Consider the following 115,343-nt stretch of genomic DNA (forward strand, 5'->3'; position numbering starts at 1 on the left):
CAAAGGTCTTCGCTTTGCAATTCGTGAAGGCGGCCGTACTGTAGGCGCTGGTGTTGTTGCTAACGTATTGAACTAATCACTAAGTCTCAGTAATGAGCTTATGAGTTAGTCATAAAGAAGCCATCCTTGTAAAAGGGTGGCTTTTTTTATTAACAGTTTAATAAGTCAGAGCAATGCTTATCAAGTCAGTGGTTATTCAAATACTAGCTGTATGTTTTAAACTATTAAAGTAGTAACTTCTGTTAGATTTTGGCTTTCATATGTGATTCTAAATAGAGTTTTCTGATTTTTTATCACTGAAAAAGCGATTTATTAAATTATCCAGATAAAATATCATCTTAAAACTTGCATTCTCATTAAAATCTTGTATAATTATCAGCCTTAACACCCATAGGCGATTGGCTCAATTGGTAGAGCATCGGTCTCCAAAACCGAGGGTTGTAGGTTCGAGTCCTACATCGCCTGCCATCTTCTTATCACATCTTTGTTATACCTCACCATCTCCGAAGCGAGTTCTTTATGAGCAATGATCAAGATAACCTCGAGACTAAGTTATCTGATGCCAAGGCCGGTGCTGGTGGAATGCTGTCTAAAGGTAAGCACATCTCAGCGGGCAATCAAACAACTGCTGTTGAAGTGGCTAAAACAGGTTCAATAAAAGATGTGGTATTGTGGCTACTTGCCGCAGCAGTATTGATCGGGGCGACGTTAGTTAATCAATATTTACCTGGCTATTGGCAACCTGCCAATGATGTTTGGGTACGTATTGGTATTATCGTTGCCCTTATTGTATTCGCCTTAGTATGCTTGGCATTAACGCATCAGGGTCGCGCTTTTAAAATATTATTAAAAGACGCTGCTGTTGAATTGCGCCGAGTGACATGGCCAGGTAAAGATGAAACGTTTCAATATACCTGGCAGGTCATTGTCATGATTGCCATTGTTGGTTTTCTAGTTTGGCTATTAGATAACTTTTTCAATTGGTTCGTTGGCATCTTTATTGGTTAGTCGCACGTATTAGTGAGACTTAATCTAAAACTTACTTATAATGATCAGGAGCGTGATATGCGTTGGTATATTGTCCAAGCGTTTTCAGGATATGAAAAGCAAGTACAGCGTTCATTAACTGATCGTATTAATCGTAGTGAATTTGCGGATTCTTTCGGTGACGTATTGGTTCCTACTGAAGAAGTCGTCGAAATGAAAGACGGCAAAAAGCGTAAGAGTGAGCGTAAGTTCTTTCCAGGTTATGTATTGATCCAGATGGAAATGAACGACAATACTTGGCATATCGTTAAAGATTGTCCACGTATTATGGGTTTCATCGGTGGTACACCTGAAACACCAGCACCAATTACCCAAGTAGAAGCAGATCGTATTTTAAACCGTTTGAATCAGACTGAAACTGATCCACGTCCTAAGACTCTATTTGAGCCGGGCGAAGAGTTATTGGTTATCGACGGTCCATTTACTGACTTTAAAGGGTTGGTTGAAAAAGTGGATTATGAAAAGTCTAAGCTACATTTAACGGTAAACGTATTTAATCGTCCGACTCAGGTCGAGCTTGAGTTTAGTAAGGTTGAAAAGCTAGACTAAATCAGCAAAAAATTCATCAACCGGGGAGCTGTTAGTCAACGAAGATTATATTACGTTGATTTGGCGCTATTACCCATTTAGGAGAGTATCATGGCTAAGAAGATTGATGGTTACATCAAACTGCAAGTGCCTGCAGGCAAAGCAAATCCTTCACCACCGATTGGTCCAGCATTGGGTCAAAAAGGCGTGAACATCATGGCGTTCTGTAAAGAATTTAACGCTGCGACCTCAAACCAAGAGCCGGGTCTACCGATTCCTACTGAGATCACTGTATACAGCGATAAGTCTTTTACCTTCATCATGAAGTCACCACCAGCTGCATACTTACTACGTAAGGCTGCTGGTATTGCTAAAGGTTCTGGTACACCTAACACCGCTAAAGTCGGTAAAGTTGACCGTGCACAACTAGAAGACATCGTTAAGACCAAAGATGCAGATTTAACTGCTGCTGATCTTGATGCTGCTGTTCGTACCATCGCTGGTACTGCACGTTCAATGGGTATTACCGTGGAGGGTGTATAATGTCTAAGCTAACCAAACGTCAAAAAGAAATCAATAGCCGTATTGAGCACGAAAAACAATACACTATCGAAGAAGCGGTTCAAATCCTAAACGATTTGCCACCTCTTAAGTTTAAAGAATCAATTGATATCGCAGTAAACTTGGGCGTTGACCCACGTAAATCTGATCAAGTGGTTCGTGGCGCTACCAACCTACCTGCTGGTACTGGTAAAACCAAACGCGTTGCTGTATTTGCTCAAGGTGCTGCTGCTGAAGCCGCCAAAGAAGCTGGTGCAGATATCGTTGGTTTTGAAGACCTAGCAGAATCAATCAAAGCCGGTAACATGGACTTTGATATCGTTATTGCTGCTCCTGATGCAATGCGTGTTGTTGGTCAATTAGGTACTATCCTAGGTCCACGTGGTCTAATGCCTAACCCTAAAGTCGGTACGGTTACGCCTAACGTTGCTGAAGCGGTTACTAACGCTAAAGCCGGTCAAGCACAGTATCGTGTAGACAAAGCAGGTATTATCCACACGACTATCGGTCAAATTGGTTTTACTGCTGAGCAAGTAATCCAAAATGCTGAAGCACTAATTACAGATCTAAAACGTGCTAAACCTGCTACTTCTAAAGGTACTTTCATCAAGAAAATCACCTTGTCTAGCACTATGGGTCCTGGTCTAAGTATTGATCCAGTTCCATATCGCACAGCAAAATAGTTAAATATGTGCCTTTATTTGACGATTTTAAATAAAGGACGCAAAAATATTTTAAAGAATTAGGTCAGCGTAGCAAACGCTATGCTGTCTAAGACCGTAGGTAGAGGGTAGTTTTGCGTTATAGTTAATAATTTTTAGATTATTAGTAATGACAATGAGCTGCTTTTGTTAATCGACGACAGATGAAAATCTTAGTTGTCCTACGCAGACGGTGACCCACCCAGTTGTTGATAAGAGCCGATAGGGCAACCTATCACTTGATGTCATTCTGATAACGGTGCCGTAATCAGTCGTTATAAGTAAAGTTTATTTTTATAAGGTTTACGAATAACGTGTCGTATCAAGTCGATCTAAGCCAGTCATTTAATAATTAAGAACTTCGGTTTTTAAGCATTGAAATACTGAGCAGATTGATAAGATTAAAGGAGTCAACTTATGGCATTAACGCTAGAGCAAAAACAACAAGTTGTGGCTGAAGTGTCTGAAGTTGCTGCTAATGCTTACTCAGCAGTAGCTGCCGAATATCACGGTATTGGTGTTGCAAAGCTTACTAAGCTGCGCGAACAAGCCCGTGAAAAAGGCGTCGTTTTGAAAGTGGTAAAAAATACCCTAGCAAAACGCGCTTTTGAAGGCACTAAGTTTGAGAGCATGTCAGACCGTATGACTGGTCCACTACTTTTGGCTTTCTCTATGGAAGATTTGGGATCTGCTGCTCGAGTCGTTTTCGACTTCAGCAAAGATAACAAAGCTTTAGAGACCAAATTGGTATCAGTTGGTGGTGTGGTTTATGGTCCAGAAGAGCTAGAGCGCGTATCGAAGCTACCAACTCGCGACGAAGCAATCTCTATCTTGATGGCTACTATGAATGCACCAGTGACCAAGCTTGTCCAGACTATGAACGCAGTTCCTGGCAAGTTCGTTCGCACTGTTGCAGCAATCAAAGACGCAAAAGAAGCTGCTTAATTGCTTGTTTTAACGTAACTTTGACATCGCCGATTGCACTTTATTGTCAACACTATTTGAAAATTTGGCAAGCAATCCAAGCGATATTAAAATCAATTAATTTTTATCAGATAACGGAGAGTTCTCATGGCACTATCTAAAGATGACGTGTTAAACGCAATCGCTGAAATGTCAGTAATGGATATCGTTGAATTAATCAGCGCTATGGAAGAAAAATTCGGCGTAACAGCTGCTGTTGCTGCTGCACCTGCTGCTGCTGGCCCTGCTGCTGCTGCTGCTGAAGAAAAAGACGAGTTTGACGTAGTTCTTGCCAGCTTTGGCGAGAAGAAAGTTGGCGTAATTAAAGCCGTACGTGAAGCTACTGGTCTTGGCTTGAAAGAAGCGAAAGATTTGGTTGAAAGCGCTCCAGCTCCAATCAAAGAAGGCGTTAACAAAGCTGAAGCTGAAGAGTTGAAAAAGAAACTTGAAGAAGCTGGTGCAACTGTTGAACTAAAATAGTTTAACTGCTGTACAAAAAAAGCTGGTAATGCCTTGCATTGCCAGCTTTTTTTTACTATAATTCGTAGCTTGACCTTTTGTGTCTGCCAACATACGTATGCAACATCACGGTGGATACCCATCAAAAGGACAGACGATATACATGCAAGCACACATGCCAGTTTTTGAAATCAGTTGATATGAGCTAAACGTCCATAGATGTTTGGCATTTTTTTGTGTCTGCATGCTTTCCCATTAACACTATAGTTTATACTGATTCTAAAAGTTATAGTTACCCCGATTATTATTAATTCTGAAAAGCTATTCAGTTTAGGTTGTCCGTTTCGTATGGTTTCACTGTCAGTAGTTAGGCTTATAGACGGTACATATCAGCGACGATATTAGTTTTTATAGAGTTGTTGGTTTTGATAGAGCCATTGTTTTGAAAGAAAATTGCCTAGATATAACCAGTTTTGATTGCAGATAACTTAGAAATACCCTTAAATAAGTCATTTTTCCTTACCTTTACGAGTAAGTTTTGCCTCAAAAGCAATATGTTTTTGATGATATGATATTGAATTTAATAGTCTGAGTGGTCATATAGACTGACTTAGATACTGATTATAAAATTAAAGTAAGGGTGCTAAGCAAGCACTGATAGCAGAAGTAGTAATTGACAAAAGATATAAACCGAACACGATCACCTGTTTTATATTATCGTTTACGTCGCCAAGTTTGCATCGTATTTATGTACGCTGGCCACGCTTTTAATTTGTTTCCACGTTTACTGTAAGGACTCTCGATGGCATATTCTTATACTGAAAAAAAGCGTATTCGCAAAAGTTTTGCTGAATTGCCCACTGTGATGGACATTCCCTATTTACTGTCTATTCAAGTAGATTCTTACGAGCAATTTTTGCAAGAGCACAAAAAGCCAAAAGCTCGTGAGAATACTGGTTTGCAAGCTGCGTATTCCTCTATTTTCCCAATTGAGAGTCACTCTGGTAACGCAGAGCTACAATTCGTTGAATATTATTTAGGTACGCCTGAGTTTGATGAGCGTGAGTGTATCTTACGTGGCTCAACGTTTGCTGCACCGATGCGTGTCAAAATTCGCTTGATTATCAAAGATAAAGACAGCAAAGACAAAGACAGCAAAGCGGCAATCAAAGATATCCGTGAGCAAAGCGTTTATATGGGCGAGATGCCTTTGATGACGGCTAACGGTACTTTCATTATCAATGGTACTGAGCGTGTTATCGTATCTCAGCTACATCGTTCACCTGGTGTGTTCTTTGATCATGATAAAGGTAAGTCGCATTCAAGTGGTAAAGTGCTTTATAACGCACGTATCATCCCTTACCGTGGCTCATGGTTAGACTTTGAATTTGATGCAAAAGATTTAGTTTTTGCTCGTATTGACCGTCGTCGTAAGTTACTTGCGTCAATCATTCTACGTGCGCTTGGGTTAACAACTTCTGAAATCTTAGATTTGTTCTTTGATAAAGTGGCTGTTTATAAAGGCGAAGAGCAGTTTGAAATTGACTTAGTAGCTGATCGCCTACGTGGTGAGATGGCTCAGTTTGATATCGTATCACCAGAAGGTGATGTCATTGTAGAGCAGGGCAAGCGTATTAATGCGCGCCGTATCCGTCAGCTTGAAGAAGCAGGTATGACGAAAATTGCGGTGCCTGATGAATATCTCTATGAGCGTATCTTAGCTGAAGATATCGTCGTAAATGATGAAGTTATCGCTAAAGCTAATACTTTGATTGACCATGAATTATTGGTTAAATTAAGCGCATTTGAAGCCAGCGAGTCTATCAAAGAATTCAGCATTCTATTCACCAACGATATCGATCAGGGTAGTTATATTGCTGACACGCTACGTGCAGATAGTACCTCAAGCCGTGAAGAAGCATTGATTGAAATCTATAAAGTCATGCGTCCAGGTGAGCCACCAACCGTTGAGACTGCTGAAAAACTGTTTGACAGCATGTTCTTTAACGCTGATCGTTATGACTTGTCAAATGTCGGTCGTATGAAATTCAACCGTCGTCTCGGTTTAGAATTTGATAACACTGATGATCCAGATATTCAACGCGCTCGTAGCGTATTGACCAATGAAGATATCGTTAACGTTCTAAAAGAGCTGATCGAAATCCGTAACGGTCGTGGCGAAGTCGATGATATTGACCATTTAGGTAACCGTCGTATTCGTTCAGTAGGCGAGATGGCAGAAAATCAATTCCGTGTTGGTCTAGTACGTGTTGAGCGTGCCGTGAAAGAGCGTCTAAGCTCAGCGGAATCTGATAACTTGTCACCACAGGATTTGATTAACTCAAAGCCTGTTGCCGCTGCGGTTAAAGAGTTCTTTGGTTCAAGCCAGTTGTCACAGTTTATGGATCAGAACAACCCATTGTCGGAAGTTACCCATAAACGCCGTGTATCAGCATTAGGACCTGGTGGTTTGACCCGTGAACGTGCAGGCTTTGAAGTACGTGACGTACATGATACCCATTATGGCCGTGTATGTCCGATTGAGACTCCTGAAGGTCCAAACATTGGTCTGATCAACTCACTAGCTACGTTTGCAAAAACTAACAGCTTTGGCTTCCTAGAAACGCCGTATCGCCGTGTGGTTGATGGTAAAGTAACAGACGTTATTGAGTATCTATCAGCAATCGAAGAAGTAGGTACGGTCATTGCACAGGCTGATTCACCAGTAACCGCAGAAGGCGCGTTATCTGATGAAATGGTCAGTGTGCGTAGCTATGGTGAATTCGTCCGTATGCCGCCAGAAAAAGTGACGCATATGGATGTGTCGCCAAGTCAGGTAGTATCGGTCGCAGCAGGCTTAATTCCATTCCTAGAGCATGATGATGCTAACCGTGCCTTGATGGGCTCGAACATGCAGCGTCAGGCGGTTCCTACGTTACGTGCTGATAAGCCGTTAGTAGGCACTGGTATGGAGCGTCACGTTGCTCGTGACTCTGGTGTTTGTGTGATTGCAAAACGTGGCGGTGTGATTGAAGACGTTGATGCATCACGTATCGTTGTTCGTGTAAACGAAGACGAAATGGTCGCTGGTGAAGCGGGTATTGATATCTATAACTTGATCAAATACACACGCTCTAACCAAAACACTTGTATCAATCAACGTATCATTGTTAACCAAGGTGATGAGATCGCTTTGGGTGATATCTTGGCTGATGGTCCATCAACGGATCTTGGTGAGCTAGCGCTAGGTCAGAACATTCGCATCGCATTTATGCCGTGGAATGGTTACAACTTCGAAGATTCAATCTTGCTATCTGAAAAAGTAGTTAAAGAAGATCGTTTCACCACGATTCATATCCAAGAATTGACTTGTGTGGCACGTGATACCAAGCTAGGTACAGAAGAGATTACTGCTGATATTCCAAACGTTGGTGAAGCTGCATTATCAAGTCTTGATGAAGCAGGTATCGTTTATATCGGTGCTGAAGTTGATGCTGGTGATATTCTAGTTGGTAAAGTTACGCCAAAAGGTGAGACGCAACTAACGCCAGAAGAGAAACTACTACGGGCTATCTTTGGTGAGAAAGCGGCTGATGTGAAAGACACGTCTTTGCGTGTTCCAACATCAAGCAAAGGTACGGTTATTGACGTTCAAGTCTTTACCCGTGATGGCGTCGAAAAAGATGCGCGTGCAAGAGCTATTGAAAAATCACAGCTTGATAGCTACCGTAAAGATTTAAAAGAAGAGCTACGTATCTTTGAAGAAGCAGCCCGTGGTCGTATTGGTAATCTATTAGATGGCCAAAAAGTCAGTGGTGGTTCTGGTCTAAAAGCCGGTACAGTGATGGCATTGGCTGATATGAAAGATATGAGCCTTGAGACTTTGCTTGATATTCAGCCAGTTGAAGAAGAAATCTCTGAGCGTTTAACGCAAATCGCTGAGTATTTGGTTGATAAGCAAAAAGACATCGATGTGAAGTTTGCTGAGAAAAAACGCAAATTAACCGCTGGTGATGACTTACAACATGGCGTACAAAAAATCGTTAAGGTATATCTAGCGGTTAAGCGTCGTATTCAGCCTGGTGATAAAATGGCTGGTCGTCATGGTAACAAAGGTGTTGTATCGCGCATTATGCCAGTCGAAGATATGCCTTATGATGAGAATGGTAATACCGTTGACATCGTATTGAACCCACTTGGTGTACCATCTCGTATGAACATCGGTCAGGTACTAGAGACGCATTTGGGCATGGCAGCTAAAGGTTTGGGCGAGAAGATTGATGGTATGCTCAAATCTCAAGCAGCGATCAAAGAGCTGCGTGATTTCTTGGACAAAATCTATAACCAAGTCGGCGGTGAACAAGTTGATCTTGATAGCTTGAGTGATGATGATATCATGGCGCTAGCAGATAACTTGCGTGCTGGTGTACCAATGGGCACAGCAGTGTTTGACGGCGCAAGAGAAAGCCAAGTTAAAGATTTGCTTGAGCTTGCTGGTATGGATCGTGATGGTCAGCAGACATTGTATGATGGTCGTACCGGTCAGAAGTTTGACCGCAAAGTGACCGTTGGCTACATGTATATGCTCAAACTTAACCATTTGGTTGATGACAAAATGCATGCGCGTTCAACAGGTTCTTATTCTCTAGTAACACAGCAGCCATTGGGCGGTAAAGCTCAATTTGGTGGTCAGCGCTTCGGTGAGATGGAAGTGTGGGCACTAGAAGCATATGGTGCGACTTACACGTTGCAAGAAATGCTAACTGTGAAGTCGGATGATGTTGAAGGCCGTACTCGTATGTACAAAAACATCGTTGATGGTGAGCAGTATATGGATCCAGGTATGCCTGAGTCATTCAACGTACTGACCAAAGAAATCAAATCACTGGGTATTAATATTGAGTTAAAGCAAACCCATTAAGCACGGCTGACTGAGGCTACCTTTAACATGGTCTTAGTCAATTATTATTCTTAGTGGTCAATCTAAAAGCAGTATGCGCATCGCTGCTGCTTTTAGTGATTTGTCTCAACCCTGTTCATTGCCTTCATTCATCTTAGCTGCGTCAATGGTACGCTGTGAGATGATTATAAAGATAACGGAGAAGCAACTTGAAAGATTTACTCGATATCATGCAAAGCCCTACCGGCAACGGTAACCAAGAGTTTGATAGCATTCAAATTACTTTAGCCTCACCTGACGTGATCAAATCATGGTCACACGGTGAAGTAAAAAAACCTGAAACTATTAACTATCGTACGTTCAAACCTGAGCGTGATGGTCTTTTTTGTGCCAAAATCTTTGGTCCAGTAAAAGATTTTGAATGTCTATGTGGTAAATATAAGCGCCGTAAATTCCAAGGCGTTATCTGCGAAAAATGTGGTGTTGAAGTTACCACTGCTAAAGTACGTCGTGACCGTATGGGTCATATTGACCTAGCCAGTCCAGTAGCGCATATTTGGTTCTTAAAATCATTACCAAGCCGCATCGGTCTGTTGCTAGACATGACATTGCGTGACATTGAGCGCGTTCTATATTTTGAAAGCTATATCGTTACTGAGCCTGGTCTAACCAGCTTAGAAAAATATCAGTTGCTTGATGATGAAGATTACTACAAAGCGCTTGAAGAGTTTGGTGATGAATTTACTGCCAAGATGGGTGCAGAAGCTGTCCAAGACTTATTGAAAGATATCGATATGGATCTTGAGATTGATGAGCTGCGTGAAGCGATTCCGCAAACAGGTTCTGAGACTAAGCTTAAGAAGATGTCTAAGCGTCTTAAATTATTAGAAGCATTCCGTGATTCTAATAACAAGCCTGAGTGGATGGTAATGAACATCTTACCAGTACTACCACCAGATTTGCGCCCTCTAGTACCGCTAGAAGGTGGTCGTTTTGCGACTTCAGATCTAAACGATCTATATCGCCGTGTGATCAACCGTAACAATCGTTTAAAGCGTCTGCTTGAGCTGAGCGCCCCTGATATTATCGTACGTAACGAAAAACGTATGCTGCAAGAGTCAGTGGATGCGTTGCTTGATAACGGTCGTCGCGGTCGTGCCATTACTGGTAGTAATAAGCGTCCATTGAAATCTTTGGCTGATATGATCAAAGGTAAGCAAGGCCGTTTCCGTCAGAACTTGCTAGGTAAACGTGTTGATTACTCTGGTCGTTCGGTCATCGTTGTAGGCCCAACACTACGTCTACATCAGTGTGGTCTACCAAAGAAAATGGCACTAGAACTATTTAAGCCATTTACTTATAACAAACTATTGTCTCATGGTTTAGCAACGACGATTAAAGCTGCTAAAAAGATGGTAGAACGAGAAGAGCCGCAAGTGTGGGATATGCTGGCCATGGTTATCCGTGAGCATCCAGTACTTCTTAACCGTGCGCCAACACTTCACCGTTTGGGCCTACAGGCATTTGAACCAGTATTAATTGAAGGTAAAGCAATCCAATTGCATCCGCTCGTTTGTACTGCGTTCAACGCCGATTTTGATGGTGACCAAATGGCCGTTCACGTGCCATTGACGCTAGAAGCGCAGCTTGAATCACGTGCCTTGATGATGTCTACCAACAACATCTTGTCACCAGCCAACGGTGATCCGATCATCGTACCATCACAGGATGTTGTACTGGGTCTATATTACATCAGTCGTTCATCTATTAATGCCAAAGGCGAAGGCATGATTTTTGCCACCGTTAATGAAGCATTGCGTGCGATTGGTTCAAACGATTTACATGTAAACGCTAAAATCAAAGTGCGTGTCACCGAGACGCATATTGATGAAGACGGTAACGAAACTAAAGAAATTAGCATTAAAGATACGGTTGCTGGTCGCTTACTTATCTGGAACATCATGCCTAAAGGTATGTCGTTTGATGAGTGTAACCAAGAGATGACGAAGAAAAACATCTCTCGTTTGATCAACTCTTGCTACCGTAAAGTAGGTGTTAAAGAAAGCGTCATGTTTGCTGACCAATTGATGTATCTTGGTTTTGCTCAAGCAACGTTATCAGGCGTGTCTATCGGTATCGACGACATGGTCATTCCACCACTGAAAAAGCAAATCATCGAAGTGGCAGAAGGCGAAGTTCGTGAGATCGAAGATCAATTCGAGCAAGGTTTTGTGACAGCTGGTGAGCGCTATAACAAAGTGGTTGATATCTGGTCACGTACCAATGACAAAGTCGCTAAAGCGATGATGGACAACTTGGCTACTGATAAAATCATGAATGCCAAAGGCATTGAGGAAGAGCAGAAGTCATTTAACTCTATCTTTATCATGTCAGATTCTGGTGCTCGTGGTAGTGCTGCTCAGATTCGTCAGTTGGCTGGTATGCGTGGTTTGATGGCTAAGCCAGATGGCTCAATCATTGAGACGCCAATTAAAGCGAACTTCCGTGAAGGTTTGACGGTACTACAGTACTTCATCTCAACTCACGGTGCACGTAAAGGTCTAGCGGATACAGCACTGAAAACGGCTAACTCGGGTTACCTAACTCGTCGTTTGGTTGATGTGGCGCAAGATTTAGTTATCACTAGTGATGATTGTGGTACTGAAGAAGGCCTACTCATGAAGCCACATATCCAAGGTGGTGAAATCATTGAGAAGCTAGGTGAGCTAGTACTTGGTCGTGTGACTGCTCGTGATGTTACTTATAACGATGATGCTGATAAAGTATTGGTTCCAGCTGGTACTTTGATTGATGAGTATTGGGTTAACGTCCTTGATAGCAACGCGATTGATGATATCTGGGTACGTTCAGTTATTACTTGTAATGTTGAGCACGGTGTTTGTTCACAGTGTTATGGTCGTGACCTTGCACGTGGTCATAAAGTGAATATCGGCGAGTCAGTCGGTGTTATGGCCGCTCAGTCTATCGGTGAGCCAGGTACTCAGTTAACCATGCGTACGTTCCACGTGGGCGGGGCAGCAAGCTCAGCATCTGTGGACAATAGCATTTCTGTACGTAATGCTGGTCAAGCGCATTTCGAAAACATGAAAACCGTTCAACATACCGATGGTCACTTGGTTATCGTTTCGCGTTCAGCTGAAATTGCGTTGACCGATGAGCTTGGTCGTGAGCGTGAACGCTATAAAGTACCTTACGGTTCTAGCGTCCTTGTGAAACACGAAGATCAGGTTGAAGGTGGTCAAACCATCGCTAAATGGGATCCGCACACGCATCCAATTATCACAGAATTTGCTGGTACCGCACGCTTCAGTGATATCACTGATGGTATGACGGCTACTGTGAAAGTTGATGATGCGACAGGTATGAGCTCATTTGAGATTCTAGCCACTCGTGACCGTTCAAGCTCAGCAAAAGACTTACGTCCTGCGATTATCTTGAACACTGACGAAGGTAAAGAAGTAGTTTACTTCTTACCTGCGGAAACTATCATTCGTGTGAGCGATGGCGAAAAAGTAGCAGCTGGTTCGATCTTAGGTCGTGTACCACAAGCATCTTCAGGAACCAAAGATATTACTGGTGGTCTACCACGTGTTGCTGACTTGTTTGAAGCACGTCGTCCAAAAGATCATGCCATCATGGCAGAAATGTCGGGTGTGGTTAGCTTTGGTAAAGAGACTAAAGGCAAAAACCGCTTTATTATCACCAATGAAGATGGTGAAGTACATGAAGAGCTGATCCCTAAATGGCGTCAAATCAACGTCTTTGAAAACGAAACGGTAGCACGTGGTGAAGTGATCGCTGATGGTCCACAGAATCCACATGATATCTTACGTTTGAAAGGTCAGACTGCGCTTGCTGATTATATCGTCAACGAAGTACAGGACGTTTATCGCTTGCAGGGTGTAAAAATTAACGATAAGCATATCGAAGTGATTATTCGTCAGATGTTGCGTAAAGTTGAAATTACCGATGGTGGCGATTCAAACCACTTCAAAGGTGATCAAGCAGAGTACGCTGATATCAAAGCATTGAATGCGAAGCTGGAAGCGGAAGATAAATTCCCAGTACAGTTTGAGCGTCAATTGTTAGGTATCACCAAAGCAAGTCTGGCAACAGAAAGCTTTATCTCAGCAGCATCGTTCCAGGAAACGACCCGTGTACTAACTGCGGCTGCCGTTACTGGTAAAGTGGATGAGCTACGTGGTCTGAAAGAAAACGTGGTCGTTGGTCGCTTGATTCCTGCTGGTACGGGTCTTGCTTATCATAAAGCACGCAAAGAGAAAGCGGAGCAAAAACTGCAAGATAAAGATCTCAATGCAGCATTTGATATGACGGCAAGCACTGATAGTAAAGACTTTGCTAGCTTTGATGAAGCTTTTGCCCAAGAGCTTAATCAGAACAATTAATAGCATTAAGCGTCTTTGATTCATTCCTAATCTGATAAAAAGCCAGCCTAAGTTGCTGGCTTTTTTGTGTGTATAAAAAAGTGAGAAATGCATGGTGCTATTATCTAAAAAAATAGTACACTGGGAAATATGCTCTAATTTACTCTTTATATAAGGATAAGTAGCAAATGGCAGGTAAAACCCGTGTTGCCAAATATCAAGCAGATCGAACCAATCAAAAACTGTATTTCTGTCGTCTATCCTGCCAAGCAGCGGGAAATACCGATGATAAGCAGCTATATCAATCACATTGTGAAACCGCTATTTTTCATCTATACGGTGCTTTTCTTGCATTTACCCAAGAGCTAGGTCATTTTTATAGTTTGAACATGACGGCACCAACGTTATCAGAGATTGAGAAAGCATTAAGCGAGCGTACCCAAGTATCGCCTGAAATTCAGCGTTTACAGCAATTACAACAGCAGGGCTTTTTGGCCAATATAGAGCGTGCCTATCAGCGTTGTCTATACGCCGTACCGCCGGATACCATCGTGGATCAAACACCAAGCGATGCTGCCTCACCTGATCTTATTGTTAACGTTGTGACCTTGTCGAATCAATGGCTTCCAGATGAGACAACAATACGAGAGTGGCGTCAGCAGTTTTTAGAGCTGATTGAGCAACTACGTGCTGGTATGGTTGAGTTCTAGAAATAGTTATTAAAAAGTTTGTACTTCGAATAATATTAGATGGATGTATTAATTGACTAACTAACTAACTAACTAACTAACTAACTAACTAACGACTATTCTTTAATAGAGTGGTATAGATCAAAGCATTAAGTATAAAAAAGGCTTATGTAGCGAGTGCTAAATAAGCCTTTTTTTGCGTTATAAGTTTACATTCTTGAGTTTCTATTTACTCCGGCATCGGTGGCATGCGCTCAACGGGTGTTACTGATAATGGATTTTGCGGCACGCTATCATTATCACGACTGTTACTGGGTTTGGCGGCTTGAGAGCTACTTTGTTCTTCAGCAGGCTCAGCCGGTGGTGATTTTCGCTGTTGTGTTTGAGTCTTGACCGGTTTTTCTGATTCGCTGCTATCCGTATCTTCATCGGTAGTGAGGATGCCGTCGTCAGTCATTTCTATAATTCTTTGCTTTTGTTTTTTCGATTTGGCACGGTTATTGATAGATACCCATTGATGAGGCGTGTCTTTAAGTTGAGCCTTCATAAAATCCATCCAAACGGGTAGGGCTGCCACACCACCATATTCACGACGGCCCATGGTTGATGGTTGATCAAACCCCATCCATACTACAGTTGCATTAGTAGGATGAAAACCCGCAAACCAAGCATCTTTTGCTTCGTTGGTGGTACCCGTCTTGCCACCGATATCGTCACGTCCTAGGGCCTTTGCTCTACGTGCAGTACCAAGTTGTACGACATCACGCAATATATCTGCCATCTCGAAAGCAACTCGAGGTTTTAGGATTCGCGGTGCTTGCTTTGCTATTGCATATTGAACCGCAGGCGCTTTCAAGCGATCGGCCTGTGGACTAGCATCATACAGATTTAAATTAAGCGCTTTATCGTTTTGTTCACTATTATCACTGTTCTCTAAGGTTTGTGCCTTAACCGTCACCTCATCGTTGATAGGACTGTCTTCATTCTCAATTGATTTCTTATAATTCTCAATGAGATTCTTATTAAGGTCTTCAAGTTTTTCGTTGAAGCAGGTAGCACACGCTTGGCGTGGGTTTGCTTGAAAGAGTAAGTTGTTATCATAATTATAAATTTGTTCGATAAAGTACGGCTGCACACGATGACCACCATTGGCAAACGTGGCATAAGCTGTTGCCATTTGTAACGGTGTTGCTTGCCCTGCACCTAGTGCTAAGGACAAAGTCGTCGGTAGCTTTTCTTTATCAAGACCGAATTCATCTAATAGGTCGCGTGTATCAGAGATACCAATTGCTTGTAAGAGACGAATAGAGACTAAGTTACGAGATAAATACAGTCCACGGCGTAAAGTGATGTCACCTAAAAAACGTTGATCAGAATTTTTAGGTTTCCAGTCACCTACTTGAATCGGTCGATCCGAAACAATACTATCTGGCCGATAGCCTTTTTCTAGGGCAGCGGTATAGACAAGTGGTTTAATAGTTGAGCCGGGCTGACGCCAGCCTTGTAGGGCACGATTAAATTTACTGTGATTAAAGTCAAAGCCACCGACCAATGCATTAACGGCACCAGTTTCTGGATTCAAGGAGACCAAACTCCCTTGTAGCTTGGGAATTTGTCCCAATTGCCAATTGCCGTTCGCCGTAGGTATTAAACGAACGATATCGTTTTTAGTGACAATTTGGCGGGCGTTATTAGGGAAGTAACCGATACGATCGGCAGAAATATACTTGCGTGCCCAGCTCATACCAGACCAACCAACGGTCACATTTTCACCAGAGGCCATTGTCGCCTCAAAACTGCGAGCATTAACTTTGGTAACTTTGGCAGGAGACATATTGCTATAGCGACGGAAATTTTCTAACGGCTCATCATTCGCTTCTGCACCGCGCCAGCCATGACGATGTTCGTAAGCCACCAAACCGGTCAGTACCGCCGCTTCCGCATCTGTCTGTGCTTTACTATCAACCGTAAGGCGTACTCGCCAACCACTATGCATTACTTGCTCGCCATAGCGATCAACCAAAGTAGAGCGTGTCATTTCTGCCAAATAAGGCATATTGACGTCAAGCTTCTCTTTATAGAGGTTAATGCCTACTGGCGAGCTGATTGCTTCGTCGCGTTGAGCTTTGCTGATATAGCCCAACTCATGCATGCGGCCAATAATCCAGTTGCGGCGAGTCAGCGCGCGACTAGGGTTGGCAACAGGGTTGTATTTAGAGGGGGCTTTTGGCAGGCCTGCCAACATTGCTGTTTCAGCAATAGTGAGGTTTTCTAGTGATTTACTGTAATATTTTTTGGCAGCGGCGCGGATACCATAAGCGCCTTCGCCGAGATAGATTTTGTTGACATAAAGCGTCAAGATATCATTTTTGCTAAGCTCATCTTCTATTTTACGTGCTAAAAACAGCTCGACCAATTTTCGATTTAAGGTGCGCTCTGGACTTAAGAAGTAGTTTTTGGCAACCTGCATGGTAATGGTAGAGCCACCGGTTTGGCTGTCGTCGTCAGTCACTACTTCTGTGACTGCACGACCAAGACCTTTAATACTAATACCGCTGTGCTGAAAAAAGGACGCATCTTCTGCTGCTAAAAAGGCATGAGTCAAATTTTCAGGAATGTCTTCAAAAGTAACTGGTAAAGACAAACGGTTGCCATATTGGCCAATGAGTTTGTCATCACTACTATATATCTGTAATGGCATCTCTAGATTTGCTGTTTTAATCTCTTGAATGCTAGGCAGGGTAGGCGATAAATACATCGCCATCCCATAAAAACCAATGGGCACAGCAAGTGCTAGGATCACAGCCAATGCTAAGCAGGCGATAACAAGCCCCACCAAAAAGTGAATGAGACGGGCGGTAGCATTTTTTTTGGTCATAAGAAAACTTATCAATTAAAATTTGCAACAGATAATGTATTATACCTTGAACAAAATCAGCAGGTCATAATAAATGTGTAAGTTGACCTTAATAACTTATTTAAATGCTTGAATCTATCTGTTAAGTAAAGTATTGTACTAAATTATTACAAATAACTATCAGATTGTACACTTAATATAAGGTATAGAGTTTGTGAGGCTATTTACTTCAAAAAGTCGACATTTGATTGGTGTTGATATCTGTGCCACTTCAGTAAAGTTGGTTGACATAGAGCGCCAACAAGGTATGTTTCATCTAAAATCTTACGGCATCGAAAGACTGCCAGAAGGTATAGTCGTCGATAAACTTCTTGTAGATACTGAAGCGGTTGGTCATATTATTGCTAACCTAGCTAAACGCTGTCATGTCGCTGGTAGTAGTGCTGCAACAGCCGTTTCAGGGTCAGCAGTAATCACTAAAATTATTGATATGGATGCCGCGTTAAGTGATGTTGAGCGTGAAGCACAAATACGTCTAGATGCCGATCAATATATCCCCTATCCATTAGAAGACGTTAACTTAGACTTTGAAGTTCTAGGTCCTTCTTTAGTAAGCGATGATATGGTGCAAGTATTACTTGCCGCATCACGCTCGGAAAATGTCGACCAACGAGTTGATGCGCTAACTTTCGGTGGTCTACAGACCAAGGTTATGGATATCGAATCCCATGCCATAGAGCGCGCTTTTGGACTCATGGTAGATAACTTGCCAAACGCCCCAGAATTGGTAGCTTTGATAGATATCGGTCACAATCAAACGACTTTATATATCGCTAAGAATGGTGAGTTTATATATAGCCGCGAACAGCTATTTGGTGGTGTTCAATTAACAGAAGCGATACAAAACCGTTATGGACTATCTGTTGAAGAGGCATCTATCAGTAAGCGTGAGCGTACCTTACCAGATGACTACTATCTTGATGTGTTGACACCTTTTATTGAGAATACCATTCAACAAATTACTCGATCATTGCAATTTTATTTTTCTTCAAGCCAATACAGTAGTATCGATCATGTGGTCCTTGCTGGTGGTAGTAGCTCTATTGCTGGTCTTGCTGGTATGGCACAACAAAAACTTGGGGTGACTGTCAGTATTGCCAACCCTTTTACCAATATGACCATTGCACCAAATATCGATAATGAGCAACTGGCCATTGATGCACCAAGCTTAATGGCTGCATGCGGTCTTGCGTTAAGGAGCTTCGACTAATGGCTCGTATTAACCTATTACCTTGGCGCCAAGAAGAGCGCGAACGTCGCAATAAAGAATTTCTTACCTTAGTAGTAGCCGTGACTTTACTCACTTTATTGGCTGCATTTGCTTCATGGAGCTACTTCAATAACGAGCTTGACGAGCAACTTGATGCAAACGCATTGATTGAAAAAGAGAATGCTCGTTTAGATACAGCTTTGACTGAAATTGACAGTCTAGAGCAGCGCCGTGACGATATCATTTCACGTATGCAAGTCATTCAAGATTTGCAGGGTCGACGTCCTGTGCCTGTGCGTTTATGGGACGATCTTGCTAAAGCCATCCCGCCGGCACTCTATTTGAATAATCTCAAACGCGAGGGCGATATTTTAACGTTGACAGGTCTGGCTGATAATCCAAATATTGTATCAAGTTTGATTCGTAATCTTGATGATAGTAAATGGATGGGTGATTCAGCAGTTAGTAATATCCAACAAAATATCAGTGCTTATGAATCTGCACCAGCGCTTAATAATACGGTCGCCGCTGGTGAACAGCCGCGTCCCGTTTATCCTGAAGACAGTTATGTTCAGTTCGTGGTAACGACTAAAGTTAAATCAGAGACAGTCACACCTGATGACGTTAGTACTGGGCTTGGAGGTGAGTTATGAAGCTTAACCGTAAAAAGAGCCTGATCAAAACCAAAAAAACAACCTTAAAACCAAAGCAACAGTTTGATTTGCAGGAGTTTCGCCGCAGTTTTGAATCGTTAGATTCTGAAAACTATGGCAGCTGGCCATTACCAGTAAAGGTAACTGTCATTGGGCTTATTATTACGCTCATCGCAGCGTTGGCGTGGGCTTTACCGATTAGTAGTAAAATTGACGAGATCAATGCTGCTGAAAGTCAGCAACAAACTCTGCTTGATAGCTATCGTGAAAAAGAATCACGGGCGCGTCATTTAAAAGCTTATCAAGAGCAAGTTGTCCAAATGGAAGCCGAGTTCAATACCTTACTCGATCAGCTACCAAAAGATACTCGTGTATCAGAGCTGGTAGAGGGCATTAACATGACGGGCGTTGGCAGCAATATACGTTTTCAAGATATTTCAGTAGAGCCTGAGATTGAAAATGAGTTTTTTATTGAGCAACCTATCCGCATTGCTGCTTTGGGCGAATATCATCAGTTTGGTAGCTTTATTAGTGGTCTTGCCGCCTTACCACGAATCATTACTATGCATGATTTTGAGGTCAGCAATCCGCAACCGACATTGGATGTTTTGCCGGAGCTTAATCTAGTATTACAAACCAAAACGTACCGTTCAAAAGAAGCTGATCCTGAAGGTGATGAAGCCGTCGCGACTGCCGCTACAACTGATGCTGCAGGAGGCAACTAATGAGTATCCAAAAACTGCCTACGCTCTTGGTTTTAAGCATTGCTGTATTGTCAATGACAGGGTGTACCGATCGCATTGGTATGGCAGAGCAATCAATGGCTGATATACGCAATCAACCCGCTCAGCCTATTGAACCACCGCCTAAAGCTGAACTTGTAGAAGACTTTGTTTATAGTGCCAGCGCACAGCGCAGCCCATTCTTACCACCGAGTTTAGTCAATGTACAAGGCCCTACCACCTCTATCGATGGTGTGCGTCCTGACATTACCAGAGTGAAAGAACCTCTTGAGCAATATGAGCTATCGCAACTGATTTTTCGTGGTGTCGTAATTTCACCTGAAGGTCAGCGATATGCATTGGTACAACGCCCTGATGGTTCAGTCGCGAGTGTCAAAGTAGGTGATTATCTTGGACTAAATGACGGCCGTATTGTTGAAATCACGCCGACCCAGATTAATTTGATTGAAATTGTGCCAGACAGCCGCGCTGGGTTTGTTGAAAAACCCCAGTCGTTGGTTTCACCCATAAGCTAAGTCGGCAGATTTTTTGAGGAATAAATAATGACAGTACGCAATAACAAGGTAATGATGATGAGCAACCGCGTATCTTCTGCTTTTGCTATTTCAGCATTGGCAATCAGCATGGTAGCAGTAAGTAATAGTGCCTATGCCGCACAGCGCATTAGCAAGGTTTCTGTGGTACAAACTGCACCAGCAGTGACGCAAATGCGTTTGGGATTTGAAGGTTTACCAGTGTTACCTGCTGCTTATCAACTTGATAATCCTAGTCGTTTGGTACTAGATTTTGAACAAGTACAGAATGGACTTGCTAGTCGCTTTAATGAATACAATATTGGTATGATTGATAAGGTCACGACGTTAAATAGTGACAGTACCACCCGCCTGATTGTTGAGCTAAAACAGGCAGGTAACTATACGACGTCGATTGAGGGTAACGATTTACTATTAACCATTACGGATCCTAATCGCCCAGTAATGACCAATGACCCGATCCAAGACGTGCTTAATGATAATAATGCGATCACGACGACAGCAGTTGTTACACCGATTGTAGAAACCAGCAGTGCACCGGCAGTCAATATAACCAGTGAAAATGTGGTTAAAAGTCAAGTGCCTGCTGATACGATGGTCGTCAGAGTTAACCCATTACTAAGCCCACAACTTGCTGCGTCGCAAGTGAGTAAGCAATATAGCTATGATGGTCTGAGTGCGGTCAATTTTGCCGCAGGAAATGATGGTGGTGGCAATGTTAGCATCGCACTTACCAATGAAGCCATTCCGGTTGATGTACAACGTCAAGGCAACAAGTTAGTCGTACGCTTAACGGGTAGCACCGTGCCAAGAAATTTATTACGCCGTTTGAATATTAATAGTGGTCTGGTTGATAGCATTGATACTAAAAACCAAGGTCAAAATGGTGTGATTACTATTAATGTCAAAGAGGACTATGAGTATCAGGCTTATCAATCAGGTAATCAGCTGAATATTAATATCAGAAAGCCTGAGCTACTACGTGAGCCAACACTTGAAGAAAAAGTCTATAGCGGTGAAGCATTATCTATGGAGTTTCAAGATGTTGAGATTCGCAGTGTCTTAGATATCCTAGCGCAGTTTACGGAAATGAATATTGTGGCCAGTGATTCAGTCGCGGGCAATATCACCTTACGCCTTATTAATGTCCCATGGGATCAGGCGCTGGATATTATTCTAAAGAGTAAGAATCTTGGCAAGCGTGAAAATGGCAATGTTATTTTGGTTGCACCTTCCACTGAACTTGCTGAGCAGGAAGCACGTGAGCTTGAAGCACAGCAAGCGGTTGAGTCTTTTGCGCCATTACGTACCGAATACATTCGCTTGAGCTATGCAAAAGCGCCAGATGTTTTGACGCTTATTTCTCAAGGTAGTGGTTCATCGGGTGGCAGCAATTCAAATTCTGCTGATAACAACACCCTATTGTCCAACCGTGGAACGGTAACAGTGGATGAGCGTACCAATACTTTAATTATTAAAGATGTGGCTGAAAGTATTGAAAATATCCATAAGTTGATTGGTAAAATTGATATTCCAGTCCGTCAGGTCATGATTGAAGCGCGTATTGTGAGTGCCACCGATAGCTTTAGTAAAGAGATTGGGGTTCGTTGGGGTATCTTGTCAAATGGTGCAGCCAATAATCGTAATTTATTGGTCGGTGGTAGTAATCAAACGCTATGGGATTTAAAAGACTTTGATGTAGAAACGACGACGGTAAATGGTCAAACGGTTTCTTATCCTTCATACGATATTACGCGTCCTGATAACTTAAACGTTGATTTGGGTGTGGCAAACCCCGCTGGCAGTATTGCTTTTGGCCTACTCAGTATGTCAGATGTGATGCTGGATCTTGAATTGTCAGCACTGCAAGCTGATAATCGTGGTGAAGTTATTTCTACGCCGAAGATTTTGACAGCAGACAAGCAAACGGCAAAAGTTTCTTCAGGAACACAGATTCCTTATCAAGAAGCATCTGCCAGTGGTGCCACGACGACCAGCTTTAAAGAGGCGGCGTTGAGTTTAGAGGCCACGCCAAATATCACCCCAGATGGTAAAATTGGTTTGCAATTGTTGATTACTAACGGCACACCGACCATTATTAATAATCAGGTTGCTATTGCTGAAGATTCTATTTCAACCAATGTTATTGTTGAAGATGGTCAAACAGTTGTGTTGGGCGGTGTTTTTAAGAATCGTACCAACAATGGTGTCGATAAGGTACCTTTCTTAGGAGACCTCCCTTATATTGGTCGAGCTTTCCGTAAAGACGTGCGTAGTAATTCGAAAGAAGAGTTATTGATATTTGTGACGCCAAAATTAATCAATGACGGTATCAGCCGCTTGGATTAATCCTTTATTGATTGGTTTTCGCTTAAAAAAAGCAAGCATCAACGCTTGCTTTTTTTGTGGGAAAATTTTGAGATTTACTAACAATAATCAACGCTCATTACTAGCCAGAATATCAATGACGTTGTATCATAGGTAATTTAGCTGAGTAAGTGTTATGGTGGAGGAATTGCCGTCGGTATTTTTAGTAGGGCCGATGGGAGCAGGGAAGACGACAATCGGTAAACTGCTGGCTAAGCAGTTGGGTCGCACCTTTGTAGACAGCGACTGGTACATTGAATCGCAGACAGGGGCTGACATTGCTTGGATATTCGCTAAAGAAGGTGAAGCGGGCTTCCGTGAGCGTGAAACGCGCGCCATCGATGAGTTGACTCAAAAAGACCAAATCGTCTTAGCGACCGGTGGTGGCGCTGTGATGTGTGCTGAAAACAGAGCGTTTTTGCAGCAGCGCGGTATCGTTGTTTATTTGAATGCTCCAGTCGATGTACAAATGGCTCGCACAGCTAAAGACAAATCTCGACCACTATTACAGCAGCCAAATCCTAGAAAAATCTTGCAAGATTTATATAGCACCCGTGATCCCTTATATCGCCAAGTCGCCCATATCATCATGCCCACCGGTCATACTTACCCCCGTCATATGGTTAATCAGCTTTTACAGCAATTAGAGACGTTGACTGACAGCACTGCCACGGCAGCAGAACATAAAGAAAATTAACCTTAAATAATGAAAAATTCTATTAGCGCATGTCTTCATTGTAAACATGGCGATAAAAATCAGGACATGCCCTAGTTGCGCTCAGCTACTTTTATCTCATTCAAAATACTTAGGGAGAGTTTAATGGCAACGCCACTGTTTCATGACGGTTTAACGGTTCATACGCAAAGTCATGACTATCCAATCGTCATTACTGAGAAAACAGCGATAGAGCACAACAGTATGGCAAAGCAGGTCGCACCCTATATTCGTGGTCGTCAAGTATTGATTGTCACTAACGATACTATTGCGCCTTTATACCTAAGCGCTTTAGAGAAAGAGTTAACAGAGCAGTTCACTGTGAGCGTTTGCGTATTGCCAGATGGTGAACAATATAAAAACCAGAGCAGTATCAATAAAATTTATGATGTATTGATGGCCGAACATTTCAATCGTGATGTCACGCTTATAGCCTTGGGTGGCGGCGTTGTGGGCGATATGACGGGCTTTGCTGCAGCAAGCTTTATGCGTGGTGTGAATTTTATTCAGATTCCAACCACGCTACTGTCACAAGTGGATTCGAGCGTTGGTGGTAAGACGGGTATCAACCATCCTCAAGGCAAAAATATGATTGGCGCTTTTTGGCAGCCACAAATGGTCCTTGCAGACATGAGTACCCTCAATACTTTGCCAGCGCGTGAATTGTCAGCAGGGTTAGCTGAGGTCATTAAATACGCGCTCATTATGGATATCACGTTTTTAGATTGGCTAGAAGTCAATCTGCCGGCGATGATGGATTTGGATTTGGCAGTGCTTGGCGATGCCGTAAAACGCTGCTGTCAGTATAAAGCCGATATCGTTGCGCAAGATGAAAGAGAGTCAGGCGTGCGAGCATTGTTAAACTTTGGTCATACTTTTGGCCATGTCATTGAGACACATGAAGGCTATGGTAATTGGTTACACGGTGAGGCAGTCGCTGCTGGCATGGTACAAGCGGCAGAGTTATCACAGAGAATGGGTTGGCTAACGGTCGAGGACGTTGCTCGTATTAAACGTATTTTAACCTTGGCAAATTTGCCTATCACACCGCCACGCATTGATACAAAAACGGCGCTGAGCTTGATGGGACATGATAAAAAAGTCAAACACGGACAAATCCGCCTTATTTTGTTAAAATCGCTAGGTCAGGCCGTATTGACCAATGATTTTGATGACGAGCTTTTGCATGCGGTATTGTCAGAGTACAGCGTATAATGTCTCAAAGCTTTAGCGCTCAAGAATGCTCACTGAACTCAATGGTTTAAAGCAGACTGGCTCGTCGCAATTTTACTTGACTGTGCATCTCTTGAATGCGGTCAACTTTATTTTTACCAAGGATACTTCCATGGCAGCTTCAAGATCAACGCCGCGTACCGCTAGCCAATCATATCGCCGTCAAGCATTGATTTGGCTGATAATGACCTTGCTGTTGGGTGTGGTTACGGCTCTGATTTGGATGTTTAGTCAAACACCAGCGATGGGTGCAAAAATTGAAAATGCCCCAATATCGCCACCGCAAACCATAAGTACTGTGCTTGAACAGCCCTTGAAAATTGAGTCGTTACACGAGCTTGATACCGACGTGCAGCCTATTAGTTTTGATACGACGGTGCGTGATTTGCGAAATTATCCGGCTGAGTTTAAAGACAAACGTTATTTGTTAGCGAACAAAGGCAAATGGACAGTGCAGGTTATGAATGTCGCTGAAAATGATGTAATTGCCAGTTATCTAGAAGGCCGCGCCGACCGCGATAAATTTGCTTATTTCCGTTATCTTGACGATGAAAACCAAGTACGTTATATGCTGACTTATGGCATCATGAGCAGCCCACAAGAAGCTGTCGGCGCAGCAAAACTGATAGACTTTAAGTTGCCTAATAATGTGCGTGTGTTACCAGAAGAGATCAATCGCTATGTCGCTATCATCGATAACTATGAACGCCCTGATCCGGTTAAAGATTTGAGCACCAGACGCACACGTTCTGTTGATTTAAAACCGACTAAGCGCGAAGTGCCAGTACGCCAAACACTGCCAGAAGCTGACAGTACTGACCGCGGTAGCCAAGAAACTGCCAGTAACCGCGACAGTGAAAGTATTCGTCAGTTAGCGGATACCTCTGCGACGTTATCGGTGACTGAAGAACGGATCGTTGGCAATGAAGAGCAAGCCTCATCTGCTACAGCTTCTAAAAATGATGGTAGCGCAAGTAAACCTGAGCAAGATAATAAAAAATCAGCGACATCAGGTACTGAGAATGGCATTAAAAGCCCTCCCGTAGTCCCAACACCCAAGCCGCCAAGTAGTAGTACCAGTAGCACAAATTCTGGCGCAAACGCTACTACCAAGAATGCCAATAGCAATCCTCCTAAGAGCAACAACGACAGCATAAAAACGCTGATAGAAGACAAAAGTAATTAGAGCGTGTTTGTTCTTCGACCATATCATTGATGGTTGTGATGAGCTCGTTACCACTATGATTGACAGAAACCCACTAACAAGCTGGTTGGTGGGTTTTTTTGTGGGGCATCATAAAGTAGGTTGTTAGCGCCAAAAATATATATTCAGACGAAGCGAACCTTGATCAATCCTCTTAACTAAGCCTTGTCATCAATACTATGTATCAAAATTTGCATAAAATATTTAGTCATCCTATAACCAATAGTAATAAGTTCTCTTACAAAATATGGTTGATGAATCGATAGAAAAGACTAGATTTTTTGCCCATCATTAACTAATATAACTGTGGGCGACGTTCTGTATAGTTATCGTAAAAACTGTTTTTCAACGAAAAATTGGTAAGCTTTTATCATTTAAAAGATACATTACTAAAACTTATTGTCTCAAGCGCGGCCAGTTGTCATGTATAGTTAAGCTATCGCAAGTGGCGCAACCTCTCTTATTATTGCTCTCTTTAGAGTGAATGAAGCGCTTGAGTACAGAGCGTCAGATATTCAAAGTTAATCAAATGCAAGATTATTAAATGCTTAATCAATCAGCCCTAATTGCTAGGTATGGTTTGATAACAAGCGACACTCAAGATAGCGACATTGCGTTATTGATAGTGGGCATACAGGGCCGTATGTCATTGCCAAGGGCAACCGCTTACTGTCTGTTAATATATTAATGATCTGTTAAGACATCATCCAATGACTGGGAGGGTCAGGATTTCACCTTACTCTCAAAGTATGATGTCTATGAGCCTCACGCCATTTATTAATTCGGATATACGAATATTAATTATCAGCCCGTTCTGCTTACGGTCTTCAGTTTATGATCTGCATTGGATGCATAAATTGCCCGTTCACTTAAAAGGACTAGCCATGTCAATGATTTCCTCGCAAACCCACCTGGCCACGCCAGATGACTTTTCTGATAATTGTGGTTTTGGTTTGATCGCTCATATTGAGGGACAAGCCAGCCATGATTTGGTAAAAACTGCTATTCATAGTCTAAGCTGTATGACCCATCGCGGCGGTGTTGCTGCTGACGGTAGAACGGGTGATGGTTGTGGTCTACTACTGGCGACGCCTATTGAGTTTTTCAGAAATACTGCTGCTGAGCAAGGGTTCGCTATTACTGACAACTTTGCGGTTGGTATGGTCTTTGTCAATGTAAATGAAACAAAAGCCCGTGATAGCCAGCAAGTGCTAAGCGATGAGATTGTCGCCCAAGGATTAGAAGTTGCTGGTTGGCGTGATGTACCGCTTGATTTGAGCATCGTTGGTGACATTGGCCGTGAGACCTTACCTGACTTTAAGCAAGTGTTTGTCAACGCACCTGATGATTTGGCAGCGGACGACTTTAACCGTAAACTGTTTGTCGCACGCAAAAAAGCAGAGCAGCGCTTGGCTGATGATGAGCTGTTTTATGTGTGCTCATTGAGCTGTCAGACGATTATTTATAAAGGTTTGGTGATGCCATCAGACTTACCAGCATTTTTCTTAGATTTACAAGATGAGCGTTTGGCATCGCATATCGTGGTATTTCATCAGCGTTTCTCCACCAATACCTTGCCGCGCTGGCCATTGGCACAGCCGTTTCGTTATCTTGCCCACAATGGCGAGCTGAATACCATCACAGGCAATCGCAACTGGTCTGAAGCACGGACGCCAAAACTAAAATCAGACAAACTGCCCAATCTGAATGAATTAACGCCATTGGTTAACAGTGCTGGCTCTGACTCATCAAGCCTAGATAATATGCTAGAAGTCCTCATGTCCGGCGGTATGAACCTATTCCATGCGATGTCAATTCTCGTGCCACCCGCTTGGCAGAATGTCGATAGCATGGATATGGATTTACGCGCCTTTTATGAGTTTTATTCGCAGCACATGGAAGCGTGGGACGGACCAGCAGGTTTGGTGATTCAAGATGGACGCTATGCAGTCTGTATGCTTGATCGCAATGGTCTGCGCCCATCGCGTTGGGTAACCACTAAAAACGGCTATATAACCGTTGCCTCTGAAGTTGGGGTGTGGGATTACGAGCCACAAGATGTATTGGCGAAAGGTCGCGTTGGTCCTGGTCAGATGCTGGTAATTGATACGTTGACTGGCCAAATTCTAGATACTACTGCCATTGCAACCTTACTGAAAACAGCTCATCCATATCGCAAATGGTTACGTGAAGAAGCCACTCGTATCCGTGACAATGAGCGCTTAGAAGAGACTCTAGCAACGCAAGCTTGCCGCGGCGATAAGCTCAAAGCATTGCAAAAAATGTATCATATTACCAATGAAGAACGTACTGAGATTATCCGCCCCAATGCCGAAAATGGTCAAGAGCCCGTTGGTTCAATGGGTGATGATACGCCCATGGCAGTGCTATCGCAGCAAATCCGCCATGTCGGCGACTTTTTCCGTCAGCAGTTTGCACAGGTGACCAATCCACCGATTGATCCATTGCGTGAATCTATCGTGATGTCATTGCAGACCTGCCTCGGCGCTGAAACTAACGTGTTTGCGCCATCAGCGCGCGATGCACACCGTATTATTTTGTCATCGCCCGTACTGTCAGCCAGCAAGATGCAGCAGCTTGAGACCTTGGGTGATCCAGCCTTTAAGATGGCACGTATTGACTTAAACTATGAGCGCAGCCTTGAGTTGTCAGAAGCCATCAGTGCTATCTGCGAGCAAGTGGCTAACAGCATCCGAGCTGGTCATACTTTGATTGTGTTGTCTGATAAAGACATCGATGCCGATAAAGTACCAGCCAATGCCATCATGGTAACAGGTGCGGTGCATCATTATTTAATTGGTCAAGGTATTCGTACCGATGCTAATTTGATCATTGAGACTGGTTTGGCACGCGATTCGCATCAAGTGGCAGTATTGATTGGCTTTGGTGCGACCTGTGTTTATCCCTACTTGGCTTATGATGTTATTGATGATTTGGTCGCGACTGGTGAGCTGCTTGGTGATCCGATCCAAGCACGGGTTAATTTCCGTAAAGGCTTAGACAAAGGGTTGCTAAAAATCTTATCAAAAATGGGCATATCGACTATTGTCTCTTATCGCGGCGCCCAGTTATTTGAAGCAGTGGGTCTCTCTGAAGAAGTGGTGAGCCTGTGTTTCAAAGGCGTGCAGAGTCGTATTAAAGGTGCTACCTTTGCAGACTTAGCTGCCGATCAAGCACAATTAGCGGCGAATGCCTTCAAGCGCCGCGCACCACTAGATCAAGGTGGCTTGCTGAAATTTGTCTTTAATAAAGAATATCATGCCTTTAATCCAGACGTGATCAACAGCTTGCATACCGCCGTACGCACGGGCGATTATGATAATTATCGTAATTATGCCAACTTAGTGAATAGCCGTCCGGTTGCCACCTTGCGTGACTTATTGCAATTAAAAACAGATAATCCGATTGATGTTAATGACGTAGAGGATATCTCAGCAATTTTGAAGCGCTTTGACTCGGCGGGCATGTCGTTAGGGGCATTGTCACCCGAAGCCCATGAAGCGATTGCCATGGCGATGAATACCATCGGCGGGCGTTCAAACTCTGGTGAAGGCGGGGAAGATCCAGTACGTTATGGCACGCTGCGCAACTCGAAAATTAAGCAAATTGCCTCGGGTCGTTTTGGCGTAACACCTGCGTATCTTCGCTCGGCCGAAGTGATGCAGATTAAAGTCGCACAGGGTGCCAAGCCAGGTGAGGGTGGTCAGCTGCCGGGTGGTAAGGTCAATGCTTTGATTGCGCGCTTACGTTATTCGGTACCGGGTGTGACGTTGATTTCACCGCCACCGCATCATGATATTTATTCTATCGAAGATTTAGCACAGCTGATTTTTGATTTAAAGCAGGTCAATCCTGATGCCTTGGTATCGGTAAAACTGGTATCACGTCCGGGCGTTGGTACTATCGCGACCGGCGTGGCAAAAGCTTATGCCGACTTAATCACTATCTCAGGCTATGATGGTGGTACAGCAGCCTCTCCGCTGTCCTCTATCCATCATGCAGGCTCACCATGGGAGCTAGGACTTGCTGAAACCCATCAATCGCTACGAGTGAATGGACTGCGTGATAAAGTACGAGTGCAAACTGATGGCGGTTTAAAGACTGGTCTTGATGTGGTTAAAGCCGCTATCCTTGGGGCAGAAAGCTTTGGCTTTGGTACCACGCCGATGATTGCGGTTGGTTGTAAATACCTACGTATTTGCCATCTTAATAATTGCCCGACTGGGGTTGCGACGCAAAAAGCCAAGCTACGTGATGAGCATTTCATTGGTGAAGCGGAGATGTTGATTAACTTCTTCAAATTTGTAGCAACTGAAACACGCGAATGGCTCGCCGCCCTTGGTGTGCGTAGTATGGAAGAGTTGGTCGGACGTACTGACTTGCTTGAAGTGTTAGAAGGCAACACGGATAAACAGCGTCATTTGGATTTAACGCCATTATTATTTAGCCATCCTGCCAGTAGTGGTAAAGCCCAAACCTGTCAGGTAGAGCGTAATGAGCCGTTTGATAAAGGCTTGCTCGCTGAACAGATGATTAGTGATATGCTGCTTAATATTCGTCAAGGTAATGGCGGCGATTATAGCTATTATGTCGGTAACTGTGATCGCTCTATCGGTGCGCGTATCTCTGGTGAGATTGCACAAGTATGGGGCAACCTTGGCATGAATGATATGCCAATTAAGCTGCATCTGACTGGTACTGCTGGGCAGAGTTTAGGCGTCTGGAATGCAGGTGGTCTAAATATTGAACTAGAAGGCGATGCCAATGATTATGTCGGTAAAGGCATGGCTGGCGGTGAGATTGTCATTTATCCACCAAAAGACTCAAGCTTTACGGCGCAAGAGACAGCCATCATTGGTAATACCTGCTTATATGGCGCAACGGGTGGTAAATTGTATGCAGCTGGTACCGCTGGCGAGCGCTTTGGGGTGCGTAACTCTGGCGCGCACGCAGTCATCGAAGGCACAGGCGATCATTGCTGTGAATATATGACAGGCGGTATTGTCACTATTCTTGGACGTACGGGTCTCAACTTTGGCGCAGGTATGACGGGTGGCTTCGCTTATGTGCTCGATATGGAAGGTGATTTCTTTGACCGTTGTAATCATGAGCTGATCGATCTGAACCGTATCTCAAGTGAGCAAACTGAGGAACACCGTATTCATTTGCAGCAAGTGATTGAAGCGCATGTTAATAAAACAGGCAGCGCGTGGGGGCAGATGATATTGGCTGACTTTGAACACTATGTTCGTAAGTTTTACTTGGTGAAGCCTAAAGCGGCAAACATTGCGAGCCTTCTCAAAACCACCATGGCTGACCCACAATAGCTTTGCTTGGATTATCCAATGTTCCGCTTTTAAAAACCTTTTAACTCAGAGGTTTTCAGCAGGTAAGTGACAGTAAGGAATGAATCTCTTAATTTTGTGATAAATGAGACATCGTTGACTGTCACCGCCCACTTTAAAAAAGCTTGATATAAAAAGCCTCATATTAAAGAGACAATACCATGGCAAAACGCTTAGAAAATAGTTTTCAGTTTTTAGATGTACCACGGCTTGAGCCGACCAAAAAAGACATCGCCACGCGCTCAACGGAATTTGTTGAAATTTATAAACCGTTTGAGAGTGAAGCAGTCGCGCAGCAGTCACACCGCTGTCTGGAGTGTGGTAACCCTTATTGTGAATGGAAGTGCCCTGTACATAATTACATTCCTAACTGGCTCAAATTGGCCACCGAAGGGCAGATCTTTCAAGCGGCTGAATTGTGTCACCGCACCAATACGTTGCCTGAGGTCTGCGGCCGCGTCTGTCCACAAGATCGCTTATGTGAAGGCGCTTGTACGCTGAACGATGGCTTTGGCGCTGTGACCATTGGTAATGTCGAGAAGTACATCAACGATACCGCCTTTGCACTTGGCTGGCGTCCAGATATGTCTGATGTGGTTTGGACAGACAAAAAAGTCGCGATCATCGGTGCAGGACCAGCAGGTTTAGGCTGTGCGGATATACTCGTTAGAAACGGTGTAAAACCAGTTGTATTTGATAAGCGTCCTGAAATTGGTGGTTTACTGACCTTTGGTATTCCAGAGTTTAAAATGGAAAAAGACGTTATGCGCAACCGCCGTGTCATCTTTGAAGGCATGGGCATGGAGTTTCGTCTTGAGACAGAAATCGGTACCGACATTAGTATTGATGAACTGCTAAGCGAATACGATGCAGTATTTATGGGCATGGGTACCTACACTTATATGCGTGGCGGCTTTGCTGGTGAAGAACTAGAAGGCGTCCATGATGCGCTAGATTATCTGATTGCCAATGTCAATCGCTGCAACGACTGGGAAAAAAATCCTGAAGAGTATATCGACTTTAAGGGCAAAAGAGTCGTGGTGCTAGGTGGTGGCGATACCGCGATGGACTGTAACCGTACCAGTATTCGTCAAGGGGCGAATCAAGTAGTCTGTGCCTATCGCCGTGACGAAGAAAATATGCCAGGTTCACGTCGCGAAGTGGTCAATGCTCGAGAGGAAGGCGTTGAATTTCTATTCAATCGTCAACCGACAGAAATCATTGGCTTGAATGGTAAAGTAAATGGCGTAAAAGTCGTCACGACTCAATTGGGCGCACCAGACAACCGTGGTCGTCAGCGTCCTGAACCCATTCCTAATTCAGAAGAAATTATCCCATGTGACGCAGTGATTATGGCCTTTGGCTTCCGTCCTAGCCCTGCTGATTGGTTTGAGACTCAGCAAGTGGCAATGGACAGCTCTGGTCGCGTGCTGGCAGCGGAAAAGCAAACCTTTAAATTCCAAACCAAAAATCCTAAAATATTTGCTGGTGGTGATATGGTGCGTGGTTCTGATTTGGTCGTGACCGCCATTTGGGAAGGTCGTGAAGCCGCTGAAGGTATTTTGGACTTCTTAGAAGTATAATTGGTTTGGTTGACATCCAATTATTGATAGCCCTATTTCGATCTCAAACGTCTTTTGCCTTGTAACAGGCAAGAGACGTTTTTTTAAATAGCTAGCTATTTTTAGCCCATTTAGTTGCTTTCGTTCAGATTTAGGACGTGCCCTAAGTAACCGTTAGTATTTTACGTCCACCATATTATCTATATGTTTTAATGCTATTATTCAATTAAAAAGAGTATCTATGCGTGAAACCAAAAATTTGGCAACGATTTACCGCACCATTCATTGAACCTTATGCGCGCTATCAGCATGCTGATATCTTGCATGCCGTACGTATAGGTGCAGCTATCATGCTTGCCCTATTAGCAAATCAAATTAGCCATTTTCCACATGGGGAATGGACGACTATTACCGTCTTTATTATTCTAGGATTGCTACAGTATCAAGGCGCTATTTATACCAAGGCCAAAGAGCGAGTATTGGGCACGGTTTTGGGTATTGTAGTGGCATTTGCGATCTTATGGTTTAATAAAGAGACTGGTGCTTGGTTAGGGACAGAGTATCTGCTTATTGGTATCATCAGTGGGATTATTGGTTATTTTTCGGTCAGGCGGCTAGGGTATACTGGGTTACTCACTGGTATTACTATGCTGATGATAGTTTCTAATTTAAATCAAGTTAATATGGCGCAAGATGGTGTCTATCGCGCACTCAATATCTTAATCGGTACGGGTATTGCGGTTATGGTGACAGTGGTCTTACCTCTTAAGTCTACCTTGATGTGGCGCTTTTTATTAGCAAATAATTTAGAAGCCTGTAGTACGATTTATGCTGGTGTCGGGCATCATATCGATGCTGACGTATTGGCGCCTAGGTCACTCGTTTATGATAAGGTGACAAGCTCAGCCAGCCTGACTTATTCTAAAAATAATAGCACCACATCAGATATGCCTGTCAACAAAGCATTGATAAAATCGCTACAGCAAATAAATAAACGACTGCTCGCAGTACGTCCACATATCGCTGCCACAGCCAGTGAATCTGGTATTGATAAAGAAACCATAGAAACCATTCAGCGCACCCATCGTAATATCATCGGCACCATCGATTTATTGTTGAGCGCAGCACCGCGTTTGGCCAATATTGAGATTGATGACGATAACCATACGCTACTCATTCACTATCAACACGAGCTCAATCAAGCAATGCAGCATATCGCGGCCGTACTACGCAGTCCAAGCGATCAGACTTTTCGACCTATTACGCGCATTGCGCTATCAGACTATCCTAGCGTACAGTATGCAACGTTTGAGTGGCAAGGCTATTTTTGGTTGACACAAACGCTGCAAGCACAACTGCAACAGTTAAGTGATCTGCTACAAACGACCAAACCGCAGTGGTATGCTGCTTCTGGTCTTCGATATCAACGGCGTGAGCAGCGTAGAATGAAAGAGCAGGGGGGCGAGTCCGACTTACACTTGTAAATACACGGAATGTTGGCAAGTATTTGTCAGCGTCTTTTAGCTATTACCAATAGCCAAATGCTATGTTCTTAGGGTGTTTTTTTGTTGTTATGTGCTAGCATGTTTTGACCTTCAGCGTCTTTTATCTTTTAATAGGTAAAAGGCGTTATTTTTTATCATTACTTTATGTATGGTTAAGCCAGTAGCTAGGATTTAATCGCTTTTTTATTCATTCATTATAAGAGATACCCTGCGTGAAATCGACTTTTTGGCAGCGACTTACCGCCCCGTTTGTAGAGCCTTATGCCCGCTACCAGCATGCGGATGTTTTGCATGCCATACGTTTGGGAGTAGCGGTTGTCACTGCGCTATTACTTAATAAAGTCACTCATCTGCCGCATGGCGAGTGGACGACCATTACCGTGTTTGTCATATTGGGTTTGTTGCAATATCAGGGAGCGATTTATACCAAGGCTAAAGAGCGGATCTTGGGTACCTTGCTTGGGGTGGTGGTGGGGCTTAGCTTTTTATGGCTGATTAAAGATATCGGTGGCTGGTTGTGGCTATATTATGCACTGATTGGCATTATCAGTGGCATCATCGGTTATGTGGCAGTCAAGCAATTGGGCTATATCGGTCTATTGACAGGCATCACCATGCTCATGATTGTGTCGAGTCCTGACCACAGCAATATCGCCCAAGATGGCTTATATCGCGCGTTCAATATTTTGCTTGGCGCAGGAGTTGCGGTGGCAGCAACGTTAATTTTACCGCTTAAATCGACATTGATGTGGCGGTTTTTGTTGGCCAGTAATCTTGAGGCGTGCAGTAATTTGTATGCAGGGGTTGGCAATCATATTGATGCAGAAGTTCTAGTGCCCAAGCCGTTTAAATATAGTAAGGCGACCAGTTCAGCCAGCATTATTTATCCGTCGAGCAGTTCTATACCAGATACACCAGTCAATAAATCCTTGGTGAAAGCGCTACAAAAAATTAATAAGCGTTTGCTTGCCGTGCGTCCGCATATCGCAGCGACAGCAAGTGAATCAGGGATTAAAAAAGAAACGCTAGAGACCATCCAGCGTACTCACCGTAATATTATTGGTACGATTGATTTATTGTTAAGCGCGGCACCGCGTTTGGCAAATATTGAGATTGACGATGAAAATCATATTTTGCTCATCCACTATCAGCACGAATTGACGCAGGCGATGCAGCATATGGCAGCAGTATTACGTAGCCCAAACGATGAAGTGTTTCGCCCTATTACGCGCATCGCCGTATCAGAATATCCAAGCGTAGAAAATTTAGGCTTTGAGTGGCAAGGCTATTTTTGGCTGACCCAAACTCTTCAAGTGCAATTGCAACGGCTCAGTGATTTATTACAAACCACCAAGCCGCAATGGTTTTCCGCCTCAGGTCTTCGCTATCAACGCCGCGAGCAGCGCCGTATCGAGCACAAAGGCAGTGAAACCGATTTGCATTTATAAATAAAACACAAATAAAAAACGCTGACTTTATAGAGTCAGCGTTTTTTTTGCGGTAATATTTACTAAAAACAGTTGTTAAAAATGGTTGTTAAAAACGGCTATGAACAATCAGCGATGACCAAACAATGATTAACGACCAGTTTTTAGCTTATCCCAATACTGCTGATACACTTGCAATGCTTCATCGCCCACATCTTCTTGGAACTCAGCTTTTGCCAGTACGTCTTTGCTAGGGTAGATGGTCGGATTGTTTCTCACCTCTTCTGGCATCATCTCACGTGCAGCGATATTAGGCGAGGCATAACCAATCTCTTCGCTGACGATTTTAGAATTTTCTGGACGCAGCAAGTAGTCAATAAACTTGTGCGCTGCATCGACTTGTTTGGCGTTTTTCGGAATGACAAAGTTATCCATCCACAAGATAGCACCTTCAGTTGGATATTTATAAACCAAGCTGGTCAAGCCTTCGTTATTGGCGATAATTGCCTCGCCATTCCAACTCATACCAACCGTAGTTTCACCTTCCATATAAGGCATGCGCGAAGCATCCGAGTTAAAGGTTTTTACATTTGGCATTAAGGTGGTCAGCTTCTCATAAGCGGCTTTGATTTCATCAGGATTTTTACTATTACCTGAATGCCCAAGGGTCAATAGCGCCATGCCAAACACTTCACGCATATCGTTCATCAGCATCACTTGACCTTTATACTCAGGACGCCATAAGTCATTCCAGCTATTTACTGTCGTAGGATCGACCGCATCACCGTTGATGGCAAGACCAGTGCTACCCCACATGTAAGGAATCGAATATTTGTTTTCTGGATCAACCTTGGTGTTGGTAAAAGACGTATCCAGGTTTTTAAAGTTGCTCAATTTGGATTTATCGAGCTCTTGCAGCAACCCTTCTTTGGCCATTTTTTCGACATAATACGTCGATGGAATGGCTAAGTCATATTGGCTAGAATCGTCGAGCAGCTTGAGCTTGGCATACATGGCTTCATTAGAATCAAAGGTGGTGTAATTGACCTGAATGCCCGTTTCTTCGGTAAAGCCGTCGAGGATTTCTTGCGGCATATACTCTGACCAGTTATACAAATTTAGCGTTTCAGCACTGGCAGTGGTTCCATCAGCAGCCGTATTATCTGACTTGCTACAGCTAGCAAGTGCTAGACCAACAGCCACTGCTAATAGGGCTTTTGGAAGTATGTGAGCGCTACGAGCAACAGGGTGAGACGATGATAAATGGGTCAAAACAACTCTCCTAAATAAAAATGATACAAATGAATAAAAACCAGGTGATAGATAATGAATGCTAAGTGTTAAAGAAAAGGTATCGAGCCAATTGTGGAACCATTATGGCTATGATTGTGAGTAATTTAAAGGGCAAAGGTGAATACCGTTCTTCAGACCATCATTAAAGATAGCGCTGATAACTGGTTAAGTGGTCGTCAGAAATAGGGAATTGCCGCTGAATTTCAGCAAAAGAATAAGCGCAAATAATCGTGCTATGATGAGCATTGGTTTGTTTTCTAGTCATCACTCAGCAACACAGTTTGTACAAAACAAATAGATCAACCATAACATAATAATAAAGGATGCAGCATCATGACCCAGAGTCACTCACCGATTCCAGCGTTATTACCAGAGAAAGTCGCAATCGTCACTGGCGCCAGTCGCGGACTTGGTGCCCAGATTGCTAAGCAAATGGCAGCAGCAGGCGCACTCGTCTGCGTCAATTATCTGAATAGTAAAGAGGCCGCCGACCAAGTGGTTGCTGATATTATAGCAGCAGGTGGCAAGGCATTTTCTTATCAAGCTGATGTGACTGAACTTGAGCAAGTACAGGCGCTGGTGGCTGAAGTGGTTACGCGTTATGGTCGTATTGATATATTGGTCAATAACGCCTTGCCAAGCTATCAGTTTAATCCCAGTGCTGAATACACCAGTATTGAAACCGTCAAATGGCGGCATTTTTCAAAGCAAATTGATGGTATCGTTAAAGGCGCAGTAAACACCGTTCAAGCGGTATTGCCACAGATGAAAGCGCAGCAAATAGGCAAGATTATCAATATCTCAACCAATCTTGTTTATAATCCAGTGGTCACTTATTATGACTATACTACGGCTAAGTCTGCATTGATTGGGCTCACGCGCAACTTGGCTTCTGAGCTTGGACAATATGGGATACGAGTGAACTTGCTAGCAGGTGGGCTGCTAAAAACCACAGATGCGAGCAGCCTCACCACCGAAGAGGTGTTTGATTATATTGCAACCACGACACCACTACGCCAAGCGACCTCGGTAGCTGACTTTGCCAATTCAGTGCTGCTTATGGCATCAGATTTGAGTTCGGCGATTACTGGGCAGTCCATCGCTGTCGATGGTGGCTTGACCATGCCTTGAGGCCGTAATCCCTAAACGTTAATGAAAAAAGCAATGTGCCATAAATAGCAACGCGACATAAAAAGACAAGCGAAGTCCTAATCATATTGATTGAATGAGATATAAGGAAATAAGATGAACAACCGTAAACGCGCTGGACTGATTACTGCTGTGCTTGGCATCGTCGCTTTTATGACCATGTTTAACGCTGGCTCACCGACACCTATTATTAATTGGCCAGTTGAGACCTATCTAGGTCTGGCATTTACGATTGGCTGGCTGAGCAGTGCACCCATTTGGTTGGCTTATGTATTAGCGGCTGTGGTAATCATTTTGATTATTGTTGGATTTTATAAAATCGGTGGTTGGATTTATGGGTTGCTAGCGAAGCGTCATTAAGTTTTTTCTGGATAAATAACTAACTTCAAAGTCCAGTTATCAAGACGCAATATGAAACTGCTCAAGTACGGCCTGTATGCCGTACTCTTCAATCGTTCCAGTGACAAAATCCGCCCGCGCGATCAATTCTTGCTTTGCGTCACCCATTGCTACCGCATAGCCGACCAAGTCAAACATTTCTAAATCATTCATCCCATCACCAAATGCCATGCAATCCTTTGCATCAATATCGTAATGCAGGCATAAATCTATGATACCTCGTGCTTTAGACGCTTCTGCTGGTAAGATATCTGCGCCAATATGATGCCAATGAACCAGCTTTAAATCATCCTGAGCAAAATCTACATCTTGCATCTTCTCTTCTTGATTGTTAAAAAATACCGAACACTGATAAACCGTATTTGCCTTATAGTAATTTGGGTCAAGGATAGAGTTTGGCGTGATGGCATTGTATTCGCGCAGGCGCTCATTCTCATCTGACCATGCAATGTGAGTCGCTGAGTCAAATTTATGGATAAGTTCACTTTTTTGGCACAACAGTACAATCTTGTTAGTCTGCGTATCTGTTAATGGATAATGACTAATTATGCCCTCTTTATTAAAGCTGTATTGCCCATTCATACAAATAATCGCATCTAAGACATCAGCTTCGAGCAAGGCTAAAATATCCTCAGGTAAGATGGCTTTGGAGCGTCCCGTTGAAATCACTAGCTTGATATCAGTTTTGGCAAGCGCTTCAAGCGTGGCTTGGTTGTGTTCGGCGATAATACCGTTACGGCTCAAGGTATCATCGATGTCAAAAAAGATAATCTTAGGTGCGGGGATTTTATTATCCATAGTGGCGGCAGCGGCCTTATCTACAATAAACATGGTTGTCCTTTGTGGTTTGTTCCTTAGGGTAACGAGTCGCTCACTATCGCTTGGCGATATAAGATAAAGCCAAAGTTGTCGTTAGTTATTATGCGTTTTATCCTACAGGCACATAAGCTAAAAATGATAGGATTTTGGCGGTTTTGTGTAACACAATAATTGAGTTTTGGTTATTATTTCTTGTGATTATAAAATGGATAAATAAAAAGTTGATTTTTCAGCGAAAAGCTATATATAAACTAAATAATTAGATTATATATTTTAGTTTAGCTAATCAATAACTTTTTACCGATTTCAATTTTATACTTTTCAGTAAACTATACTCATAGATGGTGGTATGAAAGCGGAAAAATCGCCTGAGCGCAAATGAATTATAAGGACAACACTATGGCTGCTTCTAATCACAATGTGACCTCTCAAGACCTACCAAATGGTGCGTCTGGTCTATCGCCGCGTCATCCTGACAGTCGACTTGAGACGGATTGGCTATTTTTGTATGACCAGTTGCCACCTACTGATTGGTTCAAAGCCGATTATGTCTATAAGACCTCAGGCTGGCTTAATATACATGCTGACATACGCCAACGTCAGCGTACTCTGATTGAAATTAGTGGCGCTTATCGAATGAATAATTTGGAATGGTCAGCGTACCGTACTCAAACCTTACCACGGATTAATCAGTATATTCTTAAACTGCATCACCATCACAATATTGAAGATCAAGCCTACTTCCCAACCTTCATTCGTATGTATCCTCAGCTAAAAGCAGGTTTCGAAATACTAGATCGTGATCATGTGCACTTGGATGCGTTATTGAATGAGCTGCAAGCGTTAAATGGTCACTTAGCGAAAAGTGACGTTGAAGACAAAGCACTCACTGAAAAACTGCATCAGACCTTAGTCAACGTGAGTGTGTTACTCTCACAGCATTTGACCGATGAAGAGGATTTAGTGATTCCTATTTTGGGATTAAATTAAAGTCATATTTTCACCTATCAATAGGTAGCGATTACAAAATGAATAGCAAAATACCAAAAATTATTATTGAGTAAAGTTCATTTCAAATAGTATATTAATGAAAAAAGTTTTTATTAATTGGAATTTTTATGTATAAAATTATTGATTACCTCATAGAAAAGAGTAGTGGCGCGCCTGAAGAGAGGAATAAAGACGGCGAATCCATTCTTGTTAATCTGACGTACATTGGTAAAAACAGCAAAGAAAATTCAGGAATATTTTTGGCTCGTACTTTTGAAAAAGCGAAAAGAAATAACGAGAACAGTAACATAACCTCAGCGCTTGTCATTAATGATGATTATTTTATTCAAAATCTCGAAGGCTCAAGATATGATATCAATGAGTTTTTGGCAAGAGTGATTAATGAGCGTCCACACCTTGCACTTCAGGTGATAGATGTTGGAGAATTAGATTCACGTCGATGGAAAGGATTCTTGATCAAATATTTAACCTTAAACGCCCAAGACGATGAGAATATGCTTAAGAGTTTGTCAGTAGGGGTTGATTTCAATCCTTATTTAATGAGTCAGACCCAAATTGCACACTTCATAACTTTGGTCTTTGAAGAGAATGCATTTGATAAAAACCAATTAAGCTGATTTCAAAGTAATCAACTCTGAAAAGTGCTTTTTTGGTGGTTGAATAAGTCAGATTTTTAACGACTAATTGTGAAAAGCTTTGGGCAGATATTTTCTAAGTAATATTTTTAGTTAAAACAAATTTTATTTATCGGAATCTTTATGCAGAATAAAACAAACTGTATTTCAATGACCAACAAAGACGGTGAAAATGCGCTTATAAGCTTAACGTATATCGGTAATAACAAAGGAAAAGATGACGGTATCGAGTTGATTCGTACGCTTGAAAAATGGCGAGTAAGCAACAAAGAAACGGATGTCACTTCGGCACTTGCGATTAATGATACTTATTTTATTCAAAATCTTGAAGGTTCAAGATTGATCATTAATGAAGTTCTAGCCACATTGACTAAGGAGTACCCGCGTATTTTACTTCATGTTGTTGAGGTGAAGGAAATAGAGAGTCGTAGATGGAATGGCTTTTTAATCAAGTATCTAACGTCAAACGACCAAGACACGGAAAATACACTCAAAAGTTTTTTGGCAGGTACTGAATTCAATCCTTATTTGATGAGACAAACGCAGATCACAAGTTTGATAAAGGCACTATTTGAAGAGAGAAAGGTTAACTCAACATCAAATTAACGTGCCAGTAATCGCCAGCCTTCGTTACTTTTAGTGGATTATTTGGTAAGCAGTTTCATAATATTGTGACTGACATCACTAATCTGTACTCTTAACGTTTGGTCTATGTATCAGGTTTATTTCTATTTCGAGGTTAAATAGAGGCTGAATGTGAGTATTATTTAAGTTCTAGCCAGTTATTATTAGAGATTACAGAGAGATAGAAAAATATGAAAAATATCGTTGAATAGATTGTTTTTTAAGTGCTATCTTAAGTTAAAACATATCGTTGTTAATTGGATTGATTATGCAAGCAGCTACAGATTTTGAACCAGAAACGAGGAATAGAAGCGGCGAGCATATTCTCATTAGTCTAACGTATATCGCCAAAAAAACCGAAGTAAATTCAGGAATGGAATTGACGCGTGCTCTTGAGCACTGGCGAAGATATTTCGAAGAAAGCGGTATAAGTTCAGCCCTTGTATTTAACGAGAACTATTTCATTCAGAATGTTCAAGGCTCAAGACCGGCTGTCAACCATGCTTTGGCGAAAATAGTTAGTGAATATTTGGATATATTACCCAATGTTATTGGGGTAGAGGAAATAGCAGTGCGTCGGTGGGATGGATTTTTGATCAAGTATTTAACGTCAAGTATTGAAGATGAAGAATATGCATTAAAAAGCTTTTCAGCAGGTTCTGACTTCAATCCTTATCTCATGAAAAAATCTCAAATTGCCAGCTTTTTGAAGGCGGTTTTTGCAGATGAGCAGATTAACAAGATTTAAATTGAGAGTATTCGTTCGTCACAACAGTTTCTTGTCTTAATATTCAGCATGGCCAGCTACCACCCATGAAAAAGCCGTCTATACACACTGTATAGACGGCTTTTTCATGGGTGGTAGCTAGGTTTTTAACCCAGCTTACTCAAAATTAAGCAACCCAAATCAGCCAACCTCAACACTTGTCACATTCTGAAAGCCTCGTGGCAACTGCCCACCACGATTACCACGAGTGCCCGTATAATTAGCCAAATCATTGGGCTTTAGCGTCACATGACGTTTGCCAGCAGTAATGACTAGGCTGTCTTGCTGACTAAGTGGCGTGATAGCCAGCACTTCTTCATCATCTTTCAGTTTAATCAGTTTGTTGCCTTTACCGCGAGCTTGTTCAGGCAAATCATCAAGGGCAAATATCAATAAGTACCCCGCATTGGTCACAACAGCGACATGGTCAGGTGCCACGCGTGTGCTGCTATTATCACCTTCAGTATTGGCTGTAACATTTACAGGTGCATCGATGCGCGCAACAGGGAGCAAGCGACTGTCAGGCGTTAAAGTAATGATGTTTTTCCCCGCTTTTTGATTGCTATCGAGATTGCCAAGGGTATTGATAAAACCATAACCTGCGGAGCTAGCAAGGATAATGCGCTGATCGTCAGCACCGGTTAATAATTGCTCAAAGCTGGCACCTGCTGGTGGTTTTAATACACTGGTGAGCGGATCGCCTTGACCGCGTGCCGAGGCAAGATTGTGAGCATCGATACTATAGCTACGTCCTGTGCTGTCGAGCACGTAAATTTTTTCATTAGATTTGCCACGGACATGCGCTTGATAGCTGTCACCTGAACGATAGCTCATACCAGCAGCATCGACGTCATGACCTTTGGCAGCACGAATCCAACCTGCCTTTGATAGGATGGCAGTGATTGGCTCGCTCGGTACGAGGTCAGACTCTTTTAATGCTTGTGCTTCTTCACGTTCTGCCAGTGGTGATACACGCTCGTTGCCGTGTTCTTTCATATCAGCGGTGAGCTCATCGATTATCAAGTTGGTCAGACTGTCTGGATTGTCCAAGTACTCTTGAATAATGGCGCGTTCGGCAGCCAGTTCGTCTTGCTCACGGCGCAGCTCAATTTCCTCTAACTTTGCCAGCTGACGCAGACGAATGTCCAAAATAGCATTGGCTTGAATGTCAGTCAGATCATAATCCTGCATTAATGTCGCTTTTGGATCGTCTTCTTCACGAATGATGCGAATGACTTCATCGATATTGAGATAAGCAATCAGTAAACCTGCGAGGATGTGCAAGCGCTTATCGATTTTATCGAGGCGATATTGCAAGCGGCGCGTGACCACAGAACGGCGACAGATTAGCCATTCTTCTAATATTTCTTTTAGGTTTTTGACCTGAGGCTTACCGTTCAGGCCAATCATATTCATATTGACGCGGTAATTGCTTTCTAGGTCCGTACTGGCAAACAAATGACTCATGACACGTTCAACATCGACGCGCGTTGAGCGTAGCTCAAGCACGATACGACAGGCGTTTTCGTGATCTGACTCATCATGTATATCGGTAATCCAAGGCAGCTTTTTGTCAGTCATGAGCTTGGCGATTTGCTCTTGAATTTTATTGCCCGATACTTGGTAAGGCAGCGCATCGATAATGACTAAATTTTTCTCTTTGGGGTCAATATGAAAAGTCGCGCGCATTTTATAGCTGCCGCGTCCGCTCTCGTACATCGCCTGCAAATCTTTTTTGCTGGTAATAATTTCAGCTGGCGTTGGCAAGTCAGGCGCTGGTATCGATTGGGTTAGCTGTTTAACGGACAGCTCAGGATTTTTTAGCAGACGAATCGCTGCGCGTACTACTTCGTTGAGGTTATGTGGCGGAATATCCGTTGCCATGCCAACCGCGATACCTGTGGTACCGTTCAATAAAATATTGGGCAAACGAGCAGGTAGGGTCGTTGGTTCCTGCATCGTACCATCAAAGTTATCTTGCCAATCTACCGTCCCTTGTCCTAACTCTGCGAGCAACGTATTGGCATAAGCAGACATTTTTGCTTCGGTATAACGCATCGCCGCAAAGGATTTGGGATCATCAGGGCTACCCCAGTTACCTTGACCAGTGATGAGTGGGTAGCGATAGCTGAATGGTTGCGCCATTAGTACCATAGCTTCATAACATGCGCTGTCACCATGAGGATGGTATTTACCCAACACATCACCGACCGTACGTGCAGATTTTTTCGCCTTAGCAGAGGATTTTAGCCCAAGCTCGCTCATGGCGTAGACGATGCGGCGCTGAACAGGTTTGAGACCGTCGGCAATATTTGGCAGCGCCCGATCCATGATGACGTACATGGCATAATTGAGATAGGCCTGCTCAGTGAACTCCGCAACTGAGCGAGTATCCATCGGCTCATTAGGAATGATTGGGGCAATGGTAGGATCAATAACATCGGACATAAAATAGGATTCACTTATCAGTTTTAATAGGTATAAATAATTGGTGCAAGCGTACAAATAGGATAGCGCTATCGTAAAGGATATTGGCAAAATTAAAAAGGCATAAGTCAGAATAGACGACAGATCGTGACGTGCTGGACGTGCGTGTTGCTTGCGCTTTGGCTCATAGCTTTTATACAACAAGAATTGATGAATTAATATTCGCTAGTAAATCACTGAAAAACTACTGATTATAGCTATTAAGATTTTGATAGCTATGAAATTGTTGCCCGTCAAGACAGTTTGCGAACTCAAGTAGCAATCTTTTATATTGAGTAGTCTGTATAAAGTGTGTATGTTAATGAACAGAGGGTTATTTACCGCTATATTGTTTGCTCATCACCATATCATTGCCTCACAGACGCGCTTGCCATTATGATGACACGTCTGCGCTCTGAGTTTTGGTATTTTTATCACACTGTGATTCGCATGGGTTGACGGTAGCGTACTATTACTAGGAGAGAAAAGATTATGGAAAATCACGGTAACCTAATTCGTCGTAACGATAAAGTATGGGTTAAAACTTACGAAAAGCTTGGTATAAAGTACGACATTGATATGCCAGCTGCCAATACCTCGTTAATTGACATACTTGAGCAGAATTTTATCAATCATGCTGGCAAAACAGCGTTTGTCTGTATGGATGTCAAACTTTCTTATGAGGAATTGGACCGTTATAGCAAACAAATTGCTGCCTACTTGCAATCACTTGGTCTAAAAAAGGGCGATAAAGTCGGCGTCATGATGCCAAATATTTTGCAGCTACCCGTTGCGGTATTGGGTGTGCTGCGTGCTGGCATGACCTTGGTTAATGTTAATCCACTTTACACCTCAAAAGAGCTTGAGCATCAACTAACAGACTCTGACACTAAGGCATTATTTATTTTAGAGAACTTCGCCAAAACGTATGAAGACATTGGTAAAGACTTGGTTGACCATGTTGTCGTGACGTCGATGGGTGATTTGATGAGTCCATTAAAAGGCTTTATTGTCAATATGGTCGTGCGTCACGTGAAGAAGCTTGTACCTGACTATAACCTTAAAACCAGCACCAACTTCAAAACAGCACTAAATCGCTTTTCTGCCAAAAAATATAAGCGTCCTGAAAATATTGGGCTTGATGATGTGGCGGTACTTCAGTATACCGGCGGTACAACGGGTGTGGCAAAAGGCGCGATGCTTACCCATGGCAATCTAGTCGCTAACTTGATTCAGTGTGATACTTACCTTGGCGATGCTTTTGATAAGTTTGAAAAAATGAATGAGCAGCCGGTTATCATGACTGCCTTGCCGCTGTACCATATTTTCTCATTTACCGTTTGTGGTATGTATGGTTTATATCGTGGTTGTATTGGGCTGCTCGTGCCGAATCCGCGTGATGGTGCAAGCTTAATCAAAGCTTATAAAGACCACCCACCAGCGTTTTTCCCAGCAGTTAATACGCTGTTTAATGCGTTGGCAAATAGTGATGCATTTAAAGCCTTAGATCATAGCAAGCTTGAGATGTCGATGGGCGGTGGTATGGCGGTATTAAAAGATACCGCGACGCAGTGGCAAAAAATAACAGGCAATATTATCGTACAGGGTTATGGCTTGTCAGAGACGTCTCCCGTTGCGTCCGCCAATCCACACGGTACGGGCGAATTTTCCGGCAATATTGGTCTGCCAATGCCAGCTACTGACATGGCTATTTTGGATGAAGAAGGCAATGAAGTAGCACTAGGTGAGCGTGGCGAGATTTGTGTTCGTGGTCCGCAGGTTATGAAAGGCTATTGGAAGCGTGACGATGCTACCGCTGAGGTCATGACTGATGATGGTTATTTCCGTACTGGTGATATCGGCGTGATGGATGAAGAAGGCTACTTTAAAATTGTTGATCGCAAAAAGAATATGATTCTGGTATCAGGCTTCAATGTGTATCCAAACGAAGTCGAAGATGTGATGTCAGGTCATCCAAAGATTTTAGAATGTGGTGTCATTGGTATCGATGATGAAAAGAGCGGCGAAGTGCCGAAGATTTATGTCGTGCGTAGTGATGATAGTTTGACTAAAGAAGACGTGCTTGCTTATAGCAAAGAAAATTTAACCGGTTATAAGCGTCCTCGTTATGTTGAGTTCATCGCTGAGTTGCCAAAGTCAAACGTCGGTAAGATTTTACATAAAGATTTGCGCGTGCTGGAAGAAAAGAACCACGGTTAATCAGCCAATCTTTAGCGCCAGAGCATTTTTATGAGTGTCTGTTACGGTTGGGCACTCGTAAAGTCATCACGATACTGAAGCTACAAAAAGCGATCAGGATACTAAAGTTGTCGTGATAGTGGTTGTCGTAGTACCGGGTGTCGTGATCCAAAAATGGTAAGGTTGCTGGTATGCTGCCTTATCATTTTTTGTATTTATTGCTTTTTTTGTCCCGATGACCGAGTCAGTAGAGATAGAGAATTTTTAGCAAAACTGCTATAGTGCTCACCGACATATTTTTATATTTTTCGACGAGATGACGTCAGTTTTGCTCTATATGTCTGATAAAACCATCAGGGCGAAAGTAGTTTTTAATTCGGCTATGCTGAGTTATTATGCTATTTATTAAGGACTTAACGTTGCGCTTTGATTGACAAAGCTTGTGAATGACAAACCTTTTTTTGTTACCACGTTTTTTATTCACAAGCTTATGCTGTCATTGATCAATCACAAAAAATAATGGTGTTTTCATTAGATTATTCTACGTTTTTAACGGTAACATTTAGGGAAAATTATGACCGACAGTATCAATAAAGAGACCACAAACGATAATGCTGCAATAAATAATAAAGACAGCATATTTCCTACTATGCCAACGATATCTAGTGATAATCCATGGTTGAACACTTATGAGCGTTACGGCATTGCCGCGACTATCGATATGCCTGATGATAATACCTCTTTACTTGATGTGTTTGAGCGTAATTTTAGCCTTTATGGGAAAAAAACTGCTTATATCTGCATGGGTGCTTCAATTAGCTATAAGCAACTAGATATATATAGTCGCCAGATTGCCAGTTACTTACAGTCATTAGGCTTGGTAAAGGGCGATAAAGTTGGGGTGATGATGCCCAATCTTTTGCAGTATCCCGTGGTCGCCTTGGGGATCATCCGTGCAGGCATGGTACTGGTCAACGTCAACCCTTTATATACCAGCCGAGAGTTATCGCATCAGCTGCATGACAGTGGCACCAAAGCCCTATTCATCGTAGAAAACTTTGCGAAGACCTATCAAGAAGCAGAGGACAAAGGTCAGGTTGAGCATGTCATCGTTTGTAAGATTGGCGATATGCTAGGAACAGTGAAAGGAGCCGTCGTTAACCTGGTTGCGCGTCACATTAAAAAAATGATTCCTGCTTATAGCCTGCCAAACAGTGTGAGTTTCAAGCACGCTTTAAATGCGGTATCAGCCAGCAAATATAAGCGTCCTGATTTGAATTTAAGCGACGTGGCATTATTGCAATATACTGGCGGTACGACAGGGGTTGCCAAAGGCGCGATGCTGTCTCATGGTAACTTAGTTGCTAATATGCTACAGATTAGTGCATTGATGGACAGCGCATTTGATGATGACGTTGATGCCAACGATGTCATCCTGACTGCACTACCACTATATCATGTATTCTCATTTATGGTCTGCGGTATGTATGGTATGTACCGAGGTTATGCTGGCTTGCTTATCCCGAACCCTCGTGATCTTGATGGTCTGATTAAAGAGATGGCCAAATACAAACCCGCTTTTATCCCTGCGGTGAATACCTTGTTTAACGGTCTGGTACATAAAGATGGCTTTGCAGACTTAGATTTCTCTAACCTAAAAGCCTCTATCGGTGGCGGTATGTCCGTCTTACCTAGTGTCGCAAAAGAATGGCATAAAATCACTGGCTTGCCTATCGTTGAAGGCTATGGTTTATCAGAAACCTCACCAGTGGCTGCTTTTAACCCGATGACCATTGCTGAATTCACGGGTAAAATTGGTATTCCTGCTTCTAGCACCGATATAATACTGATCGATGATGATGAAAATGAAGTCACATTGGGTGATCGCGGTGAGATCTGCGTGAAAGGCCCACAAGTGATGATAGGTTATCAAAATCGTCCAGAAGAAACGGCTGAAACTTTTACCGCCAATGGCTTCTTAAAAACTGGTGATATCGGTATCATGGACGAAAAAGGTTTTATCAAAATTGTTGATCGCAAAAAAGACATGATTTTGGTTTCTGGTTTTAATGTTTATCCAAATGAAATCGAAGAAGCCATGAGCGAGCATCCCGCTGTGGCAGAATGCGGCGCTATCGGTATTCCAAACGATGACCGCGGCGAAGAGCCAAAGTTGTTTGTGGTCAAAAAAGGTGATGTTACCGAGCAAGAGTTGCTGGATTTTGGCAAAAAGCAACTGACTGGTTACAAGCGTCCGCGCCACATACAGTTCGTTGATGAATTACCAAAATCAAACGTGGGTAAAATCCTGCGTAAAGAATTGCGTAAGATGGAAGGGTTAGAATAAAGTTGGCGCTATTTCTTTGTTAAGCCAATGACTTGCTAAAGTAGCGGCGCAATAGCACGAGCGAATCTTGCTATTGCGCTGCTGCCACGTTAGGATATCTTAATATTTTGCTTGGCTCAGGCATTCAGTGTTATTTTATTTGGTGATATAAAGACAGCACTAACTAAAGCGCAAGTGGCCAGCTAACACTATATTTATTATTTTTATGACATTGCTTTTATAACATCGTACTAGGAATTTTTATGCGTATTGACAATCGTGAGCTTGACCAACTTCGCTCGATCAGCTTTGAGCGCCATTATACTAAGCATGCCGAAGGGTCAGTATTAGTCAGCTTTGGCGATACCAAAGTATTGTGTACTGCTAGTGTTGAATCTGGTGTTCCGCGTTGGCTCAAAGGTAAAGGTAAAGGCTGGATCACTGCTGAGTATGGCATGTTGCCACGCGCGACCAATACCCGTAACCAACGTGAAGCGGCACGCGGTAAACAATCAGGCCGTACCCAAGAAATCCAGCGTTTGATTGGTCGTAGCTTACGGGCGATGATTGACTTGAGTAAGCTAGGTGAAAATACCATTTATCTTGATTGTGATGTCTTGCAAGCCGATGGTGGTACACGTACTGCTAGTGTAACTGGGGCGGCTATTGCGCTTATCGATGCATTAGAGAGTATCCAAAAAAGCAAAAAACTCAAGGCAGATCCACTGATTGGTTTGGTCGCTGCAGTCTCTGTTGGTATGAAAGATGGTAAAGCGTATCTAGATCTAAACTACGAAGAAGATGCCAGCTGTGATACCGATTTGAATGTGGTTATGACCCAAAAAGGCGAATTTATTGAGCTACAAGGAACGGCAGAAGAAAAGCCATTTACCCGTGCTCAAGCCGACGATATGCTTATTCTTGCCGAAAAAGGCATCGCTGAGCTAATTGCCATGCAAAAAACAGCCTTGGGTTGGTAGTCCTATTGATGAGTGCTTGCGCATCGCATTTTCATTAAAATTTTATTCTCTCATTACTCTGTAACAGGTAGTCATGCATGCTCAAGCTGACCGACGATGGTGCCAAAATCACGCTACAAGATCAGCCAAAAACGACTGATGATGGCATGTTTTGGTTTGGGTCTGCACTACTTATCGGCGCGGTGGCGGTTGCTTTGGCAATGAGTCTGCTGCCTGAACGCTTGGCTATAGGCGCATTGGCGCTATTGATTATTGGTAGTTTTATGTTTAACCGAAAACGCCAACAACAGAAAAAAGCCATGGCCGGCGCTATCAGTAGCGGCATCTTATGGCTGCGTGCTGGTGAGCTGGTGCATGACAATCAAGGTAAGCGTGAGCATATTCAGTTGACCGACGGTGATAAAATCATGCTTATTGGTGAGCAGTTACAGATTGTTGATTGTGATGATATACGCAAATACCATATTAGCGGCTTTGATAGTATCCAAGAGGCAACCGCTGCCAAAGCTATTTTGCAGGGTCAAGCATTGGGCAAGCGGCATGTGAATATCAAAATGAGTAACGATTAACTTATTTCTTAGCCAATCATCTACTGGATTGAGCTATGAAATCCTAAGTGACTTTATCTAAGTAATATTTTATCTACGCAGTATTTAATCTAAACACTGCTTATTTCACTTCCTTTTTATTTAGCATCAGCTCTCTATCGTTCTTCTACGTGTTCCTCTTATCTAACCATTAGTCTGTATTTTTATACCTTTTATCGGTCATTTGAGCCGAATAATGCTTGCAGCGTCATGTCTAAATGGTTTATAAGTAAGATTAGAAAGTCCTATTATTATAGTTTATGTTGTCATTTATGTTTTATTGACAAGGAGTTGGTCATGTCGCGTTTGCCTGTGTCTATGTCGTCGTCGGTTACAGCGTCGTGCAGTCTTTTATTGTTTACCGTTGGCCTAGTAGGTCAAGCCCATGCAGATAGTATGAGTGTGCTGATCGCCCAAAAATCTGTGCAACCTGATTTCAGTATACGCTATACACCATCATACTCAGCCGTGCCCTCTGCCAAAGTCAGTACTCGTTCCACCATGCAACGTGCAGCAACCTATCGCTCAAATACTTCTAGTATTCCACCAGCGACTCAGACATCCTATCGTTATCCTGAAGTAGCGCGTCAAGCGCCTGCGGTACTCCCTGCATTTTTATCGGGTAATTATGATAATGTCGATAGTGAGTATTTACCGTTACTAAGCAGTGCGGAGATGCAGAGTAGTCTGGCCGCACGTGAAGTGGTTAGCACCGCACGCAAGATGGCGCTGAATGAGCGCGCGATCATTCAAGGTGGCTGCTGGGACTATCTGAATGCCGTGTTTAAACGCGCCGGAGTGACACGCGATACCATTCATAAAGGTACTTATGGTCAAGGCCCGTATGCCAATAGTGGCGAGATTGAAGTCGGGGATTGGCTCTATTATATCAACCATGGCTACAATGGCGTCGAGCATAGTGGACTGTTTGTCGGCTGGGTTGATGAGCGCGCAAAGCAAGCACTGATCCTCAGCTATGCGGGCGAAAACCGCCGCGAACCTGCGCGTTACCGTGTTTATGATTTGAGTAATGTCTATCAAATCATGCGCCCTAGTGTTTAAGGTTTCATCTTCATTATGTCCTAAAAAAAGCGTCCGTTACTTTAATAAGTAACGGACGCTTTTTGTTTAGATGTGTTCAGATCTAAAAATCAGTTATTAGCATGTTTACTGAATTTTAGAAGGGCTTGACCACTACTAAGATGACGATAATGACCAAAGCAAACACTGGTACTTCGTTAAACCAACGCCAGAATTTATGCGTCTTATAATGTGGATTATCTATCAGCTTTTTACGATAAAATCCACAAGCACCGTGATAGCCAGAGAGTAGTACCACTAATAAGAGCTTGACGTGTAACCAGCCTTGGGTCTTATATACATCCCAGCCTAGCCCCAACATCCATAGACCAAAGACCCATGTTGCTATCATCGATGGCGTCATAATACCGCGATAAAGCTTGCGCTCCATAATAGCAAAGCGCTCATGGCTGATGCTGTCGTCACTCATTGCATGATAGACAAACAAGCGTGGCAAATAAAATATCGCAGCAAACCAGCAGACCATCGATATAATATGCGCCGCTTTAATCCAATTAAAATAATCTGCCATCACATTCTCTCTTACGATTTAATATTTTATCATCAATAATGTCGGCAAGCTTAGCGCAGATTATCCAATAATGGTAGCGATAAAAAATGCTACTCTGCCATTACCACTTGCGATTGATGACCACTCATCGCATCCATCACAGGCAATACTTTGGGCGCTCTTGGTGCGGCAAACTGCTTTGTTAAGCCAAGCTCACGCATGAGTCTGTCATCGCCTGATTGGCTTGCATTGCCAGTAGTCAGCAGTTTATCGCCATAAAAGAATGAGTTGGCACCTGCCATAAAGGCCAGGGCTTGCTCAGAGTCGGATAGGCTTTCGCGGCCAGCAGACAAACGCACATAGCTGGTCGGGCAGCAAATACGTGCTACGGCAATAGTACGAATCCACTCAATCACTGACAGTTGACCTTCTGCCAAGACTTTATCGCCAATCGGTGTGCCTTGAATCGGGACGAGTAGGTTGACTGGAATAGACTCTGGTGCTTTGGGCATTTTTAGCAGCTCATGTACCCAATCGATACGGTCGTCACGGCTTTCACCCATGCCGACGATATTGCCGCTACAGACATTGATGCCTGAGTTGCGCACGTTATCTATCGTATCTAAGCGCTCGTCATAGCTCCGCGTGCTGACGACTTGCTCATAATAACGACGTGAGGTATCTAGATTATGATTGTAATAATCCAATCCAGCATCCGCCAGTTGCGTCGCTTGATTGGTATCTAGCATACCAAGGGTCATGCAGGTCTCAAGTCCCAATGCCTTGACTTCCTTAATCAGCTCAACCACATAGGGCATGTCTTTGGCGCTTGGCTGTTTCCATGCCGCACCCATACAGAACCGTGACGAGCCACTGGCTTTGGCACGTTTGGCCGCAGCAATGACTTTATCGACTTCTATGCGCTTCTCTGCTTGTAATTTAGTCGTGTCGCGGTGGTGACCTGACTGTGAGCAATAGCCACAATCTTCGGGGCAGTTACCTGTTTTGATCGATAACAAAGTACTGATTTGTACTTCATTGGCAGTGAAGTGCGCCCGATGTATCGTTTGTGCTTGCAATAACAAATCCATCAAAGGCAGGTCAAACAGTTCGGCGATTTCTTCGCGGTTATGCTTACGGGCAATTGGTTGGTTGGCTTTGGTGGCATCCGTTGTTAGGCTGGCCAAAAAGTCATTGTTCAAGCCGTTGTGGCTATTATTTTGATTATTGAACGTGTCAGTGGGGCTACTGGCATTAGGCTCTGAGATGTTAAGTAATCCTGCCATCATATAATTCCTTTTATAATAGTTTTTGAAACAATCGTTTTTAAGAGAATAGTGGTCAAAAGAGTTGTGTGTAAAGCCATAAGGTTTTAGATAATAAAAAAGGCTGCGATATAGTATACCGCAACCTTTTTAGAAAATCAGAACACTGCTAAAGAGTAAAGTAACTGAGATATAAATAGTCGTTATCTGTTTTCTTTATTTACGTCGCTAGATTTACGTCATTATTTGCCAAGTTTGTGCTTAGCAACCCCAATCCAATGATTGGCAAATTGCTGAGCTTTATAGGCATAAGGTTTGGCTTTTTGGACGTACGGTTTGTATTCCTCTGGAATGGCGGGCACGATATGCTTAGCAAGCTTATTGAACCACATCATGAGACTATAGTCACCTTCAATGCTGAGGTTGCCTTCTTGCACGGCAGTCATAAAGGCAGGTAGGTTTCCTTTGGTCAAAAGCTTAACGCCCGTCATCGAATCCTTGAAGTTGATGGTTAGGTCTGCTTTTTTAGCATGGCCACTGTATTGGCTGAAATGTCCATTATCAAAGACAAAATAACGGGCGATATCCGCTTCGGCGCTGGCAAGCTCAATCGTAACATTACGATCAGCAAATAACGCTTTCACATCTTCGTTATCACTATCAGCAAGCATGGACAAACGATAGCCAATCACAGCCAACAGCACATCTAACGGATCAGATTTAATATCTAATACAGGAACAGTAAACATAATCAAACTCCTAAAAAATGAGACGCAAAATAATGCGTACTTTATAACAATTTTTGTGACAAATATATAACTAGATTATAAACGATGGAGAGGTTGCTATTCTTTAGGAGTTACGTAGAGAGCGTTAAGTATCTTGTAACATTCAATGACGTTACCATAGTTGAAACAAGTTGATAGCATTTATAAAAATGAGAGTAGCAGCGAAAATGAATGCTAGCAATACCTATGCTAGATTAAGCGATTTTGACGCGGCTAATCGTACTTTTTGGGTGAGATACAGTCGGATAAAAATAATTTAGATACAGGTTAGGCATCAGGAATGCAAGTACCGCAAATAGTGAATGAGGTAGCCTGACAGCGTATCTGATTGATATAGGCGCGACTCTATTAGTGGAAGCGCGGTTGGTAGTCGTCATCATCATAAACAGGTGTATGCTCGATATAGCGTGCCGCTTCCAATTTACGCTGCTGCTGAACCGATTGACTGACATCCTCGTAACGTAACGCCCGATACAGTACCCAGCCTGCTAAAGGCAACCAACTGATGCCCATGGCGATGATATAGCTGTGCAATTCTGAAAGCTCTGATAGCATAGGACGACCCGCTACAAGGCTTTGTATTCCCTCAACCGCCAACCAATATGCCATACCACCAAATAGATACCACAGCAGCCAGCGCTGTGAGGATAAGGCAAGCGCCAAAATCAAGCCTGCTAGCAAGCTATAACCAAGCAGTGCCGCCGTGCTCCACGTTTCTATACCAATAACCGCAAATATAGTCAGTAACATTATTCATCTCGCTATTCATAAGGTGAATTCCAATGAGGTCATTATGAAAGTTTGAGCAACAAAGCTAAAGAGGGCACAGGCGACTTTGCGACAACCGTTGACGTTTGGTTTTTTAGCACGTTTTGATGGTTTTGTATGGCAGAATTTGAGCTTAAGCGCCGCAAGGATGGGCGCTTATTGTTAAGAGTAGAGAGAGTTTTCTAGTTTTAAAAACAGCCTGATGCAGGCTTCAGGTAGGGTTAAGCTCGATTGGTACGAGTTCCCCACCAAGACAATAGTGAGACTAAAATCGCGCCTAGTAGCATCAATCCTACAGTGGTTAGCCAATGTGGACCGGTAGGATACTGCCATGGCATCACGTTGTTTATCGCGTCACTATTAAGCGTGCCTACGGCATCGACTTTCCATGGCCATACTTTCACAAGCGAGCCTGCGATAAAACCTGTGAGCAAAGCCAAAGTTGCCTGATAGTAGCGCGATAATAGCCATTTAAGTGCGCGGGTAAATAATAACAATCCCGTTGCCATGCCTGCAATGACCGTGAAGATTACCGTAAAATTAAGGGTATGTACGGCCTCCAATACGGTGTCATAAGCACCTAATAACAATAATATAAAAGACCCTGATATACCGGGCAATATCATGGCGCAAATAGCAACCGCCCCTGCAAAAAATAAATACGGTAGGCTTGGCGTTGCCGTGAGTAGAGGCATACTACTGATTACCACAGCGGCAATTAGTCCGGCAGCAAACAATGCCACGCGCCCTATATTCCAGCGCTTAATTTCACTTAATAAGATAAATACCGTTGCGATGACCAGTCCAAAAAAAAATGACCAAATAAATAAGGGCTGGTTGTCCAGTAGGTGCTTAATGATACCGGCTAAAGTAGCAAAACTGGTGGCGATTCCCAATAACAAAAATAATAAAAAAGTCGCATCAACTTGTCGCCATACCGCAACCAAACCTTTTATCCCGCCTTCCTGTCGAAATATCTGCCAGAGATTGGGGCCGATGCTACTAAGTGAATTAATCAAGCGCTCATAAATGCCTGCAATCAGCGCAATGGTACCGCCAGAGACACCTGGTACGATATCCGCTGCGCCCATGGCCATTCCTTTGACATAAACCCCGAATAGTTGCTTTGAACTATTGGAGGAGGATGTAGTGCTGCTCTTATTCAGTGGTTGTGGCGCTGACGGCTCATTTTGCCGTGGTGATGGTGATGCCGTCATGAACAATCCTTCATTATCTAAAAGTAAATGTTATCTAAAAATAAGTATCAGAGGTTGGTACTACTAAACATACTAGAGCACCTGAAAAGTGTGCTAACGCATAAAAGCTGGATTAATGAGAAAGGCATCAACCCAGCTTATTTGATAATCTAAAGTATTTAGCGATTACTCAGCAGGTGCGAATGCTGGATAACCTAAGGCATAAAGTGTGCCTTCAAGCCCCGTGACATTAATCGCGGCATCAGCGCGTGCTTGGACAATGGGTTTGGCATGATAAGCGATGCCTAAATCTGCAATGGACATCATCGGTAAATCATTGGCACCATCGCCGATGCAGACCACTTGTGACATCTCGATGCCTAAACGTTCAGCAGTATGTTCGACGATAGAGGCTTTTTTGGCACCATTAACGATGGGTAGTTGCACATGACCGGTGACTTCACCTTCTTCGATGTCTAGCGCGTTGGCATGAACCTCATCAATGCCCAATTGCTCAGCGATATAGCGGGCAAAGTAGGTAAAACCACCTGATACCAATACCGTATGATAGCCCAGTGCTTTTAACGCACTGATGGTGGTTCGCGCACCGACCGATAACGTCAAGCGGCTACAAATATCATCAAGCACATCGGTAGAGATGCCTTTTAATAATGCCACACGTTGGGCAAAAGATTCATCAAAGTCAATTTCACCGCGCATTGCAGCTTCAGTAATGGCTTCGACTTCTGCGCCAATGCCAGCAGTTTTTGCCAGCTCTACGATGACTTCTTGTTCGATCAAGGTCGAGTCCATATCAAAGCAGGCAAGCTTGTGGGTACGTAGCATATGACCGACAGATAATATATGACAATCGACGACGTTTAGATTATCTGCACTGCCCGCACGACGGGTGTTGTTATATTCTTCAGTCAAGTCATGACGCAAGCGCGTGGTTAGCTGATCATCAATGATGTGAGCTGCTGCGGTCTTTTTGCCAGGATGCATGAGGGTGTCAGTGACTGGAACCAACAAATAGCGAAATACTTGTGCTTGGGTAAAGGGTAAGCGCTGTGCGTTTGCTGCCGTTGGCTCTGTATCAGAGACGGTGATATTGACAAAACTGGCATCGGTATCTTCAGCGACGGTGACCAAATGCCAGCTTGGCTGTTCATCCACCCATGATTGCACATACTGATGAATATCAAGAGTCGATACTTTGGTTGGTAGCACGACGATAAGCGCAAAAACAGGCAGGGACTGTAGCGCATCAAAATCTTGTAAGTTCGTGTTATCTGGTAACAGTGACGCAATAGAGTCGACGGCTTGTTGCCATGCTTTGCTGTCTTTTGGTAACGAGTAAGATGTATTGTGTGGCATGGCTCAATGGTCCCTTGTATGCTCATATAAGATTGGGAATAATAGCAGCTTTACTCGGCAGCGCCTATAGATGACGCGCAAAGTATCACCGTCGATTAAAGATGGTAGCGATCGTTGAAAAATCATTTGAAATTGAATGTAATTATTATGATAAATTTATAAATCTGCTAACGCTATAAGACTTATTATGGTGATATAGTAGATAAGATAAGCGGATTGTATTCATGATAATATTCACGACAATGCTTTCATTCGCCGCTTACCAAATGTGCAGTAGATTATCCTGAGTTATAGCATTTTAGACAGCAGTTTTTAAGTAACGAAATCTTGTTGTCAGTCTTATTTTAGGCAACAACAGACATGTCACAGCATGGTGCTGACATTCAATAAATGCTTATTAAGATACGTACTGTACAGTTTTTTTTAAATTCGCCAAAAAATGAGCGATAGCCTTGTTTTTTAATTTCTCTTCTCCAAAAAAGTTTACCATATCATGACGTATTTAGCGCCGCGGCAAGGGTTGTTTGCCATTATTCTTCTGGTTAGTTTTTGTTTACAGACGTTGTTATTGGTCATCAGCACCGATCAACAACTGAGCAAAAGTCGTGCGTTAAAAGGCGAGCAAATGGTCGCCCAGCTGATTGATGAAGCAAGGTTGTCTTTAGAAAATAAAGACCGTGTCAGCTTAAGCGTCATTGCCAATCGCTATACCAGCGAGCAAGACGTGACACGCATATTGATTAAAGACAATAACGACGATATCTTGGTGCCTGTTGGCAATGCGCCCATGCAGCAAGGTGATACCATTCGTCAGATTGCCACCAATGGCGATGCGGTAATTGGCAGTGTGTCGTTGACGTTAAAAGATATTAGCAAAGGCGAGATTATCGCTATGCAATGGCCATTCGTCATCGGTACGATGCTGCTGCATTTGTTGCTTTGGCTGGTTTATGGTTACCTTGCCCGTCCCACCAAAGAGCAGATCAATGCGCTTAGCCGCGATATTCAGGATTTGCATCGTGAGCAGTATATGCAAATCGATCAGCGCAATTATGATCGTGAGCTTGAACGTCGTACCACGGATTCTGATAGAGAAACTTCGGAGTATTCTGTAGAGAGTGCAACGGATAGGCAGCCAGCCAGTGCACGCAAATTGGATGTGCATAGTGAAGTAAACCAGTATTTAAGAACGCAACAAAATCAAGACGCGACAGGTTCTAATGATCAGCCTATCAATGATACAACTGAAGAGCGGACAGAGCATGACGTAGCAGATGGTGCTCAAAATGATATGAGCAGCGCTCATAAATCTGGCAGCGCCTCTCGGTTGTCTGCCACCCGCTCATTTGATAGTGTGAGAGTGCAGATTGTATTTCATGACGAGTTCAATATGCTTGAGCGTCTTGCGCCGGCTCAGCGTTTACCTTATTTAGCATTATGTACGCAGCTATTGAACCAAGCAGTGACTGAGTTGCTTAAGCAGCCTTTATTATTAGGTGTCAGCGCGATGAATGAGCCACGTTTCGATGACACGGGTGCTAGTGTGTTGTTAAAGGCGGACAATAGCCATGCCAAAGTGGCGTTAGCAGGCGTGATGCTTGGCAAGCTGTATTTGATGCTCAATAAAATCATCCATGACAAGCACATTGAGCTAAGCCGCTTTGCGCTACCCGCTAAAGCAGGTGTCAGCGATGATGCGCAGGCGCAAGCAATGACGCAATTATTACACAGTGTTGGCAAAAAAGAGCAAATGCTGATTTTGTTACCCAATGCAGGTCTCAAGCAAATCAGCCACCATGTACAGGTACAGAGTATCATGCGCCCAACAACGGTTTATGAGCGTGAATGTGCCGTGTTTGATGGTGGCAATGATTCGATGATCCAACGCTTAGCGGATGTGCGTAATGCGGTATTGATGATTGAAAGCGCAGATGAGTCGGCTATTTAATGCTACTTATCTTCGCTGATTAATATACAATTGTCTGCGATATTATCTTTATCTTTATCTTTATATCGCCTAAAAATAGGGCGGTAATAATAAAAAGCATTGACAACATGAAGTAGAGACTTTATAAGGCATATATATATTAATGTATTCTTAATACCCTTGCTAAAAATGATAGGAGTTTGTCATGAGTGACGCTGATATTGACGATGATTTTGATGATGATTTTGTCGACGATGATGATGCAAAGATGGTGGAAGAGGCCGAGACGAGCGTGCGTACGCGCTTAAGCAGTCTTGAGAAGCGTCGACTAATCGATAATCTGCTAGAAGAAAAGCGTTTGGCTAAAGAGCTAAAGGATGATCTAGACGATATAGATAATTTCGATGAAGATGGCGATGACTGGGATGATGACGATCTTTAGTCTTTAAACTTAAGTCATAGCTTAATGTGAAAGTGCCCAGTCATTTAAGCCGACTAAAGCCTCTTAATAATGGCGTATTAGCTGATACTGTCAAGCCAATGACATCTCGTTCGTTACTTTTCGACGGTTGCTAGCAACCCGCTCTATACAATGATTCTTACTTTATAAAGGTGGTTTGGGTGCTTTACCGAAACTACCTTTACCTTCAAATTATCCGCTATTCTGCACTTAACCGATCGTTTATGGCATCAGCCGCACTCTATCTTTCAAGGACAATTACATCATGAGTAACCAACTAAGCTTCGATGAATTATTAGACTATTTGGACAACCAAGAGAGCCAGTTTGTGCTTGATAGTGTCGCCGCACATGGTTTTTTGACAGCGACAGTCATTGGCCGTCCATTACCGAACTGGCTGGATGCACTGTTTGAAGGGCATGTCAGTGAAATCCCAGAAAACGTCATCGACGGTATCCAGCGCTGGCGCGACTCTATTATCGCTGAGCTAAAAAACGAGACGCCGATTGAGCTACCGTTTGGTGAAGATGCGGGTGATGAAGAAGTGGCTGTTGATTTTTCAGATGAATCAGATATCGTTGCTTGGTCAATTGGTTTTGTCGATGCGATGTATGGTGATGAAGCCAGTGATTGGTTTGAAGATGAAGAAACAGCAGAAGATGTGGCTGTTTTGACATTACCAATGATACTGCTAAGCGGTATCGATGATGAAGATCCAGAGCTTGCTGAAATGCGTAAAGATGAAGATAAGCTGGCACAAATGGCCAACAGCATCGAAGGCAATTTGACCGAATTATTTTTATTGTTCCATACCAACGATTAGCCTTTTTATCAATATACGGGCAGCGTGGTTTGGTCTATATCCAAGTTGACGCTGTCTATATAACGTCATCGATAAGGTCGTACTATGACTGTGCAACTCTCCAATCTTGAGCATTTGCCCAACTATCAGATCACTGAGCGTTTAGATGTGGTGTACGGCAGCACCGTGCGCTCAAAACATGTCGGCAAAGACTTGTTTGCTGGACTTAAGAATATCGTCGGTGGTGAGTTAACGGCTTATACCGAGCTGTTAGAGGAGTCACGCCAAGAGGCGATAGATCGGATGATTGTCAAGGCAGAAGCCTTGGGTGCAGATGCGGTTGTGGGGTTGCGTTTTTCAACCTCTAGCATCGCGCAGGGAGCCTCTGAATTGTTTGTCTATGGCACCGCTGTCAAAGCCATACCGATGCCGCAGCAAGTCTATCAAACCCCACCAAGCGACTCTCATCATCAGCCTGGTCAGCAGTCAAATCTACAAAATTCTGCACCGACAGCAACCGATGACTTGCCACGTTTCAACCCTTTTGGTTAGCTAACCAAATCTTAAAGCATCGATGCTTTTTTATGATAAGTTTATGACAAGAGACGTGCCATGAATAACTCCCTTACCCAAATGCTTATCAATTACGCACCGTTTATTTTACTATTTGCTGCTGGTTGGTTTTTTGGGTCGCGTCATGAGCGCCAACATCTCGCGCAGTTAAGCATTGCAGAGCAAGAATTAAGCCATATTATGGTCTCAAGTGAGCGCTTTTATGTGCCGAAACTTGCTGCCAATACTGAGGGCGAGCTGGTGCTTGGTAGCGTGGTTATTGCCCAAGATTATTTCAAAATGATTATCGCTCGGGTATTGAGCATCTTTGGTAAAAACTTGACCACCTACGAGACATTATTAGACCGCGCCCGCCGTGAGGCCATCGTCCGTATGCGCACTGAGGCACAAGCCAAAGGCTATAACCATATCTACGGCTTACGTCTTGAAGTCAGCAATATCAATCAATTGGGCAGCATGGTTGAAGCCATCGCTTATGGTACAGCGGTTATCAGTATCGATAATACCAGTCATGCGACTACTGCTCTTCAATTCTCTATCTAAACGACGCCTGTCACCCAATCATTTATTCCATAACCTGCTTAAATACTCTCCAATTCGATTGTATTGGACAACAGCTAAAAGCGACGACCGTTTATTTTTTTTCTGGCATCTGCTTTATCATTGGCAGTTTGTTCTTTTACTTTTTCGATTTGAAATAAGAAAGTACGGTTTTTGAGTACAGCGACAAATACCACGCCGCCTACCGTATTGCCCACTAAGACCACAACTAAAAATATCAAATAGTGCCATAGAGTAACGGTGTTGCCATACAGCAATGCTGAAAACACTTCAATATTGCCAACGATACTGTGATGCAATCCTAAAAAGCCGATACTACCAGTGATGAGAATAACGAGTACGATGCGGCTAAGGGTATCGCGTGCAGATGTGACTAGCCATGCCGCCACGCCCATCATCCAACCCGCTAATACCGCACTACCAAAGATAACCCACCATTCAAAACCCAAAATATGCTCAGCGTAAGCATCAATGGCATGATCTGTAAACAGATGCATATGCAACCCTAAGCCAACCATCAAAGCGGCAAATAAACAGCCGCCGACGATATTGCCAGCAATGACGATGCCCCATAGACGCAGCAGCTTATGCAGTGGTTCAATCTTGTTTAATACAGGTAGACTAAGCAAGGAAGTCTGCTCAGTAAATAATAACGACTGACCAATTACGACGATAATAAAGCCTATCGGATAGAGCAGGGATGATAGTACCATCGCATAGCGACTCGGCAGCACATCATTGAGTAAGGCAAATGCAGATAAAATCATAAAGAAGCTAATGCCAATCTCAAGCCCAGCGGTAAAAGCACTGGTAAAGAGTGAGCCAAGCGAGCGCTCAAAAGTTTCTTTGGCATCCATCACTTGCTCAACCAAGATACTGGCATAGCTCTTTGCTTGACTTAAATTGTCATCATTGGCGACTTTTTTGATGGTTTCTTTGTCTTCTTCGCTAATATCCTCAGAAAAATCTTCGTCTTCCAAACTTTCTGTCGCATCAGTATCATCTGGCGTCTCAGTCTTGCTAAGGTCTTTATCTTCAGCAGTAGATGGTTGATTAACACTATTATCAGTCAAGCGCTTATCGGCTATTTTGTCAGCTTCAGAGTTGCTTTTATGCTCGGTATCTTGGGACAAGGTCGGCTCACTATTGATTAGATAACGTTTTTAGTATTTTTTAATATAAAGATATCAGTGCTATGTTAGCGCATGACAGTGGCGGGTTCTGTTGAGCATTTAACCGATTGGGGTTATTAATTGTTCGATAACGTCATTAAAAACTACCTTCAGGCTTTATAAATTGCCTTACCATCTAACAAAATCTGCCTATCTGCGTTAAAATCACTCTATCAATGATATTTCCTGTTTTTATAGTGTTTACGCTATCTCATTTTGACCACATTCATTATCAACAATAAGATCACCCTATTATGAGCAATCCTAATACCGATACCAGCATTGATAGCAATGCTAAGACCAACCTGACCCAATCAATCCAAGCTGCGCTAAGCCAGTTAGAAAATGCGTACAATCCTGCGCAAGTCGAAGCAGGCATGTACCAAGGCTGGGAAGAAAGCGGTTATTTTCAGCCGACTTTTGACAAAGATGAGTCGTTTTCTATTGCGCTGCCACCGCCGAACGTTACCGGCTCGCTGCATATGGGACACGGTTTTAACAATGCGATCATGGATGCGCTCACCCGTTATCACCGCATGGATGGCGACAATACGCTTTGGCAACCAGGTACGGATCATGCTGGTATCGCCACCCAAATGGTTGTTGAGCGTCGTTTGGAGGCGCAAGGCATTAAGCGTCGTGATATGACGCGTGAAGATTTCATCGATAAAGTGTGGGAATGGAAAGAAGAGTCGGGCGGTAATATCACTAGCCAAATTCGTCGTTTGGGTAGCTCGGTTGACTGGTCGCGTGAGCGCTTTACCATGGATGACGGTCTGTCCAATGCGGTAAAAGAAGTGTTTGTGCGTCTGTTTGATGATGGTTTGATTTATCGTGGTAAGCGCCTAGTGAACTGGGATCCTAAGTTCCAAACCGCACTGTCTGATTTAGAAGTCGAAAACCATGACGAAAAAGGTAGCTTGTGGCATTTCCGCTACCATTTCACTGATACAGAGCTACTGACTCAAGATGGTAAAAACTATCTGGTCGTCGCAACCACACGTCCTGAGACACTGCTTGGCGATACTGCTGTTGCAGTCAATCCTAGTGATGAGCGTTATGCACACTTGGTCGGCAAAACCATTACCTTACCAATTACGGGTCGCGTCGTGCCTATCGTCGCTGATGATTATGTTGAAAAAGACTTTGGTACAGGCTGCGTAAAAATCACTCCAGCTCATGATTTTAACGATTATGAATTGGGTCGTCGTCATAGCTTGCCACTCATCAATATCCTTGATGAGCGCGCCAATATTTTGCCAGCGATGGAAGTCTATCCTGATTTGCAGACGCGTGAGCCAGAGCTAGAAACCACGCCGAGCGAGTATGCAGGACTGGAGCGTTTTGCCGCGCGTAAATTCCTTGTAGAGCAAGCAGGCGAGCAGGGCTGGCTAGAAGATATCGAAGACTACGCACTCAAAGCCCCTCGCGCTGAGCGTGGCGGTACGATCGTTGAGCCGTGGTTGACCGATCAGTGGTATGTCGCGGTCAAAGAGCTTGCCAAGCCTGCGATTGACGCGGTAGAAGACGGCAGCATTGAGTTCGTCCCTGCGCAGTACAAAAACATGTATATGGCATGGATGACTGATCTACAAGACTGGTGCATCAGCCGTCAGCTGTGGTGGGGTCATCGTATTCCTGCATGGTATGACGATGCAACAGGTGAGATCTATGTCGCCCGTGACGAAGCGGAAGTGCGTAGCAAATATAACTTAGGCGACGATGTAAAACTGCGCCAAGATAATGACGTGCTCGATACATGGTTCAGCTCGGGTCTCTGGACATTCAGTACGCTTGACTGGGCAGACGTCAACGCCGATCCGCGCGTGATGGATACCTTTCACCCAACCAGCGTGCTCGTGACAGGTTTTGACATTATCTTCTTTTGGGTGGCCCGCATGATCATGATGACCATGCACTTCGTGAAAAACGAAGATGGCACGCCGCAAGTACCGTTTAAGACCGTTTATGTGCATGGTCTGGTACGTGATGGTAATGGTCAGAAAATGTCAAAATCGAAAGGTAACGTCTTAGATCCGATCGATCTCATCGACGGTATTGAGCTAGAAGCGCTGGTCGAAAAACGCACTAGCAATATGATGAATCCAAAAGACGCGGCTAAGATTGAGAAGCAAACGCGTAAAGAATTCCCAGAAGGCATCCCAGCTTACGGCACCGATGCACTGCGCTTTACCTTTACCTCACTAGCCAGTACGGGTCGCGATATCAACTTTGATCTAAAACGTGTCGAGGGCTATCGTAACTTCTGTAATAAAATCTGGAACGCCAGCCGCTTTGTCCTGATGAACTGTGTGGATGGTGACAGCAATGCCAAGCCTATAGACCAAGCGGCAAACCCTGATGTATGGGAATTACCAGAAAAATGGATCATGAGTCGTCTGAACTCTAGTATCAAAGACATTCATCAGCATTTTGCTCAGTATCGTCTCGATATGGTCAGCCAAGATATCTATGAGTTCATCTGGAACGAGTACTGTGACTGGTACGTTGAGCTTGCCAAAGCCAGCCTAAATGATGACTCGGTGTCGGATGAGCGTAAAGCGCAAATCCGCTATGTGCTACTGCATGTGCTAGAGACGGCGCTACGCTTCACCCATCCAATCATGCCGTATCTGACTGAGCAAATCTGGCAGACCATTGCGCCGCTACTCGGTCGTAAAAACACCGACAGCATCGTGGTCGCAGACTATCCACAGACCGATGATAGCCAAATCAGTGAGCAGACTGAAGCGGATATGGCGTGGCTACAGGAGCTAATCGCTAGCGTCCGTAATATCCGTGGTGAGATGAAACTGGGTAACGCGGTACGTCTGCCAGTGCTCCTACAAAATGTTTCTCATGATGAAGAAGCGCGTCTATCCCGTATCAAAAACCAGTTCAAAGCGCTTGCCAAAGTCGAGAGCTTAGAGATCGTCAAAGAAGGCGATGAGGTGCCACTATCATCATCAAGTATGGTCGGTCAGCTACGTGTCCTCGTACCGATGAAAGGGCTAATCGATCCAACGGCTGAGCTGGCACGTTTAGGAAAGTCATATGATAAGTTGAAAGGCCAAGCAGAAGGTATCGCCCGTAAGCTCGGTAATGAAGGTTTTGTGAGTAAAGCACCTGCGGAAGTGGTCGAAGCAGAGAAAGCGAAACTGGCTGAGCTAGAAGGGCAGTTGACCGCGATGACGGCGCAGATGGAGCAGTTGAAAGCGTTGTAGTGTTTTTTGTTGAGAAAGTAAAAAAGCCACCTAATTAGGTGGCTTTTTTTGTTATTTATCAGAAATAAAATACATTTCAAGTATCTTAAATGAAACAAATATAATTCATTATGTTTGTTGAGTAATGACAAACTATATATGCAAACCGTATTTTTTATACGGTTTACGTGCTATTATTTACTTAGCAAGTTCGAATCAAGTTTCAAATTTTAATAGATTCTAAGTGTCTGCTTTGTATATTATGCAATCTAATAGAGGAATCTCAGATAATGTTAAAAAGCTTTTCAGTAAAAGGTTTCAGGCAGTTTAAAGATGAAATAAAGTTTGATCTTACTGCAGGTAACTTTGCTTTTAATGAAGAATGCATTCAAAATAAGATTGTGCAAACAGCCTTAATCTACGGAGAAAATGCTACTGGCAAGTCAACGATTGGATGGGCTATTTTTGATTTAGTGGAACACCTAACTGATAATAATACTATTGGACTTCCAAATAAAAACTATATAAATGCTGATTCTGAATTAGATTATGCAGAGTTTAACTATAAGTTTGAGATAGATAAGACTGATATTATATATAAATATAGAAAAAATAAAGATAAAAAAATAATCAAAGAAGAATTGTATATAAATGATAATTTAGTAGTAAATTATAATTTAGGTCAACCAGTTGAAGTAAAATTAAAAGGAGCTGAAAGTTTAAATAAAAATATCAACGGAGAATTAAATTTATCTTCTATAAAATATATTTTTAGTAATACTAATTTGGATAAAAGAAATAAAGCTAACAAGTCGTTCATTGCTTTGATTGACTTTGTTTCCAATATGCTTTGGTTTAGGAATCTTTCAGATGGTATTAATTATATAGGAAATAGAACTGATAAATCATCTATACTTACTTCAATTGTAAAAAATGGTAACTTAAAAGATTTTGAAAAATTCTTGAATAACTGTGGCATTAAATGTAAGTTGGCATCTATGGATTCCGATGGAGAAAAATCTATTGGGTTTAAATTCAATAAAAAAATCTTGCCTTTCTTCAGCATAGCTTCTACTGGAACAAAAAGTTTAATGATGTTCTATTACTGGTGGCAGGAAGTTCGAGAGAATAAGACTTCGCTTTTATTTCTAGATGAATTTGATTCCTCTTATCATTTTAAGCTTTCTAAACATATAGTTTGCATGTTAAAGGAGCTTGATTCACAAGTGATATTAACTACACATAATACAGCCTTACTTTCGAATAGCCTGATTAGGCCTGATTGTGGATTCGTTATAGATGGCAGTAGAATTAATGCATTACATGTTAGTACTTTAAAAGAAATACGTGTTGCTCATAACTTAGAGAAGTTATATCGTGCAGGGGAATTTAGTGACTAGATTGGTCTTATTTATAACAGAGGGTTTTAGGCCTGAGAAGCCGATTATTAGTCAGCTGAATCAACACTACTTAAGCTTGAATAATGTAAAAATTGTTGCACACGAGACTGATATTTATTCATTTTATGAAAAAATTTACTATGATGATTACCTTGATCCTCTCACTGTTTTAAAAGGTATGTCTGATGATGCTAGTTGTCTCCAAGGTTTAGAAGAAGATGACATAGCTGGAATATATCTATTTTTTGACTATGACCCTCATACTAATAGAGCTAATAATGAAAAAATTAATTATCTTTTAGAGTTTTTTGATAGTGAAACAGATAAAGGTAAACTGTATATTAGCTACCCTATGGTTGAAGCTTATAAACATCCTATGGATGTACCTCCATTAATTGAAACTTCTATTGGAAGTGGGTATAAATCTTATGTAGCTGGTATATGTGATAAGAATCTAGTTAACGTTAGTAAGATCAGTCGTTCTGAATGGGATAGTTGTTTTAAGAATCATATCAAGGCTGGAAATTTTTTAATTAATGGTCAATTTGTTTTTCCTTTATATGAATACTTTAAAAATGAAGTTGTTCAAACTAACGTGTTGTCTAAACAAGTTGAGCTGATAGATTCACAGTCGAAAATTTTAGTGATCAGTGCTTTTTCTTTCTTCTTGCTAGATTATTTTGGTGAGAGTCTGAGTTTGCAATGGTCGGTTTGATTCTCTATACTATGAAAAATATATTAAGATTCAATATTTAGTGGCTTAGAAGTGATTTATATTCTTCAATTAATAATTTTTTATGATGCTTATGAGATACCTCTAATTAATATCGCAAAACTCATTAGTAAATAAAGTTGAGTCTTTATCTTTCTTAAGATAAAAAAACCGCTCCAGCTCGTGCTGTTAGCGGTTTTTTAATGTCAGTAATTAGTCTATTATCTTTAAAGGAATAACAAGCTAACGTAAGGAACACCATGAACCATCTCACCGTCGGACAACGCGCGCCTTTAAGCAACCTTGCTATTGATGACACCGCACCCATCACGCTTAAGTTTACTCGGCAAAGTCCAATAGAGATGGACATCAGCTGCTTTGCCTTAGATGCAGCGGGCAAACTGATCAATGATGATTATATGGTGTTTTATAATCAGCCAATCTCACCTTGCGGGCAAATCAAGCTCACCCATTACGAATCGCAGCCATCATCCTCTAGCAGCATTCAAGCCGAGTTTGAGGTTAATTTATCCAAACTGGCTACTAATATAGACAGCTTGTTTTTTGTATTATCAGCTGACACGCCGCTGAATCAAATTCAATCGTTAGAGATTGGCCTTTGGCAGCAATCACAAAAAGTGCAGGCAGAGTATCAAGCAGCAGACTTTGCCCAGCAGCAAGCCAGTATGTTGATGCAGCTGTATCGTAAAAGTGACGTTTGGCGAGTATCCAACGTCGCGCAAGGCTTTAATGGTGGACTTGCCGCCATCGTGCAGCATTTCGGTGGCGATGTAGAAGAGGGTAGCTCGACAGCAGCAGACGTAACGGCAACGCCAGTTCAAACAAAACCATCGCTAGAAAAGGTCATGTTAGACAAAGCACCAAAACTGGTTAACCTCGCCAAAAAAGCCACGATATCGCTTGAAAAACGCCAATTGCAGCAATTAACGGCAAAAGTGGCGTTGGTGTTAGATGCTTCAGGTTCAATGAACAGACAATATAAAAAAGGCCGTGTGCAAGAAGTGGTCAACCGTTTATTGCCATTGGCAGTGAGCTTCGATGACGACCAAGCGCTAGACTGCTGGGCGTTTGCCCGAGATCCGCAGTATTTGGGCGAGATTGGGCTGAGCAACTATGACGGTTTCATTGACAACGCTCATGGCGGCTGGCGCAAATGGGCACTTGGCCCACGTGTGAATAACGAAGCAGAGGTCATGAAGGCCGTGACGGAGTTTTACCAAAAAGACGGCCTTGATGTGCCTGTATACGTGTTATTTATCAGTGATGGCGGGGTGAATGACAATCGCGGTATCACCAGAGTTATGACGGAAGCGGCGAAACTGCCGATATTTTGGCAGTTTGTGGGCTTGGGTGGTCGTGGTTATGGCATCCTAAAAAAACTAGACGACATGACAGGGCGCGTGATTGATAATTGCGACTTTTTTGAATTAGATGACTTGGATGATATTAGCGAAGAAGCCTTGTATGAAAACATGCTAGAAGAGTTTCCAAGCTGGCTAAAAGAAGCACGCGAGATAGGATTGATAGCGAAATAAATTAGGATAGTATCTTCAACAATAAGACCGTTTATAGTTTAGCTGTGCGCGGTTTTTTATTGCCAAAAATTCAGTCAAAGGTTGTGAACTCACTTACCCAACCACTAACCAAACATACTTATTAATAGCAAAAACCTCGTAAAAATAGTCTTGTACCGTTCCGAGTGATATTGCATGCTTAGCTACCTAGATAGGCATAGGCAGTTATATAGATGATCATCTCGTTTAAAAATTTAGCTGTCTAACTTTTATCGAATATTAGGGCGTGTCCTCAATTCAATCGATATTCATATAAATGGGTTAAAAATGGCTAAATCTTGCCAAACGGCGTTAAATAGCTGACTAATATCTCGATATTATCTGCGCTATTTTCCTTGTTTGACTGCAATTTATCTCATTTTTATCACCATTTTTAAAATGAGGACACGCCCTAGCCCCTCCATATCATTCAATGACAGTATTTTTATGAGCCAACACAAAAAAGCCTTTTATTATCGACCCAAAACCAATCAACATAACAGCCCAACGGTGCGTTGGACGTTTGTCATACTGGGCTGGCTATTTTTTGTATTGGGTATTATCGGTGTATTACTGCCCGTCATGCCGACCGCGCCTTTTATATTATTGGCAGCGGGTTGCTGGGCACGTAGTTCGCGACGCTTTCATTTTTGGCTGATCAATCATCGTTATTTTGGGAAATTCGTACGCGATTGGGAAAATAATCACGCGGTGCCACTCTATGCCAAGTGGTTAGCGACAATAATGATGACTATTTCAACAACGATGTTATTTTTTAACATTCCCTCCGATATGATATGGCTGGCATGGCTGGTAGCCACGGTTTGTAGTGGGGTTGCGGTCTATTTATTCCGCTTGCCAAATGCCTAAAAAATGGTGCAACAAGGGTAAGAAATAGTGAAAAATTGCCGCCAGTTACACGAAACATGAGATAAGACTTGCGATATTGGGATGTACCCCTTATAATACGTCCAAGCTTAAGAGCAGTTCTGCACCAAATCATTACCTCGTAGTATTAGTTATAATCCTTCGTTTTAATATTTATCGTTCAGTAGCTATTTGCAAGCGTTACCGGTCACTAGACCATTAAATAAATTTAAAAGTAGGATTATCAATATGTCAGATACTCAAAAAGGTACAGTTAAGTGGTTCAACGAAGCTAAAGGCTTTGGTTTTATCGCTCCAGAAACTGGCGCAGACGTTTTTGCTCATTACAGCGAAATCACTGGTTCAGGTTTCAAAACTTTGGCTGAAGGCCAAGAAGTTGAGTTCACTGTAACTCAAGGTCAAAAAGGCCCACAAGCCCATAACATCGTTGCTATCTAATTTGTCTTTATAGACAATTAGAGCAAGATGAAAAAAAAGCGAACCTTTGGGTTCGTTTTTTTTCGTCTACGATTTAATATAAGCTATTTGAAATTAAAAGCTCAATATCTATAACGCAGCTTTATGTTAAGTGGCTTTTAAATCAGACGATAAACCAAAAATGCCGACGACTAGCATAGAGCATAGTCGTCGGCATTTTTGGTTTATATAGTTCACGGCAATAATGATAACGAACGACAAGGATGTTTGGTAATTTAATTTAGCCAAGCAAGCTAATACCAATATTAATCAATCCACCGCCAACGATCAGCCAAGCGAACATAATCGCCCCTAAGATAAGGGGTTTAACGCCAGCTTGTTTAATAGCGCCCAAATGTGTGGTTAGACCAAGTGCAAACATCGCCATGGTGAGCAGCACATCGTCTAGCATCACCATACTACGCTCAAAGCTTGCGGTCATCGGTACCCAAGTGTGCAGTAAGACGATGGCAATAAATATAAAGGCAAACCAAGGGATTTTGACTTGTTGGACACGATTCATGAATGACGTTTTTTCGCCATGGTCGCTGCTACCTTTGGTTAAGGCAAACGATAAAATAAGTAAAAAAGGCGCAAGCATCATGACGCGTATCATCTTGGTGACAACAGCTGTGTCACCCACTTCAGGGCTGACTGCGTTACCAGCGACGACGACTTGCGCCACTTCATGAATGGTTGAACCGGTATAAATGCCGTACTGCTGAGCGTTTAACCAAGGTTGCAACCAACCGAGATGGTATAAAAACGGATAGAGCAGCATCGCAATCGTACCGAAGACCACCACTGTCGCCACGGCAATAGTGACTTTGTGTGCTTCCGCTTTGACCACAGGTTCTGCTGCAATCACCGCGGCGGCACCGCAAATACTCGCACCTGACCCAATCAATAGCGTCGTTTGTTTATCGACTTTTAACCATCTGGTGCCTATCCAATAAGTCAGTAAAAAGGTTGATGTCAATACTAAGGCATCGCTCATCACTGCAGACAGTCCGACACTTGATACTTGGGTTAGGGTTAACTTAAAGCCATAAAACATGATGGCGAGGCGCAATATTTGACCTTTGGCAAATGCCACGCCAACATTTAAGCGCTCAGCAAGGTTAGGATAGACCGTATTACCCAGTACCATACCAATTAGAATGGCTAAAGTTAAAGAAGACAAGCCAACGATACGTCCATCTGTCCATGTGTTTACGCTAGTATTGAGCCATAAGCAAAATAAGCTACCAATCAGCACGACGATAAGCCCTGCTAGATGGCGGCTGCGTGGAAAATAGTTATTAATTGATTGGGTCAAGGCGTACATGACTGGCTGTCCTATTGTCTATAATCGAAATAAGCATAAGCTTATGAATAGACATTATAAGACAGACTAATTTATAATAAAAACAGATTAATAAGATATAAACTATCGATTTTTTGGGTTAATTAAAAGCTTTTGGATTAAAAAGGTAGTTTTTAGGTTGTATCAATAGGATAGGGCGTCAGAGAAATTATGAAAAAAGCCATGCAGGTATTACCAAAGATTACCCTCAAGCAATTATCGGTGTTTGTCAGTATCTATCAAACGGGTAGCACCAGTCGTGCCAGTGAAGTGCTGCATTTATCGCAGTCGGCGGTCAGTAGTGCGCTGACAGAATTAGAAGCAAGGTTGCAAATGCCCTTGTTTGAGCGGGTCGGGCGTAGGCTTAATCAGCACCCCAATGCTCATCCTATTTATATACAGGCACAAGCTATCCTAGGGCAGGCTTTGACACTGGAGCATTATCATAAGCATCAGGCAGGGCAGATTCATATCGGTGCTAGTACCACCATCGGTAATTATGTACTGCCACCGCTGCTTGCCAAGCTATATGCGGCGCTACCCGATGCCCATATCGATATGTATATCGCCAATACCCAAGAAGTGGTCAGCGAAGTTGAGCAATTAAATATTGATATTGCGCTTGTAGAGGGTATGCCGCGCCCGACAGATATGAAAGTCATTGAGCAGCGTGCGTGGCGGACAGATACCTTGATGATCTTTACCAAGCACGATAGCAAATGGTTGACAGACATGGCAGCGTATAACGATGCGGATAATTGCTACGAGCTTAGCATTGCACAACTGGCAAAACTGCCGCTATTGGTACGAGAGGCAGGGTCAGGTACTCGGCAAATCATCGACGAACAACTGCTAAAGCATTTGCCTGATGCAGAAATCGTGATGGCCATTCAGCAGTCGGAAGCTATTAAGCATATGGTGAGTGCAGATATTGGTCTTGGTTGTTTATCGCAGCATGTCATTCAGGCAGAGCTGACAGCAGGAGCGCTGGTACAAGTAAAAGTGGCAGGTATTGATTTGTCGCGAACTTGGTGGCTAGTGTGGCATAAAGCCCGCCATCAAAGCCCGATTTGGCAAAGCTTTATTGATATTTTGACAGAAGATTAACCGTTCATGGTTCATAGGAGAGGTCTTAATAGTCAGCTTTTATAGTGATAAGCGGCTAACAAAAAACGTCCCATAGCCATTACTATAGGACGTTTTATAACATGTTATGTTTAGCTTGTAATATAAGCGGATCGATTTAGCTCATTAAAGCTAAGCTACCTTTACACTTAAGCCTTTTCCACTTAAGCATTCTTTAATTAAAGGTGGTCGCTTATTTATTAACGGGCTTATCCAGTCTCACGACTAAGCTATCGCATGGGACGTTAGGCAGGATATTATCTGCCGTCGCGCCACTGAGCCAAGCTGCGATACCATGGCGTTCATGACGACCGATGACCAGCAGATCAACGTCATGCTTGTGGCAATAGTTGACGATGCCTTCACTGTTAGAGATGGCAGTGGTCACTTCAGAATTCACCGCATGTAAGTCATTACGGTCCAAAAACTGTGCCAATTTGGCGCGCGCTTCCTGACAGCGTTCATCGTCAATTTCGTCATATAAGCTGGAGGCCGGCACCAGCTCATAACCGAAGCCGACCATGGTATCTTTGACGATATGCAATACCGATAATTTAGCGTTAGGACGATTCTCGACGATACGTTTGGCCTTTTGGGCGACCACATCAGCATCGGACATTAAGTCGGTGACCAATAAAATATGTTCGTAACTCATGAGCGGCTCCTTGTGACAGATAATTTTAACTATAGCACTACTGATGGCTGCTGTTAAGTAAGCTTTGAGTTCACTTTGTGAAAATCCGACTATCTGTCGTATTGGTTATCTTTATCACTACAGTATCTTGACTTATGAAGGTGCGATCCCCATCTAATTCCGTTAGGCAAATTCTTTTTAATTTATACCGGCGCATTGCCGTCATTTAAAATGATGCACTGGTACATGCCATTAAATTTGAATGTTACTCATAGGTTAATCACAATAATACGCACAATATTTTTATATGAATACCATATAAAAAAGACCCTACGATAAGTATTATATTCACTATTTATCTCTTGTTTACCCCGATTTTATGTTATTGCTACTGGCTAGATTTGGTCACGAATAGCACATTTTTCTAAATAAAATTGGGGCAATCCATAAGGAAAATTATGACCGACACGTTATTTACTACTGATCTAACTTTGCATCCTGCCTTTGAGCTGATTGAACACCGCCACATTGAGGCGCTGTCGATGGACGTATTGATAAGCCAACACGTCAAAACAGGCGCAATGCATTACCACTTGGCACATCCGAGTGACGAAAATGCCTTTTTGGTTGGTTTTCGTACTCAGCCAATGGACTCAAAAGGTGAGGCGCATATTTTAGAGCACGTGGCTTTATGTGGTTCTGAGAAGTTCCCCGTTCGTGACCCATTCTTTTCGATGATTAAACGTTCGCTCAATACCTTTATGAATGCGATGACTGCTGCCGATTGGACGGCGTATCCGTATGCGACGCAAAATAAAAACGACTACTTTAATTTACTTGCCGTTTATCTTGATGCCTCATTTTTCCCGAATATTCATCCGCTGGATTTTGCCCAAGAAGGTATCCGCGTTGAGTTAGACGAAAATGAAAAGCCGCAATTTAAGGGTATCGTTTTTAATGAAATGAAAGGCGCAATGAGTGGTGAGATTGACCAGTTGTATCATACGGTCGCCCATCATCTGTTCCCAACGACGACGTACCATTATAATTCGGGCGGTGATCCTGCTGAAATTCCTGACTTGACGCATACTGAGCTGGTTGAATTTCATCAGAGCCATTATCATCCCTCAAACAGCGTGATCATGAGTTTTGGTAATATTCCAGTCGCTGAAACCCAAGCAAAAATCCATGAAGATGCTTTGATCCAGTTTGAAGCGGGTAAAAAACACGTCTCACGTCCAGAGCAGCGTTTGTCTGCACCGATTAGCGCGGTTGATACTTATACGGCTGATGAAGCAGGCCCCGATCAAACGCATCATGTGGTGGCGTGGTTATTACCATCGATTACTGATCCGAAACAGCGTTTAGCCTTGCGTTTATTGGAAGGGGTGTTGGTTGAGCATGCTGGTTCGCCGCTGCGTGCGTATTTGGACAGCCATCCACTCGGTAAAGCGCCAAGTCCGCTACTAGGGCTGGATGACAGTCACTATGAAATGGTCTTTTATACAGGTCTGCGCGGTTCAAACCCTGAACATGCTGAGGCTGTAGAGCAGGGCATTATTGATTTGCTCAGTCAAGTAGCGAGCAATCCAATCGATGATGAAACCATTGAAACCATCTTGCATCAAATCGAGATTGATCAGCGCCATATCGGCGGTGATAGTATGCCGTATGGTCTAAATTTAATGCTGGAAGGCTTTAGCACTGCCATTCATGATGGGAATCCTATCGATGTATGGGAAGTTGACGAGCATCTACAATGGCTACGTGAGCAAGTAAAAGATGCGCAATGGCTACCGAATTTAATTAAAACCCATTTGCTTGATAATCAGCACCGTGTTCGTGTCACCTTGACACCTGATAGTGAAAAGTCAGCCCGTCTGGCAGCAGCTGAGCAAACCCGTCTTGATACCATCGCGATGGATTTGACCGCGGATGATAAAGCTATCTTAAAACAACAAGCGCTTGATTTGGCCGCGCGCCAAGCAGCGCCTGATGATTTAAGCTTATTGCCAAAAGTTGGTTTAGAAGATGTCCCAACGGATATTAGCTTTAAACAAGGCACGCAAAAACAGGTGAATTTGAGTGGGCAAGACAGTACCTTATGTGAATATGAAGCCGGTACCAATGGTTTATATTATTACCAAGTGATTGTGCCGTTGACCGATGCGATTGGTAATGAGGATACAAGCGAGCTACCCGTTAATGAAGTGATTAATCATCCGCTACTGCCTATTTATTTAAGCTTATTATCTGAGCTAGGTACGGATTCGCTAAGCGCCCATGAAATGCAAGCCAAGCAAGCAGCGCATTCATCAGGCGTGACTGCCAGAATCAGCCAACGTACCAATATCGATGATAGCCAAGCGATTAGTAGCTATTTCGTCGTGGCAACGCGCGCGCTAAACCGTAAACCTGAAGCGATTGATTTGCTCAAAGAAGTGATGGAACACAGCGTCTTTAGCGAGCATGACCGTATCAAAGAGATTTTGCAGCAACGTCAAGCAGGCTGGCAATCAAACCTTGCGGGTTCAGGACATTCATATGCCATGCAAACCGCCAGTCGTGGTATGAGTCGTCAAGCACAGTTAGAATATGTGCGCAGTGGACTGCCAGCATTGAACGCGCTAAAAGAGTTTTTAACCCATGCCAGTAACGACGATGCGCAGTGGGATAAGCTTGCAACCAGTTTGATGGACTTACATCAGCGTTTAATTAGCTTGCCTAAGCATGCGGTTATCATCTGTGAAGCGGAGCAAACCGAACGCTTAAGCAATTTGATTGTCGATAGCTGGAAAGATAGTCAAGCGCCGAAAATTGCAGCGCAGTTAAATAGCTCTGATACAGATATTGAAGATAATATCCCAAGCGAATTTGCTGAGTTACAACTTGATGCGGCGTTAAATGGTGAAAAAGACGCGGTTAAAGTGCTAGAAAGTGGTGTGGCGCTCGATGTTGAAGACTTGGCTTGGTTGGTGCCGACCAATGTCTATCATAACGCCAGTGCTTATACGGTGCCAGCGGCTGATCATCCTGATACAGCTGCCTTGATGGTACTAGCGCCTTACCTACGTAACGGCTATTTGCACAGTGCCATTCGTGAGCGCGGCGGTGCTTATGGCGGCGGTGCGGGCTACGATGCCAATGCTTGTGCCTTTAAATTCTTTAGCTACCGTGATCCGCAGTGTGCTGAGACTTTTGCGCATTTCGATGCCAGTATTGAATGGCTATTGAATGAGCCGCAAACGGACGAGCAGTTAGAAGAAGCCATCTTAGGGATTATCTCAGGTATGGATAAACCAGGTTCACCAGCAGGTGAGGCGGTTAAAGCCTGCTTTGCTGATCTGCATCATCGCGGTGTCGACTGGCAGCGTAAAATGCGTGCGGCAATATTGGCCGTGACAGTGGCTGATTTACAGCGCGTTGCCAAGCAATATTTACAAGGGCAAAAGCACGTACGTGCGGTACTCGCGCCTTATGATAAAGAAGCAGCAGTACAAGACCTTGGCTTTAATGTTTGTAAAATCAAAAGCTAATTCACTTAAAGTTTACTGACTGAATTGCTATATAAAAAACCGCCGCTTTCACTATTTATAGTGGAAGCGGCGGTTTTTATTTTTCATCGTTATTTTTAAGCCGTTACTTTTTTATCAAGTAATTTGCCAATGCTTTATAAGCGGGGAGTGAAGTCGGGTCGATTTTACTGTTACTGGCGTCTGGATATGATGCAAAACGCACGATGACCATATCAGCTGCTGGATCGACATAAATGGTTTGACCGTGGACGCCGCGTGCCGCATAGACGGGTGTGGGATTATTGAATAACCACCACATGCTTGTGTAGCTACCATTATTGAGCTGTTTATAATCTGCTTTAGCAAAGACGCTTTTATCACCGCCTGCTTCGATATGATCAACGACCGCTGCTGGGAATAAACGCTTACCGTTAATCTCGCCTTTATTAAGCATCAAGCTACCAATGCGTGACATGTCATGCAAGCCTGCACTGAGACCGCCACCAGCAAACGGCGTACCTTTAGCATCGACAGTCATATACGCGCTTTGTTCGGCGCCAATTTTTTGCCAGATGCGCTCAGAGAGTAATGTATTCACCGCTTTACCAGTGGTACGCGAAATAATCCAGCCTAACGCATCGCTATTGATGGTTCGATAATTAAATTCTACCCCATGTTCGCCTTTTTTCTTGACTGTTTGTAGGTACTCAAAATAGCCATCAGGTCCGTTATAATCTTTCGGCTTTGGTAATGGGCTTGCAGCTTCTGAATACTTCCATATATCGGCATTAGGGTCGGCGTAGTCTTCGCTATAATCGAGTGCTGTCGTCATATCCATGACTTGGCGCACGGTCGCATCACCAAAGCCGCTATTTTTTAGTTCTGGAACGATAGAAGAGACCAGTGCACTATCATCAAGCTGACCTTCGGTGACAAGGATTTCTGCTAACAGCCCAGTCATGGATTTGGTCATCGACATCGCCGCATGTTTACCTAGCTCATTAAGGCAGCCGTTTTGGCGCTCGTATACCACCTTACCATGATGCATGACCATAATGCCGTCAGTATAATTGGCATCCAATGACTGCTTCCACGTCATTAGGCGCTTACTGCCAGTGGGTGTAAAGGTGATGGCATCAATATTTTTGTCTAAATCGTAGCTAAGCTTGGAGGGCGCGCCGATACCGCGACTGACGTCAGTGGTGGGCATCAATTCGCGAATATGACAGACCGTCCAGCGCAGCTTTGGAAAACTAAAAAAATCTGAAGATGGTTGCATTATCAGTTTATCTTTGGGCGGCGGAAAGCCTTGCATCCACCCAAGCGTTTGTGGGTCTGATTGTTTGGCAGTTAGCGGTGTGTCATCTGCATGGCTGGGCATACTGGATAGAGTCATGGCGATGGTCAGCGGTAAGAGAGGCAGGGAGCGTTGTAATAAAGTTAGCATGGTATATTCTCACAAGTCGGATCAAGCAGTTAATTGCAGACAATAAAAAACCATTGATAAGAGACAACACTAAAAACTTAGCATAATTCTTATCAATGGTTTTTACCAATCACTTTTGTAAAGCTTTTGATTTTTTATAACGCTATTTTTATAAATTTAGGGTTAGTAGCGCTTGATCGCTTGGTCTTTACCGATAATATCTTGATGAATAGGAAAATTCTCATGGTCATCGTATTGCTTGCGGTCTGCAAAATAACTTTTTAAAGTGCGTCGCACCGCTTCAAAGGCAAGTTTATCCCATGGAATGTCTTCTTCAGTGAATAAAGCGCAGTCCAGACTTTCGGAGCCAATACCATAAGCACCATCTTTTAAGTCAGTGATATAAATACTATAGATTTGCCCGATATCAGGAATATCATATAAGCAATATAAATGCGGATTGGTGACGACTGCGTCTGCCTCTTCAAAGCTTTCACGTGCCGCGCCTTCTGCCATGGTTTCGCCATTTTCCATAAAGCCTGCGGGCAGCGTCCATAGGCCATATTGTGGCTCAATCGCGCGGCGACATAGCAGCACTCTATTTTTATGCACGACCAGTGAGCCACAAATCACTTTTGGGTTTTCATAATGAATATAGTGGCAATTGGGGCATACCAAGCGTGGGATATTATCCGTGGCTGGTATTTTGCGTTCTGCTTCATGACCGCATTGTAGACAATAGCGCATATCAACTGCCTTATATAATGAGAAATAGAAATGAGAAAAAGAGTTATCGTTATTTGAAGGATTATGATTCTTATTTTATAAAATAGTATGACTTTGGCTTATCAGAGGTGATGTGATAATAGCCGTTACGCTTAAGATAACACAAACTCTCATCGCACTGGCAGCGATAATAAAAACCGAATAGGTTTGCGCAACTGGTTTCTGCTACGGTTATGATGTGTTAATAATTGGATTAATGAGTTCTATAGGCAGAGCAGCTCAGTCACATAAAGTATATGCAGTCAAGGTCAGATTGCGCTAGGCTAGACTTACACTAACTATTGAATGATGGCTTTACCAATGGTGACAGTAATAGCCGCCGCGACTGATATGGTTATAAATGAGAGCATGCTCTAGCGCAAGCGCTGTAATAGCTGCAAGAGACAAGCTCCACCATTCGATGCCAAATAAGGTCAAAAAAGATAAACTGGTGAACCTGAGTAGTCAATATTTGTATTTGATTGCTATTTATATTTAATGGCATTGATGCTTCATACTGATAAAAATATAGGGCAATGATAATGTTACTCCCCCCGCAGTCGCTACGTTTTGATGAGTTTTCAGTCGCTATGCCGGACTTTATTCGTTATCCCACCATTAGAACGTTGGCGGAACGGGTGCAGCAGGAGACCTTAAATGCTGTCACCAGTCCTGCACTATACGACGCTAAAACCTCTCGTAGCGCTCGCATTCTAGATAGCTTGTATCAGACACCTATTGCCGATGCCTCGGTATTGGTCGCCATCACTCATGAACGCCATCCAAAACTGCTACTGACACGTCGCGCTGCGCACATGAACAGTCATGCTGGTGAGGTCTCTTGTGCTGGGGGTAAACATGACGCAGGTGATGGTAATAATGTCGTCACCGCTTTGCGTGAAGCCTGTGAAGAGACCGCACTACCACCCAATAAAGTCCAGCTAATTGGTCAACTGCCCATTCAAACCTCTAAAAGTGGTATGAGTGTCCGTCCTATTGTGGCACTGATTGCGCCAGATTTATTGTTAGTACCTGAGCTTGGCGAAATCTCACGTATTTTTTGGGCAGATTTTGAAACCTTGCTGACTCAGCCTACCGTCGAGTATGCAGTAGAATATGCGATGCAAGATCAGACCGCGACCATTCTCACGCCTAGCTGGCAAGTGGATGGTGAAACGGTTTGGGGTCTGACAGGGCGAGTCATTGCCAGTCTGTTAGAAACAGGCTTTGATCGCCAGCTTGAGTGGTATTATCGCATCCAAAATACCCGCAATTAACCCGTAAGGCGGTTGACGTTTAATCATTATTCGTTTTATTTTACCTACTATGCTTTATTTATAATTGCTTACTTATAATATTCGTCATTTTTCTTTAGCCACCAATTCATATTATCTTGGCGTTTGGCGCGGAAAGCTTCTAATTTTTCAGCTATCGTTTGATTGTGTTGGCGTGCCGTATCGAGAGTAAAAAGAATCGGCACCGACGATAAGACGCCAAAGCGGATTTTTGATTTTGGCAAATCCAGCCCATCGCCGATATCATCGCCGACCAAGGTACGGGTCACGCTAGCATTGACCATCTCAACGAAACGCCCACGGCGGTTGTCCTCGCCCATCAGCTGACGCGGCAAATCATGCAGGGCCTTGGCTAATGGCTGTCCCATTTTAAAATCAAGCTGCTGAATTGATAAATAGGTATAGAGCCATTCCCAACAGGCGGTTTCATCTTTTGGCAGGCGATCTAAGTCAACGCCCATCCAATAGCTGGCAAGATTCCATAGATGCAGGATACCTTCTGCTTCTTCAGTGCTGATGCGTGCACCAAGCAGCCGTAAGCCGCGCATAATCAACAATGAAAACTGCAAATGAGTAGCAATCATATCGGTTTGGTTGATAGGAAGACCCCAATAGGCGGTATTCCAGCTGCCATCTGGGTTATGGTGTTGGTCGGCATTTGGTATGACGCCTTTAGCAGCATGGCCTTTACCTTTGAGCAAGTTTTGCCGTACTAAAGTATGAATTTGCCGCACTTTGATCGATTGCCGCCAACCTTCAGAACCAATCGCCAATACTTGCTCGATAGGCTGACGGTTATTGCGTGCACTCGTATTCGACTTATGTAATAGTGGATGTTCAGAGACAGCTAGGATATAAGCGTAAGTACGCATCAGGCGCGGCAGGGCATCATGCATCAATGCACCTGTCTGAATGAGCGGCAGGGAGAGGGCAGGAATGCTGTAGCCTGCCATCAGGGCGACATTACGTAATAGCCAAATCAACATCAGCGGATAGCGCCGATAGGCAACCGCACCGATTTGGGCGAGCTTGGGGTCGAACCAATCAGGATGACGGCTAAATTGTTCAGTCAAAGCGTTAAATGCAGGGTTATTTGCGAGGTCAGCGTCTAAGTTATTGCTGTTGTCGCTGATAATAACTTGCTGTAGGGGCTTTGCAAAACGAAGGCCATCAGCGGCTAACGCATCTGCCAGTGAATCGCCAATATCGTAGCCCGTTACTATTTCATTTAATAAATCTTGCGAGATAACAAAATCTTTTGGCAGCAAATAACGTCTAATCCGCTTTAAGACTTGCAGGTCGCTATGGTCATCAATCGCGGTCGTCCGTCCATGACGCTGATAAGGTTTTATTGAGGGCTGTTGGTGACTCAAAGTATCGGCCGTCTGTTTATCAGTTATGTTGATTGAATCCATATTTATCAAATGCCTTTTTACCAAATGCTTTCCTATTAGATCATTTCACAAAGCCAATAATATTAATATCTATTTGACTGGTTTAGAGCTTCTAATTGTCTTTGCGTGGTATTCATACGGCGCTTGGCTTTACGCAGCTCGTCGGCTAATGACAGCAATCGCGCGCGCGCTTCTTTTTCATTAGCAAAGTCTAGCATCGCCCCACTTTCTAGCTGATCAAATTCTTCTTGGTAGGCTTCTATTAGGCGCTTGTCTTCGTCTAGCTGACTGTCTAAGGTGTAATAGTCTAAGCCTTTTTGATTGGCAGTTTTCAGGGTATTCGCCAAGGTTATTGGACAGACATTGTTTAGCTGACGTCCGCGTCGACCAACATTGTAAGCATTACTGGTCGTGCAGTATTGCTTAAGCCCCAGCTGGCGACCTTGTTCCCATGCTAGATAGTTGGGGGCAACACTGGCCTTGGCACAGGCTTTGGCATGTGATGCGAGGCGGTCTGATGGGTAACCTGCCACGCCATCATTATAGCCAATAGCCTGCCAGTCACCAACGAGGCACTCCTGCTTAGAGAGCGTGGCACAGCTTGATAGTAAAACAATGCTACCAAGGAGAGCTAACATTAACGAAGGCCGCGGTGCAAACTGTCGCATGATTACCTCTTCTATGGCTATTGATGCAAGCCCGAACATGGCTGATGAAACATACTTTTAATCAATCATGTCCGGATATCAAAACTCGTGAACTATCAAATAATAAGCCACCGATAAGCTAAATTGCCTTTAAGTGGCTTGTTGTCCTATTAATGAGGGCGAGTCAGATCGACTGATGTGCCGCTTGCATTGTCTTTTAGGCTGACTTTGAGCATGAGATAACCGGCAATACCAGAGACGATTGAACCCATAATAATACCTAGGCGTTCATCGAATAAGGCTGTGTCACCAGCAAATGCCAAGCCGCCGATGAACAGACTCATGGTGAAACCAACACCACAAAGTAAGGCTGCACCATAAATCTGCTTATAGTTCATGCCTCTTGGCATGGTTGAGATGCCAAGCTTAAATATCAACCAGCACATGACCATTACACCAACTTGCTTACCGATGAATAGACCGGCTGCAATACCAAGTGGTACCGAATGGAACAGCTCAGCGAAGCCTGCACCTTTGAGGGATATACCTGAGTTGGCAAACGCGAACAACGGCAAGATACCGAAGGCAACGGTATTGTGTAGATCGTGCTCTAGCTCTTCTAGTGGTGAGTGCTCAGGATCAGTACGGTCAAACATAGGAATAAATAGGGCTAAGACCACCCCAGCCAAGGTGGCATGGATGCCAGATTTGAGTACCGCAATCCACATGATCACACCGATCAGCAGATAAGGCGTGATGCTGGTGACGTTGCGACGATTAAGAATGTATAGAAAGGGTAGGCATAGACCTGCCACTGCTAATGACTCTAATGACAAATCACTGGTATAAAATAAAGCAATGATTAAAATTGCGCCAATATCATCAAAAATCGCAATCGATACTAAAAATACTTTTAAGGAGTTGGGAACGCGGTTGCCTAACAAGCTCAAAATACCTAGGGCAAAAGCAATATCAGTCGCGGCTGGAATCGCCCATCCTTTCCAAAACTCAGGCTCGTTATAGTTAAAGAGCAGATAAACAATCGCTGGCATGATCATGCCACCGAGTGCCGCACCAGCTGGCAGGATGATTTGCTTGACGTTAGACAGCTCGCCGATTAAGACTTCACGTTTTAGCTCAAGTCCCACTAAGAAAAAGAAAATCGCCATCAAACCGTCATTGATCCAATGATGAGCGTCTTTAGCGATAGCGAACTCACCGATTTGAATGGCAACGGGTGCGTGAATAAAGCCTTCATACCACACATTAAGAGGGGAGTTGGCAATAATCATTGCAGCAATGGCAGCCAATGCTAAGACGATACCGCCCGCTGCCTCAAATTCAAAAAATGCTTTAATCCTGCGTATTGCCATATCATCCTCATTTGCTAAATACAATTTACTAAACACGAATTATAAAATAATCCAATAACCTCAAATAATCTATGCCACGACTCATAAAGACATGATAGAAAGCAACAGTTTCTCATACTCTTATTGATATAGACAACAAAATACGTCAACCAAAAGTTATAAGTGCCGCTTGTCACCTCAATAATAGCGATATTATAAAGTCGATAGAACAGACAAAAGCGTGATAAGTCATTAAATCTTTTTAATCGATCACTGCTTATTTTAGATGCTTATTGAGCCTTTAGACAAATCTAGCAGACTTTTTTACGTTTTTGGCTTTTTTTAGCGTTTTATCTTTATAATGAGCAGCATTTTGTGATGTTCTGTCACAGCTTTGATACATATCAGCAGTACTACTACTATTGGCTAATAAATAGCAAAGTTGGTAGCAATACTGATAGTGATAATTTATTCTCAGTTCCTACAGCCAGTTTTTAGGACTTTCTTATTTTTCATCATAAAATTTACAGGTCAGCGTCATGGATTTATCGCTTTCGTTAGAGGTTATATTAATGCTTACCGCTGTGGCAGCGTTGGCAGGCTTTATTGATGCCATTGCTGGTGGTGGCGGATTATTGACGATTCCCGCCATGTTGCTTGCTAATATTCCACCAGTGCTGACACTCGGTACCAATAAGCTACAAGCCGCGTCAGGTGCGTTAGCAGCTTCTATTACGATGATTAGGAAAGGGGTGGTCAAACCGCAGCGCATTAAAGTGGCTATTATAGGCGCTTTTATCGGTTCTGTTATCGGTACTATCGCCGTACAGATGTCGCCGCCGGATCTGCTTGAGACACTAATTCCGTTTTTGATTGCGGCTATTGGGATTTATACCTTGTTTGCGCCTCGACTCGGTGAAGTAGAAGCCGCGCCGCGTATCTCAGAAGGCAAGTGGCAAAAAGTGGTTGCACCGTTAATTGGTTTTTATGATGGCTATATTGGACCAGGCACAGGGATGTTTTTTGCGCTCGGCAACGTGGCGTTGCGTGGTCGGAAAATTATCGAAGCGACAGGCGCCGCAAAGGTATTGAACTTATCGACCAATATTGGCTCGTTAATATTCTTTATTCTGGGTGGTAATGTTTTGTGGAAAGTAGGGCTGGCAATGATGGTTGGACAAACGATAGGCGCGTATTTTGGCTCTCATATGGTGGTCAAAGGTGGTAGTAAGCTGATTCGTCCGGTGATAGTATTGGTGTGCTTGGCGATGATAACCAAATACGTTTTTGGCTGATTACTGTCCATCAAGGAAATATATTTAGCGATATAAAAAAAACCTCAGCCAATATGACTGAGGTTTTTTTTATATCGTTAATAAACTAACAACATCTATTCAATGCGAGTGACTAGCGACGACGATCGATATCATCGTACTCACTGCCCATGATCCCATCACTAAAGACTTCAGAGAATTCACGCTCATTGTCTTCATCAATGTGACCATCGAACACGTCTTTTGCGCCAGCGTTAGGATCGTTATAAATAGCCAAATCCATTTTGCCTTCTGATTTTGCCACAATAGCGGTCACAGCGGCATCACCACCGACGTTCACTGCGGTACGTAACATATCAAGGATACGATCCACACCCAAGATTAAGCCAATACCTTCGATAGGTAGACCGACTTGGGCAAATACCATTGATAGCATAATCAGACCAACACCCGGTACACCAGCGGTACCGACGGAAGCCAAAACGGACATTAGAATGACAGTCAGATACTCAGTCACGCCCAAGTCAATACCATAAATATTGGCAATGAAAATGGTCGCAGTACCTTGCATGATGGCGGTACCATCCATGTTGATGGTCGCACCAAACGGAACAGTAAATGAAGCAACTGAGTTATTTACACCCATACGCTTAGTGACTGTACGCAAGGTAATAGGAATCGTCGCGTTCGAGCTTGAAGTACTAAAAGCAAAAATCTGAACTTCACGCATTTTTGCCAAAAAGGTTTTGATGGATAAGCCTGAAGAGACTTTGAGTACAATCATCATAGTGACAAAGAAATGGAATGCCAATGAGCCGACCAATACCGCCACATATCCGAGTAGTGACCAAATCAAGTCTAAACCCAACTCTGCCATTGCTTTGGTCAATAGAGCAAATACACCATAAGGTGCAAGATTCATAATGATGGTCACCATTTTTAAGATGACTTCATTGATTAATTCTAAGCTCTGCACTAAGCCTTTGGCAGGTTTACCCACCATCAAGATACTAACACCGATCAAAATAGCAAAGAAAATAATCGATAACATATCACCATTTGCCATCGCACTGATGGGGTTTGATGGGATAATGTTAGAGAAAACATCAAGTAGAGGCGGCGCTGAAGCTGCTTCAAATGCCGCTTCAGTTTCGATATTCATACCTTTGCCGATACCAAATAGCACGCCAAGCCCAATCGCCGTTGCAATAGCGAGTGCGGTGGTGATCATATAAATAATGAACGTTTTGGTACCAATACGACCAAGCAAACGAATGTCACCAATGCCGCAAACGCCGCAAATCAGTGAGATAAGTACTAAGGGGACTACCAACATTTTTAACGAGTTAACAAATAGCTTGCCAACGATAGCGAGGAAACCGTTCGTAATATACGTACTAACAAAACCGCCTTCGGTATTCAGCCCTGAGTAGTTTATAAATAAACCCAGTACGATACCGAGTACCATGGCAACAATAATCTTGCCCGTCAGTCCCATATTTTTCCACATAACTTATATCCTTTGTGTACGTGTCCTAGTAGCGGATAGATGGCTGCTCACATCAATGTGATTATTACCATTATTCTCATCACCGCTCTTGCTACGTCTATTAAATTCTTTTAACTTCTACTTAGTGTCACGTTTTCGGGGCACAATATAAAATAATTGTTAAGGGTACTGCAATGTTTTTTTATGACTAAGATGATATAAATCAATAGTTAAGTTGTCTACGCAGGATTTTTCGCGAGCAAAGTAGGTAAATAACACGGCATATTGACCAATATTATGGCGTGTTGAACACTGACAAATAGGCACTGCTGATCGCCAAAACTATTCCAGACAAAGCACAAAACAACGGTAATGCTCATGCCTTAATTATTTTTAGAATATACTTATTATATAGAGCTGGGGGAAGTTTTAGCATCAGCTCCAATATTAACAGAAGGAGACAGGACTCTTTTTTGCCATTTCATTGTTAAAAGTAGATACTTAGAATAATTAAACTTACTATTTTTAACGTCGAACTGCCTAAAAAATAGTCTCTGTCAGTGCCATGGTTGAATCATTCAACACGTCCTAATGATTAAAAGCAGTCATTTATAACTAAAAAAAAGACCACTCAATTTGAGAGGTCTTTTTTAGGTAAATTGTTAGAGCCTATCATACAAGATTTTTAACTGCCTAAATACCCGTCATTTTTCGAATATTTTGAGCGTTATGCTTTTAGACTTTGTCACCTTCATCACGGCGTAGACCATCCTGCCATTTGGGGTTAGTGGTGGCAGGTTTTTCTATATCATCCTTTGCAATTTCTGCATCTTCAGATGCTGCAGAACGGTCTACTTCGTCAGTATTATATTGATTTAGACGATGGTTGTTGCTCATGCGTTCACTTAAGTGTGACTCTGCATCACGGTGGCGATGATCTAGCGCTTCCACCTCAGGGTCATATTCATCGAAATCTGTCTGCGCACGTACTTCCTCAATGGTATCTTGCTCTTTGACCATTGCTACATCACCGTCGCTTTCATAACCATGATTGGGATTGGCATCGCCAGTTGGTTTGTCTGTACTGGCGGGCGCAGCTAAGTCATTAGAGTCGACATTATTTTCAGCTGTGATGTGTGTCGCAATACCATTTCTGGCTTGCGCATCATTTTTCAATTGCGCATAGTCCGTCAGTTGCTGTACGGCATTATCGAGGCTGTGTGGATTGTTACGCTCTTGAGCATGCAATAAATGCTTATCGAACACATCGGTCAATAATGAGTCAAAGCGTATGGCGTTATATTGAATAAGCACTTCAGCTTCTTCTTCGGTAATATCGCCGTTTTGGCTGGCATATACCACATGATCCTCAAAAGTAAGCCCTTCAAAACTGTCTTTGTGTTCAGCCTTTTTAAACCTCTGCCATAATGGCTCGATGCTCAGCAGCGTTTGATAAGCGTGTTCCATACGTCCAGTGACATCATCGGCTTCAGTATTATAATAGACCATGGTTTTAAGATAATCACGGAACGGGTTGGCTTCATAGTCATCCATAAAAGCATCGCCCAGCTTGCGTTTAAGCTCATCACTTGGCGGCGTAAAGATGCGACCACTGGGGAAAGTCACAAAACTTACCAAACTGGCCGCCATGCGATTAGGGAAGTTCGCAAAAAAGGCTTCAAAAGCTTCTTGAATGGTATATAAGCTATTTTGTAAGGCAACCTCAGCATGCAAGCGTTCAGACGTTGATTTAGTACCATGCTCATAAAACTGCAAAATAGCAGTGCTAATGAATAAATGGCTATGAATATCGGCTAAGCGACCAGACAGCATTTCTTTACGTTTTAAGTCACCAGCGAGCAACCCTAACGCCATATCAGCCGTTAAGGCAAAGCTTGCGCTCAGGCGGTTGATGTGTTTGTAATAGGGACGAGTAAAGCTGTCAGCGAAGCTCGGTGCATGATTACTGCCACCGACATAACCTGCGACAAATGCCTTTGCGCCGCGATTAAAGGTATAACCCAAATGTTTAAAAAATAGCGTGTCGAACTGTTTGAGTGCACCTTCTTTATCTTCGCTTTGCAGCAATTGCAGCTCATCAAAGAGATAAGGATGGCAGCGCATCGCGCCTTGACCAAATATCATGAGCGAGCGTGTCAAAATATTTGCGCCTTCAACCGTGATAGATACTGGAATTGCCTGATAAGGTGTGGCCAAAAAGTTACGTGGACCCATCTGTACTGCGCGTCCACCAACCACATCCATACCATCGTTCACCACACTGCGCATGGTCTCAGTCGCATAGTATTTTGCCATTGCCGTCATCACTGATGGTGTGCCGCCTTGGTTCAGACCGCACGTAACGAGGTGACGAAAGGCCTCTAGCATATAGGTGTTACTGGCCATGCGGCTGGTAGCATCTTGGACGCCTTCAAACTTACCAACAGAGATTTTAAACTGTTCACGTACTTTGGCAAAAGCACCGACAGACAGATATGTCATCTCACTGGCTGAAGTTGATAAGGCTGGTAAAGAGATGCCGCGACCAACGCCTAAGCACTCCATCAGCATACGCCAACCGCGACCCGCATTTTCGACGCCGCCGATGATGTAATCTAGTGGAATAAAGACGTCTTTACCATCGACTGTACCATTCATAAATGGCGAGCCGATTGGGTTATGACGTGGTCCTATGATGACGCCTTTATGGCTGGCAGGTACAAGTGCACAAGTGATACCGTAATCAGTCTTATCAGGATTGCCAAGCAAACCTTCGGGATCGTGCATCTTGAATGCTAAACCCACGACCGTGGCGATAGGTGCCAAAGTAATCCAGCGCTTAGAAAAATTCATACGCAAACCGAGCACTTGCTCGCCCTCATGCGTACCATAACAAACCACCCCCGTATCAGGAATCGCACCAGCATCGGAACCCGCTTCAGGACCAGTGAGACCAAAGCAAGGCACCTCGTCGCCTTTGGCAAGACCGGGTAGCCAGCGCTGTTTTTGTTCGTCCGTACCATAATGCATCAACAGCTCACCAGGGCCGAGCGAGTTTGGCACCATACAGGTAACCGCAGCGGTCGGCGAGCGCGAAGCGATTTTACTCATGATACGACTTTGTGCATAAGAGCTAAAATCTAAACCGCCAAACTCCTTTGGAATGATTAGGCCTAAAAATCCATTGGCTTTGATAAATTGCCATGCTTCAGGCGACAGCTCTTTGTCTTCATGCTGAATTTTCCATTCATCAAGCATGGCGCATAGTACTTCTACTTCATTATCAATAAAGCTTTGCTCTTCTGCCGACAGCTCTGGATAGGGATATTGAGCAAAAGTGTTCCAGTCAGGCGCACCCATAAACAGCTCTTTTTCCCACCAGCTGGTACCCGCATCAAGCGCTTCACGCTCGGTATCGCTCATGCTCGGCATTGCCCCGCCCAAAGTCTTGTAAACAGGTTTAGTAATGAGTGATTGACGAATAGGAGCGACGAGCAAAACGATGCAAAGTAAAGCAATTGGTATGCCCAAAATGAGCGACCAAGGACTGATAAAGGCAGTGACAAGGACAGTAACCAGTGCAACAATATTGCCTGTGACTCGTGATAGGGACAATAAAAAGATGGCCAAAACCATGGCTAATTGAATAATGATTGCCAAAATAAATAAGCCAATTGCCATGACTGTCTCCTTTATAACGCTAAACCAAAAGCGTGAAAAATGTGTGTATTAAAGTATTTGAATAAATCTTGTTGTTGTTTTTTCTAATCTAACGTTTAAGTGTCTAATGACCAACTTAGACTGATGAGCCGTCATGGGTTTTGTAGCGTGCTCTATAATCAATTTTAATTTGTTGAGCGTTTTGCAAGAGTGGTTTTGATAAATGGCTAACCAGTGACAGACAAATAAAAGACAAATTTAGCTATCAATATGAAACAGTGGCCGATAACTATCAACAGCTAAAGTGCTACGCTGTGTCGATAATATGTATCAAGATTTTCTCATATAGGCAAAAAGAAGAGTGGTTATTAATTATCCAAAAGGTGCTAAGCAGCTTTCGGCATAAGATAACGTCTGATTGCGTCCAACAATAATATGGTCCACCAAGGATAAGTCTATTAAATCACAGGCTTTCTTTAGCTCGTAGGTCAATAAGTTGTCTGCCGTTGAAGGGGTCGCATCGGTATGTGGATGATTGTGTGCGACGATGAGTTGGCTGGCTGCGTGACTCAAAGCATGACGTAGGACGTGTTTGATACAGACCGAGCAAGAGGAAATACTGCCAGTAAACAGTATCTCAAAATTGATGAGATTTAATGCATTGTCTAAGCAAAGTACCGCAAAGACTTCGCGATGCTCTCCGCGTAGCTGAGTGCTGATATAGTCTTTGACCATTTGCGAGCGCCCAAGTGCGTGACCAGTTTTAAGCTGACTGTCCAAATAACGCGTACCCATCTCAAGTGAGGCCAATATCTGCGCGTATTTAGCAGGACCAATACCATGACAAGCAAGTACAGCCTCTTGCGGCGCCGCCAATAATTCTGCCAAGCTACCAAACTTCTCGATCAAATGACGCGCCAACTCGATAGCTGACTGTGACTGCGTACCTGTGCGCAGAAATATCGCTAATATCTCGGCATCAGATAAATGAGCTGCCCCAAATTTTAGTAGTTTTTCACGTGGTCTATCATCTTCATGCCAGTCTTTAATCGCCACTGTCACTCCTTGAGAATGGATTACTGTAAGATATATTGAGTAAATACGGAAATTCTTACCCAACTTATCTCATAATTGTTACTATAAGCGCAATTTTATCTTTCAACTTTTTATTGATGCCATGCTTATGTCCAATATTGTGCTTGCTATCACTGGCGGTATCGCCGCTTATAAATCTGCTATCTTTGCCCGCTTATTAGTCAAAGCAGGCTTTGATGTGCGTGTCATTATGACCACAGGCGCACAAGCCTTCATTACGCCACTGACTTTACAAGCTTTGACGGGTAATGAGGTGCATATCTCATTACTCGATGAAAAAGCAGAAGCGGGGATGGGGCATATCGAATTGGCCAAATGGGCGGACTTAATCATCATTGCGCCAGCCTCTGCCAATACGCTTGCGCGGCTCGCGATGGGCATGGCTGATGATTTATTGACAACGGTATGCCTTGCAACGGCGGCACCAGTCATCATTGCGCCAGCCATGAATCAGCAGATGTGGGCGCATCCTGCGGTCAATCTCAATGTCCAGACCCTGCGCGATATGAATTATCAGATTATTCAACCTGCTAGCGGTGAGCAAGCCTGCGGTGATGTGGGAGCAGGGCGTTTGCCTGAACCTGAGCAGCTATTGGCAGAAGTATTATTATTTAACGCGATGCAAACCACGCCGCAATTATTGACAGGTAAACGCGTGGTAATTACTGCAGGACCGACAGTAGAAGCTATCGATCCGGTGCGCTACTTGTCCAATCACTCTACTGGCAAGATGGGCTTTGCATTAGCACGTGCGTGCGTGGCTGCTGGTGCAGACGTTATTTTGATTGCGGGTGGCAAAGTGGCGCTGCCCACACCTCTGAATGTCACGCGTATTGATGTCTTGTCGGCTAAAGAGATGCTGATGGCGGCGCAGCAATGTGTGGATGGTACGCACAGTGCGCTACAGTATGTGCCTGAAGATGAGCACGACCATTCTCACGATCATAGCCATGAACATGCGCATCATCATGGCGAGTGTGATTGCGGCGACGATCACAGCCACAGCCATGAGCTTGATGATAAGCGTCATTCTCATAGCGAGAATCAAAATGTAATGGCGGATATCTTTATTGCCACTGCGGCTGTCGCCGATTATCGTACTGAAGAGGCTGCCCCGCAAAAAATTAAAAAAACCCAAGACGCAATGACGCTAAGTTTGGTCAAAAATCCTGACATTCTAGCGACAATTTCGCTTGCTCATCCAGAGCTTTTTGTTGTTGGTTTTGCGGCAGAAACGCAAGATATCGAGCGCTATGCTCGTGGTAAATTGGTGTCTAAAAATCTAGATTTGATCGCTTGTAATGATGTTTCACGAGCAGATATTGGTTTCGCCAGCGATGACAATGCCATGCAGGTATTTTTCTCAGAGCGTTATGAGCACGATAGCGTCACACTTGAGAAGGCGAGCAAAGATAAGATTGCCGAGCAGTTGGCTGGCATCATTGGTGAGACAATATGGCAACGCCATAATGGTCACAATGCTTAGTTATGTCACTATTAATCCAGATATTAGGTCTCAATGTTTATGGCTAATATGATGGATAGTGATAGCACCCAGACGTTATTACTGATGGTAATATTTGCACTAGCATCGTTGCTACACGGTATTAGTGGGCTGGGTGTGACGTTGGTGACGACCACTGCGCTTGCTAGTATTTACCCGTTACCACATGCCATTGTATTGGTCATTTTTCCGTCATTATTGCTTAATGCCATGACTTGGCTCGCGGGTGGCGGGCGCACGATCTGGCAAAATTTTATCTATTACGGTAGGCGCTATTGGTTACTGGCGTTGACCAGCTTACTCGGTAGTATTTTAGGCGCGAAGCTCTTACTATGGGTCGATAGCGCCTATATTTTATTGCTATTGGCAGCGGTTATTGGTTTTTACGTCATAAGTAGCTTGCTTGGTAAGCAACTCCGTCTACCTGCCACCAAGCCTGTGTTAATTATCGTTGGCTTTAGTGCAGGCGTGATTGGTGGGGCGACCAATGCCATGTCGACCATATTGATGATGTATCTACTGTCTGCCAGCGATGATAAAAACACCATCGCCAAAGTCGGCAATATGTGCTATTTTTTGGGTAAAATCGCCCAAATCATTGTATTACGTGAGCCTATTATGGCGCTCAGCAGTGGTGAATGGCAGCTGATTACTCTGCTTAGTGTATTATCGATTGCTGCGCTTTTAGTTGGCATCCGCTTGCGCCGTTATTTACCACAAGCGCGCTTTCGTCAGCTTATTTTATTGATTCTCACGGTACTTGGTATTCGTGTCGGTTGGCAAGGAGTTATGGCATTTTTATAAAATCGCGAGGCAGCTGGCTGTTTAGTTACTATTTTATGTGCGCGTTATTCTGTTATCTCACCAAAAAATATCTGCTGCGCTACTCGAAAGGTATTACAGTGCGCTTCAACCACATCATCAATATTTTCTGAATAGCCGCCGCCCATGACAATGGCAACTGGAATATTAGCGGCTTTTGCTTGGCGTAACACATATTCATCACGCGCCTTACAACCCTCTATCGTCAGTCCAAGTTTTCCTAATTTATCGGTGGCAAGGACATCGACGGCAGATTGATAGAAAATCATATCTGGTGCAAAATCAGCAATCAAACGCGGCAGAGTTTCCTCTAGTAACTGCAAATACTCCGCATCGCCAGTATCATTGTCTAGTTCAATATCTAGGTCGGACGATTGCTTACGAAATGGATAGTTCTTTGCGCCATGCATACTAAAGACAAATACGCGCGGCTCATGCGCCATGATACTGGCATTACCATTGCCTTGATGGACGTCTAAATCGACCACCAAAATCTTTTGCGCCTGTCCACGGTTTAATAATAAATTACTCGCGATACAAACATCATTAAACACGCAAAACCCTTCACCATGATCAGCAAACGCATGATGCGTACCACCTGCGACATTCATCGCCGCGCCATATTGCTGCGCATATAATGCACATTCATAAGTGGCATGAGCAATATAACGCCCACGCTCTACCAGCTCTGGTGTCATTTCGAAGCCAATGGCTCGCGCTTCCTTTCGTGGTAATGTCTGAGTTTTCAGCTGATACCAGTAATCTGCAGTATGAGTGGTCAAAATCTCATCTTCGCTCAAACGGGCAGGGGCAAAAAAATTATCGTTATTGATAGTACCTTCAGCCAATAGCCGCTCAGGAATCATGGTGTATTTTTGCATAGGAAAACGGTGTTTTTCCGGCACGGAATATCGAAAAATATCAGAGTAAGCAATTTTTAGCATAGTGTTAGAGGATGTCTTTTTTGAAAAGTATTTTAAGGATAAATAGGTTTAAGCGCTTTGAAAGTAAAGTGCTTATGAGACATTGTAAAAGCTATGGATATTTATTGTCATCAGTTAATTACTGTACAAATTGCGTTGGCAAAAAGAAGGTTCTAGAATCTGATTGTTGACGTAGCTCGGTCAGTAATGTTGGCAAGTCTTCCGCAGGGTTCTGATTATTGATCAAATCACTAAATATCTCATTCGCAACGGTAGTCATCGCGATGACACTTTGTAATAAATGCTCAATAATATCATTATCGATGCCTACCGCTTCGACATCGATAGCGTGTTTGTAGCGTATTTCGCCATCATTGACATCCATTTCTAGATTGCCGATTAGCAAGTCATAATTTATTTGAGTAATCAGTAGCATCGCCGCGCTTTGATGACTTTCTGGTATTAAAAATGGCAAAATTCCATAGACTGCCAGCAGTTTGTTGTTTTCTTGCACGCGAAACAAATAGCCGCAATCGAGGTTTTTATTGCGCATTCTAAGCGATAAGTGATGCGATTGCTGACGGTCAGTGTTTCTGTTGCCACTGCTTTTGGGTCGATAGTGAGTATAGTGCCAGTGCTTATCATTAAAGTACTGTTTCAAGCAGTCGATAATGGGCGTGTCGCTACCTCCGTGTTGACTGGCACTCGAGTCAAAAGCGTCAGTTTCTGAATGTTCGCTTTTATTTTTGACATCAGATTCAGAATCGATTTTGGTATCATCATGATCGTCACTAATGTCCTCACCGCATGCACCACTACTATGTGCGTCATTATTATATGTATCACTACTATACGTGTCATGAGGCTCGGTTTGTGTCATATCAATTTCAACTTCATCAGCCTGCGCTGCTGAACCAGTCAGTAACTGTTTGAGTTTTTGCCACAAGCTGAGTGTGTTACGTTGACTCATAAGTATGGTGCTGTCAAATAAATGAATGATATGGAAAATTGAGACAAATACGTCAAGACAGTAAATTATTGAGCATTAAGCGCTAAACCTTCTTTAATATTTGGTTGCTCATAAAACGCTTGTAACATCTCACGAGTATGTGCCGTCAACCACTCGCTTTCAATGGCATCGTGCACCACAGGTAAGAGCGCTGTACTCAATTGAGTCATGGTCTGCTCATCAATATGAAGGCTCGCGACTACCGTCGCAATAGTATCTGACTGATGATTACCATACCAAGTATCGATGCTGGCTGCCACGAGACTGTGTAAGTAAGGCGACTGGCGCAGGCGGTTATAGCTTTGTTGAATGCTGGCTTCGATATGATCGATACTGCTGTTGTCAGGCTCATCACGCAGATAAGTCTGTAGATGACTGACAGGTTGGTCTTTGATTCGCGCCCAACCAGTGATTAATAATCGCGCGACTTCGTCATTTGATAAATGCTCTTGCGCATTGGCTTCTGCGCGGCGTGCTAAATCTTTAATATTACGATGTAAGTAGGCCTGCAGTTTTTCGTCAAGGTTTCTATTGGTCGCCTTTTCAAAAGAGCTGCGCCCAAATTTCATCAATTTACCAGCAGCGCCTGCTTTATCCAGCGTGGTTTCCATAAAGTCGTTAATGGCATGATATAGCGTTTGGGTTAGCAAATCGGCAAAAGTCTCGTTGCCAACCAGCGTATGAATCAAGATATTGCGTTGTTGATCGTGGCTACCGACATAGTTGGCAAGGGTTTCAACTTGAGTGTCATCCACCAGCTCAGACAACGGCACGTTATCATTGACCGGATGATAAATGACAGTATGCAAGATATCGCGAATATCTTTACGCATCATATCAGTCGTCGGTTGGTTCAGTAGCCAGTCGTTAATCAAATGTTGCAAATCATCGGCACTGACATATTTATTCAATGGCTGTGCAGCAAACCATTGCCATGCCTCCATCGACAGTGGTTCAGCTTGCGTGCGCAACCATTGCTGCATAAACGCAACTTGCGCCTCGATTAAGCCATCTATGGTTAGCGCTGGCGTATCTAGATTTTGGTTATCTTTTGAAGTCTGCATAGGTTTTGAGGTCATAATAATCGACAATTTGTTATACTGTGTGGTTGGGGTAAGCATAAAGTATTATGCCATGAACGTCATCTGTGTTTGTGATGAATATTGACTGCTGCTTAATAAATAATGAGAGGTTTTGATGACAGCTCTGAATACCGCCTTACTTGCGCTTGATGAGCTGACCGTTCAGCGCGGCGAAACCCCTCTATGTGAAGGGGTTGTACTCAATCTAGCGGCTGGTAGCATTTGCCATCTAGTGGGTGCTAACGGTACTGGTAAGACCACTTTGCTGATGCAGCTGGCTGGGTTATTGCCAGTGTTAAGAGGTGAAGTTTACTGTCAAGGAACAGCAAGTTTACCGGTTCAGCCTTTATATGTGTCGCATCAGTTGGGTATACATCCAAATCTGACGGTCGCGCAAAACCTGACCTTTTTGCTGAATTTATACGGCATCAGCCCAAATGTTGCTGATATTGATGACGCCTTGGCTTGGGTCGGATTACAAGGCTTTGATACGATTAGCTCAAGCCATTTATCTGCTGGGCAAACCCGCCGTATCACCCTTGCGCGATTATATTTATTGACCCCTGAAGTGACACCATTATGGTTACTTGATGAGCCTTTTACTGCCCTTGATGTCGATATGGTGGCGCGGATGGAAGACAGATTGTGCGATTTTGCCAATGCTGGCGGCGCTATATTAATGACCAGTCATCAGGCAGTTGGTGTTGCCAATCAAGTGCTCGATTTGTCCGATTATATGGTTTGAATACTATCAGTATGAGTGTGACAGGCATCCGTGGAAGAGCAGATAAATGATAGAAATAGACAATCCAGTACAAACAGTGGATAAAAGCTCAAATGCTAACTTAGCTGCGGTGCGCGGTATCAGCTTTATACAGCTATGGCGGCGCGAGTGGCAATTGAAGCAGCAAGGGGCGGTACAATGGTTATACCCTTTGGTACTGTTTTTAGTCATTATCACCTTGTTTCCGCTAGCAGTGGGTAGCGAGCCTGCGCTATTGCAACGCCTTGGCGTGTCAGCGGTGTGGATTGCCGCTCTGTTGTCACTGGTCATGGGTGTCGATGGTTTGTTTAAGCCTGCCCTTGATAATGGCACGCTGGCGCAATTGGTCGTCGCCAAAGCATCATTGCCCTTATGGGTGCTGATTCGTTTGGTTATCCATTGGATTTTTAGTAGTGGTATTGTGGCAGCGCTTAGTTTGCTAGCCGTGCCTCTGTTTCAGCTTAGTTGGTTTGAGGCGTGGATATTGATGGCGTCTATTGTGACGGGCAGTCCGATGTTATTGATGCTGTCAGCAGTCGCGAGTAGTTTGACGCTGTCATTGAAGAATGGTGCGGTGTTAGTGCCTTTGATTGCTTTGCCGATGCAGTTGCCGGTGTTGATTTTTGCCACAGGAGCAGTTGATTTATTTGCTACTGGTCTCAATGGTCTACCTATACTGGCTTTGTTATTAGCAGGTAGTATTATCTCGGTTTTGGTGATGCCATGGGTGATTGCTATGACGTTAAAAATGGCGTGGCTGAATTAAAAACGACATAAGTTGTATACAGTAACCTGTATTAAGAATCTGTGCTAAAAACTCCTATAAAAAACCTTTGTATTAACAGCATGTTGAAAACTGGCAATTTTGCTATAATAGTCAGCTAACTAAGCAAACAATCACTTGTAGATTCTATCCAGTGTTTAATGCCAGCAGGTTGGCAGGTAGTCGCGCCCATGATGCGCTATATCGGTTACAACCAATACGCTGTGCCAATAGGTTTATTCCCATGCCCAACCTGAATAATGTCTCATCTCCTAGCCTGTGGCAGCGCATCTGGCAGGGCTTTTTGACCACTGTGGGTACCAAGCAGTTTTTTCACATTTTTTCGCCTTGGGTCAAGTGGCTAGCAATATTAGCCAGTATCTGCCTGCTGATCGGTAGTGTTTGGGGTCTCGCTTTTGCACCGCCTGATTATCTGCAAGGTAATAGCTACCGCATTATCTTTATCCATGTACCCGCTGCCAGTATCGCCATTTCCATCTATTTTGCCTTAGCAGTGCTCGGGGTCATTTACTTGGTTTGGAAAATCAAAACGGCTAGTTTAGTGGCGCAGGCGCTTGCTCCCATGGGTTTTTTGCTTTGCGTGATTAGCTTAATAACGGGCTCTATTTGGGCGAAACCCACTTGGGGTACTTACTGGGTTTGGGATGCACGTTTGACATCTATGCTTATTTTGGCGTTTTTGTATGCGGGCGTGATGGCGTTATTTGCCGCGTTTGAGCACACTGCCAATCGTGGTAAAGCCGCCGCTATTTTGTCCATTGTTGGTGCAGTAAATCTGCCCATTATCAAGTATTCGGTACAGTGGTGGAATACCTTGCATCAAGGCTCGACCTTTACTTTAACCGCCGCACCCAAAATGTCCGCAGATATGTGGATGCCATTACTACTGATGATTATTGGTAGTTATTTATTAGTGGCAACATTAGCGATTTATCGTACCAATACCCTTATCTTGTATCGTGATCAAGGTAAAGCGTGGGTCAAAGAATATATTCGCGGGCAAGCCAAATGACTGTAATGACTGTCGCCAAAACAAATCACGGCTAGGAAAATATTATGCAGCCTTACTTTTATAGCATATCTGAGTTTCTCGCCATGGGTAAGCATGGTGTGTTTGTTTGGTCATGCTGGGCAATTACTGTTGGCATGATGCTGGCTTTTATTGTTTATAGTCGTAGGCAGCGACAAGCGCTTATTAAGCAGCTGACCATTCAGCAAGCGCGCCAAGCACAGCGCACGGCTAAAACAACGATGCCTGTCACTAAGCAGTCAAATTAGCAGGCTCGTCCTAATATTCTAGCGTTAGCCGCTCATTTTTAGCCACTCAATCTGCAACTTAGCACCTGAAAAAGAGGTGACTGCCACAGAGGTTATAGGGCTTATTGATTTGTCCGAAAAATGCTACCATATAGCCATTAGAAGAGTACGATTAGAAAGACATTTTTAGAACGTTTTTCTAATGGTAGTTTCTTTAATATTTTCTGTTTTATATATTTATATGGCATTGACTATAGTTTATAAAACAGTGACTCATCAATGAGGTAGTGGTATGAACGCAGTTCGTCGCAAAAAACTGATGTGGGTTATGTTTACGCTTGCAGGGGCGGCGATAGCCGTGGTGTTGGTTATTTATGCCATTGGGCAACAGACCGATTACTACTTTGATGCTACCGCGATTGCGCAAGGTGAAGCACCACAAGATAAGCGTATTCGAGCAGGCGGTATGGTCGTTGCGGGTAGTGTCCAGCGCGCAGAAGACAATCCATTAAACGTTGAGTTTGCCATTACTGATTTTCAATCGACAGTACCAGTGACTTATCAAGGTATCTTGCCAGATTTATTTGCTGAAAACTCAGGTGTCGTTGCTACAGGTAAGATGCAGGGTGATACTTTTGTCGCTGGAGAAGTATTGGCGAAGCATGATGAAAACTACATGCCGCCAGAAGTGGCCAAATCGATGAAAGAAAACAACCGTAGCGGTATAGTGCCTCCTTCTGAGCAATACAATCCTGCTGAAAAGTTGCATGAGACGGATACCTTACAGCAGTAATTATATAGTCCATATAATAGTAAAAGAGCCGCTAATAATATATTAGCGGCTCTTTTTTTACACGAATTTTGGTACTAGTAAGTTTTGGTAGTTCTTTACAAGCATTTAGTCGTCCCACTCAGGTGAGTAATCTGGATGCTTAATTTTTCGCCCATCAGCACGCGCTAAGCTGCTGATTTTCTCAATATCATCCGCACTTAATTGTACTTTTATTGCGTCTAAGTTGCCTTGTAAATGATCAGGATTGGCGGTCTTTGGGATAGCAATACGGTACTTGTCTGACAGAATCCAAGCCAATGATATCTGTGCTGGCGTGACATTATGTTTATCGGCTATTTCTTTAATGATGTCATTGTCGAACACATCACCGCGTGCAAGCGGCGAATAAGCTTCTAGTAGAATGTGGTGATTGTTCAAAAAAGTCTGCAAGGTTTTTTGCTTAATAAAAGGATGAAACTCAACTTGATTGACCACAATCGGCACGTCAGCATATTTTTCAGCTTCAATGATATTGGCAATATTAAAGTTAGACACCCCGATATGGCGTGTCAAACCTTGTTTTTGTAGCTCACACAATGCGGGAATAGTCTCAGATAACGGCACACGATCATCCGGCCAGTGGAGTAGTAGTAAATCAACGTAATCTGTATCCAAATCTTCTAGAGAGCGCTTAGCTGCTGCAACCAGTTTTTCTGGCTCAAACTTCATATCATCAGGAAAAATCTTTGTGGTCAAAAAGAATTTATCACGAGATACTCCTGATTGTTTGATACCTTGACCAACTTCTTTTTCATTACCATAAGCTTGAGCAGTATCGATATGTTCGTAGCCCATTTTCAATGCTTGACTGACGACATCGACACAGTCTTGACCGGTTGATTGCCATGTGCCAAGTCCTAGTACAGGAATATTTGCTTGTCCAGCGGTACGAATATTATAAGTTTTAGCACGCATCTTATTGTCCTTGTTATTTATGGGTTCATTTATTGGATTAATTTATAGAGTGTCGAATCATCAATATTCTGTTCACGATCTCTATTTAAGTTACCCACTATAGAAAAAAGTGGCGGTAAGTGAAAGGGCAAGTGACGCTTTCCTACAAAGGACAAACAGGCTGTAACGTCATTTTTCGTAACTGCTGGACAGCAGAGTGCGGTTAAAAAACAGAAATCGTAAAATCGAGTCCATAAAAAACGCCCATTACGATTCAGCAATGGGCGTTTACAGTCGGGACGATGCCTATATTTAGGTGTTTTCGGTTTAAGACCTTATTGAGCAGCAGTTTCTACAGGTGCAGGTTCTGCAGCGGTATCCGTGTGGGCACTGTGATCAGAGCCCCAGATTTTGGGGTACTTATAGCCTGGGAAAGTTTCATGAGCATACTTTTTAAAGGCTTCTGAGTTATAAGCGTTGGTCACATCTTCGACCCACTTTTTGCCAGCATCTGCTGATTTGATGGCTGACCAGTTGACATAAGCAAAGCTAGGCTCTTGGAATAGCGCTTCAGTCAGCTTGATGCCAGCATCCGTGGCATAGTTGCCATTGATAACGGCAAAGTCGACTTCATCACGAGCACGTGGCAATTGAGCAGCTTCTAACTCAATGATTTCAATGTCATATTTGCTGTTATCAGCGATGTCAGTTTTTGATGCAGTTAGTGGGTCAATATTGTCTTTTAGCGTGATCCAGCCAAGATCATCCATCATCACGAGCGCACGGGCAAAGTTACTTGGATCATTTGGTGCAGAAACTCTCATGCCTTTATAGACATCATCAAGTGTGGTCTTTTTACCTGAGTAAATGCCAAGTGGGGCAGTAGGTACTTGGAAAACTTCCACTAAATCAAGATTGTTTTCTTTTTTGAAGGTATCAAGATAAGGCTTATGCTGGAAGATGTTGATGTCCAAATCACCTTCAGCCAAGGCAAGGTTTGGGCGTACATAGTCAGTAAAAGCAACCAGCTCAACTTCGTAACCTTGCGCTTCCAGTGAGCTTTTCACTTGGTTACGTACCATATCGGCGAAGTCACCTTCGGTGGTACCGATGACGATTTTGGTATGCTCAGGATCGATATCGCTAGCGGTAGTTTCTGCTGTTGAGCCTTCAGTAACAGGCTCTTTAGTCGCTTCCGGTGCTGATGAGTTGTTGCAACCAACCAAGACTAGGCTTGATACGCCAACAGCAGCAAATGCAGTCGCTAACTGACGGCTGATATCTGTTAATTTCATGGAGTTTCCTTAATAAGAGGGATGGGATGTAGGGCAAACGCTGGCCATTAAAAAAGCAACATTAGGGATAGTAATGCTGCTAAGTTAACGACTGTTAAGTTAGTATCAAAATTAAAGGGTCTCAGTAACAAAGTCAAGCATTTTGCTTAGGATGAATCGGCATTAAACCTTGAGTATTATTCATATTAGCACTGCTTGACTCTGTCTAAGTCTTGTTTTTCTATCGTTTATCCAAACGATTAGCCAACCAATTACCGGACGCTTGAATGGAGACGACCATTATCGATAGGACAATAACGATAAAAATCATCACTTCCGTTTGATAACGATAGTAGCCATAACGAATGGCTAAATCACCCAGACCACCGCCACCTATCATGCCCGCCGCCGCTGAATAAGAGAGCAGACTGATACAGAGAATAGTCACGGACAATACCAGCCCTGAGCGTGCTTCATTGAGTAAAACTTTAATGATGGTCAGTGGACGTGCGCCCATAGATTCGGTCGCCTCAATGATGCCGCGTGGCACTTCGCGTAAGTTTTGCTCAACCAAACGGGCAAAATAAAACGAACCTGCAATGGCCAGTACTAACGACGCCGCAATCGGCCCAATACCCGTGCCAACGATAGCCTTAGTAAATGGACTCATGGCAATCATCAAAATGACAAATGGGAAAGCGCGCATAAAATTGGTGATACCACCAAGCACGCCATACAATGTTTTATTTTGCAAGAACTGTCGATCACTGGATAAAAACAAAAACACGCCAAACAACCCGCCGATGACAATGGCCACCGTCGTTGAGATGCCAAGCATAATAAATGTATCAATAAACGCATTCACAATCTCTTTGCGCAGGGCAAACAGCTTGTCTATCGAGGCGGATAATTCACTACCAGTTAACATATTTATTTCTCCTGCCTCATTAGTCTTCGTGCACTAAGCCTTTGCCAATCGGGGTGGTCGCTTGAATCAGACCGTCTCTCACATCTGCAACTTCCAAAAGTTGACCTTGATGTAGTAATGCCGCGCGATCACACAGTCTACGGATGACACTCATCTCATGAGTCACAATCACAATGGTAACGCCCAGTTGTTCGTTGATATCACGTAGACAAGTTAACAAGCTGCGGGTCGTCGCAGGATCAAGCGCACTGGTCGGCTCATCAGCCAATAACACTTTGGGACTGGGGGCAATCGCTCGGGCAATACCAACGCGCTGTTTTTGTCCACCTGACAGCTGCGCAGGGTAGTGACCAGCGCGGTCTGTTAGGTCAACAATTTCTAAGCAATCCATGACTCGTTTATGAATATCGCGGCTCGGATATCCTGAAACAGTTAGATTAAAAGCCACGTTATCAAAAACAGTACGATTGGACATTAGATTAAATTGCTGAAAAATCATACCAATATTATGCCGAGCGATACGCAACTCACTGGCAGACAAAGTGGTCAAGTCAGTGCCATCGACGATGACTTGACCAGCATCCGGACGCTCAAGCATATTGATTAGGCGTAGCAAAGTAGACTTACCCGCACCCGAGTATCCCATTAGGCCGAAGATTTCACCTTGCTGGACAGATAACGAGGTCGGTTCAACGGCAGTAAACCAATGTGGTTTGCCATCTTTGTCTTTGATTGATCGGTCGCTTAAAAAACTCTTGGTCACATTGTTTAAGACAATCATGTCATTCATGGAGGGCTCAAAATTCAATAATTTTTTTAATAGTCACAAACGTGCTGTTCGGCCTCTATAACAATGTAAGAAGCCAATTAAGAAACAACCGTTAATAACCCTATAATAAGGGGCGCTAATATAGCATATTATCGAGCACTTTGGATATGAACATCCGTGACAGGCTTATGATTAATAGCTATTAGTAAGAGGGGCTTTGTAGAATGTGAGTTGCGATGATCGCGTAAGATAAAGTGTCTATTTATAGCATCTTATGGTATCGCTGACTAATCATGCTGGTGATAATGTGGGTCGTGCTTGACTGGTATGACAACTAAAAATCTGGTATGTCCATTCAACGTATCAGTAATGATGCGCCCTTGGTGTGCGGTAACGATTTGTGATACTAGGGATAAGCCCAGTCCAGAGCCTTTATTTTTTTGTTGCAAACGCACAAATGGGCTAAATACTTCTTCACGTTTGTCTTCAGGAATACCCGTACCTTCATCAATCACTGCCAATACTGCATACTTCGGTAATGGGCGTATAGGGTCGGTTTTGGCTTTTTTTAGATGCTTGGCAAACAAGCCTTCTTTACGCGGTGTACTGAGCACTTCTGTATGGTTTTGAGTGTTATTCTGAGCATCACCATTGTCGCGTGTACTGCCGCTTTTACTTATCACCGCATCCTTAGATTTAGGAGTTGCATCATTGATGGCAGCACTATCAGCGTGACTAGTAATAACTTCAGACGGCTCTTCAGTTTCAGGAACTGCTTTCCAAATGACCTTTTTAATTTTGTCAGTCAAATCATTGGTAAAGTTATGATAATTAGCAATCAATGAAGATTCACTGGTGCTTCCAGCTGTATCGTCACGGTGGACTAAGTTTTTCGCAGTGCTTGAGTCAGTGTGAATACTATTCGCATCAGTAGATTCTGTTAAGGTCGCGTGGGCTTCAATAGAATCAGTGTCGCTGTTGGCATTACTAATATCACCATTATCGATTTTAGTTTCTATGTTCACATCGGCATCGGCATTGATATCACGATCAACCGCAATATTTTCTCCGTTTCTATATATCGGTGGTGCTGGCAACACAGTCATAGTATCCGGTGCTTCAGATTTAACTTTATCAGTAATATGAGAAGAATCATTTAACTGCGTATGACTATGCGTATCGTTTTCATTGACATCGATTGGTTCGTGATAGGAGTCAAAATCAGAACTATTATAATCAGCAAAGCTAGTGCAAACTATCGTTTGAAGCAGGTAATCAGGGATGGTATCTGCTTCATCAATAGCTTGCACACCATACAATAGTACCGTCACGGGTGGTTTCCCATGTAGCATGGCATTGGTTAATAAGTTGCGAATCAAATGGGTCAACATCGATGATTGACCATCAATCATAATGTGCTCACCAATCAGAGTGGCTTCAGGATAATGTTGCCGTTCTTGATTCACCAGATCGTACAAGTCTAAGTTTTCAACTTGCTGCAAGGCATGGCCGGCGTCTAAACGACTAACCAATAAGATACTCTCTACCAAATCATTGAGCCCTGACAAATCACGGTTAATCGCTTGCGCACGTTTATCGAATTTTGCTTTGGTATCAGGTGGTAGCGCCTCTGCGAGCATATCCATCATCTCAATCTGTAAGCGAATACGAGTAATGGGGGTACGTAGCTCATGAGAAGCATGTGCTAAGAGCAGATTATTGGCATCGATAAGGTGTTCAATTTTTTGCGCTGCTTGGTTAAATCCACGCGCTAGTGAGGCAATCTCATCGTTACCCCTAGCGTTCACCCGTACTGTAAAATCGCCATCACCCAATTGCGCCATCTGCTGGCTCATCTGATTGATACGCCAGGTGATGGTACGAGCGATCCACCATAGAACGCCTGCCATAATAAGTAACAGTAGTAGTGTGCCGGTAAATAAATTCAGTGCAGAAGAGAGTACTGGTTTTTTAGGCGGTAAGCGTGATTCATATAACAGCGTATAGCCCGTGTTACTATCAACCTGAACTTGCTTGGTAGGAGAGGTATCTGCTAAAGAAGGAAAAACGCGTGAAAATAAAGAGGGCGGTGCGGGTAACTCCAACGGCAAATCGCTGTTGTCGGTTTGCATCAGCAATCGACCTTCGCTGTCATACAAGCCCATCTTTGCTTGCAATGATTCATCAAAGATATCAAAGCTCTTTTTGACTACTGCTAGCATAAAACGTGATTGTAGACGGTTGTCCTTGCTAACAGAGATATTCAGCTCATGCAAAAATGGGTCTATTTGTCCTAGAATCTGTGTGGCCAATACTTCTGATCGAATACTTGCATCTTTATCGTGCACAAGTTGCGTCAAGAGCACCATCGCCACTGCAAATAAGATAAGTGCCAGCATGACACTGGCAAATAACTTAGCAAATACCGAACGAAAACCCAAATGTTGCATTAAAACATCTCTACTATCAGCCCTCTATATCGAATCATACTTTTAATTTGAATCAAAAAATCAAAAATATGGTTTTTCTCGATTGTTTGGCTGTTTTTTATGATCAAACCTGATCAGTGGCAAATTGATAACCGACACCGCGTACTGTAATGATACGCTTTGGCTGGCGTGGATTGTCTTCGATTAAAGCACGCAGACGCGAGATATGAACATCAATGGCACGATCAATGTTGTCTGAGCTGTCATCATTAGGCATGGCTTGCCATAGTTGCTCGCGATTCAGTACTTTACCAGAATGAGTGGCAAAATAATGTAATAATTGGAACTGATGTGTTGTTAAACGGACAGGCTCATCATCGATGGTTACTTCATGACTGTCAGGGAATACACTTAGGCGACCGAAGGTCAAGCTATCAGATTGGCTATCTGCTTGATTGGGTTGCTCATGGCGACGAATAACCGCGCGGATGCGGGCAAGAAGTTCACGCGGTTCGAAAGGCTTAGAGATATAATCATCAGCACCCATCTCAAGACCCAAAACGCGATCAGTAGTATCACCTTTTGCGGTCAACATAATAATAGGTACTTTATTGGTCATGTTGTTTTTGTTGCCGCGAATTTTTTGACAGACTTGCATACCGTCCATATCAGGTAGCATCAAATCGAGCACGACCAAATCAATGTCGCGCTCTTTGGTGTCCAACAGATCAAGTCCTTCTTGACCTAGACCGGCATGATGGACATCGTAATAATTCATGGTCAGGTAATCGCTGATTAATTCAGCTAGATCAGGATCATCTTCAATTAATAAAATCTGCTTGCTCATGGGTTATCCTCTAGTTGTTGTTATGATTGGCCAAACGTGTCATCTGCTTTGATATTCTGTATCACGATAAATACATCGATGACTTTAGGAACTCGAACATTTAAACGGTTAAGCCTCTAGGCTCTCAAACTTTCTAAGATTTCTCAAACTTTCAAAATAATTGAATCATTCAATTAATACAAACAATTCAGAATACTCGGTTAATGCTATATATCATACGGCCATATTGCCTAATTTAGCAGTTACAAAACAAGAGAGGCTTTGTTAATGTTTCTACACAATGTAACTGTCAGCATTCATAGCTATGAGACACTGACTTTTTTACCTTTAGAATCAATCGGTAAATCAGCCAAACAAATCAAACTGTCGTTGCTAATACCTGCGATTAAATACTGCTTTGTGATAGGGTCATATTCGACTACTTCAATAGGCTGACGTATCAGACGCTGATCTTGGCCAATAATCCAAACGTTAGCAGTTAAAGGTCTAAGAGGTTTATATGGTGACGTTTGTAATTCTGTCAAGTCGACATCGTGCAGCGCGCGCTTAGGTACGATAGTACCCACATCTATTTGCCCATAATTAACCCGCCCCGTGACTTTCATATCTGGCAATAATTTGTCTCGACTTACTTCATTATCAATGACATTAACATAGACCAACAGCTTCTTCGGCTGGCTGGTCGCTGTCAGCTTACTGACTTGTCCCGTAAATTTGTCCGACATACCTTCAACTGTAAAATTGACAGTCTGGCCAACTGAAAGTTGCGGTTCTGCTTGAATAGGTAAGGTGGCAATAAAGTGTAATTTAGTCTCATCGCTAAGCTGTAATAAAGGCGTGCGCGCTTCTACTTTTTGACCTGTTTTGGCATATAAGTTTTTTACGCGACCTGAAAAACTGGCACGCACAGTGACCAAGTTATACTGATTGTGCTGAGGCTTTGAATTCGTCGTGCTATCAGCGCTAGTTTTATCATTGTTTTTAGGGTTGCTCACAGCTGCGTTTGCTACTGAATCTTTTTTGTCAGCACTTGGGATGTTCTTCGCGGTTGTTGCGCTATTTTCTGCTGTAGGCTGACTAGGTTTAGACGCGGTGTCTGTATCTTGTGAGCGTGTTTGCTTTACATCAATAGCATCGTTAGCTCTCTCAGAATCTGGTGCAACGTTGTTTGATTCCGAAGATTGCGCCTTGGTTGGGTTGGATACATCTGCTGCTTTGCTCTCTGACTGCACACGTCGAACAATGAGCAATGGCGTATCTTTTTCTACCCATTGACCCTCAGTAACCAGTACTTCTTCGACGTTAATAGGGTGGGCAGCGATAAGCTTAGTCTGTTTAATAGGCTCAATCTTACCTTGTAAGCCGAGACTGGGCTGATAACGTGAAGGTTTTATACTCAATATATGATCTGGCGTCATGGTCACACTATCGTCAGTAATGACAATTGGGCTATTTACAGTTTCACTGTTGTTATCTGTCACAGATTCATTGGTAGGCGGCGATGGCTGACAGGCAGCAAGAAGCAAAGCACTCAGTAGATAGGTGCTATTTTTTAAAAGTTTAGAAGCTGTCATAGCAGTCACCATAGTAATCATCGCTTTATTATATAGTGAATTGCAACTGGGTGAAATAATTGCAGAAAACTTAATGAACAGGTGACAATAAGGCTGTTAAACCCAGTGGTTAGATACACTAGTAGTAACAGTAAGTCTGAACAAATTTTTATATTACTGATCAGTTCGAATATTGGCTCAGTCATGACTGGAAAATAGTCGATAACTGTGCTAAAACAAACATAACAAAATACAATGATACATTTTTATCACAAAAGAAAATTATTCAGCAATGTGTCTATCGTTTCTATATAATGCATAAATATCATAAGGTTGATGGTTTTTCTACTTGGGGCTTGTCATCTTTTATAGTAATGGTAATAACCAATAAAAGGTGAGTTAAACTGCTTTAAAGCAAATACGGTTTCAGTAGGCGATAATAAAGGCAAAATAAGTCGTCTAAAAAGCCAGATATTTGGTGCAATTTAGTAAGCTTATTAATTAGAAAGTGCGTATAGTAACCCATGTTGACGCTCTGTTTGACAGGCCGATACTGGCAGATGATATGTTGGCTGCCATAACACATGGTAATGCAAATTTAGCGGCTCGTATCAATCGAATAATAAATGATATGACAAGTTGAAATAACCGTTAAAGTCTTGCATTGATGGATAGTATTAAGAATAAATAGTCGTTTATAGGACACTGATAATGGAAAATAATTTTGATGGTTTAAAAGTAATGGTGATTGATGATTCAAAAACCATTCGCCGTACTGCAGAGACTTTATTACAAAAAGCAGGTTGTGAAGTTGTGACTGCCATTGATGGTTTTGATGCTTTAGCAAAAATTGTCGATAACAATCCAGATATTATTTTTGTTGACATCATGATGCCGCGTTTGGATGGCTATCAGACTTGTGCGCTGATAAAAAACAACCCTGATTATGCCAACAAACCTGTAATTATGTTGTCATCTAAAGATGGTTTATTCGATAAAGCACGTGGTCGTATTGTGGGTTCAGATGAGTATTTGACCAAGCCGTTTAGTAAAGATGAGCTGTTTGAGGCAATCAACCAGTACCGCTAATATAAATAAATCCACTTGTAGACATATCATCAAATGTCGTCTTACAAGTTGGTATGATTTATGCATAGATATGCTTTATATAATCAGATAAATTGGGCTAGGCATTGCGGTCAAGGGACTTAGTATTAGCAAAATATGACTAATAACGGCTCAACATTTAATCGCAACTGTTAAGAGAGTTACTCTGCCATGCATTTGTGGCGTGCTACTTTCAGTCGGGTTGTCTCAATAATATAACAAAATATCCTTATGGATATTTTCGAAAATAAAGGAAATCCCTATGACTACTGTTTTAGTCATTGACGACTCGCCATCTGAGATGGCGAAATTTCGCGATATGCTGGCTAGACATAATTTTAAAGTATTAGAGGCCATAAATGGTGAACAAGGGTGTCAGATGGCCATTGATCACTTACCAGATGTTATTTTAATGGATGTGGTTATGCCTGAAATGAACGGTTTTCAGGCCACTCGAAAAATTACTAGAGGTAAAACCACTGCTCATATTCCAGTGATTATGATCAGTACCAAAAATCAGGAAACCGATCGAGTTTGGGGAAAGCGCCAAGGCGCTAAAGAGTATATGGCCAAGCCCGTTGACGAAAATGAATTGGTTAATATCATTCGTAAAGTAATGGAGTAGATTGTGGCTTCCAGAGGGTTTATTGAGCTTCTGCGTTTAGCAGACTTGGCACGTGCGCGCAAAAGTGGTCGCCGCGGTGGACAAGAGTATGACTGGCAAGGTGTGGTATTCGAGATTGGCGGGCAGCGGTTAGTTGCACCGATGGGTCAAGTATCAGAAGTATTGGCCATGCCAGAGTATACCAGCTTGCCTCTAGTGAAGCCTTGGATGCTAGGCATCGCCAATATCCGTGGACGCCTATTGCCAATCACCGATTTGTCCCAGTTTCTACAGGTTCCTAGTCGTTTAACGCAAATGAGCCAACGCAAAGTCATTGTCATTGAACATGACAATCTCTTTTCAGGACTGCTAGTCGATCAAGTTATTGGGATTGAACAATTTACGCATGATCAATACCGTGCAGAAGCTATAGAGCCTAATTCGCCCTTTGCCCCTTACAATCACGGTAAGTTCTTTAAAAATGAGCAAGATTGGTATGTTTTTATGCCAAGCTTGCTCGCACAAGATCTGCAGTATACAGATGCTGCAATATAGCAGTCGATAACAGCGATTGGGCTGCTATAACGATGACGAAATAATAGCGAATGACATGATACGGTTGGATGTCAGTATTCATACAGGCTTTGCTAATCACTGTTGTTTTTATAACAATAAGATTGTCAAAGTCAGTCACGATGAGACTTTGATGATTGTTTGAAAGGAATACGTACGATGAGTGATGTTATAAAGAAACCTGTAGCTGGTACGACCAATACAACAGCGGATGGCAAGGACGCTAACAGCAAGTGGAAATTGTTGTTAGGGTTTTTTGTGCTAATAAGTTTGGCCTGCCTGATTTGGCTAGTCAATTCGTTATCGTCAGTAAGTCAGTACTTGGCTGATTTTAATCAATCCGTTACTTTACCAGCGATTATATTTGTCGTAGGGGTATTAGGTATCCTCTTTGCTCTGTATCAGCTACTGAAGCAGCGTGGGGGTTCAGAGCGTCTACTCATTGAAAAAGAAACCTTGCGTCGTCGTCAGGAAGCAGAAGCGGAATCTGAGCGAGCCCGTCAAATTCAAGAAGAAAACGAACGTAACCAGATTGCTATTCTGCGTTTACTTGATGAATTGGGTGATTTAGCAGAAGGTGATTTGACCGTTAATGCCACAGTATCAGAGGATTTTACTGGCGCAATTGCTGACTCAGTGAACTTTGCGATTGACCAATTACGTCAATTGGTTTTGGTTATCAACAACACGGCTGACCGCGTTTCGCAGTCTTCAGATCAAACACAGATGAATGCGGTTGAACTTGCTGAAGCATCTGAGCACCAAGCACAAGAAATTGCTGGTGTATCAGCGGCTATTAATGAGATGACAGTATCGATTGACCAAGTTTCGAACAACGCCTCAGAATCGGCGACCGTTGCCCAGCGCTCAGTAGCCATCTCTCATAATGGAGCAGAAGTTGTACAGCGCTCTATTGAAGGTATGAACGTTATTCGCGATCAGATTCAAGAGACCTCAAAACGTATCAAGCGTCTTGGTGAATCTTCGCAAGAAATTGGTGATATCGTTGGTTTGATTAATGATATTGCTGACCAGACCAACGTGTTGGCATTGAATGCGGCTATTCAGGCATCGATGGCAGGTGAGGCTGGTCGGGGCTTTGCGGTTGTTGCCGATGAAGTTCAACGTCTTGCTGAGCGTTCAGCTAACGCTACCAAACAGATTGAAACATTGGTAAAAACCATTCAGGCAGATACCAACGAAGCGGTTATGTCAATGGAATCTACGACCTCTGAAGTTGTGCGCGGTGCACGTTTGGCAAAAGATGCTGGTGAAGCCCTAGAAGAAGTGCAGAGCGTTTCTAGTACCTTGGCTGATTTGATTCAAAATATTTCAAACGCCGCTTTGCAGCAGGCCGAGTCAGCTGGTCACATCTCTCATACGATGAATATTATTCAAGATATCACCTCACAAACCTCTTCTGGCACGATGGCAACAGCACGTTCTATCGGGGAGCTGAGCGAAATGGCTGCAGCACTACAAGAGTCAGTCACTGGTTTTAAAGTATCAAACGATGATGAGCTACTAGAAAACGAGATGTTAGATACCGAAGAAACGTTATCAGCAAGTGTGTAATGATAAGTGTGAATATCAAGTAAGTGTTAGATGACTGACCGTATTTAAATGAATGTGTTAATTAACATACTGTGCAAATAACGATGATTTGCAGCAGTGACTATAGCAGGTGACGTGAATAATTTTACTCAACCAGACAGCAATCCTATTACAGCAGTTAAACCCTTATTGATTAAGGGTTTGTTGCAGGTAGACAGTTTTGATGTGCAGCAGTGGCAACGATATATAGAACAAGAAATTGGTTTTGTTCTACCCAATGTCCAGTTGCAATGGTTGATAAATGCGATTGAACATACGGCATTATCACATGGATTGACAGTTGAAAAACTGTGGTATCAACTACCAAAAAATGATGAAATACGCCAGCAGTTATTAGATAAAGTACTAATTCACGAAAGTCGTTTTTTTCGTCATATGCCTTCTATCGATTTTGTCACAAAATGTGCCTTACAGTATCAGCAACTTACTGCTACCAGTCTTGATAGCGTTCATAACAATGATTCTAATGATTTATTTCGCATTTGGAGTGTTGGTTGTGCTAGTGGGCAGGAGACATGGTCGTTGGCGATGAGTTTGGCTTCTGAACGATTGGTGAATTATACGATACTGGGTACAGATGTCAGCCAACAAGCCATTACAAAAGCGCGATTAGGGCAGTATGACAAGCGGCAGCAATCGTTAATTCCAGAAGCTTGCCAGCAGTTCGTTCAGCCATTGCGAGCTAAGCATGATATCAGTCAATCGCACTTTTATAAGGTATCTACTGTAAAAAAGGCGATGACTAGCAATCAGACAGACTGGCAGATTGCGCCATCGTTGCAACGCTATGTTAGCTTCGCTTTACACAATATTATTGAGCAAAAACCACCTACTTCACACCTTCAGCATGTCATCATCTGTCAAAATATGCTGCTATATTTTCGCAAGTTTGATCAACGTGATATTTTAGCAAGGCTATCAGAGCAGTGTGCGTTAGGTGGATATATTATATTGGCTCCAGGTGAGGCGTTGTTTTGGCGTCCTTCGAATATGCGCCGTATTGCGCACCCACAGGTTAATGTGTGGCAAAAAATTAATGTCTAAATTAGTGCCTAGACAAGTTAGGATGACCCTATGAAAAACCAGCCCAATGACATAGTGAC

The 115,343-nt window shown here is 43.1% G+C and carries 91 protein-coding genes, 1 tRNA gene and 1 pseudogene (1 of these 93 running past the window's edge); 62 read left to right on the forward strand and 31 right to left on the reverse strand.

Annotated features, from left to right (window positions below):
- From JMX93_RS02400 to JMX93_RS02450, 11 genes are all read left to right on the forward strand, one after another.
- A partial coding sequence (locus JMX93_RS02400; protein WP_449301519.1) for an EF-Tu C-terminal domain-related protein occupies positions 1-76 on the forward strand: 76 nt, incomplete at its 5' end.
- 316 nt (positions 77-392) lie between these two features.
- A tRNA-Trp gene (locus JMX93_RS02405) sits at positions 393-468 on the forward strand.
- Positions 469-519: 51 nt separating this feature from the next.
- Positions 520-1,008: a preprotein translocase subunit SecE gene (gene secE / locus JMX93_RS02410; protein ID WP_083475710.1), complete on the forward strand. Its 489-nt coding sequence runs from the start codon at positions 520-522 to the stop codon at positions 1,006-1,008.
- A 57-nt stretch (positions 1,009-1,065) separates the two neighbouring features.
- Entirely contained in the window at positions 1,066-1,596 is a 531-nt protein-coding gene (nusG, locus tag JMX93_RS02415; protein WP_193013452.1) for a transcription termination/antitermination protein NusG, read from the forward strand.
- 90 nt (positions 1,597-1,686) lie between these two features.
- The gene (gene rplK / locus JMX93_RS02420; protein WP_010201717.1) at positions 1,687-2,118 is read left to right on the forward strand and encodes a 50S ribosomal protein L11; all 432 of its coding nucleotides are present in this window, start codon (positions 1,687-1,689) and stop codon (positions 2,116-2,118) included.
- The gene (rplA, locus tag JMX93_RS02425; protein ID WP_193013451.1) at positions 2,118-2,819 is read left to right on the forward strand and encodes a 50S ribosomal protein L1; all 702 of its coding nucleotides are present in this window, start codon (positions 2,118-2,120) and stop codon (positions 2,817-2,819) included. The genes rplK and rplA overlap by 1 nt, the downstream gene beginning before the upstream one ends.
- Positions 2,820-3,254: 435 nt before the next feature.
- Positions 3,255-3,782 carry a 50S ribosomal protein L10 gene (rplJ, locus tag JMX93_RS02430; RefSeq protein ID WP_149488620.1) on the forward strand — a complete coding sequence of 176 codons (528 nt, stop codon included), beginning with the start codon at positions 3,255-3,257 and terminating at the stop codon, positions 3,780-3,782.
- A gap of 126 nt (positions 3,783-3,908) precedes the next feature.
- Positions 3,909-4,280 (forward strand): 50S ribosomal protein L7/L12, encoded by a 372-nt coding sequence (rplL, locus tag JMX93_RS02435; protein WP_011514491.1) that lies wholly within the window; start codon positions 3,909-3,911, stop codon positions 4,278-4,280.
- Between the two features lie 781 nt (positions 4,281-5,061).
- Positions 5,062-9,180, forward strand: coding sequence for a DNA-directed RNA polymerase subunit beta (gene rpoB, locus JMX93_RS02440; protein WP_193013450.1), 4,119 nt, complete (start codon positions 5,062-5,064; stop codon positions 9,178-9,180).
- A 188-nt stretch (positions 9,181-9,368) separates the two neighbouring features.
- Positions 9,369-13,586: a DNA-directed RNA polymerase subunit beta' gene (gene rpoC / locus JMX93_RS02445; RefSeq protein WP_499203747.1), complete on the forward strand. Its 4,218-nt coding sequence runs from the start codon at positions 9,369-9,371 to the stop codon at positions 13,584-13,586.
- Between the two features lie 167 nt (positions 13,587-13,753).
- Complete coding sequence (locus JMX93_RS02450) at positions 13,754-14,275, forward strand: DUF6586 family protein (protein ID WP_193013448.1); 522 nt, start codon at positions 13,754-13,756, stop codon at positions 14,273-14,275.
- Between the two features lie 208 nt (positions 14,276-14,483).
- Here the strand turns inward: JMX93_RS02450 and JMX93_RS02455 are convergent, their stop codons facing one another.
- Positions 14,484-17,132, reverse strand: coding sequence for a penicillin-binding protein 1A (locus tag JMX93_RS02455; RefSeq protein WP_499203748.1), 2,649 nt, complete (start codon positions 17,130-17,132; stop codon positions 14,484-14,486).
- A gap of 193 nt (positions 17,133-17,325) precedes the next feature.
- Between JMX93_RS02455 and JMX93_RS02460 the strand changes: the two genes are divergently transcribed.
- The 12 genes from JMX93_RS02460 (at position 17,326) to JMX93_RS02515 (ending at position 35,710) form a co-directional block, all read left to right on the forward strand.
- Positions 17,326-18,381, forward strand: coding sequence for a pilus assembly protein PilM (locus tag JMX93_RS02460; protein ID WP_499203749.1), 1,056 nt, complete (start codon positions 17,326-17,328; stop codon positions 18,379-18,381).
- Entirely contained in the window at positions 18,381-19,034 is a 654-nt protein-coding gene (locus tag JMX93_RS02465) for a PilN domain-containing protein (RefSeq protein WP_499203750.1), read from the forward strand. Before JMX93_RS02460 ends, JMX93_RS02465 begins: the two co-directional genes overlap by 1 nt.
- Entirely contained in the window at positions 19,031-19,759 is a 729-nt protein-coding gene (locus JMX93_RS02470) for a type IV pilus inner membrane component PilO (protein ID WP_499203751.1), read from the forward strand. Before JMX93_RS02465 ends, JMX93_RS02470 begins: the two co-directional genes overlap by 4 nt.
- Entirely contained in the window at positions 19,759-20,292 is a 534-nt protein-coding gene (locus tag JMX93_RS02475; protein WP_496191040.1) for a pilus assembly protein PilP, read from the forward strand. Before JMX93_RS02470 ends, JMX93_RS02475 begins: the two co-directional genes overlap by 1 nt.
- Positions 20,293-20,319: 27 nt before the next feature.
- Positions 20,320-22,659, forward strand: a complete 2,340-nt coding sequence (locus tag JMX93_RS02480; RefSeq protein ID WP_443557949.1) for a type IV pilus secretin PilQ — start codon at positions 20,320-20,322, stop codon at positions 22,657-22,659.
- Positions 22,660-22,813: 154 nt separating this feature from the next.
- Positions 22,814-23,374 (forward strand): shikimate kinase AroK, encoded by a 561-nt coding sequence (aroK, locus tag JMX93_RS02485; protein ID WP_198332065.1) that lies wholly within the window; start codon positions 22,814-22,816, stop codon positions 23,372-23,374.
- 123 nt (positions 23,375-23,497) lie between these two features.
- Positions 23,498-24,607 (forward strand): 3-dehydroquinate synthase, encoded by a 1,110-nt coding sequence (aroB, locus tag JMX93_RS02490; RefSeq protein ID WP_499203752.1) that lies wholly within the window; start codon positions 23,498-23,500, stop codon positions 24,605-24,607.
- 130 nt (positions 24,608-24,737) lie between these two features.
- Entirely contained in the window at positions 24,738-25,811 is a 1,074-nt protein-coding gene (locus JMX93_RS02495; protein ID WP_499203753.1) for a hypothetical protein, read from the forward strand.
- A gap of 902 nt (positions 25,812-26,713) precedes the next feature.
- Positions 26,714-31,177, forward strand: coding sequence for a glutamate synthase large subunit (gene gltB / locus JMX93_RS02500; RefSeq protein WP_499203754.1), 4,464 nt, complete (start codon positions 26,714-26,716; stop codon positions 31,175-31,177).
- A 179-nt stretch (positions 31,178-31,356) separates the two neighbouring features.
- Positions 31,357-32,778, forward strand: coding sequence for a glutamate synthase subunit beta (locus JMX93_RS02505; RefSeq protein ID WP_198332069.1), 1,422 nt, complete (start codon positions 31,357-31,359; stop codon positions 32,776-32,778).
- Positions 32,779-33,002: 224 nt separating this feature from the next.
- Complete coding sequence (locus tag JMX93_RS02510) at positions 33,003-34,241, forward strand: FUSC family protein (protein WP_499203755.1); 1,239 nt, start codon at positions 33,003-33,005, stop codon at positions 34,239-34,241.
- A 233-nt stretch (positions 34,242-34,474) separates the two neighbouring features.
- Entirely contained in the window at positions 34,475-35,710 is a 1,236-nt protein-coding gene (locus tag JMX93_RS02515) for an FUSC family protein (RefSeq protein ID WP_499203756.1), read from the forward strand.
- Between the two features lie 129 nt (positions 35,711-35,839).
- Here JMX93_RS02515 and JMX93_RS02520 read toward each other — a convergent pair whose 3' ends face one another.
- Positions 35,840-36,961 carry an ABC transporter substrate-binding protein gene (locus tag JMX93_RS02520; protein WP_499203757.1) on the reverse strand — a complete coding sequence of 374 codons (1,122 nt, stop codon included), beginning with the start codon at positions 36,959-36,961 and terminating at the stop codon, positions 35,840-35,842.
- 354 nt (positions 36,962-37,315) lie between these two features.
- Here JMX93_RS02520 and JMX93_RS02525 point away from each other — a divergent pair, with 354 nt between their 5' ends.
- Both JMX93_RS02525 and JMX93_RS02530 read left to right on the forward strand, forming a co-directional pair.
- Positions 37,316-38,113 carry a 3-oxoacyl-ACP reductase gene (locus JMX93_RS02525; RefSeq protein ID WP_499203758.1) on the forward strand — a complete coding sequence of 266 codons (798 nt, stop codon included), beginning with the start codon at positions 37,316-37,318 and terminating at the stop codon, positions 38,111-38,113.
- A 114-nt stretch (positions 38,114-38,227) separates the two neighbouring features.
- Positions 38,228-38,491, forward strand: coding sequence for a hypothetical protein (locus JMX93_RS02530; RefSeq protein WP_193013432.1), 264 nt, complete (start codon positions 38,228-38,230; stop codon positions 38,489-38,491).
- Positions 38,492-38,530: 39 nt separating this feature from the next.
- Here the strand turns inward: JMX93_RS02530 and JMX93_RS02535 are convergent, their stop codons facing one another.
- Positions 38,531-39,361: a Cof-type HAD-IIB family hydrolase gene (locus JMX93_RS02535; protein ID WP_499203759.1), complete on the reverse strand. Its 831-nt coding sequence runs from the start codon at positions 39,359-39,361 to the stop codon at positions 38,531-38,533.
- 387 nt (positions 39,362-39,748) lie between these two features.
- Between JMX93_RS02535 and JMX93_RS02540 the strand changes: the two genes are divergently transcribed.
- The 4 genes from JMX93_RS02540 to JMX93_RS02555 all read left to right on the forward strand — a co-directional run bounded on the left by JMX93_RS02540 (position 39,749) and on the right by JMX93_RS02555 (position 42,367).
- A complete protein-coding gene (locus JMX93_RS02540) occupies positions 39,749-40,339 on the forward strand; it encodes a hemerythrin domain-containing protein (RefSeq protein ID WP_499203760.1) in 591 nt (196 codons plus the stop codon).
- Between the two features lie 128 nt (positions 40,340-40,467).
- Complete coding sequence (locus tag JMX93_RS02545) at positions 40,468-40,977, forward strand: BLUF domain-containing protein (protein ID WP_499203761.1); 510 nt, start codon at positions 40,468-40,470, stop codon at positions 40,975-40,977.
- Positions 40,978-41,118: 141 nt separating this feature from the next.
- Complete coding sequence (locus tag JMX93_RS02550; protein ID WP_443215319.1) at positions 41,119-41,601, forward strand: BLUF domain-containing protein; 483 nt, start codon at positions 41,119-41,121, stop codon at positions 41,599-41,601.
- A 286-nt stretch (positions 41,602-41,887) separates the two neighbouring features.
- Positions 41,888-42,367 carry a BLUF domain-containing protein gene (locus JMX93_RS02555; RefSeq protein WP_499203762.1) on the forward strand — a complete coding sequence of 160 codons (480 nt, stop codon included), beginning with the start codon at positions 41,888-41,890 and terminating at the stop codon, positions 42,365-42,367.
- A gap of 159 nt (positions 42,368-42,526) precedes the next feature.
- Here the strand turns inward: JMX93_RS02555 and parC are convergent, their stop codons facing one another.
- On the reverse strand, positions 42,527-44,833 hold the full coding sequence (gene parC / locus JMX93_RS02560) for a DNA topoisomerase IV subunit A (RefSeq protein ID WP_499203763.1): 2,307 nt from the start codon (positions 44,831-44,833) through the stop codon (positions 42,527-42,529).
- 510 nt (positions 44,834-45,343) lie between these two features.
- Here parC and JMX93_RS02565 point away from each other — a divergent pair.
- From JMX93_RS02565 to JMX93_RS02585, 5 genes are all read left to right on the forward strand, one after another.
- On the forward strand, positions 45,344-47,071 hold the full coding sequence (locus JMX93_RS02565) for an AMP-binding protein (RefSeq protein WP_499203764.1): 1,728 nt from the start codon (positions 45,344-45,346) through the stop codon (positions 47,069-47,071).
- A 553-nt stretch (positions 47,072-47,624) separates the two neighbouring features.
- A complete protein-coding gene (locus tag JMX93_RS02570; protein ID WP_198332080.1) occupies positions 47,625-49,397 on the forward strand; it encodes an AMP-binding protein in 1,773 nt (590 codons plus the stop codon).
- A 242-nt stretch (positions 49,398-49,639) separates the two neighbouring features.
- Positions 49,640-50,356 carry a ribonuclease PH gene (gene rph / locus JMX93_RS02575; RefSeq protein WP_045443953.1) on the forward strand — a complete coding sequence of 239 codons (717 nt, stop codon included), beginning with the start codon at positions 49,640-49,642 and terminating at the stop codon, positions 50,354-50,356.
- 77 nt (positions 50,357-50,433) lie between these two features.
- A complete protein-coding gene (locus tag JMX93_RS02580; protein ID WP_193013424.1) occupies positions 50,434-50,925 on the forward strand; it encodes a hypothetical protein in 492 nt (163 codons plus the stop codon).
- Between the two features lie 315 nt (positions 50,926-51,240).
- On the forward strand, positions 51,241-52,005 hold the full coding sequence (locus JMX93_RS02585; protein ID WP_499203765.1) for a hypothetical protein: 765 nt from the start codon (positions 51,241-51,243) through the stop codon (positions 52,003-52,005).
- A 115-nt stretch (positions 52,006-52,120) separates the two neighbouring features.
- On the opposite strand, the gene hemJ is transcribed toward JMX93_RS02585, so the two are convergent.
- The 6 genes from hemJ to serB form a co-directional block, all read right to left on the reverse strand.
- A complete protein-coding gene (gene hemJ / locus JMX93_RS02590) occupies positions 52,121-52,555 on the reverse strand; it encodes a protoporphyrinogen oxidase HemJ (protein WP_102090486.1) in 435 nt (144 codons plus the stop codon).
- 89 nt (positions 52,556-52,644) lie between these two features.
- A complete protein-coding gene (gene bioB / locus JMX93_RS02595) occupies positions 52,645-53,820 on the reverse strand; it encodes a biotin synthase BioB (RefSeq protein WP_499204012.1) in 1,176 nt (391 codons plus the stop codon).
- 221 nt (positions 53,821-54,041) lie between these two features.
- The gene (locus JMX93_RS02600) at positions 54,042-54,548 is read right to left on the reverse strand and encodes an SCP2 sterol-binding domain-containing protein (RefSeq protein ID WP_193013421.1); all 507 of its coding nucleotides are present in this window, start codon (positions 54,546-54,548) and stop codon (positions 54,042-54,044) included.
- 387 nt (positions 54,549-54,935) lie between these two features.
- Entirely contained in the window at positions 54,936-55,337 is a 402-nt protein-coding gene (gene aciT / locus JMX93_RS02605) for an AciT family ciprofloxacin tolerance protein (RefSeq protein WP_499203766.1), read from the reverse strand.
- Positions 55,338-55,576: 239 nt separating this feature from the next.
- A complete protein-coding gene (locus JMX93_RS02610; RefSeq protein ID WP_443510323.1) occupies positions 55,577-56,572 on the reverse strand; it encodes a DUF368 domain-containing protein in 996 nt (331 codons plus the stop codon).
- 165 nt (positions 56,573-56,737) lie between these two features.
- Positions 56,738-57,928, reverse strand: a complete 1,191-nt coding sequence (serB, locus tag JMX93_RS02615; RefSeq protein ID WP_496191057.1) for a phosphoserine phosphatase SerB — start codon at positions 57,926-57,928, stop codon at positions 56,738-56,740.
- 493 nt (positions 57,929-58,421) lie between these two features.
- On the opposite strand from serB, the gene JMX93_RS02620 reads away from it, so the two are divergent.
- The 5 genes from JMX93_RS02620 (at position 58,422) to JMX93_RS02640 (ending at position 62,233) form a co-directional block, all read left to right on the forward strand.
- On the forward strand, positions 58,422-59,876 hold the full coding sequence (locus tag JMX93_RS02620; protein ID WP_499203767.1) for a hypothetical protein: 1,455 nt from the start codon (positions 58,422-58,424) through the stop codon (positions 59,874-59,876).
- Between the two features lie 184 nt (positions 59,877-60,060).
- Positions 60,061-60,297, forward strand: a complete 237-nt coding sequence (locus JMX93_RS02625) for a PA3496 family putative envelope integrity protein (protein WP_045443968.1) — start codon at positions 60,061-60,063, stop codon at positions 60,295-60,297.
- A gap of 283 nt (positions 60,298-60,580) precedes the next feature.
- Positions 60,581-61,138 carry a YecA/YgfB family protein gene (locus tag JMX93_RS02630; RefSeq protein ID WP_193013416.1) on the forward strand — a complete coding sequence of 186 codons (558 nt, stop codon included), beginning with the start codon at positions 60,581-60,583 and terminating at the stop codon, positions 61,136-61,138.
- Between the two features lie 84 nt (positions 61,139-61,222).
- On the forward strand, positions 61,223-61,669 hold the full coding sequence (locus tag JMX93_RS02635; RefSeq protein ID WP_443215329.1) for a YbjQ family protein: 447 nt from the start codon (positions 61,223-61,225) through the stop codon (positions 61,667-61,669).
- A gap of 60 nt (positions 61,670-61,729) precedes the next feature.
- Positions 61,730-62,233, forward strand: coding sequence for a YbjQ family protein (locus JMX93_RS02640; protein ID WP_499203768.1), 504 nt, complete (start codon positions 61,730-61,732; stop codon positions 62,231-62,233).
- A gap of 74 nt (positions 62,234-62,307) precedes the next feature.
- Here JMX93_RS02640 and JMX93_RS02645 read toward each other — a convergent pair whose 3' ends face one another.
- Complete coding sequence (locus tag JMX93_RS02645) at positions 62,308-63,384, reverse strand: formate/nitrite transporter family protein (protein ID WP_499203769.1); 1,077 nt, start codon at positions 63,382-63,384, stop codon at positions 62,308-62,310.
- Between the two features lie 293 nt (positions 63,385-63,677).
- Here JMX93_RS02645 and JMX93_RS02650 point away from each other — a divergent pair, with 293 nt between their 5' ends.
- From JMX93_RS02650 to JMX93_RS02675, 6 genes are all read left to right on the forward strand, one after another.
- Positions 63,678-66,647: a valine--tRNA ligase gene (locus JMX93_RS02650; protein ID WP_499203770.1), complete on the forward strand. Its 2,970-nt coding sequence runs from the start codon at positions 63,678-63,680 to the stop codon at positions 66,645-66,647.
- 269 nt (positions 66,648-66,916) lie between these two features.
- Positions 66,917-68,026: an AAA family ATPase gene (locus JMX93_RS02655; RefSeq protein ID WP_499203771.1), complete on the forward strand. Its 1,110-nt coding sequence runs from the start codon at positions 66,917-66,919 to the stop codon at positions 68,024-68,026.
- Entirely contained in the window at positions 68,004-68,741 is a 738-nt protein-coding gene (locus JMX93_RS02660) for a hypothetical protein (RefSeq protein WP_499203772.1), read from the forward strand. Before JMX93_RS02655 ends, JMX93_RS02660 begins: the two co-directional genes overlap by 23 nt.
- Before the next feature lie 257 nt (positions 68,742-68,998).
- Complete coding sequence (locus JMX93_RS02665) at positions 68,999-70,294, forward strand: VWA domain-containing protein (RefSeq protein WP_499203773.1); 1,296 nt, start codon at positions 68,999-69,001, stop codon at positions 70,292-70,294.
- 465 nt (positions 70,295-70,759) lie between these two features.
- A complete protein-coding gene (locus tag JMX93_RS02670; protein WP_198332092.1) occupies positions 70,760-71,182 on the forward strand; it encodes a YbaN family protein in 423 nt (140 codons plus the stop codon).
- Between the two features lie 246 nt (positions 71,183-71,428).
- Positions 71,429-71,638, forward strand: coding sequence for a cold-shock protein (locus JMX93_RS02675; RefSeq protein WP_010201661.1), 210 nt, complete (start codon positions 71,429-71,431; stop codon positions 71,636-71,638).
- A gap of 259 nt (positions 71,639-71,897) precedes the next feature.
- On the opposite strand, the gene JMX93_RS02680 is transcribed toward JMX93_RS02675, so the two are convergent.
- Entirely contained in the window at positions 71,898-72,983 is a 1,086-nt protein-coding gene (locus tag JMX93_RS02680; RefSeq protein ID WP_499203774.1) for a YeiH family protein, read from the reverse strand.
- A gap of 189 nt (positions 72,984-73,172) precedes the next feature.
- On the opposite strand from JMX93_RS02680, the gene JMX93_RS02685 reads away from it, so the two are divergent.
- The gene (locus JMX93_RS02685; protein ID WP_499203775.1) at positions 73,173-74,108 is read left to right on the forward strand and encodes a LysR substrate-binding domain-containing protein; all 936 of its coding nucleotides are present in this window, start codon (positions 73,173-73,175) and stop codon (positions 74,106-74,108) included.
- Positions 74,109-74,319: 211 nt separating this feature from the next.
- Here the strand turns inward: JMX93_RS02685 and JMX93_RS02690 are convergent, their stop codons facing one another.
- Positions 74,320-74,781, reverse strand: coding sequence for a universal stress protein (locus tag JMX93_RS02690; protein ID WP_087813544.1), 462 nt, complete (start codon positions 74,779-74,781; stop codon positions 74,320-74,322).
- Between the two features lie 437 nt (positions 74,782-75,218).
- On the opposite strand from JMX93_RS02690, the gene JMX93_RS02695 reads away from it, so the two are divergent.
- Positions 75,219-78,296: an insulinase family protein gene (locus JMX93_RS02695; protein ID WP_499203776.1), complete on the forward strand. Its 3,078-nt coding sequence runs from the start codon at positions 75,219-75,221 to the stop codon at positions 78,294-78,296.
- A 103-nt stretch (positions 78,297-78,399) separates the two neighbouring features.
- On the opposite strand, the gene JMX93_RS02700 is transcribed toward JMX93_RS02695, so the two are convergent.
- The gene (locus JMX93_RS02700) at positions 78,400-79,722 is read right to left on the reverse strand and encodes a serine hydrolase domain-containing protein (RefSeq protein ID WP_193013400.1); all 1,323 of its coding nucleotides are present in this window, start codon (positions 79,720-79,722) and stop codon (positions 78,400-78,402) included.
- A gap of 162 nt (positions 79,723-79,884) precedes the next feature.
- Complete coding sequence (locus JMX93_RS02705; RefSeq protein ID WP_499203777.1) at positions 79,885-80,448, reverse strand: NUDIX hydrolase; 564 nt, start codon at positions 80,446-80,448, stop codon at positions 79,885-79,887.
- A 560-nt stretch (positions 80,449-81,008) separates the two neighbouring features.
- Here JMX93_RS02705 and JMX93_RS02710 point away from each other — a divergent pair.
- Positions 81,009-81,743 carry an NUDIX hydrolase gene (locus tag JMX93_RS02710; RefSeq protein ID WP_499203778.1) on the forward strand — a complete coding sequence of 245 codons (735 nt, stop codon included), beginning with the start codon at positions 81,009-81,011 and terminating at the stop codon, positions 81,741-81,743.
- A 68-nt stretch (positions 81,744-81,811) separates the two neighbouring features.
- Here JMX93_RS02710 and JMX93_RS02715 read toward each other — a convergent pair whose 3' ends face one another.
- The 3 genes from JMX93_RS02715 to nhaA all read right to left on the reverse strand — a co-directional run bounded on the left by JMX93_RS02715 (position 81,812) and on the right by nhaA (position 85,175).
- Positions 81,812-83,176, reverse strand: coding sequence for an oxygenase MpaB family protein (locus JMX93_RS02715; protein ID WP_499203779.1), 1,365 nt, complete (start codon positions 83,174-83,176; stop codon positions 81,812-81,814).
- Positions 83,177-83,238: 62 nt separating this feature from the next.
- On the reverse strand, positions 83,239-83,823 hold the full coding sequence (locus JMX93_RS02720; protein WP_499203780.1) for a DUF2799 domain-containing protein: 585 nt from the start codon (positions 83,821-83,823) through the stop codon (positions 83,239-83,241).
- Positions 83,824-83,972: 149 nt separating this feature from the next.
- Positions 83,973-85,175, reverse strand: a complete 1,203-nt coding sequence (gene nhaA, locus JMX93_RS02725; RefSeq protein ID WP_499203781.1) for a Na+/H+ antiporter NhaA — start codon at positions 85,173-85,175, stop codon at positions 83,973-83,975.
- A 518-nt stretch (positions 85,176-85,693) separates the two neighbouring features.
- Here nhaA and JMX93_RS02730 point away from each other — a divergent pair.
- Positions 85,694-86,449, forward strand: a complete 756-nt coding sequence (locus tag JMX93_RS02730; protein ID WP_499203782.1) for a TSUP family transporter — start codon at positions 85,694-85,696, stop codon at positions 86,447-86,449.
- A gap of 112 nt (positions 86,450-86,561) precedes the next feature.
- Here JMX93_RS02730 and JMX93_RS02735 read toward each other — a convergent pair whose 3' ends face one another.
- From JMX93_RS02735 to radC, 3 genes are all read right to left on the reverse strand, one after another.
- Positions 86,562-87,938 carry a dicarboxylate/amino acid:cation symporter gene (locus JMX93_RS02735; protein ID WP_193013395.1) on the reverse strand — a complete coding sequence of 459 codons (1,377 nt, stop codon included), beginning with the start codon at positions 87,936-87,938 and terminating at the stop codon, positions 86,562-86,564.
- Between the two features lie 714 nt (positions 87,939-88,652).
- Positions 88,653-91,598, reverse strand: a complete 2,946-nt coding sequence (locus tag JMX93_RS02740; RefSeq protein ID WP_499203783.1) for an acyl-CoA dehydrogenase — start codon at positions 91,596-91,598, stop codon at positions 88,653-88,655.
- Positions 91,599-91,949: 351 nt separating this feature from the next.
- Positions 91,950-92,633 (reverse strand): RadC family protein, encoded by a 684-nt coding sequence (gene radC, locus JMX93_RS02745; RefSeq protein WP_499203784.1) that lies wholly within the window; start codon positions 92,631-92,633, stop codon positions 91,950-91,952.
- Positions 92,634-92,760: 127 nt separating this feature from the next.
- Here radC and coaBC point away from each other — a divergent pair, with 127 nt between their 5' ends.
- Together coaBC and JMX93_RS02755 are read left to right on the forward strand one after the other, a co-directional pair.
- The gene (gene coaBC / locus JMX93_RS02750; protein WP_499203785.1) at positions 92,761-94,158 is read left to right on the forward strand and encodes a bifunctional phosphopantothenoylcysteine decarboxylase/phosphopantothenate--cysteine ligase CoaBC; all 1,398 of its coding nucleotides are present in this window, start codon (positions 92,761-92,763) and stop codon (positions 94,156-94,158) included.
- A gap of 39 nt (positions 94,159-94,197) precedes the next feature.
- Positions 94,198-94,980, forward strand: coding sequence for a sulfite exporter TauE/SafE family protein (locus JMX93_RS02755; protein WP_193013391.1), 783 nt, complete (start codon positions 94,198-94,200; stop codon positions 94,978-94,980).
- 44 nt (positions 94,981-95,024) lie between these two features.
- Here JMX93_RS02755 and JMX93_RS02760 read toward each other — a convergent pair whose 3' ends face one another.
- The 3 genes from JMX93_RS02760 to JMX93_RS02770 all read right to left on the reverse strand — a co-directional run bounded on the left by JMX93_RS02760 (position 95,025) and on the right by JMX93_RS02770 (position 97,994).
- Positions 95,025-95,942: a histone deacetylase family protein gene (locus tag JMX93_RS02760; RefSeq protein ID WP_499203786.1), complete on the reverse strand. Its 918-nt coding sequence runs from the start codon at positions 95,940-95,942 to the stop codon at positions 95,025-95,027.
- 118 nt (positions 95,943-96,060) lie between these two features.
- Positions 96,061-96,891 (reverse strand): YbjN domain-containing protein, encoded by an 831-nt coding sequence (locus JMX93_RS02765; protein ID WP_499203787.1) that lies wholly within the window; start codon positions 96,889-96,891, stop codon positions 96,061-96,063.
- Positions 96,892-96,956: 65 nt separating this feature from the next.
- A complete protein-coding gene (locus JMX93_RS02770; RefSeq protein WP_499203788.1) occupies positions 96,957-97,994 on the reverse strand; it encodes a hypothetical protein in 1,038 nt (345 codons plus the stop codon).
- 133 nt (positions 97,995-98,127) lie between these two features.
- On the opposite strand from JMX93_RS02770, the gene ccmA reads away from it, so the two are divergent.
- From ccmA to ccmE, 5 genes are all read left to right on the forward strand, one after another.
- Entirely contained in the window at positions 98,128-98,757 is a 630-nt protein-coding gene (gene ccmA / locus JMX93_RS02775) for a heme ABC exporter ATP-binding protein CcmA (RefSeq protein ID WP_499203789.1), read from the forward strand.
- Between the two features lie 46 nt (positions 98,758-98,803).
- Positions 98,804-99,541 (forward strand): heme exporter protein CcmB, encoded by a 738-nt coding sequence (locus tag JMX93_RS02780; RefSeq protein ID WP_499203790.1) that lies wholly within the window; start codon positions 98,804-98,806, stop codon positions 99,539-99,541.
- 241 nt (positions 99,542-99,782) lie between these two features.
- Positions 99,783-100,571 carry a heme ABC transporter permease CcmC gene (ccmC, locus tag JMX93_RS02785; protein ID WP_193013386.1) on the forward strand — a complete coding sequence of 263 codons (789 nt, stop codon included), beginning with the start codon at positions 99,783-99,785 and terminating at the stop codon, positions 100,569-100,571.
- Between the two features lie 44 nt (positions 100,572-100,615).
- Positions 100,616-100,837, forward strand: coding sequence for a heme exporter protein CcmD (gene ccmD, locus JMX93_RS02790; RefSeq protein ID WP_193013385.1), 222 nt, complete (start codon positions 100,616-100,618; stop codon positions 100,835-100,837).
- Between the two features lie 271 nt (positions 100,838-101,108).
- The gene (gene ccmE / locus JMX93_RS02795; RefSeq protein WP_193013384.1) at positions 101,109-101,609 is read left to right on the forward strand and encodes a cytochrome c maturation protein CcmE; all 501 of its coding nucleotides are present in this window, start codon (positions 101,109-101,111) and stop codon (positions 101,607-101,609) included.
- Between the two features lie 105 nt (positions 101,610-101,714).
- On the opposite strand, the gene JMX93_RS02800 is transcribed toward ccmE, so the two are convergent.
- The 7 genes from JMX93_RS02800 to JMX93_RS02830 form a co-directional block, all read right to left on the reverse strand.
- Positions 101,715-102,563: an aldo/keto reductase gene (locus JMX93_RS02800; protein WP_193013383.1), complete on the reverse strand. Its 849-nt coding sequence runs from the start codon at positions 102,561-102,563 to the stop codon at positions 101,715-101,717.
- A gap of 314 nt (positions 102,564-102,877) precedes the next feature.
- Positions 102,878-103,837: a MetQ/NlpA family ABC transporter substrate-binding protein gene (locus JMX93_RS02805; RefSeq protein WP_499203791.1), complete on the reverse strand. Its 960-nt coding sequence runs from the start codon at positions 103,835-103,837 to the stop codon at positions 102,878-102,880.
- A 220-nt stretch (positions 103,838-104,057) separates the two neighbouring features.
- Complete coding sequence (locus JMX93_RS02810) at positions 104,058-104,744, reverse strand: methionine ABC transporter permease (protein ID WP_193013381.1); 687 nt, start codon at positions 104,742-104,744, stop codon at positions 104,058-104,060.
- Positions 104,745-104,763: 19 nt separating this feature from the next.
- Positions 104,764-105,534, reverse strand: a complete 771-nt coding sequence (locus JMX93_RS02815) for a methionine ABC transporter ATP-binding protein (RefSeq protein WP_055124775.1) — start codon at positions 105,532-105,534, stop codon at positions 104,764-104,766.
- Between the two features lie 266 nt (positions 105,535-105,800).
- Entirely contained in the window at positions 105,801-107,963 is a 2,163-nt protein-coding gene (locus JMX93_RS02820) for an ATP-binding protein (RefSeq protein WP_499203792.1), read from the reverse strand.
- A 103-nt stretch (positions 107,964-108,066) separates the two neighbouring features.
- A complete protein-coding gene (locus JMX93_RS02825) occupies positions 108,067-108,789 on the reverse strand; it encodes a response regulator transcription factor (RefSeq protein ID WP_193013380.1) in 723 nt (240 codons plus the stop codon).
- A gap of 302 nt (positions 108,790-109,091) precedes the next feature.
- Positions 109,092-110,363, reverse strand: a complete 1,272-nt coding sequence (locus JMX93_RS02830) for an efflux RND transporter periplasmic adaptor subunit (protein ID WP_499203793.1) — start codon at positions 110,361-110,363, stop codon at positions 109,092-109,094.
- 690 nt (positions 110,364-111,053) lie between these two features.
- Between JMX93_RS02830 and pilG the strand changes: the two genes are divergently transcribed.
- From pilG to JMX93_RS02860, 6 genes and pseudogenes are all read left to right on the forward strand, one after another.
- Positions 111,054-111,431 carry a twitching motility response regulator PilG gene (gene pilG / locus JMX93_RS02835; RefSeq protein WP_021813722.1) on the forward strand — a complete coding sequence of 126 codons (378 nt, stop codon included), beginning with the start codon at positions 111,054-111,056 and terminating at the stop codon, positions 111,429-111,431.
- A gap of 280 nt (positions 111,432-111,711) precedes the next feature.
- Positions 111,712-112,074, forward strand: a complete 363-nt coding sequence (locus JMX93_RS02840) for a response regulator (RefSeq protein ID WP_193013378.1) — start codon at positions 111,712-111,714, stop codon at positions 112,072-112,074.
- Positions 112,075-112,077: 3 nt separating this feature from the next.
- The gene (locus JMX93_RS02845; protein ID WP_055124771.1) at positions 112,078-112,608 is read left to right on the forward strand and encodes a chemotaxis protein CheW; all 531 of its coding nucleotides are present in this window, start codon (positions 112,078-112,080) and stop codon (positions 112,606-112,608) included.
- Positions 112,609-112,920: 312 nt separating this feature from the next.
- Positions 112,921-114,201 (forward strand): annotated as a pseudogene (locus JMX93_RS02850) (methyl-accepting chemotaxis protein); the annotation flags it as partial.
- Between the two features lie 114 nt (positions 114,202-114,315).
- Positions 114,316-115,284: a CheR family methyltransferase gene (locus JMX93_RS02855; RefSeq protein WP_499203794.1), complete on the forward strand. Its 969-nt coding sequence runs from the start codon at positions 114,316-114,318 to the stop codon at positions 115,282-115,284.
- Positions 115,285-115,314: 30 nt separating this feature from the next.
- Positions 115,315-115,343, forward strand: partial view of an Hpt domain-containing protein gene (locus JMX93_RS02860; RefSeq protein ID WP_499203795.1) — the start only. 6,928 nt of this gene lie beyond the right edge of the window; only the first 29 of its 6,957 coding nucleotides appear in the window; the start codon lies at positions 115,315-115,317; its stop codon lies off the right edge, out of view.

It is taken from the genome of Psychrobacter muriicola 2pS (genome assembly GCF_904846535.1).
In the GTDB taxonomy this organism is placed as follows: Bacteria; Pseudomonadota; Gammaproteobacteria; order Pseudomonadales; family Moraxellaceae; genus Psychrobacter; species Psychrobacter aquimaris.

Excerpts from the sequence above, each read along its gene's own strand:
- secE (WP_083475710.1), top strand. The coding sequence starts at position 520 with ATGAGCAATGATCAAGATAACCTCGAGACTAAGTTATCTGATGCCAAG.
- nusG (WP_193013452.1), top strand. The coding sequence starts at position 1,066 with ATGCGTTGGTATATTGTCCAAGCGTTTTCAGGATATGAAAAGCAAGTA.
- rplK (WP_010201717.1), top strand. The coding sequence starts at position 1,687 with ATGGCTAAGAAGATTGATGGTTACATCAAACTGCAAGTGCCTGCAGGC.
- rplA (WP_193013451.1), top strand. The coding sequence starts at position 2,118 with ATGTCTAAGCTAACCAAACGTCAAAAAGAAATCAATAGCCGTATTGAG.
- rplJ (WP_149488620.1), top strand. The coding sequence starts at position 3,255 with ATGGCATTAACGCTAGAGCAAAAACAACAAGTTGTGGCTGAAGTGTCT.
- rplL (WP_011514491.1), top strand. The coding sequence starts at position 3,909 with ATGGCACTATCTAAAGATGACGTGTTAAACGCAATCGCTGAAATGTCA.
- rpoB (WP_193013450.1), top strand. The coding sequence starts at position 5,062 with ATGGCATATTCTTATACTGAAAAAAAGCGTATTCGCAAAAGTTTTGCT.
- JMX93_RS02450 (WP_193013448.1), top strand. The coding sequence starts at position 13,754 with ATGGCAGGTAAAACCCGTGTTGCCAAATATCAAGCAGATCGAACCAAT.
- JMX93_RS02455 (WP_499203748.1), bottom strand. The coding sequence starts at position 17,132 with ATGACCAAAAAAAATGCTACCGCCCGTCTCATTCACTTTTTGGTGGGG.
- JMX93_RS02465 (WP_499203750.1), top strand. The coding sequence starts at position 18,381 with ATGGCTCGTATTAACCTATTACCTTGGCGCCAAGAAGAGCGCGAACGT.
- JMX93_RS02470 (WP_499203751.1), top strand. The coding sequence starts at position 19,031 with ATGAAGCTTAACCGTAAAAAGAGCCTGATCAAAACCAAAAAAACAACC.
- JMX93_RS02475 (WP_496191040.1), top strand. The coding sequence starts at position 19,759 with ATGAGTATCCAAAAACTGCCTACGCTCTTGGTTTTAAGCATTGCTGTA.
- JMX93_RS02480 (WP_443557949.1), top strand. The coding sequence starts at position 20,320 with ATGACAGTACGCAATAACAAGGTAATGATGATGAGCAACCGCGTATCT.
- aroK (WP_198332065.1), top strand. The coding sequence starts at position 22,814 with ATGGTGGAGGAATTGCCGTCGGTATTTTTAGTAGGGCCGATGGGAGCA.
- aroB (WP_499203752.1), top strand. The coding sequence starts at position 23,498 with ATGGCAACGCCACTGTTTCATGACGGTTTAACGGTTCATACGCAAAGT.
- JMX93_RS02495 (WP_499203753.1), top strand. The coding sequence starts at position 24,738 with ATGGCAGCTTCAAGATCAACGCCGCGTACCGCTAGCCAATCATATCGC.
- gltB (WP_499203754.1), top strand. The coding sequence starts at position 26,714 with ATGTCAATGATTTCCTCGCAAACCCACCTGGCCACGCCAGATGACTTT.
- JMX93_RS02505 (WP_198332069.1), top strand. The coding sequence starts at position 31,357 with ATGGCAAAACGCTTAGAAAATAGTTTTCAGTTTTTAGATGTACCACGG.
- JMX93_RS02525 (WP_499203758.1), top strand. The coding sequence starts at position 37,316 with ATGACCCAGAGTCACTCACCGATTCCAGCGTTATTACCAGAGAAAGTC.
- JMX93_RS02530 (WP_193013432.1), top strand. The coding sequence starts at position 38,228 with ATGAACAACCGTAAACGCGCTGGACTGATTACTGCTGTGCTTGGCATC.
- JMX93_RS02535 (WP_499203759.1), bottom strand. The coding sequence starts at position 39,361 with ATGTTTATTGTAGATAAGGCCGCTGCCGCCACTATGGATAATAAAATC.
- JMX93_RS02540 (WP_499203760.1), top strand. The coding sequence starts at position 39,749 with ATGGCTGCTTCTAATCACAATGTGACCTCTCAAGACCTACCAAATGGT.
- JMX93_RS02545 (WP_499203761.1), top strand. The coding sequence starts at position 40,468 with ATGTATAAAATTATTGATTACCTCATAGAAAAGAGTAGTGGCGCGCCT.
- JMX93_RS02550 (WP_443215319.1), top strand. The coding sequence starts at position 41,119 with ATGCAGAATAAAACAAACTGTATTTCAATGACCAACAAAGACGGTGAA.
- JMX93_RS02555 (WP_499203762.1), top strand. The coding sequence starts at position 41,888 with ATGCAAGCAGCTACAGATTTTGAACCAGAAACGAGGAATAGAAGCGGC.
- parC (WP_499203763.1), bottom strand. The coding sequence starts at position 44,833 with ATGTCCGATGTTATTGATCCTACCATTGCCCCAATCATTCCTAATGAG.
- JMX93_RS02565 (WP_499203764.1), top strand. The coding sequence starts at position 45,344 with ATGGAAAATCACGGTAACCTAATTCGTCGTAACGATAAAGTATGGGTT.
- JMX93_RS02570 (WP_198332080.1), top strand. The coding sequence starts at position 47,625 with ATGACCGACAGTATCAATAAAGAGACCACAAACGATAATGCTGCAATA.
- rph (WP_045443953.1), top strand. The coding sequence starts at position 49,640 with ATGCGTATTGACAATCGTGAGCTTGACCAACTTCGCTCGATCAGCTTT.
- JMX93_RS02580 (WP_193013424.1), top strand. The coding sequence starts at position 50,434 with ATGCTCAAGCTGACCGACGATGGTGCCAAAATCACGCTACAAGATCAG.
- JMX93_RS02585 (WP_499203765.1), top strand. The coding sequence starts at position 51,241 with ATGTCGCGTTTGCCTGTGTCTATGTCGTCGTCGGTTACAGCGTCGTGC.
- hemJ (WP_102090486.1), bottom strand. The coding sequence starts at position 52,555 with ATGGCAGATTATTTTAATTGGATTAAAGCGGCGCATATTATATCGATG.
- bioB (WP_499204012.1), bottom strand. The coding sequence starts at position 53,820 with ATGGCAGGATTACTTAACATCTCAGAGCCTAATGCCAGTAGCCCCACT.
- JMX93_RS02600 (WP_193013421.1), bottom strand. The coding sequence starts at position 54,548 with ATGTTTACTGTTCCTGTATTAGATATTAAATCTGATCCGTTAGATGTG.
- aciT (WP_499203766.1), bottom strand. The coding sequence starts at position 55,337 with ATGTTACTGACTATATTTGCGGTTATTGGTATAGAAACGTGGAGCACG.
- JMX93_RS02610 (WP_443510323.1), bottom strand. The coding sequence starts at position 56,572 with ATGACGGCATCACCATCACCACGGCAAAATGAGCCGTCAGCGCCACAA.
- serB (WP_496191057.1), bottom strand. The coding sequence starts at position 57,928 with ATGCCACACAATACATCTTACTCGTTACCAAAAGACAGCAAAGCATGG.
- JMX93_RS02620 (WP_499203767.1), top strand. The coding sequence starts at position 58,422 with ATGACGTATTTAGCGCCGCGGCAAGGGTTGTTTGCCATTATTCTTCTG.
- JMX93_RS02625 (WP_045443968.1), top strand. The coding sequence starts at position 60,061 with ATGAGTGACGCTGATATTGACGATGATTTTGATGATGATTTTGTCGAC.
- JMX93_RS02630 (WP_193013416.1), top strand. The coding sequence starts at position 60,581 with ATGAGTAACCAACTAAGCTTCGATGAATTATTAGACTATTTGGACAAC.
- JMX93_RS02635 (WP_443215329.1), top strand. The coding sequence starts at position 61,223 with ATGACTGTGCAACTCTCCAATCTTGAGCATTTGCCCAACTATCAGATC.
- JMX93_RS02640 (WP_499203768.1), top strand. The coding sequence starts at position 61,730 with ATGAATAACTCCCTTACCCAAATGCTTATCAATTACGCACCGTTTATT.
- JMX93_RS02650 (WP_499203770.1), top strand. The coding sequence starts at position 63,678 with ATGAGCAATCCTAATACCGATACCAGCATTGATAGCAATGCTAAGACC.
- JMX93_RS02655 (WP_499203771.1), top strand. The coding sequence starts at position 66,917 with ATGTTAAAAAGCTTTTCAGTAAAAGGTTTCAGGCAGTTTAAAGATGAA.
- JMX93_RS02665 (WP_499203773.1), top strand. The coding sequence starts at position 68,999 with ATGAACCATCTCACCGTCGGACAACGCGCGCCTTTAAGCAACCTTGCT.
- JMX93_RS02670 (WP_198332092.1), top strand. The coding sequence starts at position 70,760 with ATGAGCCAACACAAAAAAGCCTTTTATTATCGACCCAAAACCAATCAA.
- JMX93_RS02675 (WP_010201661.1), top strand. The coding sequence starts at position 71,429 with ATGTCAGATACTCAAAAAGGTACAGTTAAGTGGTTCAACGAAGCTAAA.
- JMX93_RS02680 (WP_499203774.1), bottom strand. The coding sequence starts at position 72,983 with ATGTACGCCTTGACCCAATCAATTAATAACTATTTTCCACGCAGCCGC.
- JMX93_RS02685 (WP_499203775.1), top strand. The coding sequence starts at position 73,173 with ATGAAAAAAGCCATGCAGGTATTACCAAAGATTACCCTCAAGCAATTA.
- JMX93_RS02690 (WP_087813544.1), bottom strand. The coding sequence starts at position 74,781 with ATGAGTTACGAACATATTTTATTGGTCACCGACTTAATGTCCGATGCT.
- JMX93_RS02695 (WP_499203776.1), top strand. The coding sequence starts at position 75,219 with ATGACCGACACGTTATTTACTACTGATCTAACTTTGCATCCTGCCTTT.
- JMX93_RS02700 (WP_193013400.1), bottom strand. The coding sequence starts at position 79,722 with ATGCTAACTTTATTACAACGCTCCCTGCCTCTCTTACCGCTGACCATC.
- JMX93_RS02705 (WP_499203777.1), bottom strand. The coding sequence starts at position 80,448 with ATGCGCTATTGTCTACAATGCGGTCATGAAGCAGAACGCAAAATACCA.
- JMX93_RS02710 (WP_499203778.1), top strand. The coding sequence starts at position 81,009 with ATGTTACTCCCCCCGCAGTCGCTACGTTTTGATGAGTTTTCAGTCGCT.
- JMX93_RS02715 (WP_499203779.1), bottom strand. The coding sequence starts at position 83,176 with ATGGATTCAATCAACATAACTGATAAACAGACGGCCGATACTTTGAGT.
- JMX93_RS02720 (WP_499203780.1), bottom strand. The coding sequence starts at position 83,823 with ATGCGACAGTTTGCACCGCGGCCTTCGTTAATGTTAGCTCTCCTTGGT.
- nhaA (WP_499203781.1), bottom strand. The coding sequence starts at position 85,175 with ATGGCAATACGCAGGATTAAAGCATTTTTTGAATTTGAGGCAGCGGGC.
- JMX93_RS02730 (WP_499203782.1), top strand. The coding sequence starts at position 85,694 with ATGGATTTATCGCTTTCGTTAGAGGTTATATTAATGCTTACCGCTGTG.
- JMX93_RS02735 (WP_193013395.1), bottom strand. The coding sequence starts at position 87,938 with ATGTGGAAAAATATGGGACTGACGGGCAAGATTATTGTTGCCATGGTA.
- JMX93_RS02740 (WP_499203783.1), bottom strand. The coding sequence starts at position 91,598 with ATGGCAATTGGCTTATTTATTTTGGCAATCATTATTCAATTAGCCATG.
- coaBC (WP_499203785.1), top strand. The coding sequence starts at position 92,761 with ATGTCCAATATTGTGCTTGCTATCACTGGCGGTATCGCCGCTTATAAA.
- JMX93_RS02755 (WP_193013391.1), top strand. The coding sequence starts at position 94,198 with ATGGCTAATATGATGGATAGTGATAGCACCCAGACGTTATTACTGATG.
- JMX93_RS02760 (WP_499203786.1), bottom strand. The coding sequence starts at position 95,942 with ATGCTAAAAATTGCTTACTCTGATATTTTTCGATATTCCGTGCCGGAA.
- JMX93_RS02765 (WP_499203787.1), bottom strand. The coding sequence starts at position 96,891 with ATGAGTCAACGTAACACACTCAGCTTGTGGCAAAAACTCAAACAGTTA.
- JMX93_RS02770 (WP_499203788.1), bottom strand. The coding sequence starts at position 97,994 with ATGCAGACTTCAAAAGATAACCAAAATCTAGATACGCCAGCGCTAACC.
- ccmA (WP_499203789.1), top strand. The coding sequence starts at position 98,128 with ATGACAGCTCTGAATACCGCCTTACTTGCGCTTGATGAGCTGACCGTT.
- JMX93_RS02780 (WP_499203790.1), top strand. The coding sequence starts at position 98,804 with ATGATAGAAATAGACAATCCAGTACAAACAGTGGATAAAAGCTCAAAT.
- ccmC (WP_193013386.1), top strand. The coding sequence starts at position 99,783 with ATGCCCAACCTGAATAATGTCTCATCTCCTAGCCTGTGGCAGCGCATC.
- ccmD (WP_193013385.1), top strand. The coding sequence starts at position 100,616 with ATGCAGCCTTACTTTTATAGCATATCTGAGTTTCTCGCCATGGGTAAG.
- ccmE (WP_193013384.1), top strand. The coding sequence starts at position 101,109 with ATGAACGCAGTTCGTCGCAAAAAACTGATGTGGGTTATGTTTACGCTT.
- JMX93_RS02800 (WP_193013383.1), bottom strand. The coding sequence starts at position 102,563 with ATGCGTGCTAAAACTTATAATATTCGTACCGCTGGACAAGCAAATATT.
- JMX93_RS02805 (WP_499203791.1), bottom strand. The coding sequence starts at position 103,837 with ATGAAATTAACAGATATCAGCCGTCAGTTAGCGACTGCATTTGCTGCT.
- JMX93_RS02810 (WP_193013381.1), bottom strand. The coding sequence starts at position 104,744 with ATGTTAACTGGTAGTGAATTATCCGCCTCGATAGACAAGCTGTTTGCC.
- JMX93_RS02815 (WP_055124775.1), bottom strand. The coding sequence starts at position 105,534 with ATGAATGACATGATTGTCTTAAACAATGTGACCAAGAGTTTTTTAAGC.
- JMX93_RS02820 (WP_499203792.1), bottom strand. The coding sequence starts at position 107,963 with ATGCAACATTTGGGTTTTCGTTCGGTATTTGCTAAGTTATTTGCCAGT.
- JMX93_RS02825 (WP_193013380.1), bottom strand. The coding sequence starts at position 108,789 with ATGAGCAAGCAGATTTTATTAATTGAAGATGATCCTGATCTAGCTGAA.
- JMX93_RS02830 (WP_499203793.1), bottom strand. The coding sequence starts at position 110,363 with ATGACAGCTTCTAAACTTTTAAAAAATAGCACCTATCTACTGAGTGCT.
- pilG (WP_021813722.1), top strand. The coding sequence starts at position 111,054 with ATGGAAAATAATTTTGATGGTTTAAAAGTAATGGTGATTGATGATTCA.
- JMX93_RS02840 (WP_193013378.1), top strand. The coding sequence starts at position 111,712 with ATGACTACTGTTTTAGTCATTGACGACTCGCCATCTGAGATGGCGAAA.